The sequence below is a fragment of the Aliiroseovarius salicola genome, from assembly GCF_027891095.1.
Lineage (GTDB): Bacteria > Pseudomonadota > Alphaproteobacteria > Rhodobacterales > Rhodobacteraceae > Aliiroseovarius > Aliiroseovarius salicola.
This window is the reverse complement of sequence record NZ_JAQIIO010000002.1, coordinates 281,806-393,812: the sequence shown is the minus strand read 5'-3', so window position 1 is coordinate 393,812 and position 112,007 is coordinate 281,806. Positions and strand designations below refer to the sequence as shown.

114 protein-coding genes, 1 tRNA gene and 1 riboswitch (2 of these 116 only partly in view) are annotated in these 112,007 nt (G+C 57.1%); of the genes, 45 read left to right on the top strand and 70 right to left on the bottom strand.

Features of this window, described 5'->3' with window-relative positions; translation table 11 throughout:
* The 4 genes from polA to O2N63_RS05590 all read right to left on the bottom strand — a co-directional run.
* Nucleotides 1–1,025: the beginning of a DNA polymerase I gene (gene polA, locus O2N63_RS05605; protein WP_271053245.1), read on the bottom strand. The gene continues 1,783 nt to the left of window position 1, outside the view; 1,025 of the gene's 2,808 nt are visible here — the first part of the coding sequence; it begins with the start codon at nucleotides 1,023–1,025; its stop codon lies off the left edge, out of view.
* A 118-nt stretch (nucleotides 1,026–1,143) separates the two neighbouring features.
* Nucleotides 1,144–1,338 carry a zinc-finger domain-containing protein gene (locus O2N63_RS05600; RefSeq protein ID WP_271053244.1) on the bottom strand — a complete coding sequence of 65 codons (195 nt, stop codon included), beginning with the start codon at nucleotides 1,336–1,338 and terminating at the stop codon, nucleotides 1,144–1,146.
* Nucleotides 1,339–1,529: 191 nt separating this feature from the next.
* The gene (locus O2N63_RS05595) at nucleotides 1,530–1,916 is read right to left on the bottom strand and encodes an HIT domain-containing protein (RefSeq protein WP_271053243.1); all 387 of its coding nucleotides are present in this window, start codon (nucleotides 1,914–1,916) and stop codon (nucleotides 1,530–1,532) included.
* A gap of 30 nt (nucleotides 1,917–1,946) precedes the next feature.
* Nucleotides 1,947–3,524, bottom strand: coding sequence for a DUF5928 domain-containing protein (locus O2N63_RS05590; protein WP_271053367.1), 1,578 nt, complete (start codon nucleotides 3,522–3,524; stop codon nucleotides 1,947–1,949).
* A gap of 164 nt (nucleotides 3,525–3,688) precedes the next feature.
* On the opposite strand from O2N63_RS05590, the gene O2N63_RS05585 reads away from it, so the two are divergent.
* Nucleotides 3,689–4,507: a sulfotransferase family protein gene (locus O2N63_RS05585; RefSeq protein WP_271053242.1), complete on the top strand. Its 819-nt coding sequence runs from the start codon at nucleotides 3,689–3,691 to the stop codon at nucleotides 4,505–4,507.
* 43 nt (nucleotides 4,508–4,550) lie between these two features.
* The gene (locus O2N63_RS05580; protein ID WP_271053241.1) at nucleotides 4,551–4,967 is read left to right on the top strand and encodes an OsmC family protein; all 417 of its coding nucleotides are present in this window, start codon (nucleotides 4,551–4,553) and stop codon (nucleotides 4,965–4,967) included.
* A gap of 249 nt (nucleotides 4,968–5,216) precedes the next feature.
* Here the strand turns inward: O2N63_RS05580 and O2N63_RS05575 are convergent, their stop codons facing one another.
* Nucleotides 5,217–6,212, bottom strand: a complete 996-nt coding sequence (locus tag O2N63_RS05575; RefSeq protein WP_271053240.1) for an adenosine kinase — start codon at nucleotides 6,210–6,212, stop codon at nucleotides 5,217–5,219.
* Complete coding sequence (nth, locus tag O2N63_RS05570; protein ID WP_271053239.1) at nucleotides 6,209–6,841, bottom strand: endonuclease III; 633 nt, start codon at nucleotides 6,839–6,841, stop codon at nucleotides 6,209–6,211. Before nth ends, O2N63_RS05575 begins: the two co-directional genes overlap by 4 nt.
* A gap of 161 nt (nucleotides 6,842–7,002) precedes the next feature.
* On the opposite strand from nth, the gene O2N63_RS05565 reads away from it, so the two are divergent.
* Both O2N63_RS05565 and O2N63_RS05560 read left to right on the top strand, forming a co-directional pair.
* Complete coding sequence (locus tag O2N63_RS05565; protein WP_271053238.1) at nucleotides 7,003–7,899, top strand: bifunctional helix-turn-helix domain-containing protein/methylated-DNA--[protein]-cysteine S-methyltransferase; 897 nt, start codon at nucleotides 7,003–7,005, stop codon at nucleotides 7,897–7,899.
* Between the two features lie 125 nt (nucleotides 7,900–8,024).
* Nucleotides 8,025–8,675 carry an OmpA family protein gene (locus O2N63_RS05560; RefSeq protein WP_408629785.1) on the top strand — a complete coding sequence of 217 codons (651 nt, stop codon included), beginning with the start codon at nucleotides 8,025–8,027 and terminating at the stop codon, nucleotides 8,673–8,675.
* An 86-nt stretch (nucleotides 8,676–8,761) separates the two neighbouring features.
* Here O2N63_RS05560 and O2N63_RS05555 read toward each other — a convergent pair whose 3' ends face one another.
* Nucleotides 8,762–9,076 carry a putative quinol monooxygenase gene (locus tag O2N63_RS05555; RefSeq protein WP_271053237.1) on the bottom strand — a complete coding sequence of 105 codons (315 nt, stop codon included), beginning with the start codon at nucleotides 9,074–9,076 and terminating at the stop codon, nucleotides 8,762–8,764.
* A gap of 168 nt (nucleotides 9,077–9,244) precedes the next feature.
* Here O2N63_RS05555 and O2N63_RS05550 point away from each other — a divergent pair, with 168 nt between their 5' ends.
* Nucleotides 9,245–10,000, top strand: a complete 756-nt coding sequence (locus O2N63_RS05550; RefSeq protein ID WP_271053236.1) for a FadR/GntR family transcriptional regulator — start codon at nucleotides 9,245–9,247, stop codon at nucleotides 9,998–10,000.
* Between the two features lie 18 nt (nucleotides 10,001–10,018).
* Here O2N63_RS05550 and O2N63_RS05545 read toward each other — a convergent pair whose 3' ends face one another.
* The 6 genes from O2N63_RS05545 to O2N63_RS05520 all read right to left on the bottom strand — a co-directional run bounded on the left by O2N63_RS05545 (nucleotide 10,019) and on the right by O2N63_RS05520 (nucleotide 13,023).
* The gene (locus O2N63_RS05545) at nucleotides 10,019–10,228 is read right to left on the bottom strand and encodes a YgaP family membrane protein (RefSeq protein WP_271053235.1); all 210 of its coding nucleotides are present in this window, start codon (nucleotides 10,226–10,228) and stop codon (nucleotides 10,019–10,021) included.
* 128 nt (nucleotides 10,229–10,356) lie between these two features.
* Complete coding sequence (locus tag O2N63_RS05540; protein WP_408629784.1) at nucleotides 10,357–10,914, bottom strand: F0F1 ATP synthase subunit B; 558 nt, start codon at nucleotides 10,912–10,914, stop codon at nucleotides 10,357–10,359.
* 4 nt (nucleotides 10,915–10,918) lie between these two features.
* Entirely contained in the window at nucleotides 10,919–11,458 is a 540-nt protein-coding gene (locus O2N63_RS05535; protein WP_271053234.1) for a F0F1 ATP synthase subunit B', read from the bottom strand.
* A gap of 75 nt (nucleotides 11,459–11,533) precedes the next feature.
* A complete protein-coding gene (locus O2N63_RS05530) occupies nucleotides 11,534–11,770 on the bottom strand; it encodes a F0F1 ATP synthase subunit C (RefSeq protein ID WP_055188564.1) in 237 nt (78 codons plus the stop codon).
* Nucleotides 11,771–11,830: 60 nt separating this feature from the next.
* The gene (locus O2N63_RS05525; RefSeq protein ID WP_271053364.1) at nucleotides 11,831–12,634 is read right to left on the bottom strand and encodes a F0F1 ATP synthase subunit A; all 804 of its coding nucleotides are present in this window, start codon (nucleotides 12,632–12,634) and stop codon (nucleotides 11,831–11,833) included.
* 41 nt (nucleotides 12,635–12,675) lie between these two features.
* A complete protein-coding gene (locus O2N63_RS05520; RefSeq protein ID WP_271053233.1) occupies nucleotides 12,676–13,023 on the bottom strand; it encodes an AtpZ/AtpI family protein in 348 nt (115 codons plus the stop codon).
* 240 nt (nucleotides 13,024–13,263) lie between these two features.
* On the opposite strand from O2N63_RS05520, the gene O2N63_RS05515 reads away from it, so the two are divergent.
* Nucleotides 13,264–13,602 carry an ArsR/SmtB family transcription factor gene (locus O2N63_RS05515; RefSeq protein ID WP_271053232.1) on the top strand — a complete coding sequence of 113 codons (339 nt, stop codon included), beginning with the start codon at nucleotides 13,264–13,266 and terminating at the stop codon, nucleotides 13,600–13,602.
* Nucleotides 13,603–13,691: 89 nt separating this feature from the next.
* Here the strand turns inward: O2N63_RS05515 and O2N63_RS05510 are convergent, their stop codons facing one another.
* Both O2N63_RS05510 and O2N63_RS05505 read right to left on the bottom strand, forming a co-directional pair.
* Nucleotides 13,692–14,600: a DMT family transporter gene (locus tag O2N63_RS05510; protein WP_271053231.1), complete on the bottom strand. Its 909-nt coding sequence runs from the start codon at nucleotides 14,598–14,600 to the stop codon at nucleotides 13,692–13,694.
* Nucleotides 14,597–15,487, bottom strand: coding sequence for a LysR family transcriptional regulator (locus O2N63_RS05505; protein WP_271053230.1), 891 nt, complete (start codon nucleotides 15,485–15,487; stop codon nucleotides 14,597–14,599). Before O2N63_RS05505 ends, O2N63_RS05510 begins: the two co-directional genes overlap by 4 nt.
* A gap of 134 nt (nucleotides 15,488–15,621) precedes the next feature.
* Between O2N63_RS05505 and O2N63_RS05500 the strand changes: the two genes are divergently transcribed.
* Nucleotides 15,622–16,182, top strand: coding sequence for an FMN-dependent NADH-azoreductase (locus O2N63_RS05500; protein ID WP_271053229.1), 561 nt, complete (start codon nucleotides 15,622–15,624; stop codon nucleotides 16,180–16,182).
* A gap of 59 nt (nucleotides 16,183–16,241) precedes the next feature.
* Nucleotides 16,242–16,718 (top strand): hypothetical protein, encoded by a 477-nt coding sequence (locus tag O2N63_RS05495; RefSeq protein WP_271053228.1) that lies wholly within the window; start codon nucleotides 16,242–16,244, stop codon nucleotides 16,716–16,718.
* Nucleotides 16,719–16,722: 4 nt separating this feature from the next.
* On the opposite strand, the gene O2N63_RS05490 is transcribed toward O2N63_RS05495, so the two are convergent.
* Together O2N63_RS05490 and O2N63_RS05485 are read right to left on the bottom strand one after the other, a co-directional pair.
* On the bottom strand, nucleotides 16,723–17,994 hold the full coding sequence (locus O2N63_RS05490; RefSeq protein ID WP_271053227.1) for a glycerate kinase type-2 family protein: 1,272 nt from the start codon (nucleotides 17,992–17,994) through the stop codon (nucleotides 16,723–16,725).
* Nucleotides 17,995–18,094: 100 nt separating this feature from the next.
* Nucleotides 18,095–18,181, bottom strand: a tRNA-Leu gene (locus tag O2N63_RS05485).
* 125 nt (nucleotides 18,182–18,306) lie between these two features.
* Here O2N63_RS05485 and lipB point away from each other — a divergent pair.
* The 5 genes from lipB (at nucleotide 18,307) to O2N63_RS05460 (ending at nucleotide 23,210) form a co-directional block, all read left to right on the top strand.
* Nucleotides 18,307–18,978 carry a lipoyl(octanoyl) transferase LipB gene (lipB, locus tag O2N63_RS05480; RefSeq protein ID WP_333780724.1) on the top strand — a complete coding sequence of 224 codons (672 nt, stop codon included), beginning with the start codon at nucleotides 18,307–18,309 and terminating at the stop codon, nucleotides 18,976–18,978.
* A gap of 160 nt (nucleotides 18,979–19,138) precedes the next feature.
* Complete coding sequence (locus O2N63_RS05475) at nucleotides 19,139–19,417, top strand: hypothetical protein (protein WP_271053225.1); 279 nt, start codon at nucleotides 19,139–19,141, stop codon at nucleotides 19,415–19,417.
* 788 nt (nucleotides 19,418–20,205) lie between these two features.
* Nucleotides 20,206–20,685, top strand: coding sequence for a c-type cytochrome (locus tag O2N63_RS05470; protein ID WP_271053224.1), 480 nt, complete (start codon nucleotides 20,206–20,208; stop codon nucleotides 20,683–20,685).
* 205 nt (nucleotides 20,686–20,890) lie between these two features.
* Complete coding sequence (locus O2N63_RS05465; RefSeq protein ID WP_271053223.1) at nucleotides 20,891–22,564, top strand: cytochrome c oxidase subunit I; 1,674 nt, start codon at nucleotides 20,891–20,893, stop codon at nucleotides 22,562–22,564.
* A gap of 142 nt (nucleotides 22,565–22,706) precedes the next feature.
* Entirely contained in the window at nucleotides 22,707–23,210 is a 504-nt protein-coding gene (locus O2N63_RS05460; RefSeq protein ID WP_271053222.1) for a DUF2244 domain-containing protein, read from the top strand.
* A 50-nt stretch (nucleotides 23,211–23,260) separates the two neighbouring features.
* Here the strand turns inward: O2N63_RS05460 and O2N63_RS05455 are convergent, their stop codons facing one another.
* On the bottom strand, nucleotides 23,261–23,719 hold the full coding sequence (locus O2N63_RS05455) for a GatB/YqeY domain-containing protein (RefSeq protein WP_271053221.1): 459 nt from the start codon (nucleotides 23,717–23,719) through the stop codon (nucleotides 23,261–23,263).
* Between the two features lie 190 nt (nucleotides 23,720–23,909).
* Here O2N63_RS05455 and carA point away from each other — a divergent pair, with 190 nt between their 5' ends.
* Both carA and O2N63_RS05445 read left to right on the top strand, forming a co-directional pair.
* Entirely contained in the window at nucleotides 23,910–25,085 is a 1,176-nt protein-coding gene (gene carA / locus O2N63_RS05450) for a glutamine-hydrolyzing carbamoyl-phosphate synthase small subunit (protein ID WP_271053220.1), read from the top strand.
* A gap of 151 nt (nucleotides 25,086–25,236) precedes the next feature.
* On the top strand, nucleotides 25,237–27,183 hold the full coding sequence (locus O2N63_RS05445) for a glycosyltransferase family 2 protein (protein WP_271053219.1): 1,947 nt from the start codon (nucleotides 25,237–25,239) through the stop codon (nucleotides 27,181–27,183).
* Here the strand turns inward: O2N63_RS05445 and O2N63_RS05440 are convergent.
* On the bottom strand, nucleotides 27,149–27,799 hold the full coding sequence (locus O2N63_RS05440) for a GntR family transcriptional regulator (RefSeq protein ID WP_271053218.1): 651 nt from the start codon (nucleotides 27,797–27,799) through the stop codon (nucleotides 27,149–27,151). The genes O2N63_RS05445 and O2N63_RS05440 overlap by 35 nt on opposite strands.
* 144 nt (nucleotides 27,800–27,943) lie before the next feature.
* Here O2N63_RS05440 and O2N63_RS05435 point away from each other — a divergent pair, with 144 nt between their 5' ends.
* The 3 genes from O2N63_RS05435 to O2N63_RS05425 all read left to right on the top strand — a co-directional run bounded on the left by O2N63_RS05435 (nucleotide 27,944) and on the right by O2N63_RS05425 (nucleotide 30,116).
* The gene (locus O2N63_RS05435; RefSeq protein WP_271053217.1) at nucleotides 27,944–28,591 is read left to right on the top strand and encodes a pyrimidine 5'-nucleotidase; all 648 of its coding nucleotides are present in this window, start codon (nucleotides 27,944–27,946) and stop codon (nucleotides 28,589–28,591) included.
* 8 nt (nucleotides 28,592–28,599) lie between these two features.
* On the top strand, nucleotides 28,600–29,799 hold the full coding sequence (locus tag O2N63_RS05430) for an FAD-dependent monooxygenase (RefSeq protein ID WP_271053216.1): 1,200 nt from the start codon (nucleotides 28,600–28,602) through the stop codon (nucleotides 29,797–29,799).
* Nucleotides 29,800–29,915: 116 nt separating this feature from the next.
* Nucleotides 29,916–30,116 (top strand): hypothetical protein, encoded by a 201-nt coding sequence (locus tag O2N63_RS05425; protein WP_271053215.1) that lies wholly within the window; start codon nucleotides 29,916–29,918, stop codon nucleotides 30,114–30,116.
* Between the two features lie 65 nt (nucleotides 30,117–30,181).
* On the opposite strand, the gene O2N63_RS05420 is transcribed toward O2N63_RS05425, so the two are convergent.
* Nucleotides 30,182–31,309 (bottom strand): aminotransferase class V-fold PLP-dependent enzyme, encoded by a 1,128-nt coding sequence (locus tag O2N63_RS05420; protein ID WP_271053214.1) that lies wholly within the window; start codon nucleotides 31,307–31,309, stop codon nucleotides 30,182–30,184.
* 303 nt (nucleotides 31,310–31,612) lie between these two features.
* Between O2N63_RS05420 and O2N63_RS05415 the strand changes: the two genes are divergently transcribed.
* Nucleotides 31,613–31,939, top strand: a complete 327-nt coding sequence (locus O2N63_RS05415; protein WP_271053213.1) for an ArsR/SmtB family transcription factor — start codon at nucleotides 31,613–31,615, stop codon at nucleotides 31,937–31,939.
* Here O2N63_RS05415 and O2N63_RS05410 read toward each other — a convergent pair.
* Entirely contained in the window at nucleotides 31,936–32,391 is a 456-nt protein-coding gene (locus O2N63_RS05410; RefSeq protein ID WP_271053212.1) for an Lrp/AsnC family transcriptional regulator, read from the bottom strand. The genes O2N63_RS05415 and O2N63_RS05410 overlap by 4 nt on opposite strands.
* A complete protein-coding gene (locus O2N63_RS05405) occupies nucleotides 32,388–32,843 on the bottom strand; it encodes an Lrp/AsnC family transcriptional regulator (RefSeq protein ID WP_271053211.1) in 456 nt (151 codons plus the stop codon). The genes O2N63_RS05410 and O2N63_RS05405 overlap by 4 nt, the downstream gene beginning before the upstream one ends.
* Nucleotides 32,844–32,986: 143 nt before the next feature.
* On the opposite strand from O2N63_RS05405, the gene ilvC reads away from it, so the two are divergent.
* Entirely contained in the window at nucleotides 32,987–34,009 is a 1,023-nt protein-coding gene (gene ilvC, locus O2N63_RS05400; protein WP_271053210.1) for a ketol-acid reductoisomerase, read from the top strand.
* 58 nt (nucleotides 34,010–34,067) lie between these two features.
* Here ilvC and O2N63_RS05395 read toward each other — a convergent pair whose 3' ends face one another.
* On the bottom strand, nucleotides 34,068–34,517 hold the full coding sequence (locus O2N63_RS05395; RefSeq protein WP_271053209.1) for an SRPBCC domain-containing protein: 450 nt from the start codon (nucleotides 34,515–34,517) through the stop codon (nucleotides 34,068–34,070).
* A gap of 95 nt (nucleotides 34,518–34,612) precedes the next feature.
* Between O2N63_RS05395 and O2N63_RS05390 the strand changes: the two genes are divergently transcribed.
* A complete protein-coding gene (locus tag O2N63_RS05390) occupies nucleotides 34,613–35,554 on the top strand; it encodes a DMT family transporter (protein ID WP_271053208.1) in 942 nt (313 codons plus the stop codon).
* A 59-nt stretch (nucleotides 35,555–35,613) separates the two neighbouring features.
* Here the strand turns inward: O2N63_RS05390 and glmM are convergent, their stop codons facing one another.
* From glmM to O2N63_RS05350, 8 genes are all read right to left on the bottom strand, one after another.
* On the bottom strand, nucleotides 35,614–36,960 hold the full coding sequence (gene glmM / locus O2N63_RS05385) for a phosphoglucosamine mutase (protein WP_271053207.1): 1,347 nt from the start codon (nucleotides 36,958–36,960) through the stop codon (nucleotides 35,614–35,616).
* Entirely contained in the window at nucleotides 36,957–37,910 is a 954-nt protein-coding gene (folP, locus tag O2N63_RS05380) for a dihydropteroate synthase (RefSeq protein ID WP_271053206.1), read from the bottom strand. The genes glmM and folP overlap by 4 nt, the downstream gene beginning before the upstream one ends.
* Nucleotides 37,911–37,963: 53 nt before the next feature.
* Entirely contained in the window at nucleotides 37,964–38,839 is an 876-nt protein-coding gene (locus tag O2N63_RS05375) for a dihydroneopterin aldolase (protein WP_271053205.1), read from the bottom strand.
* 117 nt (nucleotides 38,840–38,956) lie between these two features.
* Nucleotides 38,957–39,634, bottom strand: a complete 678-nt coding sequence (locus O2N63_RS05370; protein WP_271053204.1) for a cell wall hydrolase — start codon at nucleotides 39,632–39,634, stop codon at nucleotides 38,957–38,959.
* Between the two features lie 154 nt (nucleotides 39,635–39,788).
* Nucleotides 39,789–42,338: a pyruvate, phosphate dikinase gene (gene ppdK / locus O2N63_RS05365; protein ID WP_271053203.1), complete on the bottom strand. Its 2,550-nt coding sequence runs from the start codon at nucleotides 42,336–42,338 to the stop codon at nucleotides 39,789–39,791.
* Nucleotides 42,339–42,511: 173 nt separating this feature from the next.
* On the bottom strand, nucleotides 42,512–44,737 hold the full coding sequence (gene glyS, locus O2N63_RS05360; protein WP_271053202.1) for a glycine--tRNA ligase subunit beta: 2,226 nt from the start codon (nucleotides 44,735–44,737) through the stop codon (nucleotides 42,512–42,514).
* 15 nt (nucleotides 44,738–44,752) lie between these two features.
* Nucleotides 44,753–45,220 carry a DUF6446 family protein gene (locus tag O2N63_RS05355; protein WP_271053201.1) on the bottom strand — a complete coding sequence of 156 codons (468 nt, stop codon included), beginning with the start codon at nucleotides 45,218–45,220 and terminating at the stop codon, nucleotides 44,753–44,755.
* 35 nt (nucleotides 45,221–45,255) lie between these two features.
* Entirely contained in the window at nucleotides 45,256–46,194 is a 939-nt protein-coding gene (locus O2N63_RS05350) for a glycine--tRNA ligase subunit alpha (protein ID WP_271053363.1), read from the bottom strand.
* A 165-nt stretch (nucleotides 46,195–46,359) separates the two neighbouring features.
* Between O2N63_RS05350 and O2N63_RS05345 the strand changes: the two genes are divergently transcribed.
* Nucleotides 46,360–48,144, top strand: a complete 1,785-nt coding sequence (locus tag O2N63_RS05345) for a serine protease (protein ID WP_271053200.1) — start codon at nucleotides 46,360–46,362, stop codon at nucleotides 48,142–48,144.
* A 91-nt stretch (nucleotides 48,145–48,235) separates the two neighbouring features.
* On the opposite strand, the gene O2N63_RS05340 is transcribed toward O2N63_RS05345, so the two are convergent.
* The 8 genes from O2N63_RS05340 to O2N63_RS05305 all read right to left on the bottom strand — a co-directional run bounded on the left by O2N63_RS05340 (nucleotide 48,236) and on the right by O2N63_RS05305 (nucleotide 57,866).
* A complete protein-coding gene (locus O2N63_RS05340) occupies nucleotides 48,236–49,684 on the bottom strand; it encodes a TrkH family potassium uptake protein (RefSeq protein WP_271053199.1) in 1,449 nt (482 codons plus the stop codon).
* A gap of 149 nt (nucleotides 49,685–49,833) precedes the next feature.
* A complete protein-coding gene (gene folE2, locus O2N63_RS05335; RefSeq protein WP_271053198.1) occupies nucleotides 49,834–50,940 on the bottom strand; it encodes a GTP cyclohydrolase FolE2 in 1,107 nt (368 codons plus the stop codon).
* 83 nt (nucleotides 50,941–51,023) lie between these two features.
* Nucleotides 51,024–52,202 (bottom strand): O-succinylhomoserine sulfhydrylase, encoded by a 1,179-nt coding sequence (gene metZ, locus O2N63_RS05330; protein WP_271053197.1) that lies wholly within the window; start codon nucleotides 52,200–52,202, stop codon nucleotides 51,024–51,026.
* A 65-nt stretch (nucleotides 52,203–52,267) separates the two neighbouring features.
* Nucleotides 52,268–52,347: riboswitch (SAM riboswitch) on the bottom strand.
* Nucleotides 52,348–52,402: 55 nt separating this feature from the next.
* Entirely contained in the window at nucleotides 52,403–53,026 is a 624-nt protein-coding gene (locus O2N63_RS05325; protein ID WP_271053196.1) for an inner membrane-spanning protein YciB, read from the bottom strand.
* A gap of 89 nt (nucleotides 53,027–53,115) precedes the next feature.
* A complete protein-coding gene (locus tag O2N63_RS05320) occupies nucleotides 53,116–54,018 on the bottom strand; it encodes an EamA family transporter (protein ID WP_271053195.1) in 903 nt (300 codons plus the stop codon).
* Nucleotides 54,019–54,075: 57 nt separating this feature from the next.
* Entirely contained in the window at nucleotides 54,076–55,284 is a 1,209-nt protein-coding gene (ftsY, locus tag O2N63_RS05315) for a signal recognition particle-docking protein FtsY (RefSeq protein WP_271053194.1), read from the bottom strand.
* Nucleotides 55,285–55,375: 91 nt separating this feature from the next.
* Nucleotides 55,376–56,011, bottom strand: coding sequence for a lysoplasmalogenase (locus tag O2N63_RS05310; RefSeq protein ID WP_271053193.1), 636 nt, complete (start codon nucleotides 56,009–56,011; stop codon nucleotides 55,376–55,378).
* 169 nt (nucleotides 56,012–56,180) lie between these two features.
* Nucleotides 56,181–57,866, bottom strand: a complete 1,686-nt coding sequence (locus O2N63_RS05305) for an NAD(P)H-dependent oxidoreductase subunit E (protein WP_271053192.1) — start codon at nucleotides 57,864–57,866, stop codon at nucleotides 56,181–56,183.
* 175 nt (nucleotides 57,867–58,041) lie between these two features.
* Between O2N63_RS05305 and O2N63_RS05300 the strand changes: the two genes are divergently transcribed.
* From O2N63_RS05300 to O2N63_RS05270, 7 genes are all read left to right on the top strand, one after another.
* Complete coding sequence (locus O2N63_RS05300; protein ID WP_271053191.1) at nucleotides 58,042–59,094, top strand: alkane 1-monooxygenase; 1,053 nt, start codon at nucleotides 58,042–58,044, stop codon at nucleotides 59,092–59,094.
* Between the two features lie 262 nt (nucleotides 59,095–59,356).
* The gene (locus O2N63_RS05295; protein ID WP_271053362.1) at nucleotides 59,357–60,175 is read left to right on the top strand and encodes a TerC family protein; all 819 of its coding nucleotides are present in this window, start codon (nucleotides 59,357–59,359) and stop codon (nucleotides 60,173–60,175) included.
* A 143-nt stretch (nucleotides 60,176–60,318) separates the two neighbouring features.
* On the top strand, nucleotides 60,319–61,215 hold the full coding sequence (locus O2N63_RS05290; protein ID WP_271053190.1) for a 5-bromo-4-chloroindolyl phosphate hydrolysis family protein: 897 nt from the start codon (nucleotides 60,319–60,321) through the stop codon (nucleotides 61,213–61,215).
* 18 nt (nucleotides 61,216–61,233) lie between these two features.
* The gene (locus tag O2N63_RS05285) at nucleotides 61,234–62,409 is read left to right on the top strand and encodes a toxic anion resistance protein (protein ID WP_271053189.1); all 1,176 of its coding nucleotides are present in this window, start codon (nucleotides 61,234–61,236) and stop codon (nucleotides 62,407–62,409) included.
* A 70-nt stretch (nucleotides 62,410–62,479) separates the two neighbouring features.
* Nucleotides 62,480–63,397 carry a DUF2927 domain-containing protein gene (locus O2N63_RS05280; RefSeq protein ID WP_271053188.1) on the top strand — a complete coding sequence of 306 codons (918 nt, stop codon included), beginning with the start codon at nucleotides 62,480–62,482 and terminating at the stop codon, nucleotides 63,395–63,397.
* 20 nt (nucleotides 63,398–63,417) lie between these two features.
* Complete coding sequence (locus O2N63_RS05275) at nucleotides 63,418–64,539, top strand: SPFH domain-containing protein (protein ID WP_271053187.1); 1,122 nt, start codon at nucleotides 63,418–63,420, stop codon at nucleotides 64,537–64,539.
* A gap of 85 nt (nucleotides 64,540–64,624) precedes the next feature.
* Entirely contained in the window at nucleotides 64,625–65,743 is a 1,119-nt protein-coding gene (locus O2N63_RS05270; RefSeq protein ID WP_271053186.1) for a TFIIB-type zinc finger domain-containing protein, read from the top strand.
* Between the two features lie 122 nt (nucleotides 65,744–65,865).
* On the opposite strand, the gene O2N63_RS05265 is transcribed toward O2N63_RS05270, so the two are convergent.
* Nucleotides 65,866–66,279: an Hsp20/alpha crystallin family protein gene (locus tag O2N63_RS05265; RefSeq protein ID WP_271053185.1), complete on the bottom strand. Its 414-nt coding sequence runs from the start codon at nucleotides 66,277–66,279 to the stop codon at nucleotides 65,866–65,868.
* Nucleotides 66,280–66,415: 136 nt separating this feature from the next.
* Here O2N63_RS05265 and dtd point away from each other — a divergent pair, with 136 nt between their 5' ends.
* Nucleotides 66,416–66,853 carry a D-aminoacyl-tRNA deacylase gene (dtd, locus tag O2N63_RS05260; RefSeq protein WP_271053184.1) on the top strand — a complete coding sequence of 146 codons (438 nt, stop codon included), beginning with the start codon at nucleotides 66,416–66,418 and terminating at the stop codon, nucleotides 66,851–66,853.
* Nucleotides 66,854–67,026: 173 nt separating this feature from the next.
* Here the strand turns inward: dtd and O2N63_RS05255 are convergent, their stop codons facing one another.
* From O2N63_RS05255 to O2N63_RS05220, 8 genes are all read right to left on the bottom strand, one after another.
* A complete protein-coding gene (locus tag O2N63_RS05255; RefSeq protein ID WP_271053183.1) occupies nucleotides 67,027–67,959 on the bottom strand; it encodes a 2-hydroxyacid dehydrogenase in 933 nt (310 codons plus the stop codon).
* 33 nt (nucleotides 67,960–67,992) lie between these two features.
* Nucleotides 67,993–69,141, bottom strand: a complete 1,149-nt coding sequence (gene rodA / locus O2N63_RS05250) for a rod shape-determining protein RodA (RefSeq protein WP_271053182.1) — start codon at nucleotides 69,139–69,141, stop codon at nucleotides 67,993–67,995.
* Entirely contained in the window at nucleotides 69,138–71,090 is a 1,953-nt protein-coding gene (gene mrdA / locus O2N63_RS05245; protein WP_271053181.1) for a penicillin-binding protein 2, read from the bottom strand. Before mrdA ends, rodA begins: the two co-directional genes overlap by 4 nt.
* Nucleotides 71,087–71,626, bottom strand: coding sequence for a rod shape-determining protein MreD (locus tag O2N63_RS05240; protein ID WP_271053180.1), 540 nt, complete (start codon nucleotides 71,624–71,626; stop codon nucleotides 71,087–71,089). Before O2N63_RS05240 ends, mrdA begins: the two co-directional genes overlap by 4 nt.
* Entirely contained in the window at nucleotides 71,623–72,558 is a 936-nt protein-coding gene (mreC, locus tag O2N63_RS05235; RefSeq protein WP_271053179.1) for a rod shape-determining protein MreC, read from the bottom strand. The genes O2N63_RS05240 and mreC overlap by 4 nt, the downstream gene beginning before the upstream one ends.
* Before the next feature lie 46 nt (nucleotides 72,559–72,604).
* A complete protein-coding gene (locus O2N63_RS05230; protein ID WP_271053178.1) occupies nucleotides 72,605–73,642 on the bottom strand; it encodes a rod shape-determining protein in 1,038 nt (345 codons plus the stop codon).
* Nucleotides 73,643–73,867: 225 nt separating this feature from the next.
* Nucleotides 73,868–75,409, bottom strand: coding sequence for a 2-isopropylmalate synthase (locus O2N63_RS05225; protein ID WP_271053177.1), 1,542 nt, complete (start codon nucleotides 75,407–75,409; stop codon nucleotides 73,868–73,870).
* Nucleotides 75,410–75,825: 416 nt separating this feature from the next.
* The gene (locus O2N63_RS05220) at nucleotides 75,826–77,331 is read right to left on the bottom strand and encodes an MORN repeat-containing protein (protein ID WP_271053176.1); all 1,506 of its coding nucleotides are present in this window, start codon (nucleotides 77,329–77,331) and stop codon (nucleotides 75,826–75,828) included.
* Between the two features lie 178 nt (nucleotides 77,332–77,509).
* On the opposite strand from O2N63_RS05220, the gene O2N63_RS05215 reads away from it, so the two are divergent.
* Nucleotides 77,510–79,171: an NAD+ synthase gene (locus O2N63_RS05215; RefSeq protein WP_271053175.1), complete on the top strand. Its 1,662-nt coding sequence runs from the start codon at nucleotides 77,510–77,512 to the stop codon at nucleotides 79,169–79,171.
* Nucleotides 79,172–79,208: 37 nt separating this feature from the next.
* On the opposite strand, the gene O2N63_RS05210 is transcribed toward O2N63_RS05215, so the two are convergent.
* Entirely contained in the window at nucleotides 79,209–80,159 is a 951-nt protein-coding gene (locus O2N63_RS05210; protein ID WP_271053174.1) for an MBL fold metallo-hydrolase, read from the bottom strand.
* Nucleotides 80,160–80,276: 117 nt separating this feature from the next.
* Between O2N63_RS05210 and O2N63_RS05205 the strand changes: the two genes are divergently transcribed.
* Nucleotides 80,277–80,705, top strand: coding sequence for a DUF1801 domain-containing protein (locus tag O2N63_RS05205; protein WP_271053173.1), 429 nt, complete (start codon nucleotides 80,277–80,279; stop codon nucleotides 80,703–80,705).
* Nucleotides 80,706–80,818: 113 nt separating this feature from the next.
* On the opposite strand, the gene O2N63_RS05200 is transcribed toward O2N63_RS05205, so the two are convergent.
* Nucleotides 80,819–81,259 carry a CopD family protein gene (locus O2N63_RS05200; protein ID WP_271053172.1) on the bottom strand — a complete coding sequence of 147 codons (441 nt, stop codon included), beginning with the start codon at nucleotides 81,257–81,259 and terminating at the stop codon, nucleotides 80,819–80,821.
* Between the two features lie 149 nt (nucleotides 81,260–81,408).
* Here O2N63_RS05200 and gltX point away from each other — a divergent pair, with 149 nt between their 5' ends.
* A complete protein-coding gene (gene gltX / locus O2N63_RS05195; protein WP_271053171.1) occupies nucleotides 81,409–82,734 on the top strand; it encodes a glutamate--tRNA ligase in 1,326 nt (441 codons plus the stop codon).
* Between the two features lie 70 nt (nucleotides 82,735–82,804).
* Here the strand turns inward: gltX and O2N63_RS05190 are convergent, their stop codons facing one another.
* Nucleotides 82,805–83,248 carry a DMT family transporter gene (locus O2N63_RS05190; protein ID WP_271053170.1) on the bottom strand — a complete coding sequence of 148 codons (444 nt, stop codon included), beginning with the start codon at nucleotides 83,246–83,248 and terminating at the stop codon, nucleotides 82,805–82,807.
* Nucleotides 83,249–83,409: 161 nt separating this feature from the next.
* Here O2N63_RS05190 and O2N63_RS05185 point away from each other — a divergent pair, with 161 nt between their 5' ends.
* Nucleotides 83,410–84,828 (top strand): MATE family efflux transporter, encoded by a 1,419-nt coding sequence (locus O2N63_RS05185; protein ID WP_271053169.1) that lies wholly within the window; start codon nucleotides 83,410–83,412, stop codon nucleotides 84,826–84,828.
* Here the strand turns inward: O2N63_RS05185 and O2N63_RS05180 are convergent.
* Nucleotides 84,808–85,365 (bottom strand): gamma-glutamylcyclotransferase family protein, encoded by a 558-nt coding sequence (locus tag O2N63_RS05180; protein WP_271053168.1) that lies wholly within the window; start codon nucleotides 85,363–85,365, stop codon nucleotides 84,808–84,810. The two genes, O2N63_RS05185 and O2N63_RS05180, sit on opposite strands and share 21 nt — an antisense overlap.
* A gap of 106 nt (nucleotides 85,366–85,471) precedes the next feature.
* On the opposite strand from O2N63_RS05180, the gene gcvH reads away from it, so the two are divergent.
* Both gcvH and trxC read left to right on the top strand, forming a co-directional pair.
* A complete protein-coding gene (gene gcvH / locus O2N63_RS05175) occupies nucleotides 85,472–85,831 on the top strand; it encodes a glycine cleavage system protein GcvH (RefSeq protein ID WP_271053167.1) in 360 nt (119 codons plus the stop codon).
* A gap of 153 nt (nucleotides 85,832–85,984) precedes the next feature.
* Entirely contained in the window at nucleotides 85,985–86,431 is a 447-nt protein-coding gene (gene trxC / locus O2N63_RS05170) for a thioredoxin TrxC (protein ID WP_271053166.1), read from the top strand.
* 215 nt (nucleotides 86,432–86,646) lie between these two features.
* Here the strand turns inward: trxC and O2N63_RS05165 are convergent, their stop codons facing one another.
* The 6 genes from O2N63_RS05165 to O2N63_RS05140 all read right to left on the bottom strand — a co-directional run bounded on the left by O2N63_RS05165 (nucleotide 86,647) and on the right by O2N63_RS05140 (nucleotide 92,689).
* Entirely contained in the window at nucleotides 86,647–86,886 is a 240-nt protein-coding gene (locus O2N63_RS05165) for a hypothetical protein (RefSeq protein ID WP_271053165.1), read from the bottom strand.
* 354 nt (nucleotides 86,887–87,240) lie between these two features.
* Nucleotides 87,241–87,606 (bottom strand): GFA family protein, encoded by a 366-nt coding sequence (locus O2N63_RS05160; RefSeq protein WP_271053164.1) that lies wholly within the window; start codon nucleotides 87,604–87,606, stop codon nucleotides 87,241–87,243.
* 128 nt (nucleotides 87,607–87,734) lie between these two features.
* On the bottom strand, nucleotides 87,735–90,248 hold the full coding sequence (locus O2N63_RS05155) for a GcvT family protein (protein ID WP_271053163.1): 2,514 nt from the start codon (nucleotides 90,246–90,248) through the stop codon (nucleotides 87,735–87,737).
* Between the two features lie 222 nt (nucleotides 90,249–90,470).
* Nucleotides 90,471–91,049, bottom strand: a complete 579-nt coding sequence (locus O2N63_RS05150) for a hypothetical protein (RefSeq protein ID WP_271053162.1) — start codon at nucleotides 91,047–91,049, stop codon at nucleotides 90,471–90,473.
* A gap of 76 nt (nucleotides 91,050–91,125) precedes the next feature.
* A complete protein-coding gene (locus O2N63_RS05145; RefSeq protein ID WP_271053161.1) occupies nucleotides 91,126–91,635 on the bottom strand; it encodes a hypothetical protein in 510 nt (169 codons plus the stop codon).
* A gap of 67 nt (nucleotides 91,636–91,702) precedes the next feature.
* Nucleotides 91,703–92,689: a 2-hydroxyacid dehydrogenase gene (locus tag O2N63_RS05140; RefSeq protein WP_271053160.1), complete on the bottom strand. Its 987-nt coding sequence runs from the start codon at nucleotides 92,687–92,689 to the stop codon at nucleotides 91,703–91,705.
* Between the two features lie 140 nt (nucleotides 92,690–92,829).
* Here O2N63_RS05140 and O2N63_RS05135 point away from each other — a divergent pair, with 140 nt between their 5' ends.
* The 3 genes from O2N63_RS05135 to O2N63_RS05125 are packed head-to-tail and all read left to right on the top strand — an operon-like array spanning nucleotide 92,830 to nucleotide 95,327.
* Entirely contained in the window at nucleotides 92,830–93,366 is a 537-nt protein-coding gene (locus O2N63_RS05135; RefSeq protein WP_271053159.1) for an SH3 domain-containing protein, read from the top strand.
* Entirely contained in the window at nucleotides 93,367–94,353 is a 987-nt protein-coding gene (locus tag O2N63_RS05130) for a capsular polysaccharide export protein, LipB/KpsS family (RefSeq protein WP_271053158.1), read from the top strand.
* Nucleotides 94,354–94,406: 53 nt separating this feature from the next.
* Nucleotides 94,407–95,327 (top strand): cation diffusion facilitator family transporter, encoded by a 921-nt coding sequence (locus O2N63_RS05125; RefSeq protein ID WP_271053157.1) that lies wholly within the window; start codon nucleotides 94,407–94,409, stop codon nucleotides 95,325–95,327.
* Nucleotides 95,328–95,421: 94 nt separating this feature from the next.
* Here O2N63_RS05125 and O2N63_RS05120 read toward each other — a convergent pair whose 3' ends face one another.
* The 8 genes from O2N63_RS05120 to O2N63_RS05085 form a co-directional block, all read right to left on the bottom strand.
* A complete protein-coding gene (locus O2N63_RS05120) occupies nucleotides 95,422–97,440 on the bottom strand; it encodes a M3 family metallopeptidase (protein WP_271053156.1) in 2,019 nt (672 codons plus the stop codon).
* A gap of 167 nt (nucleotides 97,441–97,607) precedes the next feature.
* Nucleotides 97,608–98,408, bottom strand: coding sequence for an amino acid ABC transporter permease (locus O2N63_RS05115; protein WP_271053361.1), 801 nt, complete (start codon nucleotides 98,406–98,408; stop codon nucleotides 97,608–97,610).
* A gap of 57 nt (nucleotides 98,409–98,465) precedes the next feature.
* The gene (locus O2N63_RS05110) at nucleotides 98,466–99,254 is read right to left on the bottom strand and encodes a transporter substrate-binding domain-containing protein (protein ID WP_271053155.1); all 789 of its coding nucleotides are present in this window, start codon (nucleotides 99,252–99,254) and stop codon (nucleotides 98,466–98,468) included.
* Between the two features lie 210 nt (nucleotides 99,255–99,464).
* Nucleotides 99,465–99,956, bottom strand: coding sequence for a GNAT family N-acetyltransferase (locus O2N63_RS05105; RefSeq protein WP_271053154.1), 492 nt, complete (start codon nucleotides 99,954–99,956; stop codon nucleotides 99,465–99,467).
* Entirely contained in the window at nucleotides 99,922–100,962 is a 1,041-nt protein-coding gene (gene moeB / locus O2N63_RS05100; RefSeq protein ID WP_271053153.1) for a HesA/MoeB/ThiF family protein, read from the bottom strand. The genes O2N63_RS05105 and moeB overlap by 35 nt, the downstream gene beginning before the upstream one ends.
* 39 nt (nucleotides 100,963–101,001) lie before the next feature.
* Nucleotides 101,002–101,472, bottom strand: coding sequence for a dUTP diphosphatase (gene dut / locus O2N63_RS05095; RefSeq protein ID WP_271053152.1), 471 nt, complete (start codon nucleotides 101,470–101,472; stop codon nucleotides 101,002–101,004).
* 51 nt (nucleotides 101,473–101,523) lie between these two features.
* Nucleotides 101,524–102,723 carry a bifunctional phosphopantothenoylcysteine decarboxylase/phosphopantothenate--cysteine ligase CoaBC gene (gene coaBC, locus O2N63_RS05090; RefSeq protein WP_271053151.1) on the bottom strand — a complete coding sequence of 400 codons (1,200 nt, stop codon included), beginning with the start codon at nucleotides 102,721–102,723 and terminating at the stop codon, nucleotides 101,524–101,526.
* A 90-nt stretch (nucleotides 102,724–102,813) separates the two neighbouring features.
* Complete coding sequence (locus O2N63_RS05085) at nucleotides 102,814–103,593, bottom strand: ChaN family lipoprotein (protein WP_271053150.1); 780 nt, start codon at nucleotides 103,591–103,593, stop codon at nucleotides 102,814–102,816.
* Between the two features lie 84 nt (nucleotides 103,594–103,677).
* Here O2N63_RS05085 and cobU point away from each other — a divergent pair, with 84 nt between their 5' ends.
* The 4 genes from cobU (at nucleotide 103,678) to O2N63_RS05065 (ending at nucleotide 107,405) form a co-directional block, all read left to right on the top strand.
* Nucleotides 103,678–104,220: a bifunctional adenosylcobinamide kinase/adenosylcobinamide-phosphate guanylyltransferase gene (gene cobU, locus O2N63_RS05080; protein WP_271053149.1), complete on the top strand. Its 543-nt coding sequence runs from the start codon at nucleotides 103,678–103,680 to the stop codon at nucleotides 104,218–104,220.
* 2 nt (nucleotides 104,221–104,222) lie between these two features.
* Entirely contained in the window at nucleotides 104,223–104,795 is a 573-nt protein-coding gene (locus O2N63_RS05075; protein ID WP_271053360.1) for a histidine phosphatase family protein, read from the top strand.
* Between the two features lie 57 nt (nucleotides 104,796–104,852).
* Complete coding sequence (locus tag O2N63_RS05070; protein ID WP_271053148.1) at nucleotides 104,853–105,731, top strand: glutathione S-transferase; 879 nt, start codon at nucleotides 104,853–104,855, stop codon at nucleotides 105,729–105,731.
* A 159-nt stretch (nucleotides 105,732–105,890) separates the two neighbouring features.
* Nucleotides 105,891–107,405 carry a YifB family Mg chelatase-like AAA ATPase gene (locus O2N63_RS05065; RefSeq protein ID WP_271053147.1) on the top strand — a complete coding sequence of 505 codons (1,515 nt, stop codon included), beginning with the start codon at nucleotides 105,891–105,893 and terminating at the stop codon, nucleotides 107,403–107,405.
* Here O2N63_RS05065 and O2N63_RS05060 read toward each other — a convergent pair.
* The 4 genes from O2N63_RS05060 to rsmI form a co-directional block, all read right to left on the bottom strand.
* Complete coding sequence (locus O2N63_RS05060) at nucleotides 107,375–108,316, bottom strand: alpha/beta hydrolase (protein WP_271053146.1); 942 nt, start codon at nucleotides 108,314–108,316, stop codon at nucleotides 107,375–107,377. The genes O2N63_RS05065 and O2N63_RS05060 overlap by 31 nt on opposite strands.
* Nucleotides 108,317–108,320: 4 nt before the next feature.
* Nucleotides 108,321–109,256: a glutathione synthase gene (gshB, locus tag O2N63_RS05055; protein ID WP_456298401.1), complete on the bottom strand. Its 936-nt coding sequence runs from the start codon at nucleotides 109,254–109,256 to the stop codon at nucleotides 108,321–108,323.
* Between the two features lie 111 nt (nucleotides 109,257–109,367).
* Nucleotides 109,368–109,721, bottom strand: coding sequence for a YraN family protein (locus tag O2N63_RS05050; RefSeq protein ID WP_271053144.1), 354 nt, complete (start codon nucleotides 109,719–109,721; stop codon nucleotides 109,368–109,370).
* Nucleotides 109,721–110,575, bottom strand: coding sequence for a 16S rRNA (cytidine(1402)-2'-O)-methyltransferase (gene rsmI, locus O2N63_RS05045; protein ID WP_271053143.1), 855 nt, complete (start codon nucleotides 110,573–110,575; stop codon nucleotides 109,721–109,723). Before rsmI ends, O2N63_RS05050 begins: the two co-directional genes overlap by 1 nt.
* An 87-nt stretch (nucleotides 110,576–110,662) precedes the next feature.
* On the opposite strand from rsmI, the gene O2N63_RS05040 reads away from it, so the two are divergent.
* Both O2N63_RS05040 and O2N63_RS05035 read left to right on the top strand, forming a co-directional pair.
* Nucleotides 110,663–111,838 carry a penicillin-binding protein activator gene (locus tag O2N63_RS05040; protein ID WP_271053142.1) on the top strand — a complete coding sequence of 392 codons (1,176 nt, stop codon included), beginning with the start codon at nucleotides 110,663–110,665 and terminating at the stop codon, nucleotides 111,836–111,838.
* A protein-coding gene (locus O2N63_RS05035; RefSeq protein ID WP_271053141.1) for a [protein-PII] uridylyltransferase crosses the window boundary here: on the top strand, nucleotides 111,747–112,007 show its beginning. It continues 2,601 nt past the right edge of the window; 261 of the gene's 2,862 nt are visible here — the first part of the coding sequence; the start codon lies at nucleotides 111,747–111,749; its stop codon lies off the right edge, out of view. The genes O2N63_RS05040 and O2N63_RS05035 overlap by 92 nt, the downstream gene beginning before the upstream one ends.

Below are 112,007 nucleotides of genomic sequence, written 5' to 3'. Positions count from 1 at the left end.
TCGACCCATTTGCCCAGTGCCGCCGCATCTTTGACCCATTCGTATTTCTCGGGATCGATTTCGGGGGCTTCAGCTGTGGCAACTTCGGGGGCTCCCTCTGGTTGCTTAATCTCGGGTGCCTCCACGCCGAGCTTGCCTGCCACCCGGTTGGTCAGCGTGCGGAATTCCATCTCGGCCAGAAATGAGAGGAGCGTGTCGGGCTCGGGATCTTTCAACTCGAGACTGCCCAGATCCAGATCCAGGTCCATCTGATCGTCCAACTTGACCAACTCACGCGAAATGCGGATCTGGTCGGCTTTTTCAATCAGTGTCTGGCGGCGTTTGGGTTGTTTGATTTCCTCTGCACGGGCGAGAAGCGTATCGAGATCGCCATATTCATTAATCAGGAGTGCGGCCGTCTTGATGCCAATTCCCGGAGCACCGGGCACGTTATCGACCGCATCCCCCGCCAGCGCCTGCACATCGACCACGCGATTGGGACCAACGCCGAATTTCTCTTCGACCCCTTCGACGCCAATCCGTTTGTTTTTCATCGGGTCGAGCATTTCAACACCACCGCCGACAAGCTGCATGAGGTCTTTGTCCGAACTCAGGATGGTCACCCGCCCCCCGGCCTCGTTGGCGCGGCGGGCAAGAGTGGCGATGATGTCGTCCGCTTCAAATCCTTTCACCTCGATACAGGCGATATTGAAGGCACGGGTGGCGTCACGCGTGAGCGGAAACTGCGGCACAAGATCTTCGGGGGCAGGCGGGCGATTGGCCTTGTACTCTGGATAGATGTCACTTCTGAAGGTTTTGCCTTTGTGGTCGAAGATGACCGCGACATGAGTGGGCGCATCCGACCCGGTCTGATCCTCTATGAACTTGAGGAGCATGTTGCAAAAACCAGACACGGCCCCAATCGGCAATCCGTCGGATTTGCGTGTGAGCGGCGGTAACGCGTGATAGGCGCGGAAGATGAAGGCGGATCCATCCACCAGATGCAGGTGACAGCCTTTGCCGAAGGTAGGGGTCTCGGTGCTCATGTCGCGTCTTTCATCGTCTGTGTCCCCATCAAAGATCATCAGGAGAAGATCATTAGGGACAAAAAGGCCGCGCAGCATTTGCCCGCGGCCGAATGCGTCTTGTCAGGTGAGGGGCGGATCAGGCCGCCTGTTCACCTGCTTTGCCTTCATGGTCTTTGTGCACGAATTTGCAGTCGCAATATGGGCATTCCACCCAACCATGCTCATTTGGGATCTGCAAATAGACCCGCGGATGTCCAAGAGCGCCTTCGCCGCCGTCACAGGACACCTTGTAGCTGTCCACAATCTTGGTTTCCGGTGCAGTTTGGCTCATGGCTTACCTCATAAGAATTTGTTGGTGGCATGATAGTGATCCTTGGCGCGGCGGCAATAGGCAACAGTGACACCAAAGACGTTGTCCCGTCGAAATCCGAACCTGACGGTCCAATTCCGTTGGGAATGGCCTCGCTGAGCTCGGCAGGTCTTCTTGCCTCCGGCGGGGATATTTTCAGCAAGAGGAAGAGGTCAGCCCTCTACGCGCCCTAGCATGCGGCCCAACGGGCGACCACCAAGGATATGGGTATGATAATGAGGCACTTCTTGCACCCCATGTGCCCCGGAATTGGCGATTGTACGATACCCGTCCTGCCCGTCACCCGGCGCAATCCCCATAAGTTTGCAGACCTGGCCGATCGCGCGAACATATCCGATAATTTCGGCGTCCGTTGCTTCATTGGCAAAGTGATCTGCATTCACATAGGCACCTTTGGGGATCACCAGAACATGCGTTGGAGCCTGTGGAGTGATATCGCGAAATGCCAGCGCATATTCGGACTCCAGCACCGTGTCATTTGGAATCTCACCACGCAGAATTTTGGCGAATACGTTTTGATCATCATAGGTGTAAGCCATTGTAAGCTCCGACTATTTGTTGGCCTTAGATCAATCTGCAAACAGGTGATCGGTTTCGGCGATTTCTCGGGCGCGATCTTCGGGGATCGTAAGGAAACGTGCAAGGGCCCGTGTATTCATCTCCGAACTGCCATTTTCACTGATCCGGAAGTATCCTTCGAACCCTTCATCCCGTATTGTATCGCTTTCACTCATCACATCCGAGCGGATGGTGGGCAACAGCCGATCAATCGTTTCCTGAGGTGTGTTTTCCCCCGCCAACCCCACTCGCATGGCGTGACCCAATAGGTATTCATCGGAGAAGTGGCTTTCGACTTCTATCAATTTGGTCTGCGAGCGGTCCGAGAAAAAATCACGCATCAGATCCATATTGTTCGGGTCCATGCAGATGATAAGCCGGTCGGTGTCGTAATAGTCAAACAGCATCCGCATCAAAGCCCGCCGGTGACGCGTGCGCTTGCCAATACTATTTTGAATCCCCCCCAGATCCGGCATGGGGCAGCTGGATTCGTCGAACAGATATTGGATCATCGGAACGTTTGTGACCTTCTTGATCCGCTCGGCGAACCGTTTGCCGATATGCCACTTCTTGGCGACAATGATCAGCAGTTCACGCTCTCGTCCCAAGGTGCTTTCTTTCTCCCAGAAACGTGGCGCAAAGCGATGTCCGGTGCGCCCGCGCCCGGTCAGGAATTTAAACAGTGAGCGCCCTTCGTTGGAGATCTGAAACTCGGCCCCTTCAGCGGCATAGAGGTCCCCCAACCGACGCTTGAGCACATGTGCTTCGGGGCTGATTTTCCGGGCAAATAGAAAATCTTGTGACAGCAGCAGGTCATAGTGATCATTATAGAACGTCACCGGCATACCGTAGTCGGTGAACATCAGAAACGTCAGCGTCCGGGTGCGGATTTCATTGGCAGGGATGATGTGACGTACAAGGGTTTGGAAAAAGGTTTCATCCGGGATCCAGGTCGTGCGGAAAAACCGCATCACGTCTTTACGCTTCCGCGTGAATTCAAGGATCCATTCGATTGTGCGACGTCGCAGGCACCACCATTGGCTACCAATTTGAACCTGGATGTCATGGGGAATATCCCGCGCCAAACCAAGTCGTTTTTGCAAGTTAAAACTTGCATAAAACAACTTTTTGTATTTGCGTTCATTAAAAAAGTGGCGGTATATCAACCGCTCTTCCTTCATCCCGGTCTTGATCCAGTCACTGCCGAAATAATCAAAGCTCTCAATATAGTCCACGTCTTCGCGATCAAGAAAATCATGGGCGTATTCGGCAGATTTGATTGCCATGCAATCGCCAGACACCATGTAGAAATGGGTAGCCCGGGGGAAAGCCTCAACGGCGGCTTCAACCGCATAGAGTGTGGCCTGAACCAGCGACCAGGCGCCCCAGCCGCATTTGATCCGCTTGCGAGCAAAGGTGACATTCGGATTGTCTTTAAGCGCATCACGGATTTTCTGGAAATGCTCGGGTTTCGATCGCGCGTCAAAATGGATGGACATGCAATCTCCGGCCGCCGTCAACCGCGTGGCCTGATTGATGATCGCGTCAGGGTCTTTGTGGCATAACAAAATGAAGGCAATTTTTGCCATTGAACTGATCAATCCTTCGGCTTTCCCGACATTGTTGCCATAAATAACGTGAAAAACCATTGAATAAACAGAGTTTCTTTGCTTTTTTTCACCACAAATTGTGGCAGGAACGACTAAAGATCGATATCGGATGCTGCATCAAATCGGCAAGGAGGCAAGAGCATATGGGGTTCCCCGGCACTTGGATGACGGAAAGTGAGAGCGTTGTTTACCGCGTGGTGCCGAAATGCGCCTGTTCAACCATTGGCCAGATCATGTTCTATTCTGATCATGGCGAGTTCTTTGATGGTGACATTCACGACAGCAAGGACCGCCTACATAAATGGTCGCAAGATCTTTCCCAACCTTTGATCACGGAAAATGTTCAGGCTCATAAAAGCTATGCCTTCACATGTGTGCGAAATCCATACACGCGTATCCTGTCGAGCTTTTTTGACAAGATCTGCGGCATTCAACGTAACGGCCGCAGATACCGCGGCAATTTAGTACCGCTTTTGATCCAGAAGTACGGCATCGAAGTGGGCAGCCCCGAAGACGAGTTTGATTTCGACCAGATCAAAAGCTTTCGCCGGTTCCTGCTTTTTGCACGCGACACGATCCGCTGGCGCCGCCCAATGGACCCGGACATTCACTGGTCCGCCATGTCGGGCCATGTATCAACCTTTATCGTGAATGGTGGCGCCTATGACAAAATCATATGGACGGAAAAGTTCAATGATGGGATGCAAGATGTAATCGATAATATAGAGACCCCACACAAGGTTGATCTGACCCAAATCCCCCGCTTCAATGAAAGCGAAGGGCACGGGCCAAAACGTGCCCATCCGGTGGAAGATTACTTCGACGGTCTGTCAATGCATCTGGTCTATGAAATCTACAAACGCGATTTCAACCTGTTCAAATACGACTTTGAGAACCCGGGCAACAAGATGCCGATTGCCGAGATCGACCTTGATGAGGTACATGCCAAACTTGGGGAATGACCTGACATACCAGGTTTGAATTGATTATCGGAGTGAGATCATCATGAAAGCACGCGTTGCATGGGCTGAGGCCCGCACCTTTGTCGGCACCTCTGGCACGGGTCACAATATTGTCCTTGGCACCAGCCATGGTGAGGGCCGCACCCCCGGCCCCAGCCCAATGGAGCTTTTGCTGATTGGCACGGCGGGGTGTTCCGCATACGACGTGGTCTCGATCCTCGAAAAATCCCGCCAGAAGATCCAGGATGTCATCGTGGAAGTCGATGCCGAGCGCGCCGAAACCGCCCCGAAAGTGTTCAAAAAAATCCACCTGCATTTCATTGTGAAAGGCCGTGGTGTGGGGGCTGACAAGGTGGAACGCGCCATCGCGCTGTCGGTCGACAAATATTGTTCAGCTTCGGCGATGATGGCAGCGATGGCTGATGTTACGCATGATTTTGAGATTGTGGATACCGAGTAATCAGTACATCGCGTCCCGGACATGCGAAGGCTCTGCCCAACGGCGGGGCCTTTTTATCTGCCGCTCACCAACTGACAAAACTAGTTTTCTAGCTTTCTAGCTTTCTAGTTTTCTAGTTTTCTAGTTTTCTAGTTTTCTAGTTTTCTAGTTTTCTAGTTTTCTTCGAAATGGCTGCGTTTTCCACATGTCAAACCAAAAAACGCGCGCCCAAGAGCACACGTTCTAATTTGCTCTCAACTGGGTCAAATCTTAGCTGATCAATCCCCGGTCCCGCAGAAGCGCCTGAAGGTTTCGGTCCGCGCGCGGGCCCATATGACGGATCACTTCTCCGGCGACTGCGCACCCCATCTCGCCACAGGTTTGGATGTCAGCACCAGTGGCAAGGCCAAACAGGAACCCGGCAGCAAATCCGTCCCCAGCCCCAGTGGCATCTACTGGGGTGATTTTTTCAACCGGCACGTCAACACGGGCACCATTTTGAATGATGGTGACCCCCTCTCCAGACCGTGTGCAGGCCACAAGCGGGCAGATCGCGGCGGTTTTGGCCAGTGCTTGTTCCCAATCGTCGGTTTCGAACAGCGACTTGATCTCATCCTCATTGCCGATCACGTAATCAAGTTCATGTTCGATCAACATCAAGAAATCGGTGCGGTGGCGCTCGACGCAAAATGGATCGGAAATGGCAATGCCCGCCTTACCCCCTGCCCCACGGCAAGCGCGTGCCATGGCAATGAACGCCTCTTTGCCCTTGTCCTTGTCGAAAAGATATCCTTCGAGGAACACAATCTCGGCGTCCGAGGCAACATCAGGATCCACATCATCCGGGCCAAGCTCGGCAGAGATACCCAGATAGGTGTTCATTGACCGTTCGCCATCGGGCGAGACAAAGATCATCGAGCGTGAGGTTGGCAGCTCTCCTCCCGGCACTGGCGGGTTAACAAAACGGGTGCCGTCTATCTCCATCGCTTCTGCGTAGAAATGCCCCAGCGCATCGTCATGAACCCGGCCGACGAACCCGGTCTTGAGACCCAGATTACCAATCCCAGCCAATGTATTGGCAACCGAACCGCCAGCCGCCTGTTTGCGATTGTCCATAGCACCGTAAAGCACCTCTGCCCGGTCCTTTTCGACCAATTGCATGATGCCCTTCTCGATCCCCATCAGTTCGAGAAACGTGTCATCCGCTGTGGTCAGCACGTCCACGATGGCATTGCCGATACCGACAACCTTGTAGGTCTTTGTCATAAGTTCTTTTCCTCAAACGGGCAGATGTCGCGGATCAGGCAATTGCCGCAGACGGGTTTGCGCGCCTTGCAGACATAGCGTCCATGCAGGATCAGCCAATGATGCGCGTGTTGCAGATATTCGGCTGGAATGTTGTCTTCGACGGCACGTTCCACCGCGACCACATCTTTGCCGGGGCAAATACCGGTGCGGTTGCCCACCCGGAAGATGTGGGTGTCCACCGCCTGGGTTGGCACTTTCCACCACATGTTCAGAACGACATTGGCCGTCTTGCGACCCACCCCCGGCAGGCTTTCGAGGGCGGCGCGCGACGAGGGCACCTCGCCTCCAAAGTCCTCGACCAGAATACGCGACAGTTTGATCACGTTTTTCGCCTTCTGCCGATAAAGCCCAATGGTTTTGATGTGCTCAATCAGCCCCTCTTCCCCCAGATCCAGCATTTTCTGCGGGGTGTCGGCGATCTTGAAAAGCTCGCGGGTGGCTTTATTGACCCCCACGTCGGTGGCCTGTGCGGACAGTGCCACCGCAACCACAAGCGTGTAGACATTCACATGATCCAGCTCGCCCTTTGGTTCGGGCTCCGCCTCATGAAAGCGGCGAAACACTTCGCGGATGTCGTGATATTTCATCTGTTTTGCAGTTTTCTGTGCCATGGCCCAGCATATGCCTGCCTGTCCGAGTTGAAACAAGAAGGATTTACTCATGCTTCGGGTTCGCCGGGTAAAAAGAGCAACATTCGGGTCGTTTCTTAAACGCGTTTGAGCCAAGATGGAGGGAGAAGGGGTTCATCATGAGTACAACAGAAGACAGCTATCATTACAAAACCATCGGGCGCGCCATCGAAGAGATTGACGCGGCTGACGGCAAGCTGTCGCTGGATGAGCTGGCTGCACGGATCGGCTTGTCACCGGCACATTTCCAACGCGTGTTTTCGCGCTTTGTGGGTGTGTCACCAAAACGGTATCAACAGTTCCTGACACTGGGCCATGCAAAGACATTGCTGCATGAACGCCATACCACGCTTGCCACCACCCATTCGGTTGGGCTGTCTGGACAAGGGCGTTTGCATGATCTCTTTCTGCGTTGGGAGGCGATGAGCCCCGGTGAATACGCCCGCAAGGGGGAAGGGCTGACCATTTACTGGGGCTGGTTCGACAGCCCGTTTGGTGCCTCATTGGTGATGGGTACTGAAAAAGGCATCTGCGGCATCGGCTTCGCAGAAGAAACCGGACCAGAGGTTGCGATGGCAGACATGACATCCCGCTGGCCCAACGCGGCTTTCATCGAAGATCCCATGTTCCTCCAACCTTGGGTTCTGGCAGCGTTTGAAATGGAGCCGGGAGAGACTGGGAAGACCCCTCTGCACCTCATTGGTTCCCCGTTGCAAATCAAGGTCTGGGAAGCACTGTTGCGCATCCCATCGGGCTATGTGTCCACCTACTCCGATATCGCCGATGCGATCGGCAATCCTCGTGCGGTCCGGGCGGTAGGAACGGCCATTGGGCGCAATCCGGTGAGCTGGTTGATCCCCTGCCACAGGGCGCTCAGAAAATCCGGGGCCTTGGGGGGCTATCATTGGGGGCTTCCGGTCAAGCGAGCCTTGCTGGCATGGGAAACTGCTGATCTGGAAAGTTCTTCCCTCGCGGACAGTTCTTCGATGCAATTAACCAACCCTGCCACCGCTTGACCCGCTGGCATTCAACAGAAACACGATTTTATGGCGATCTGCCGCGCATTCTCCCCGTTGTTATTCGATATCATTGGGTATCATGTTAGGAAATTGGCAATTGAACATATTGAGGAGCGGCAGAGATGTTGCAAACAAAACCCCTTCTGATTCTCGGCACCGTTGCGATCATGACTGCAACCGCCTGTACATCGCCTACGGGTGAATTGGGTCCACGCACCAAAGATGGAGCCGTCGCCGGGGCCATGCTGGGTGGCGTGATCGGTGCCCTGAGCCGCGACCGAGGCAAGCTTAAAGGGGCCGCCGTGGGTGCGGCCATCGGTGCAGGTCTTGGCGGGGCAATCGGGGCGTCGCTCGACAAACAGGCGCGCGAACTTGACGCCGCAATGGGCAATGATCAGGTACGGATTGTGAACACTGGCGAAAGCCTGGTCGTGACCATGCCGCAGGACATCCTGTTTGCCACCGACAGCTCGGTGGTAAACTACGGGCTTCATAGCGATCTGGCCGCCCTCGCCCGCAACCTTCAGAACTATCCGAACTCGAATGTTGAGGTGATCGGACATACCGACAATGTGGGCGACGCCAACTACAACCTTTCGCTGTCGCGCCAACGGGCTGCCTCTGTCGCGGCGGTACTGTTCCAAAATGGCGTACCCTCTTCTCGCGTGATCACAGTTGGTCGCGGTGAACACAGCCCGGTGGCCTCGAACCTGACACCGGAAGGGCGCCAGCAGAACCGCCGGGTCGAGATCATCATTCGCCCATATACCTGATACAACACGACGTATCGCTTCGGGCCGGGTTGCCACGCGCACCCGGCCTTTTTTATGTGAACCGAAGGGTTGTCACACCGGTTTAATCACCCCAAACACACCGGATCCCGTGTCGAGGCAATCGGAGCAAGCTCGACGGTCTCAGGTGGATTTGCAAAAAGTGGACCTACAGTCTCGCGGTATGCCGCAAAGGCATTGGATCCCAGAAACGCCATTTTGACCGCCTCATCCGGGAATTCAAGCACGCCAACAAAACGGCAAGGATCGTCTGTCGCGAAACAGGAATAGGCCAGCCCCTCGATGGCTTCGCCCTTTAACCCCACAACCAGAGTTGCCATTGCGTTGGCTTGGGCTTCATGATCACTTGCCGAGTTAAGGGTGTAATGGACCAGAAGGCTCATATCGATCTCCCCATCATTTGTCGCCCGAAAATGCAGGCGGTTTGAGTATAGCCCAACCTGCCGGTTGCGACCAAATCAGGGTGAGGCGTCGCCTCCACTGCGTGAACGGGGCTTGAGCCAATCGCTCTCATGTGGTCATGTAATTTGACCAATTACACGAGGTGCCAGATGCCTTTTCAGAAAATCAATGCCGGGAAATTGTCAAAGTCGGTGGTCGAACAGATCGAACTTCTGATCCTTCGCGGTGTGCTGCGCCCCGGCGAACGTCTTCCGGCAGAACGTAGCCTTTCGGACCTGATGGGCGTGTCCCGCCCGTCCCTGCGCGAAGCGGTGTCAGAGTTGCAGGACATCGGTCTTTTGGAAAGCCGTGCCGGTTCAGGAATTTTTGTCTCGGAAGATCTCGACAGCTCCTTTTCCCCCGCACTGACCAGCCTTTTAGAGCGTCATGACGAAGCGGTTTATGACTATCTGGACTTTCGTCGTGATCTTGAAGGAATGGCAGCTGAACGTGCGGCGCGACTGGCATCAGATACTGACCTCAATGTGATCGACAGTATCTTTCGCAAAATGGAAAACGCCCCTATTGGCAAAGGGGCGGATCTAGATGCCAATTTCCATTCGGCAATTGTCGAAGCCAGTCACAACGTGATGATCGTCCATGTGATGCGGGCAATGTTCGATTTGTTGAAGCGCGGCGTATTCTATAACCGACAGGTGGTTGTACAGATGTACAACACGCGCACGGACCTTCTCGATCAACACCGCGAGATTAATGACGCGCTTCAAGACCGCGACCCTGACCGCGCCCGTAAAGCCGTTGAGGATCACCTGAATTTCGTTGCTCAAGCATATTCCGACATGCGTCGAGCTGAACGAAATGAGGAAATTGCCAAACAAAGGCTGGAACACGAACGCAGTCAGTAGGGTTCTGCTACACCATCGTCAGGCAGCGCGCATACCCAAGCGAACCAGGATACGTGTCAGTGGGCAAAACCCTGACAACCCGGATTGAAACAAATTAGCACCTACAAATGCAATAAACCACAACCAGCTGACCTCTCCCAAATTGATCTGACCATTAAGATGCGCGAGCAGCAGGCTGATCAAAATGAAAAGACCTGCGATAGACATCGTGGCACGTTGAGCATTCATGAGCTTTCTCCTTTAAGCGTTCATGAATACATATTCCGATTCAAGAATATGTCAAGCTGCAAAAAACAAAAACCCCGGCTGCATCTCTGTGCAGCCGGGGTTTTCAATGTCTTGTGTCGCGGTCGCGATTAGTGGAGCTTGGCTTCCACGTCTTTGATGGCGGCATCGATCAGCTTGTTGCCATCGGTCGCAGTCATCTGCTTTGCGATCACGTCCTTAGCTGCATCGATGGCCACGGAAACGGCACTGTCGCGCACTTCCTTGACAGCGGCAGCTTGGGCTGATGCGATCTGATCTTCGGCGGCGGCCAGACGGCGCGCAATCGAAGCTTTCAGATCTTCCTTTGCGAGTTCAGCAGCGTTGGCGGCTTCTTCCTTGGCGTGGGCGACGATGCGCTCAGCCTGTTCAGCCACTTCCTTTTGCTTGCGCTCGTAAGACGCGAGAACTTCCCGGGCCTCATCTGCAAGCTTCTGTGCTTCCTCGATCTCGGATTTGATACCTTCTGCACGTTCGTCGAGCTTACCGCCCAACAGCTTGTGCACGCCCATGTAACCCAGGAAGGTCACAAACAGCAGGAAGGCCAGCCAGACTACCAGATCGGTGTTGGCCAGGTTCAGCCCGCCACCTGCGGCAAAAGCCGGTTGAGCAGCAATCAGGGCGAGCGGGGTGAGAACGCGTTTCATCATGTCCTTACCCTTTCATCCGAGCGGTCACAGCCGCGGTAACGGTCTTGGCGTCAGCCGAATGACCCAATGTGCCGAGGATTTCCTTGGCGGCATCTTTGGCCACAGCCTTGACGCTGTCCACAGCACCTGCGCGGATCTCGGCAATGGCAGCTTCGCTTTCAGCGGCCTTTGCAGCGATCTCGGCATCTGCCTTGGCAGCGGCGGCATCCACCTCAGCCTGAATTTCAGCACGCGCTTCGGCCACGATCTTGTTGGCCTCGGTGCGGGCATCCGCCAGCGCCTGGTTGTATGCAGCTTCGGCCTCAACGGCTTTCAGCTTCATCTCTTCGGCAGTGGTCAGATAGTTGGTGATCCGGGTTTGACGTGCCTGAAGGATACCTTCGATGCGCGGCAGCGCAATCTTGGACAGCACGAAGTAGATCACGACCAGCGTCACCACGAGCCAGAAGATCTGGTTCCCGAAGGTCGAGAAATCCAGCTGCGGCATGCCTGCAGATTCGGCAGCGCCGTGTGCAGCATCCGTGGTTTGAGTATTACTTGCCATGTCTTCTCTCCTGGAACCGAGTTACTTAGGGTGGATCAGGTCGTGACCCACCCCGGCGTAAGGATGGTTCAGGTCTTAGACGGCGAACATCAGCAGCAGAGCAACCAGGAACGAGAAGATGCCCAGGGCTTCTGCAAATGCGATACCGATGAAGAGAGTGGCGGTCTGTGCGGCAGCAGCCGACGGGTTGCGCAGAGCACCGGCCAGGAAGTTACCAGCAACGTGGCCCACACCGATAGCGGCGGCACCCGAACCGATAGCTGCCAGACCTGCACCGATGAATTGACCCATTTGAGCGATATTGCCTTCCATTTTCGTTTCTCCTTACGTTGGAATGCTTGAATTAGTGTGTGTTAGCGGGCTGCAACCGTCTTAGTGCGACGGATGCAGAGCATCTTTCAGGTATACGCATGTCAGGATGGTGAACACGTAAGCCTGGATGAAGGCCACGAGCACTTCCAGTGCGTAGACGGCCGAGATGGCGAGGATCGGGAAGAAGCCAAAGAGGCCCAGTGCTGCGGCAAAGCCTGCGAACACTTTGATAACGGCGTGACCGGCCATCACGTTACCAGCCAAACGAATAGAGTGGCTGACCGGGCGCACGAAATACGAGATCAGTTCGATCACGGCCAGGATTGGGCGCAACGGCAGCGGCGCCGAGGAAACCCAGAAGAGGCCGAGGAAACCGGCGCCGTTTTTCACGAAGCCCAGCACGGTGACAAAGACGAACACGATCATGGCCAGAACGGCGGTGACCGCGATATGCGAGGTCGGGGTGAAGGACATCGGGATCAGGCCAAGGAAGTTGGCGAACACGATGAACATGAACAGCGTCATGATGCCCGGGAAGTACTTAACGGCGTCTTTGCCAGCTACGTCTTCAACCATCTTGTAGACAAAGCCATAGGCCAGTTCGGCCACAGACTGGCTGCGGGTCGGAACTTCTTTGCCGCCCGAGGTGCCAACCACCAGCAACAGGATGATGCCCACAATTGCGAGGCCCATCCACAGGGTTTGGTTGGTCACGGTAAAGGTGCCCACATGCTCGCCACCAAAGAGCGGCGTCAGCTCGAACTGATCCATCGGGTGGATCGCCAGACCCGCATGTTCCGGAGCAAAGATCAGGCCCGAGACCAGCACAACTGCCAGAACAGCGAAGAATGCGATTTTGGCGATACCGCCAGACCCTTTGTTTGCGCTTTGATCAGCCACCTGTCTTACCCTTTTTCTTCTTCGGAGCCTGTGTCAGAGGTTTTCCCCTCACCAGCATCCGGTGTCTTCTGCATATGGGCCGCGGTGCCTAGCATGACCTTCACACCGGCCGCGAACCCCAACAATATGAACAGCACCATGAAAATCGGTTTTGTGCCAAACAGCGCATCAACCCCGTATCCGATGCCGAAACCGATCCCAAGACCGGCAATCAACTCTATGACCATCTGCCAGGCATATTGCGCCTGATTGTAGGCCTTGTCGCCGCTGTGTTCCTCTTCCTCTGCCCCTTTCGCCTTTTTCAGGCGGGCCTCAAGCGCTTTCAGACGCTCAGGATCGGGGTCGTTGGACATGGATCACCCTCGGATGAGCACAGTGGTAACAGTTGCGCCTTTGCTAAGGGGGATGGGGTTATGAGTCAACGCTGTTTAGCGCCAACATTAATCCAGTCAATGCATTGATAATAAAAGATAAATAAATTATCCGCAACTCTTTCTGCCTCCCCCACCCCTGTGAATGCGCGATTTCCCTTCAATTTCGCAAATTCAACCGATCGGTTGACGATCCGCGCCACTCCCCATAGGCATATCAACATGAACACCCCGCCCAGTCCGCATCTCGACCTCATATTTGCCGCCCTCGCCGACCCAACCCGGCGGGCAATCCTGACCATGCTTCTGGAAGATGACATGGCCGTCACCGATGTGGCCGAGCCGTTTGAGATGTCCCTCGCCGCTGTCTCCAAACACCTCACAATCCTGACCCGGGCAGGATTGATCAGCCAAGAGAAGCGCGGTCGGGTGAAATGGTGCAAACTCGAACCTGACGGTCTCAAAGGAGCCTCGGTCTGGATGCAGGGCTTTGGCCAGTTCGAACCTGTCAATCTCGACGATTTCGAACAATTCCTCGAAACTCAACTCTCAGAAAGCTGATCGCCATCTTCCTCTTGCCCCAAAATATCCTGGGGTGAGCGGCAAAGCCGCGAGGGGTGAAACCCCTCCCGAGCGAAACGAGGCAACCATCAGCGCGTTGATGCGTAAGCAGCAGCGCCCTTCCTTCGCAATAGCATCAAGAGTGCGACCACCGTCACGGCGATACCCACGAAGATGGTCGGGCTCGGTCCACCATGCCCCAAAGCCAGCTCCCACAAGATCACCCAACTCGGGGTCAGGTACCCATAGGCCATCACTTTTGCAGCGGGCAGACGACTGGAGGCAAACTGAAGGCAGTAGAATGAAATCGCCGTGGAAAACACCACAAGATAGGCCAGCACCAACCAGACGCGGAGCGGCACTGTCGACCAGTCAATTGCGATCAATGCGCCAAAAGACAAGACAAGCAGTAACAACCCACCCCCCATCAGCACACCAAATGTAAAGACCAGACCGTGCTCACCCCGGTTCAAACGCTGCAACAAGGGAATATAAATCGCATGAGCGACGACACCCAGTGCATAAACGGCTTCTCCATATCCAAGATCCAGCGACAAAAGCGCGCCGAGATCCCCTCGAAACACCACCCAAAGCGCTCCGACTGCACCTATAGCCAAAGCCGAGGCAATCAGGCCGGTGGTCACTTGCCGCATGATCAACCAGCCAAACCCTGCCGTAAAAACGGGCACCAATGTGAACAGGGCAGCGGTATTGACCGGAGGGGCCGTTTTCAGTGCCTCGAACATCAAAACGAAATAGGTGGCGAAGATACCTCCAGCGAGCAGGTATCTCCATGATGCGCGAAAATCAGAGCCGCGAAACCCCGGGCCGATTGCAACCAAAGCTCCAATCACTATTGCGGCCAACAAAAATCGTAACGTCATGAGCGGCAGGGGTGCCATGTCCCCCGCCACAAGCCCGCCCAGCGCATGTGACCCAGCAACCAAGGCGGAAAAGCACAGCATCACAAAATGCCCCAACTTTTCGGATCGCGTCATGAAAGCTGAATACCCTTCTCGTCCCGTCTCCAATCCCTTGCCGCTGCCTTGAAGGCGGAAAGCGCCGCTTGAACTTTGGCCGAGCGGTGAAGATCCACATGAGTGACCAGCCAGGTTTGCGCATTCCATTCTGGCTGCCGGTCCATCACGTCAACCAGCCCATGGGCGTCACACGTCGCCATAAAACCCAGCCCGGCCCCTGACCGCACCGCAGCGATCAATCCCCGGTCATCCGTTGCCCGAAAATGTACCGCTTCGAGGGGCACATGTTTTTCCTGCCAGCGCATGAAAGGCGCACGAGATCTGAGGTCTGCAAACCCTACAAACCGATGATCTCCCAACGTATCCATGGTCGGGCGTCCGAACCGTTCCACGTAACAAGGGGCAGCATAAAGCCCGATCTCCATTGTAAAGAACGGCTGCACCACGTTGTCCGGCTCTTCCGGGGCAGATCCCGCGCGTATCGCCACATGTGCTTCGCCATACTCAAGACGAAACACGCGAGCATCGGTCAGAAATCTCACCTGAACCTCGGGGTGGTCTCGTTGAAATTGCACCAGTACTGGTGCAACACGTTCGGCAAATGAGGGCAGCGCAGTCACGACAAGCTCTCCGGTCACCGTTTCGCCCTGCCCGCGCAATCGCCCACCAAGTTGAGAAAACTGGTCATCTGTGGTCTGCGCAACCCGCGCGAGATCGGCCCCGGCTTCGGTTGGCGTATATCCACGGGCATGCCTTTGAAACAGCTTTACACCCAGACGCTCTTCCAACGCATCGATATGTCGGATCACGGTCGCATGGTGAACACCAAGTGCGTCAGCAGCGCCGCTTACCGTACCTTCACGCACAACATAATAGGCCGTTCTGATTTCATCCCAATGCTCCATGCAACCCTCTCGATCCAGTGCTTGCCTCAACTGTGCGACTACGCACATCTAATGTGACATATCCCATATTGAGTTCATTTTTGCAGAGAACCATGTTGATGCCAACACGAAATAATGACTGAAAGGTTCCTGTAATGACCAAGATCTTGCGTATCGACAGCTCCGCCCGCACCGAAGGTTCGGTATCCCGCCAATTGGCAGACCGCTACATGACCCGCCTGTCGGGTGAGGTGACCACCCGCGACCTGGCACATGGTCTGCCCTATCTGGACGCCACCTGGACCGGCGCCACCTTCACCCCGCCCGAAGCCCGCAGCGACGAGCAAAACGCCGCCCTTGCCCTGTCAGATGAGCTGATTGCAGAATTTGATGCAGCCGACACCGTGGTGATCTCGGCTCCGGTCTACAACTTTACCATCCCGTCGACCCTGAAAACCTGGCTCGATCACCTGGCCCGTGTTGGCGTGAGCTTTCGCTACACCGAAAACGGGCCGGAAGGTCTGTTGAAGGATAAGCGCATTGTTGTGCTCCTCGCCTCTGGCGGCACACCGGTTGGTTCCCCTTATGACTTCGCCACACCCTATCTGAAACAAATGATCGGTTTCCTGGGCCTGACAAATGTCGAAGTGATCGGAGCGGCGGGCCCCAATGGGCTGGCGGAAGCCGAAGCAGGCGTTGATGCGCTTGCTGCATAGTCTCTTGATTTGAAAACCCAGACGCTCCGGTTAGTATTTATCCTAACTGGAGCGTTTCCATGAAAGTCACGACGAAAACACAAGATCAACTTATCCTTGATCATATTCCATGGCTCATGGGCGCGGGGATGATTTTTATGATCCTCATGTTCTCGGGCATAGGGTTATTCCTGTTTAAAGAAGATATTTTCCCCGGTGTGATGTTCATCGGGTTTTCTGCCATTCCGCTTCTGTTCCTCGTGAAATTCACAGCCCGCGTTCAAGTTATCTTTGACCGCCCTTCGGGGGTTGCCACCTTTCGACGTCGTGACTTTATGGGGTATGTCGAAGACAGCCTTCAGCTTTCATCAATCGACCACGCAGAAATCGAGAGACATGTCGGTCGCGACAGTGATGGAGATCGCAGCGTCACCTATCGCCCAATACTCACATTGCAGGATGGCAGCTCGCGACCACTGATCCGCATCTATTCCAATTTACGAGGCTTGGAACAGATGGTGGAAGAGTTGAACCAATGGCTGGATCACCCCTCCTGAACCATCATTCCGGGGGTTTATGGATCACGATCGCACGGAAGTCATTCACGTTGGTGCCGGTTGGCCCAGGGCTGAACAGATCCCCAATTGCATCAAAGGCGGTATAGGCATCATTTCGGGCCAGCATTGCCAGCGGGTCGCGACCTGCCGCATGCAACCGGGCCACCGTCTCGCCATCCGCAAAGGCACCGGCATTGTCCTCTGATCCGTCAATCCCGTCTGTATCCGCCGCAAGTGCGCTGATCCCTTCCATTCCATCCAGATCCAGCGACAGCGACAGCAAGAACTCTGTGTTGCGCCCACCACAGCCCTTGCCGCGAAGGGTGACGGTGGTTTCTCCACCAGACAGAATCACAACCGGTGCAGGGAACGGTCGATTTTTTTCTGCCACTTCGCGGGCAATGGCCGCGTGCATCCGGCCAATATCGCGCGCTTCACCTTCGATGGCATCGGACAGGATCACCGCAGGAAGGCCCAAGGCACCCGCTCGTTCAGCTGCGGCCTCGAGTGACTTGGCGGCTGACGCAATCACATGCACTTCATTCCCAACAAAATTGGCATGCGACGGATTGGGCGCTGCGCCATTCTTTATATGATCAATGATGTGATCGGGCAGCGAGATACGATAGGCTTCAATGGCTGCCAAAGCATCTTTTCGTCCGGTCTGATCTGGCACGGTCGGGCCGGAGGCAACCTGGGCCGGATCATCCCCCGGCACATCGGACACAATCAAGCTGACCAGCTTTGCAGGATGACAAGCTGCCGCCAACCGCCCCCCTTTGATACCTGACATATGTTTGCGGATCGCGTTCATCGCAGAAATAGGAGCACCGGAAGCCAAAAGCGCTTGATTAAGCGCCTGCTCATCCGCAAGGGTCATCCCGTCGGGCGGGCATGGCAGCAACGCCGATCCTCCACCACAGATCAGCGCAATGACGAGGTCATCCTCGGTTACCCCATCAACAGCGGCAAAAAGCGCCTCGCTCGCCGCAAGACCGGCTTCGTCAGGCACAGGATGTGCGGCCTCCATTATGCGGATTTTGTCGCAAGAACAGCCATATCCGTAGCGGGTGACAATCACCCCTTCGACCGGGCCTTCCCAAAGCTTCTCAAACGCCGCCGCCATTTGCGCCGCCCCTTTGCCCGCCCCAATCACCACCGTCCGCCCTTTGGGAGGCGCTGGAAGGTAACGTGCCAGAGCGTGCTCCGGGTTGGCCGCCTTGATGGCCGCGTTGAAAAGAGATGTGAGCAGTGAAATGTCAGCGCTATCTGTCATGCTGGCAGCATAACGCAGCTGATTGAGCAGGCAAAGTTTTCCCTGCGAGTGTAATCGCCTACTGGCTTTTTTACGCTTATCACATTGTAAGGGGGGTAAATGGTGCGGTCGAGAAGACTCGAACTTCCACTCCTGTTAAGGAACAGCGACCTCAACGCTGCGCGTCTACCAATTCCGCCACGACCGCACATCTAGGCTTGGTGAGGGGCGATATAGCGAAGGGCGCGGGGGATGTGAAGAGTAAAAGCGCGGGAAGGTGAAAAGTTTTTGCTGATTTTGACATTCGGCTCATTCACTGCCACATGATGCCTCATGAATGCACCTGAGAACATGCCCCCCGTCACCTGGGAAACCGCTGATACGCTGGTTGATTACGAAGAAGCCGTGGCCCGCATGGAAGCCCACGCCGACGCCATGGCCCGTGGCGAAGCGGGTGAATTGATTTGGCTGCTTGAACACCCGCCTCTATATACCGCAGGCACCTCGGCAGATCCCAAGGATCTGGTCGCGCCGGATCGCTTCCCTGTCTACTCGTCGAAACGCGGCGGACAATATACCTATCACGGGCCGGGACAACGCGTCGCTTATGTAATGCTCGACGTGGGCGCACGGGGCCGCGACGTGCGCGCTTTTGTGGCCGCATTAGAAGACTGGGTGATCAAGACGCTGGCTGAGTTCAATGTGACAGGCGAAAAACGCGACGGTCGTGTCGGCGTTTGGGTTGTCCGCGACGACAAACCGCTGACCGCTTTGGGTACGAAATCCGAAGACAAGATTGCGGCGATCGGTGTGCGCCTGCGCAAATGGATCAGTTTTCATGGCATCTCGATCAACGTGGAACCGGATCTGGAGCATTTCTCGGGCATCGTGCCCTGTGGCATCACAGAGCACGGGGTGACAAGCCTTGTCGATCTGGGTCTGCCTGTCACGATGGATGATGTAGATGTGGCGCTGAGGCGCTGTTTTGACGAAGTGTTTGGGTAAGCATCACGTTTGCTCGCACAGAGGGGCCCACCCGCCGCACCAGACCTCCGAGAATTGCATCGGTCCTCTGAGGAACGTATTTCACCAATAAGCGGGAAATCGCCAAAATCTCTGGAACGTGGGGTTGCCCCAATTTTTTCAAATTTCATTCATACCGTCGATGCAGCTCGAAGGGGGCGAGCAAATCTTCGGATGGGAGAATGAAACAATGAAGAGCTTTATTTCCGTACTCGCGATGTCAGTTATTGTGGGGACAGCCGCCCAAGGCACAACCGTACCCGACGAGGCCGATTTCGTTAATTCATGGCACGGGGTAGGCAGCGACCATCAAAACAACAACGAGCCTGGCGACACCGCTGACGACCGGCACAATTTTGATGACGCCACCGCTGGGGATTCAGATAAAAATCCAACCGACAAAAGCAGTCAACCTGAGTAGATCCTGCACCGGGTCAAACTTAGACACGCATCATGGGGAGCAGACGCATTAAGTGTCCCGCTCCCCATCAATTTTCTCGAAATTGGTGAACGCGCTCCGTTAGCCCCATTTTGGTTTTGGTTATTCCCAAACCATGCGCCCCGAGAGAGATGTTCAGAACCTCAAACCCATCTGCAACGGGGGAATGAAACGCCGACTTGAGGCAGATCTCAATACCTTCAAGACCTGACACGGCAGCAAAGCGGACAAGATCGGAATGCGCCTTTGCTCGCAAAATCAGGCCGGTCGTTCTTCCTTCGCACCGTTCTTTCCTTCATGACCGTGCTTAACGGGAATCACTGGCGTCTTGCGGATCAGTTGGTTGTCCTTTCGCCAAAGATTTGCGCCGTTGAGAGACCTGCCGCGAAGACGAGTGCTCAAAACGCGCTCCGGTTCAAGATCACTCTGGTTCACATTCTGGGGACTTACCGAGGCGCAGTATGCCAAATGTGTGTGCAGGCGTTATTCATCAAAACGCCAATCCGGGGGATATGCCAAATCAAGCACACCCGATCTTTCCCCCTGTTTTCAATGGCATCACCAAGCCGATTCGGGCATCCATGATCTTAACAGCGCGTGATGTGACAATTCCCCTTAATTTCCTTGCCATGTTAAGGGTTTCGGCGGATTCATTCCGTTACAATTCGTCACAGTTCAAACCCTTTTATTTTACACCATTTTGTAGCAGTCTCCGCCTCGGAATGAATTTCACGCTGCGTCGCGTGGATCTGTCAAACACGAGGACTAAGATGAAAAAAGCTCTTACTTCCGCCGCCCTTCTCTTCGCTCTGGCCACTGGTGCCCAAGCCGAAGGGGATGCAGCTGCCGGCGAAAAAGACTTCAAGAAATGCAAAGCCTGCCACACTGTTGTCAGCCCGGAAGGTGAAGTGATCTTCAAGGGCGGCAAAACCGGCCCGAACCTGTATGGCATCGTGGGTCGTCAGATCGGTGGCGCAGAAGACTTCAAATACGGTGCGTCGATCACTGCTCTGGGTGAAACCGGAGCCGTCTGGACCGAAGAACTTCTGGCCGCCTTTATCATGGACCCGAAAGGCTTTTTGAAAGAGCAGCTGGATGACAGCAAAGCTAAGACGAAAATGACCTTCAAATGGAAGAAGCCGGAAAACATCATCGCTTATCTGGCAAGCGTTGCCCCGGCCATGGAAGAGACCTCGGAAGAGGCTATGGAAGAAGCACCTGCTGAAGGCGATTCGGCGGCGACCAACTAAACAATTTTCGCAAATGGGCGTCAAAAGACGCCTTTTGCACCTGCGACATGTCGCCCCGGCGGGTAAATACCTGTCCGGGGCGCATTTTTTTCGCAATGCATCTGCAACGCGGCGTTGCGCCCTGCCCCCTTCCCATATTAAACACGTTAAAAAACCGGGCGGAGTGACTCTTCGGCCCAAAATTTAATCCCATAGGGAGGTATCTATGGCGGACGCAGCCGTTTCGAGCCATGACCACCACGATGATCGCGGGTTCTTTACCCGGTGGTTCATGTCCACCAACCACAAGGATATCGGCATCCTCTACCTGTTTCTGGCAGGTCTGACGGGTCTGATTTCTGTCAGCTTCACCGTTTACATGCGCATGGAACTGATGGATCCGGGCGTTCAGTACATGTGTCTGGAAGGCGCGCGTTTCTTTGCAGACGCAACTGCCGAATGTACCCCGAACGGACACCTCTGGAACGTGATGATCACCTATCACGGCGTCCTGATGATGTTCTTCGTGGTGATCCCCGCCCTCTTCGGTGGATTTGGCAACTACTTCATGCCGCTGCAGATCGGCGCGCCGGATATGTCCTTCCCACGGATGAACAACCTCTCGTTCTGGCTCTATGCTACGGGTGTTGCGCTGGGTGTGGCTTCGCTGCTCGCTCCGGGTGGCAATGACCAACTGGGGTCTGGCGTTGGTTGGGTGCTTTACCCACCGCTCTCGACCACCGAAGGCGGTTATTCCATGGATCTGGCGATCTTTGCGGTGCACGTCTCGGGTGCCTCTTCGATCCTGGGTGCAATCAACATCATCACCACCTTCCTGAACATGCGCGCACCGGGCATGACGCTTTTCAAAGTGCCGCTGTTTGCCTGGTCGGTCTTCGTGACCGCATGGCTGATCCTTCTGTCGCTGCCGGTTTTGGCAGGCGCCATCACCATGCTGCTGGTCGACCGTAACTTTGGCGGCACCTTCTTTGACCCGTCTGGTGGCGGTGATCCGGTCCTTTATCAGCACATCCTGTGGTTCTTCGGCCACCCGGAAGTGTATATCGTGATCCTGCCGGGCTTTGGTCTGATTTCACACGTGATTGGCACCTTTAGCCGCAAACCGATCTTTGGCTATCTGCCGATGGTCTGGGCGATCATCGCCATTGGTGTGATCGGCTTTGTTGTTTGGGCTCACCACATGTACACCGTTGGCATGTCGCTGACCCAGCAGTCCTACTTTATGCTGGCCACGATGGTCATCGCTGTCCCCACAGGTGTTAAGATCTTCTCCTGGATTGCGACCATGTGGGGCGGATCAATCGAGTTCAAGACCCCGATGCTCTTTGCATTTGGTTTCCTGTTCCTCTTCACCATCGGCGGCGTGACTGGCGTTGTGCTGTCACAGGCTGGTGTGGACCGCATCTATCATGACACCTATTATGTTGTGGCTCACTTCCACTACGTGATGTCGATCGGTGCTGTGATGTGTATTTTTGCCGGGGTCTATTTCTGGATCGGTAAAATGTCAGGTCGTCAGTACCCAGAGTGGGCCGGTAAGCTGCACTTCTGGACGTTCTTCATCGGTGTGAACCTGACCTTCTTCCCACAACACTTCCTGGGCCGTCAGGGCATGCCGCGTCGTTACATCGACTATCCGGAAGCCTTTGCCTATTGGAACAAGATCAGCTCTTACGGTGCCTTCATCGCATTTGCGTCTTTTGTGTTCTTCATCGGCATCGTGTTCTACACCCTGCTCAAGGGAAAACGCGTAACCGAGAACAATTACTGGAACGAATATGCGGATACGCTGGAGTGGACCCTGCCCACCCCGCCGCCAGAGCACACCTTTGAAATCCTGCCGAAGCAGGAAGAGTGGGATAAGGGCCACTCGCACTAAGGTGAGAAATTAATTTAAAGGCCCGGGCAAGCGTCCGGGCCTTTTTCTTTGAGGGAAGGCTGGGGGCGCTGCCCCCAGACCCCCGGGATACTTTTGGCAAGAGGAAGGGGCGACGGATAATCCAGCCGGAGCGAAATCAGATATGCCGTATGAGTGGATAGAAGCCGAGGGGGGAAACGCCCCCAAATTCGAGATACATCTCTGGCCCTACCGTTCGCTGCCCCGGCGCGGGTTCGTTTGGGTGATCGGGGTGGCTTCAGCTGCGTTCACACTCCCCCTGCTCGGGTTGCTTGGGCATTCGAGCTTGTGGTTGTTTCTACCCATCCTGCTGGGGACAATTGGGATATTGTGGTATTTTATTGAGCGCTCTTACCGGGATGGTGAAATCCTGGAAGTTCTTAAAATCTGGCCAGATCGCATGACCCTGACGCGTCACGGACCCCGCGGAGCATTTGCGGCGTGGGAAGCGAATCCATACTGGGTGACAGTACACCGCCACGAGACCAAAGGTCCGGTGCCGGACTATATCACGCTCGAAGGGGATGGGCGGGAAGTGGAAATTGGAGCATTTCTGTCGGAAGAAGAACGGCCTTTGCTCTACAAAGACCTGATCAGAACAATGCGAGATATACGTACTTCACACTAAAAAACCCCCGCAGAACGGCGGGGGTTTTGCGTTTTGCAGCGGGCGCGGAGTTAACCCAGCTTGTCCTTGACCATGGGGCCAACACGACCGAAATCCATCTGCCCGGTATATTTGGCTTTGAGTTCCCCCATCACCTTGCCCATATCACGGATGCTTTCTGCGCCGACGGAAGCGATTGCCTCGGCGACAGCGGCAGCGGTCTCTTCCTCGGTCAACTGCTTGGGCAGGAAGTCTTCGATGATCAAAATCTCACCACGTTCCTTTTCGGCAAGTTCAAGCCGTCCGCCTTCTTCATAGGCGCGCGCGCTTTCCTGGCGCTGTTTCACCATCTTGCCGAGGATTGCCATCACATCAGAATCAGAAGTTCCGCCTTCATCACCTGAACCGCGCAACGCGATGTCACGATCCTTGATCGCAGCGTTGATCAGGCGCAAGGTCGACAGCCGAACGGCGTCTTTGTCTCTCATCGCCGTCTTCAGGGCGTCGTTTATACGGGCACGCATATCCATGTCCTTTGGTCCGTTGTTGGTCCGAAGCCTGAATGTATCGAATTGGGCTTTTTTGGGCAACACCCTACATATAGGGGTAACCCTTTGAAATAAGGGTATATGTGATTTTTCCCACCCGACACGCCACCTCTTGACCAACCCGCTCGCGCCCCTTAGGTTCGCGCCAATTTGACCTGCCGGAGTCGAGAATATGTCAGCTGCCCCTGCCCTTGAAAGCACCCCTGAAACCGCCACCCCCACCGCCTGCCTTGCCCTCGCGGATGGCACCGTATTCTACGGTGTGGGATTTGGCGCAACTGGAACCACCACAGCCGAGCTTTGCTTTAACACAGCAATGACCGGCTATCAGGAAATCATGACCGACCCGTCTTATGCCGGTCAGGTCGTAACCTTTACCTTTCCTCATATCGGCAACACTGGTGTGACACCCGAAGATGATGAAACCGGAGATCCCGTCGCAGCGGGCATGGTGGTGAAATGGGATCCAACCGAACCATCGAACTGGCGGTCGGTGGAAGAGTTGACCGCCTGGCTTACCAAACGCGGCCGCATCGGTATCGGGGGCGTAGACACCCGTCGTCTCACCCGTGTCATTCGGCAACAGGGTGCTCCGCATGTGGCAATCGCACATGATCCAGAGGGCCAGTTCGACATTGAAGCTCTGGTGGCGCAAGCGCGCGGGTTCTCTGGTCTTGAAGGGCTGGATCTGGCGAAAGATGTAACCTGTGCGCAAAGCTACAAATGGGATGAAATGCGGTGGGCATGGCCGGATGGCTACCCAAAGCAGGAGAATCCTCGTCACAAGGTTGTAGCGCTGGACTTTGGCGCAAAACGGAACATTCTGCGCTGCCTGGCATCTGCTGGCTGCGAAGTGACGGTTCTGCCTGCAACGGCAACCGCAGAAGAGGTTCTGGCGCACAATCCCGACGGCGTATTCCTGTCCAACGGTCCCGGCGACCCGGCTGCCACCGGTGAATACGCTGTGCCTATGATCCAGGAGATCCTCAAGACCGATCTGCCTGTGTTCGGCATCTGCCTGGGCCATCAGATGCTCGCACTTGCGCTTGGTGCACAGACCATCAAGATGAACCACGGTCACCATGGCGCCAACCACCCTGTGAAGGATCACGACACGGGCAAGGTGGAAATCACGTCGATGAACCACGGATTTGCGGTTGATGCCCAGACCCTTCCCGAAGGTGTGCTTGAAACCCACATCTCGCTGTTTGACGGATCGAACTGTGGCATCAAGATGCAGGGTCGCCCGGTGTTTTCCGTGCAGTATCACCCCGAGGCCAGCCCTGGCCCAATGGACAGCTACTATCTGTTTGAACGGTTCGCAGCGGCTATGGATGCCCGCAAGTAACGCATCCACAATCTAAATTGATCCCGGCCCGCGCGACTGCTGCGGGCCGGTTTTGGTTAAAGCGTCAACAACTCACCATTTATGGGTAGGGTTAACCGGGCATTAACCTATCCACGGGCAATGTAATCCGGTCTGACAGAGATCCGGTTCCATGCCCGCAGCTTCGCTTCGCCTTGTTCACACACATGAGTTGCCTTCGGCTTCGCAGAAGGCACGGCACCCGACCCGCAAACCATTAGGTCAGGTGCTGATGGAAATGGGGGCCCTGTCCAAACCCAACCTTGAAATCGCTATGGGTCTGCAAAGACGGCACGAGGCACGGCTCGGTGATATTCTTCTGGCGAATGACTTTGTGCGTCGCGCTGATCTTTACGCAGCGCTGGCCCGGCAATTCAATTGTGCCATTGCGGATTTGCACAGTGAACCTGCTGACGTGCGCCTGATCGACGATCTCGGGGCAGATTTCTGTATCCGAAACCGCATCATTCCGTGGAAAAAAGTCGGGGCGGGTACCGTTGTCATTTGTTCGCAACCGGACAATTTTGAGACGCTTCAGCAAGAGTTTCCAAAGCACTGGGGCCGGACATTTCTGGCCATCGCGCCAGAGGAGGATATTTTGGAACGGCTCGTGGCCATGCGGCACCGGACCCTTACCCAGCGTGCGGAAAACCGTGTTTCGGGACATGAGAGCTGCCGTGGCTGGAACCCAAAAGCCGTGTTGCGGTACGCCGTTCTTGTCGCTCTGATCCTTGCTGCAACATTCTTCTATTCCACCCAAGTCGGGTTCTTCTTGCTTGTCGGTTGGGCGGTGTTGAGCCTGATCATGAATTCAGCATTAAAGCTCGTGGCCAGTATCCTGTTCTGGAAGCACCAAAATGCCGAAGACCTCGAGCTCGAATGCCAGCTCAGTACACAGCAACCACACTGTCTGCCCATCATCTCGATCATGGTGCCGCTATATAAAGAACGCGAAATCGCCGGGCGTCTGGTCAAGCGACTGGAACGGTTGGATTATCCACGAGAGTTGCTCGAGATATGCCTTGTGGTGGAAGAGGATGATCACCTGACCCAACAAACCCTCAAACATGCCAAACTCCCGCGCTGGATGCGGCAGGTCATCGTGCCCCGCGGTGTGGTCAAAACCAAACCCAGAGCCCTGAATTTTGCGCTCGACTTTTGCAGGGGGTCGATTGTTGGTGTGTATGATGCCGAAGATGCGCCAGCCTCGGATCAGCTGTTGAAGGTGGCAAAACGATTTGCCGAGCGTGGGCAGGAGGTGGCATGCCTGCAAGGAAAGCTCGATTTTTATAACGCCCGCACCAATTGGCTCAGCCGGTGTTTCACCGTGGAATATGCCAGTTGGTGGAGATTGGTTCTGCCCGGTGTCGAGAAAATGGGCATGGCCATTCCTTTAGGTGGCACCACCCTGTTTTTCCGTAGACACGCTTTGGAAGAGCTTGGTGGGTGGGACGCCCATAACGTGACTGAGGATGCGGATCTTGGGGTGCGCTTGGCACGACATGGGTATCGCACCGAGTTGATTGATACAGTCACCGAAGAAGAGGCCAACTGCCGTGTCTGGCCCTGGGTCAAGCAGCGTTCTCGCTGGATCAAAGGCTATGCGATGACATATGGGGTGCATATGCGCGCGCCATTGCGATTGCTTGCCGATCTGGGGTGGAGGAAGTTCCTGGGCTTCCAATTGATTTTTCTGGGCTCCCTGTCCGGCGTCCTTCTGGCCCCATTCTTGTGGACATTCTGGGCTTTTCCCCTTGGCCTGCCTCACCCTCTTCGTGGTGTTTTACCTGATCCGGCGTTCATTATTCTTGGGGTCACGTTCATGGCCGCCGAACTGCTGACAATCGCAATTGGTGTACAGGCCATCAGCAATGCAAAGCACCGCTGGCTGCGCTGGTGGGTTCCCACGTTGCATTTCTATTACCCGCTGGCATCAGTCGCTGCCCTCAAGGGATTTGTCGAAATTGTCACCCGCCCCTTTTACTGGGACAAAACGCAACACGGGAAGTTTGATATGCACAAAACGAGCCGATTCTCAGGTCCAATTACAACCCACCATCGCCCGCGGAATCGAGTTTAAGTCGGGTCTCAAACGCCCGTGAAATATGGGTCTTGAGAGCATCATTGGCAGCAGCACGGTCCCGTATTTCAATAGCGCAGACAATGGCATCATGTTCTGCCACGGCCACTTCACTGCGCCCTTCTGCCGCGAGCGACGTGGTGGCAAGCAGCGCCATCGTGCGATGCACCAAGTCGAGCTGTTGCACCAGATAGCGGTTATGCGATGCCAGATGCAGTTGCTTGTGAAACCGGCGATTGGAGCGCGCGAGGGCCGCTGGATCATCCAAACGCTTCCGATCCTCTTCAACCATATCCCGTAATACACGGATTTCCTCTGGTGTGGCGTGTTGCGCAGCCAATGACGCGGCAAGCCCTTCAAGCTCGGCACGCACCACATAAAGCTCGGCCAGCTGGTTGTGGTTGAGCGATGCAACAATCAGGCTTCGACCATCTCGTGTCAGAAGCGATTGCGTCTCAAGCCGTTGCAATGCCTCGCGGATTGGGGTGCGCGACACACCAAACCTGTCTGCCAATTCGCTTTCGACCAGGCGATCACCCGGTTTGTAGATCCCGACATCAATTGCTTCCAGGATCAGTTCATAGGCATCTTTCTGCCCCGATCTCAAATCTGCCACCTCAACCTCCCGGCCTTCTCGTTGGGCAATTTATGCACGCAGGCTGAGACAAAGCAAACCCCCCTCCGCCACATCCTGTCGCAGATGCGGCACCAAAGCATTTCATCTCTTTCCCCGAGTGGCCCGGCAGGATAGATTTGCGCCATGGTGGCAGATCAGTTTTCACATGTTTCGGAATGGGTGTTTGACCTCGATAACACCCTTTACCCGCCCTCGGCCCGGCTCTTCGATCAGATCGAAGTTCGGATGACCGATTGGGTCATGCGTGAGCTGAATGTGGATCGGGACAAGGCCAACCACTTGCGCAACACCTATTGGCGGGATCACGGCACCACTCTGGCTGGCCTGATGCGACTTCATAACGTGGACCCTGCCCCTTATCTGCACGATGTTCACGACATCTCTTTCGACGCCTTGGAACCTGACCCGCTGCTTGCATCCGGCATTCGCGCGCTACCCGGTCGCTGCATTGTCTATACCAACGGTTCCGCCCCCTATGCTGAACAGGTTCTCGTGGCTCGGGGGTTGGCGGGAGTATTTGACGCGATTTATGGGGTAGAGCACGCGGACTACCACCCGAAACCCGACCGCGCAGCATTTGATGCAGTGTTTGCCCGCGATGGCATCACGCCTGAACAAGCGGCGATGTTTGAAGATGACCCGCGCAATCTGGCTGTGCCGCATGAGCTGGGCATGTGCACCGTTCATGTGGCGCCAGAGGCCACCCCAGCAGACCATATTCACCACCACACTGATGACCTGACGAGATTTCTCTCTCGTTTGATTGCATGAGGCTCAACATGGCAGACCATCACGCAGATCTTTTCATTTCGGGTGGCGGCATCGCCGGACAGGTCACCGCAAGCGCCTTTGCCGCTGCGGGTTTTTCCGTGGTGCTGGTTGATCCCTTTGTGCCTGTCACCACAGCAGGGGACGAAAAATCCGACCTGCGTTCAACAGCGTTCCTGCAACCCGCACGGGGTCTGTTTGACCGGATTGGTCTGTGGGACGTTCTGGCCCCGCACGCCAAGCCGCTGGACCAGCTGGCTGTGATTGACACGGTGGGCTGGCCACCGGAAATCCGTGACCGCCGGGTGTTTCAAGCCTCTGACATGAGCAACGACCCCTTCGGCTGGAACCTGATGAACTGGGTCGTGCGCCGCGAGATCTGGGCGTATCTGCAGGACCAGCCCCGCATCACCGCATTATACGGCGTGGGTTTCAAATCCATCGTGAACCGATCTGAAGAGATCATTGTCACGCTAGATAATGGCGACCGGGTTCGGGCCCGTATGGGGATTGCTGCGGACGGTAAATTTTCTCCGCTGCGAGAGGCCGTTGGCATCACGGTCTCCACCACCCGCTATGGCCAGAAATCACTGGCGTTCACCGTCACCCACGATCAGCCACACGACAATATTTCAACCGAGGTCTACAACGAAGGTGGTCCATTCACCATCGTGCCGCTGCCTGACATCAACGAACGCAATGCGTCCGCAATTGTCTGGATGAACCAAGGGCCACGAGCGGTTGAGTTGATGAACATGCCTGTCCCTGATTTCGAAGAGGTCATGTATCAGCGATCAACGGGACTGTTGGGGCGGATGCATCTAGAAGGCAATCGTTCGCTTTGGCCGATCATCACGCAGACTGCCGACCAGCTTGCCGCAGGCCGCGTGGCGGTTGTTGCAGAGGCAGCCCATGCTCTGCCACCGATTGGGGCACAGGGGCTCAACACATCGCTAAATGACGTCATCACCCTATTGGATCTTGCCGGAGCGCAGCCCGGAAATCTTGGCAGCCCAGCAATGATGCGCGCCTATGAAAAGGCTCGCGGAACAGACATCGCCCGTCGCGCAAAGGTGATTGACCTGTTCAACCGCGTCACCCGTTCCGGCGATGGAGTGCTGCAGGCGGTACGATTGATGGGGTTGAAAGCGGTGCATGACGTTGCCCCAATGCGCAAATCGGTAATGCGTGCGGGCCTCGGGCCACGCTGAAATCACTTTCCTTTTTCAAGGCAAATGCGACAGGTTGGCGCAAGCCACAAATGCCACATTCCTTTTCCTGAATCCGTGCAGCATAAGGCCGCACGCTTTACGAAGGAGAAACGCGAATGGCTGCCGAATTGACCGCCGAACAGAAACTGGCTGAAGCCAAAGAAGAGAAAATGGCTTGGGGTATTATTCTCCTGGTGATCGTCGCACTGGCTGGCGGCTTCCTGACCATGGGTCTGCCGGGTGTGGGGCTTGTTGCCCTGGGATTGGTGGCTGTGATTTATGTTCTGTTGTCGATGATGGCTGCAGGCAAGGCCTGACATTTTCGACATCAGGAATCGAAAAGGCGCTCTTTATTAGAGCGCCTTTTTTTGTCGATCTTATGTCAAAGAACGCGGTCCAATACCTCTTCCAACCGCGAAACAGATGCATCGACATCATAAAGTTTGTCCAACCCAAACAGCCCCAGCCGGAAGGATTGATAATCATCACCTTCGTCGCACATGAGCGGCACACCTGCGGCGATTTGCACCCCCTCGGCGGCGAAAGGTTTGCCCATCTTGATCTCTTCATTCGGGGCAAAGGCGACAACAACACCCGGTGCTTCAAATCCCTCTGCGGCAACCGAAGAAATCCCCCGTTCCGCGAGAGCAGCCCGCACCCGGCGGCCTTGCTCCCACTGCGCATCACAAAGCTTCTCGAAACCATAGGTCTTGGTTTCCTGCACCGCATCGCGAAAGGCGCGTAGAGCATCCGTTGGCATGGTCGCGTGATAGGCGTGCCCGCCTGCTTCATAGGCTTCCATGATCGAAAGCCATTTGCCCAGATCCACAGCGAAAGAGGTCGATTGGGCCGTTTTAGCCATATCGCGGGCCTGCGCATTCATCATCACGATCCCGGCAGAAGGCTGTGCGGACCAACCTTTTTGTGGCGCAGAGATCAACACATCGACACCACATGCCTTCATATCGACCCAAATACACCCGGAAGCGATACAGTCGAGGACAAAGATCCCCCCGACCTCGTGCACGGCGGTGCTCACCGCCTTCAGATAATCGTCAGGCAGGATCATCCCCGAGGCCGTTTCCACATGGGGGGCAAACACGACTTCTGGCCGCTCTTCGCGGATCTTCGCCACGACTTCGTCAATAGGGGCTGGGGCAAACGGAGCATCTGGGGCGTTGCCCACACGGCGTGCTTTCATCACCGTTTCGTCCGACGCGATACCACCCATTTCGAAGATCTGCGACCAACGGAATGAAAAGAACCCGTTTCGTATCACCAACACCCGCTTTCCAGTGGCAAACTGGCGCGCAGCTGCCTCCATTGCGTAGGTTCCGCCCCCCGGAATCAACGCCACTGCATCGGCCGCGTAGACCTCTTTCAGCGTAGCAGAAATATCATTCATAACCGTTTGGAACGCCGTGGACATATGGTTGAGCGATCGATCGGTAAACACCACCGAGAATTCGAGCATCCCGTCGGGATCGATATCTGGCAAAAGCGCTTTCATGGAGGTTTCCTTTCATAGTCTTATGCAGCTTACTGTTGGCATGAACCCGGTACAACCCAGACACCTGCAACGTCTTTCGGCATTTGCCTTTGTCCTGAAAGAGGTGTTTCAAATTGGAAACCGGTTGTGAGCGATTTGTCCAAGCGTGATCCACACACCAGAAAACTAGTTTTCTAGTTTTCTAGTTTTCTCCAAATTCAGCCCACCTCAGAGACAGGTCAAGATTTATCAACTGTTTTTACAAGGAATTAACCAATTGACAGCAGGCTAAACATAGAATTTTTCAGCAACAAAGATCTCGCCATGACCGATACAATCAACCTCAATATCGCCACTAGCCTAACCTCCCTCTCTCATCCCCGACGCATGGCGATCTTTCGTCTGCTCGCCGCCCAGCCCAAGGCCGAAATGGCTTTTCAGTCCATCCAGTCCGCCACAAAGATCCACACCACACCTTTGGTGCATCACCTTCGTGAAATGGAAAAATCCTGGCTCGTCACCCGTCAACGCAAAGGCCAGGAAACGTACTACCATCTCACACCAGAATCCCTCATGAGTTCGATGGACAGCCTGCTTGAAATCCTGAACATGCGTTATCACCGGGCGCAAAAAGGCATTTTGGTCGCCTAGATCGGCCCCGGCCTTCGCTCCTCCGACAACAAAACATTGGCCTCCACATCTCCAACCCCGGGCAAGGTCATGACGCGGCGCCGCAGAACCCGTTCAAAATCTGCCAGATCGCGCGCCACCACCCGAATTCGGTAATCGTAAAGACCGAGCACATGCTCAACTGTCTGCACCTCAGGAATTGCCGAAACCGCACGTTCAAAATCCTCAAGAGAGACACGCCCTTTGGTGGCAAGCTTCACGCCAAGAAACACTGTCACTCCAAAACCGAGCGCCTCTCGATCCAGATCCAAACGCCTCCCCGCCAACACCCCGGCATCAGTCAGTCGCTTAATTCGCCGCCAAGTCGCTGGTTGTGACAAGCCGACAACTCGCCCCAAGGCGCCTGCAGACTGCGTTGCATCTTCGGACAGGGCACGCAACAAGGCGCGGTCGATATCATCAAGGTCCATCATAACGGCAAACTGTCATCATTCTTGATCCGGGCCACATGCATCAGCGCTTCAATATCGGCGATATGCGGAAGGGCGAGGATCTGATCTCGGTAGATGAGCTGATAGTGAGGCATATCCCGGGCAATCACGGAAAGACGTACATCCACCCGGCCAAGGAAGGTCTGGATCTCGACTACTTCGGATATTTCACACGCGGCTTCGATAAACTCGTCAAAGGCTCGAGGCTGCGTCTTATCAAGAGTCACCCGCAAAGAGACCTCAACGGCATACCCCAAAGCGGGCCAGTTGATCACGGCACGAGGACCACGCAGGATTTTGCGATCTCGCATCCGCTCAACCCGGCGCGCCAGACGCGCCGACGACAGCCCCAGCCGCTCTGCCAATTCCGGCACGGCCATCATTGGATCGGCCTGTAACTGTCGCAATATGCGCCGATCGAGATCATCAAGCATGATTACTCCACTTTTTTCATAATTCGCGAATTATAAACTACATTATTTGTGAACAAACCAGCTTTTTGCACCTCGCAATCCCATCTCAACTGCATATGATGCCCTTCAAACGAACACCGCAACACGAACCGCGAGGGAAAATCATGCGCGTTTATTATGATCGCGATTGCGACATCAACCTGATCAAAGACAAAAAAGTGGCCATTCTGGGATATGGCTCGCAAGGCCACGCCCACGCGCTGAACCTGCGCGACTCTGGCGCCAAGAACCTCGTTGTTGCTCTGCGTGAAGGCTCGGCCTCGGCCAAGAAAGCCGAAGCAGAAGGCCTGACCGTTATGGGCATCGCCGAAGCCGCCGCCTGGTGTGACGTGATCATGTTCACCATGCCCGATGAACTGCAGGCCGAGACCTACAAAAAATACGTCCACGACAACATCAAGCCGGGCGCAGCAATTGCATTTGCCCACGGCCTGAACGTTCACTTCGGCCTGATCGAGCCGAAAGAAGGCGTTGACGTGATCATGATGGCGCCGAAAGGCCCGGGTCACACCGTGCGCGGCGAATATGTCAAAGGCGGCGGCGTGCCCTGCCTCGTGGCTGTTGACACCGACGCCACCGGCAAAGCGCTGGAAATCGGCCTGTCGTACTGCTCGGCCATCGGTGGCGGCCGCTCGGGCATCATCGAAACCAACTTCCGCGAAGAATGCGAAACCGACCTGTTCGGTGAGCAAGCTGTTCTCTGCGGTGGTATCGTTGAGCTGATCCGTTGCGGTTTCGAAACTCTGGTCGAAGCTGGCTACGCGCCGGAAATGGCTTATTTCGAGTGTCTGCACGAAACCAAGCTGATCGTGGACCTGATCTATGAAGGCGGCATCGCCAACATGGATTACTCGATCTCGAACACCGCAGAATACGGCCAGTACGTCACCGGCCCGCGCATCCTGCCCTATGAAGCCACCAAGAAAGCCATGAAAGAATCGCTGGAAGACATCCAGTCTGGTAAATTCGTGCGTGACTTCATGCTGGAAAACGCTGTTGGTCAGCCGACCATCAAAGCGTCGCGCCGTCACAATGACGAGCACCAGATCGAGGTTGTTGGTAAGAAACTGCGCGACATGATGCCTTGGATCTCGGCTGGCAAGCTGGTTGACCAGGAAAAGAACTAAGACATTACGCGGAGAAATCTGCAGAGGTCGAAAGGCGTCCTATCAGGGGCGCCTTTTTTCATGCCAACTTACCAAGAAAGCATTCGCCAAAGACAAAATCCCAGCCCGGATCATATTGAGAATGCTGGATGTCCGCCTCCTGCCCCAGCGCCTCCCAACCGTCATGAGCGAGTTCTATTTCCGTGTGCGCGGCCACCGAAGCAAGACGCAGGGCGATCCGCGTTGCCTGACTTGGGTCACGCCCTGGATGCCAAGTGAAAACCACCTCGGTCGGGGCATTCCAGATCAGAACCTGTCCCCATTGCGCAAGCCCACCATCGGGAAGGACCTCATAAATCCTGCCCTCTGGCTGCGTTTCGAAATGCACCTCTAAAGGGAGAGCTCCGGAATTTGCCGCAACAGAATGGGTTTCAACAGGCCACCAGTCGCCAATCCCAAGTGTGAAAAATTCGAACACTTCCTCGGCGGGCAGATCGGCACGGCCGGTTTTTATGATGGGTGGCAGCATGGCAACCTCCTACAGCCATTATACATAGCCACCACCTCAGGTCACTCCGCACGAATTCGCTTTCGCGTGATCTGGTGATGTGCAACTGTCGCGAAATGACACACCCCTCCCGCATCGATTGGTTAATCCTAGCCACACTTGGCGTCATGTTCGGCGCAAGCTTCATGGGAGTCTCCGTGGCCCTTCAAGGGTTTGGACCGTTGACTATTGCGGCCTACCGCATCGCATTGGGCGCGATAATCTTGGTTATCTTTGCCAAAGCCAGCAGGCGGCGCATGCCTGCTCTTTCGGCCCCAAACGGTCTCACCATTTGGGGCGCGGCGATTGCAATGGGGGCGTTTTCCAATGCGGTGCCGTTTTTCCTGTTGGGTTGGGCACAAGCGCATGTAGCATCAGGGTTTGCCGGGGTGTCGATGGCATCAATGCCCCTGATCACTCTGGCACTTGCCCATTTCCTGATCGCCGAAGAACGCATCACACTGCGTCGGCTGATCGGTATTTTGATCGGTTTCGCTGGCGTGTTGGTGCTGATTGGCCCATCCGCCTTTAAAAGCACCGGGGAAGTGTTGGAAAACACAGCGCGGTTGGTCTGTCTGGCGGCGGCAACCTGCTACGCCATCGGCTCAATCGTTGCTCGCCTTTGCCCAGAGGTTGACCGGCGCGCCTTTGCGGCCACAACTCTGGTCGCTGCCACGGTAATGATCTTTCCTGTGGCGATCTGGCAAGAAGGGCTGCCCACCGAATTGCCATCAACACTGCCGACGCTGTCGGTAATCCTCTTAGGGATCTTCCCCACGGCACTGGCGCAGATCCTTCTGGTGATCTTGGTGCGCCGTGCTGGGCCTACTTTCCTGAGCTTGGTGAATTACCAAGTGCCACTTTGGGCGATCTTTTTAGGCGCGCTCATGTTGGGTGAAGACCTGCCTTCCAGCCTTGTCTGGGCGATGATCCTGATCCTGATCGGTTTGGCAATCAGCCAGTTCGGAGCCTTGTTTCGCTTGTTCCGAAGACCTGCCACCAAGACATCATCAACATAGAACGACAAAAGAGCGGCGATTACCGCGCCGCTCTTTCATTTATCGAATATTCGATCGTTTCAGGTCGCGGCGGCCTGAACTTCGGCGACAATCCCGTCGACCACCTGTGTCAGCAATCCTTCGTCTTCGCATTCCGCCATCACGCGAATAAGCGGTTCCGTTCCGGATTTCCGGATCAACAGGCGACCTTTGCCATTCAGAACTTCTTCCGCATCAGCAATCGCGGATTTGACGCCAACGGCGTCCAATGGGGCTTGTCCCGCATTGAAACGAACATTTTTCAGAAGCTGGGGAACCGTGCTGAAAACCTGGCAGAGTTCTGACGCAGGGCGGCCGGTCTCGACCATTGCGGCAAGGAACTGGACACCCGCAAGCAATCCATCTCCGGTCGTCGCATAGTCAGACATGACAATGTGCCCAGATTGCTCGCCGCCGAGATTGTATCCGCCAGCACGCATCGCTTCGACCACATGACGATCCCCAACTTTGGTCCGGATTAAATCAAGGCCTTCACTTCGCAGGAACCGCTCCAATCCCAGGTTCGACATGACAGTGGCCACCAGGGCCCCACCCTTCAGCGTGCCCTGTCGGGCCCAATGGCTGGCAAACATCGCCATGATCTGATCGCCGTCGGCCACCCGGCCTTTCTCGTCGATGATCATGATCCTGTCAGCATCCCCGTCAAGACAAATGCCAAGATCAGCTCCGGTTTCCAACACAGTTCTGGCGGCAAGAGCGGTATCAGTTGATCCGCACCCCTTGTTGATATTTGTCCCGTCCGGCGAGACGCCTACGGTCACGATCTCAGCCCCCAGCTCCCAAAGAGCATCAGGCGCCGTGCGATAAGCAGCACCATTGGCGCAATCGACCACAACCTTGATACCGTTCAGCTCTTTCTGAGCTGGGAAAGTGGTTTTCAGATATTCCGTATAGCGCATTCGCCCTTCATCAACTCGCTTTGCCCGCCCGATATTCTGGGCCTGCACGGGTTCCACACCATTGCTGACGAACCGCTCGATTTCGGCCTCATCTTCGTCGGACAGCTTAAAACCATCGGGGCCAAAGAACTTGATGCCGTTGTCATGGAATGGGTTGTGAGACGCAGAAATCATGATGCCCAGATCAGCCCGCATCGAATGGGTCATACGCCCAACGGCAGGTGTGGGAACCGGGCCGAGCAAAAGCACATTCATCCCGGTCGAGGTCAGCCCGGCGGTCAGGGCATTTTCGATCATGTAACCAGACAGCCGCGTGTCCTTGCCAATCACGACACGGTGGCCATTGGATCCATCACGGCGGAAGTGGCGACCAGCGGCGGCGCCAAGTTTCAACGCCATCTCAGCGGTCATTGGCCAGCTGTTGGCCAAACCGCGCACGCCGTCCGTTCCAAAGAGTTTTTCTGTCACGCCTCGTCCCTCTTCAATAATGCATTCTGCAATCGCAGTGCTTGCGCCGTTTCGGCCACGTCATGAACCCGCAAAATGTGGGCACCTTGCACGACACCTTCCAATGCCACCGCAACAGATCCGGGCATCCTGTCCCGCGCCTCTTCAACCCGTGCCAACGTACCTATGAAGCGTTTGCGCGACACACCAAGCAAAACCGGAAGTCCCAGATCATGTAACAGCGCAAGGGCGCGCAACAAAGTCACATTGTGCTGCAAAGTCTTACCAAACCCAATGCCGGGGTCGGTGATAATGCGTGACCGGCGGATCCCTGCCTCTTCCGCAAATGTAATCCGTTCCTCGAGATGATCCATCACCTCAAACAGCACATTGTCATAACGCGGATCATCCTGCATGGTTTCTGGACGCCCTTTGGCATGCATCAGGCACACCGGTACATCGCGCTCTGCAACCAGTTGGGCAAGATCGGGATCAAAGAGAAAGGCAGACACGTCGTTTACCATATCTGCGCCCGCATCCAGCGCGGCCTCAGCCACAGCTGATTTACGTGTGTCGATTGAGATTGGCGTTGTGACACCAGCATCACGCAAGGCCCGGATCACCGGGGCTGTGCGCTGTATTTCCTCTTTTACATCAACTTCTTCCGCCCCAGGTCGCGTGCTCTCACCACCGATATCGAGGATGTCTGCATCTGCCCCCATCGCCTGAGCCCGCGCGACTGCTGCGGCAACAGTCGCAAGGTCGCCGCCATCCGAAAAGCTATCTGGCGTGACATTCAGAATACCCATGATACGTGGTCGGTCGAGTGTCAGCCCAATAACATCTGCACGCCGGGACGACAGGCGATTGATGACGTCCTCAGGGCAGTCTGACACAGGACGCAACTTGGATTTGCCCGACCGGTTGCGCTCTGCCACATGGTCAAACCAAATGTCTGCATTGCCGGCCAATGGCTCTCCGGAAAATGGAAATCCATGGCGGGGGATTGGGTGATACCGCGTCTTCACAGTTTTTGCTCCAGATCTCCACCCTGATTGATAATTCGGGTGTCAACGGCGTTGATTTCGCCCGACAGCCAAGTGAGGAGCGACTGTGGATCCAACTCATTCGGCCCGGATACGGCATCCAGTACCATCTTTGTTGGTGCCCACACTGAAAGCTGACCGTTTTTCAGCCCCCAATCCAATTCTGTCCGTGTCGCAACCACTTTCAATCGTGGATCTTTTGCGGCCAATGCACAGGCGTTCTGTTCAATTGCCAACAGGTCCACCCGCCGTTGCGTATCGCTTTCACCGGTTTGGGGCACCGGTGTGGACCCCTGCCCCACAGATAAAAGCACCGCCACCTGATGCGCGGCACAGCGATCAAGGAATTCCGATAGATTTTCCGAGGAAATCGCATCATTTCCCAGATGAATGATCAGGGGTGTGGGCGTGTTTTCCACCCCAGCAAGCATATCCGATCCCCGGCTACGCACGATCTCCACCCCCAATTTGCCCGGGCCACGATCCAGCTTTTCGATCCGTACGAAAACACGCAGGGGCTGGGGTTCGCTCAGTATCCGGTCGGCGATGCGTTCGGCAAGGGTTTCCAGCAGGTTCAGCCGCTCCGCCTCCAGTTCAGCGGTGATTGCCTCGGTCACAGCATCATATGAAAGGATGTCATCCACATCATCGGTGTCGGCACCGGTGCTCGGGGCAACCTCAACCACGACGCTGAACCGCACCCGTTGCGTTACATTGCGCTCTGCTTGAAACGCACCGATCTCAACCTCGACCGTGTGGTCACGGACCGAGATCCGGTCAGGCGGATTGGGTCCTGCCATGGCAATGGCGCGAGCTTCAAGATCTTGAAAGGCGGTGGTGTCTTCTGTCGTCATGGGTCCCCGTCCTGCACGGTCATTTCGCGCATTATTGCGCCAAAAGCACAGGCAATGACCAGCCGGTTCCGACGGGACACGCGAGGAAAACGCAATGATGTGTCAATGTGACCGAAGTCAGTTGGACGAAACGCGAACCGGCATCTTGTAGAAGCGATGCACACCGATCTTGGTTGTATGCTCAAACCGCTTGGCCCAGCTGGGATGCACCGCAGTCGTGTGATAGTGGGTCGAGCCACGGGTCAGTTCACGTTTGGCACCATTCAGCATGGCAGCGGCCACCTTGCTCACATTTTCCCAAGCGCGCGGCTCATGAACCACTTCGGGATGACCGTCACAGGTGTAGGTGAATTGGCATTGGTATTTCTTACCCGTACCTTGGTTGACCACGCCACAAACCGTGTTCGGAAAACGCGCATGATCGACCCTGTTCAGGATCACCTCGGCCACGGCGAACTGACCTTTCAGGCTTTCGCCACGCGCTTCGAAATAAAGCGCTTCGGTCAGACATTGCCACGCTTTACCGCCCTTTGCCTTGGGTTGGGCTTTCAGCCAGGCCTTGTCATAGGTGATGGCAGGGGTGCTCTCCCTCTTCGGCAGGCTTGCCAGTCGTTCCATCTGATCACGCGGCACAACAGTTGCGGAAGCGGTTTGCTTGTGAAAGAGTTTGGTGAAGAACGATGTCATCGGGTCCTCGGCACCCTCTACATCTGCCACGGACTGAACCGGGGCCATCCCCAGCACAGCACCAATCGCTGCTGCGCGCAGCAGGTGTTTCACAGTCATCTTCAGCATGTCGCCCACTCCAAATCCTGCAAACGCAGGCCAGTTGACCGGGCGATTTACGGGAAAAAACCCATTGAGTCCAGTGTAGCCATGTCGCACCCCCCCCTAAACCATTGCAGAAAAAGAGCAAACTGATGCTGCACCGCAACATATGGTGGGGAGATCAACCCTGTTCCGCTAGTTTTTCCGCCACCGCCAATTGCGCCGCAGCAAGCCGGGCAACAGGCACCCGGAAGGGAGAACAGGAGACATATGTGAAACCAGCGTCCCGACAGAAGCGGATTGATTCGGGGTTTCCGCCGTGTTCACCACAAATCGAGAGGGACAGATCAGGGTCTTCTTCCCGGCCTCGACTGGCACCGATTTCGAGAAGTTCACCGACCCCATCTGTGTCAAGCACATGGAATGGGTCTTCTTCATAGACACCCTGATTGACATATTCGCCCATGAACCGCCCGGCATCATCGCGCGACAGACCATAGGTCATCTGGGTGAGGTCATTTGTGCCGAAAGATAGGAAATGTGCGTGTTGCGCAATTTCGCCAGCGCGAAGCGCTGCACGGGGCGTTTCCACCATCACACCAAGTCGATATGTGAACTCTTCCCCGCGCTCGATCTTGACTGCGGCCGCGACCGCGTCAATTCGGGCTTTGACGATTTCAACTTCACGCTTTGCTGAAACCAGCGGGATCATGATTTCTGGCACAATGGGTTCACCGGATTTCGACGCATCCAGTGTGGCTTCGAAAATGGCGCGGGCTTGCATGTCGTAAATCTCGGGCACCGTCACGCCAAGGCGCACGCCGCGCATCCCCAGCATCGGGTTGAATTCGCGTAGGCCTGCGACACGATGTTCAACATCCGACATGCCCAGATCCAGCGCTTCGGCCAGTTCGCGAATGCCTTCACGCCCATGAGGCAGAAACTCATGCAGCGGCGGGTCAAATAGTCGAATGCAAACCGGCAAGCCCTGCATGATTTCAAACAGCTCTGTGAAGTCATCACGCTGCATCGGCAGCAGGCGATCCAGCGCCGCGCGGCGGTCTTCAGGCTGGTCGGCAAAAATCATCTCGCGCATAGCCAAGAGCCGGTCGTCATCAAAGAACATGTGCTCTGTCCGGCACAGGCCGATCCCTTCTGCCGAGAACATCCGGGCGTTGCGGGCATCTGGTGGCGTATCGGCATTGGCCCGAACACCAATGTCACGCACTTCGTCCGCCCAAGACATCAAAGTCTGGAAGCCTTCACCCAATTCAGGTGGGAGCATCTCAACAGCGCCCATCAGGGCTTCTCCCTCTGCCCCATCAATGGTGATCACATCCCCTTCACCCAAAACGCGCCCGTCTTCTGCGATGAGCTTTTTCTCCTTTTTCTCGAGCGATATATTGCTGGCGCCAACAACACACGGAAGCCCAAGGCCTCGGGCGATAACCGCCGCGTGGCTGGTTATGCCGCCACGTATGGTCAGGATGCCCTTGGCTGCGTGCATCCCGCGAATATCTTCGGGGCTGGTTTCACGACGCACCAGAATACAGTCCTCGCCTTGTGCCGCCATGGCTTGCGCCGATCGCGCAGAGAAAACGATCTTGCCGGTCGCCGCGCCGGGGCTGGCTCCAATCCCGGAGGCAATCACATCGCGCGTGCCTTGCGGATCAACCTGGCTGTGCAAAAGCTCAGCCAGAGCGCGCGGCGGGATGCGCATGACGGCCTCTTCACGGGTGATGATTTCATCTTTCGCAAGATTGACAGCAATGCGCACATTTGCCCGCTCGCTGCGGGCCACGCGAACCGCGTCGAGAATATAGAGATGTTCATTGTCGATGGTGAACTCCACCTCCATCTCTTCGCGCAAACGCGTGCGGCACAAATCACCATAGTCCAAAAGCGCCTGAAACATGTCGGGAAGCACGTCTTCGATCGACCGCCCGCGCGTATCTTTCGTCAGATACATTACATCCCGGTCATCCTCGCCGGTCAGCGCGTCGCGCCCCTGGCTCTTGCACATATAGCGACCACGGATCTCGCGGCGCCCGGTTTTGCCATTTACAAACTGGATGACGCCAGACCCACAAATGCCGCGCCCGACCCCCAATGCCATCTTTTGCACCACCAGACCCAGCCCGGCATCGGCCGGTGCCCCTTTCGCCTCGCGGAGCAGGCGGGCGGTTGTGCCCTGCCAGGCACGAGACATAGAGCGGAGCACCTCGGTGAGCTGCTCTTTCGGATCTTGCGGAAAATAGCTGTCGGTTTCTTCTTCATAAAGCTCAAGTGCTGCTTGAAGCGTATCGGCCGTGGGGTCCGAAAACTCGTCGAATTCATCCGGGTCAAGCCGACCGACATGAACCGCATAGGCTTGGATAAAGCGCAAATACAGGGCGTTGGCAGCCAACTCACCATGCGATTCAACCAATTTTGCATGAACATTGTCATTCATACCGATATTGAGAATTGCACCAGGCCCACCCCAATCTGGATCCTCCGAGGACGGGCGCACCGACAACAGCGGATCAGGCCCGAACAAGGTCAGCAATGCATCGAGGTCGGGCAAATCACCTGCCGATACGCCGTGAACAGCATCAAATGATAATGCCACGGTGAGAGGCACCGGCATCTCAAGTCGGATGAGGCGTTGAAGGCACTTCGCCCGTCCGCCGTGTTCAGACGTATAAATGGGGGCGGAAGGGGTAATTTCCGTAAATCCGAGATCGCTCATGTTTCTGCACCGCAGCACTAGGGTTTTTGCAAGCATAGCAAGGGCGACGGATCAGGCAAGGGGCGCGGGTACGGAAAAGGGGAAAGGGGCGCTGCCCCTCGGCCTGCGGCCTCACCCCGAGGTATTTTTGGCAAGAAAAAAGGGCGCCGGATTTTTGCGGCGCCCTCTTCTGATTATCCTTCGACCTTGTTCAGATCAGCAACAGACAAACAGATCTGCCGGATACGCGACAGGAGGTTGAGGCGGTTGCGCCGAATGATCTCATTTTCAGTGTTGATCTGCACCGCTTCAAAGAAAGCATCAATCGGCGCGCGCAGGCTGGCCATAGCTGTCATGGCAGCTGCAAAATCCTCACCCTCCATGGCGGGATTGATCGCAGCCTCGGCGGTATCGAGTGCAGCAAACAGCGCTTTTTCGGCGTCGTCCTCTGCGAATTTCACGTCGGCACCGTAGGAGTATTCCACCCCATCCTTTTCCTCAGCTTGAGCAAGGATGTTGTTGGCGCGTTTGAAGCCCTGTAGCAGATTCTCACCGTCATCAGTTTTGAGAAATGCCGAAAGGGCTGTGGCCCGATTGACCAGCAGAGCGAGGTCGTCATTACCCGGCATGGCAAGACAGGCATCGATCACATCATGGCGGATGCCCTGATCGCGCAGATAAACCTTCAAGCGATCATGGAAGAAGGCCAGCAGATTGTCGGACGTGTCCGGCAGGGCCGCTTTCACTTCTTCCAGATGTTTGGTCAGATCCCCGTCAAAGTGATCCAAAATAGTACGGAACGCTGCGCCAAAGACACCATGGCTCGCGATTTCACCATCAAGATCAGCCATGAGCGCTGTTCTCTGCGCGCTATCATCTTCGAGCGCAATCCCATGGCGCAGAAGCTGGGCGTCAAAGAGCTTATCAAGGTTTACCCGCAGCCCGTTTTCCAGAACCAGTCGGATCACACCTAGGGCTGCACGGCGAAGCGCAAACGGGTCTTTCGACCCGGTGGGTTTTTCGTCGATGGCCCAAAAGCCGGTCAGCGTGTCGAGTTTGTCGGCCAGCGCAACGGCGATCGACGTGGGCGCAGAGGGCACGTCATCCGATGGGCCAAGCGGCGAGTAATGCTCGGTCGCGGCATTGGCAACTTCAACCGGATGCCCCGCAGGAGCAGCATAGTACTTGCCCATGAGCCCCTGAAGTTCCGGGAATTCATAGACCATTTCGGAACTGAGATCCGCTTTCGCCCAACGGGCGGCACGTTCGGACAGATCGGCATCAGCCCCGATGGTCGGAGCAATTGCACGGGCAAGAGCGGCAATACGGTCGATCCGTGCGGCCTGGGTGCCCAGCTTGTTGTGGAATGTCACGTTGGTCAGGCTATCGATCCATTTCTGACCACCAGCCTCAGCTTCGCGAATGTCGTTTTCCCAGAAGAACTTGGCATCGGCCAGTCGGGCAAACAGCACCTTCTGGTTGCCCGCCAAGATCGTCGCGCCATTATCCGCAGTTTCGCGGTTTGCAACGGTGATGAATTTCTCAATCCGATCGGTTTTCGGGTTTTTTACCGAGAAGAACTTCTGGTGTTCGCGCATCGAGGTTTGCAGCACTTCAGGCGGCAGCGTGATAAAATCCTCAGCAATGTCACCCATCAGCACGACGGGCCACTCCACAAGGCCAGCCACTTCGCGCAGAAGCCCCTGATCTTCAACGATTTCCATTCCCTGGGCAAACGCGGCGTTCTTGGCGTCTTCCCAGATATGAGCGGCGCGGTCTTGCGGGTTCAGGACCACTTTGGCGGCCTTCAACTTGGCCTCATAATCCTCAAACGAAGTGACAGAGAACCGGCCGGGCGCCATGAAACGGTGGCCTTCGGTGCTGTCACCTGCCGCAATGCCGTCCACGTCGAGCGGCACCACTTCGGTGCCTGCCTCGTCGGTGAGAATGCACAGGATCGAATGCAACGGGCGCACCCATTTCAACGCACCAGATCCCCAACGCATGGATTTCGGCCACGGGAAATTGCGGATGGTTTTTTCCAGCACTTCGGCGATGATCTCAGTCGCCGGGCGACCTTTGTTTTCAATCGTGGCGAAATAGACCGGACCTTTGGGAGTTTCGCGTTCCTCGAGCTGATCGCGGGTCACGCCAGCCCCACGCAGAAAGCCTTCAATCGCTTTGTCTGGTGCGCCCACCTTGGGGCCTTTGCGTTCTTCGCGCGTGTCAGGCGACTGCGCCAGCAAACCGTCGATTGCCAGCGTCAGGCGACGCGGGGTCGAGAGCGCATGAGCACCGGCATAGGTCAGGCCAGCCTCGACCAGACCATCAGTCACGAGTTTCTTCAGATCCTCAGAGGCGCGGGTTTGCATCCGGGCCGGGATTTCTTCGGAGAAGAGTTCAATCAGCAGGTCGGGCATAGGGGTTCCGCCGTTCTATTCATCGTATTTTTCGTTCAATTGATGCCAGGCATAACCCCGGCCATCGGGAAAGACGGCGACCACACGGTCGACCCCGTCCTTGATATTCTTTTCGCCAAGAAAGGCGATGGCATCGCCATCTTCCAGCGCGTAACCAATTGCCTGGGCATCAAAACACTCTAGCCAATCAGGGGCAACCAGCGGCGTCGCATGCTCATAAATCTCGAAGGTTTCGGTCAACATGGCCAGCGACATGGTGGTGCTGAAACAGCCGCGAAACCGGAGGGGCGAGCTTTCGCTGTCGATCCCTTCGAACTGGTCATAGATCACGGCCTCTGGTTCGCCGGTCACCACATTGGTCAGGCGCAGTTCTGTGTCGGCCGAAACCGGTTCATAGTATGCGTAAAGCTGGGTGTAATACACCACGGCCCCGAATATGAGAGAGGATGCGACGATCATGATAACTAGGAGTTTTCCGCTCATGTTTTACTGCCATTGGCCCCGATGGAGGTGTGAATTTATGCTTCTTCCGCAACAAAACCACCTGCGCCGGTTTGCACAAAGGCATCCGCACAGAGTTTCGCCAGCGCACGAACACGACCGATGTAGGCCTGACGCTCGGTAACCGAAATCACCCCGCGCGCGTCCAGTAGATTAAAGAGGTGAGAGGCTTTGATGCATTGGTCATAGGCCGGATGGGCCATGACAATGCGTTTGCCGGTCTTCGGGTCGACATGTTCCAGATCGAGGATTTTCTGACACTCGTCTTCGGCTTCCTCGAATTGCTTCAAGAGCACATCCGTGTTGGCCACGTCAAAGTTCCAGCGGGCATATTCCTCTTCGGTCTGCTTGAACACGTCGCCATAACTCAGCGGGATCATCGCATCCGGCGCGTTGAACGGCATGTCCATTACGTGATCAACGCCCAGCACATACATGGCGAGGCGCTCCAGACCATAGGTCAGCTCACCCGAAACCGGTTTACAGTCATGGCCGCCCACCTGCTGGAAGTAGGTGAACTGGCTGACTTCCATCCCATCGCACCAGACCTCCCAGCCCAGACCCCAGGCGCCCAGTGTGGGGCTTTCCCAGTCATCTTCGACAAAGCGGATGTCATGCAGCTCCATATCGATGCCGATGGCTTCAAGCGAGCCGAGATAGAGTTCTTGCAAATTGGGCGGGCTGGGTTTGATCAGCACCTGATACTGGTAATAGTGCTGCAAACGGTTCGGGTTTTCCCCGTAACGCCCATCAGTGGGACGGCGCGAAGGCTGAACATAGGCGGCCGCCCATGGTTTCGAGCCCAGTGACCGCAATGTCGTGGCCGGGTGGAAGGTGCCAGCGCCCACTTCCATGTCATAAGGTTGCAACACCGCACAGCCCTTTTCGGCCCAGTAATTCTGGAGCCTCAGGATGATTTCCTGAAAGCTCTGCGGTCGCGTGTCACTTTGGCCCATATCCGTCGCCTGTCCGATCAATTCAACTTGGCCCTCAATAGGCATTGGGTCACAAAGGGTCAATCATTGCATCCGGGTTATTGACCTTTCGGGTGCGGGTTGTGTTACTAGCCTCAACCAGTATCAAAAACTTTACCCATTGACGGCCCAAGGTCACGAGGATCCATGAAAACACTTTTCACTTCTGCCATGATTGCCAGCGCCACCGCATTGACTTCATTGTCCCTGATCCCTCAGGCCACCTTTGCCCAAACCGCACAGACACAGAATGCCATCTGGATCCAGGTCGAAGCCCGACCGTCACTGCGCGAAGCTGAAGAGCGTGTGCGGGACTATGCGTCGCGGATTGATGGGGTAAACGGCTTTCGCGTGGGCGGAAGATGGTATGCCGTTGTGCTGGGTCCTTACACCCAAGCCGCTGCGGACATCCAGCTGCGCACCCTGCGCGCGCAGGGGGTGATCCCGCAAGACAGTTTCCTTGTTCGCTCCCGCGATCTGCGCCAGCAATTCTGGCCGATCGGAGCCGCGACACAAACACAGGCGCCTATTGTGATCACGCCACTGCCTGAAACCAATCCGGCCACCGAAACAACGGCTCCGGTTCTGCCAGTCACCCTGCCAGATGAGACCAAGCGTGAGGCGCAAGCCAGCGAGCGTCTTTTGACCCGCGAAGAACGGATGGAGCTGCAGCGCGCGCTACAATTTGCGGGCTTTTACAACTCTGGCATCGATGGCGCTTTTGGGCGCGGCACACGGGCGTCAATGTCTGCATGGCAAGAAGCGCGTGGGTTTGAACCCACCGGCGTTTTGACCAGCAAGCAACGTGTCGCTGTTATTGCGGAACGCACTGCGGTTCTCGACAGTATCGGAATGGCGGCACATGAAGATCAGGATGCTGGCATCGCAATCAACCTGCCCGGCGCAATGGTAGAGTTTGACCGCTACGAAGCCCCCTTTGCCCATTTCAAGACCAAAGACAACAGTCCGGCAAAGGTCATACTGATCAGCCAGACTGGAAATCAGGACACGTTATTTGGCCTCTATGACATCCTGCAAACCCTTGAGATCGTGCCCGAAAATGGGCCGCGCAAGCGTAAGGACAAGGAATTCACCCTGACCGGGGAAAACTCCGACATTATCTCTCACACCTATGCACGGCTGGTGGATGGTACCGTCAAGGGCTTTACCCTTGTCTGGCCGAAAGGGGACGACAAGCGCCGCAATCTCGTGCTGAACGAGATGCAAAACAGCTTCCGTTCCCTTGGATCAAATGCCTTGGCAGACAATGCCGGACTTGATGCGGCCGTGCAGGATATTGATCTTATGTCCGGATTGGATATCCGGCGCCCAATGGTGTCACGTTCAGGCTTTTTCGTGGACGACAAGGGAATGGTCCTGACATCCGCAGATGCGGTGGCCAATTGCTCTCGGATCTCGATCAGCGAAGAACAGGACGCTGAACTGATTGCACGGGATGATGCTCTGGGGCTGGCACTTTTGAAGCCCGTCAGCTTACAAGCACCGCGTGTCGTGGCGTCTTTCCTGACGACAAACCCGCGCTTGGGGAGCGACATTGCAGTGTCCGGGTATTCCTATGAAGGTCGACTGGGCAGCCCCAGCATGACATTCGGCACCCTGTCCGACATCGCGGGCCTTCAAGGCCAGACTGATCTGAGCCGCCTTGCGGTGAATACCCTTCCCGGCGACGCTGGCGGACCGGTTCTGGATGCGGGCGGCGCAGTGATCGGGATGTTGCTTCCTCGCACGGAAGATACCGGTCGCAGCCTGCCCGACGATGTGAATTTTGCGCGTGACGCGGGCTCCACTGCAGAATTTCTCGCGTCAAATGGCGTAACCCCGACAGCCACAGATGCTCTTGCGTCGATGGATCCCGTGGACATAAGCACATTGGCTGCGGATATGACGGTTCTGGTGAGCTGCTGGAACTGATCAGGAAACGATGGAAGCTGAACCGGCGCTGACCCACTTCCTTGGTGGGTCAGCCCTTTTCATTTTGCAGGCCTGACAGGATTTTATCCCCTCAGCCTTTCCAAAATTGAGGTGTAAAGAGCACAAACACCGCCAGCAGTTCCAGCCGTCCAATCAGCATCGTCGCTGACAGCACCCATTTTGCCATGTCATTGAGGCCTGCAAAGTTGCCTGCTGGACCGATTTCACTGCCAAGTCCGGGGCCAACATTCGCCACCGCAGTCGCCGCACCCGATACTGAAGTGATGAAATCCAGCCCGGTGAGTCCCAACAGAACGGCCACAATCCCCAGCGTCACCACAAAAAATACAAAAAAGCTCATCACCGAAGACAGCACGTCTTCATCCACACGCTTTCCCGAATAGCGGGGTGAAAAAATCCCATGCGGAGAGTGGATTGACTGGATCTGGGCTTTGATCGAAGAAAACAGCAGCTGATACCGGAAAATCTTCACGGAACAGGCCGTTGAACCAGCGCAGCCTCCAATGAGCCCAATGAAGAAAAACGCAACCACGGGAAACCCACCCCATCCCATGTAGTCCTGGGACGCATATCCGGTGCCGGTCAGGATCGACGTCACATTGAACAAGGTTTTACGCACCATCTCTTCATCTCCGCCACCCGCAGAGATCAGTCGCCAACCCGCCATGCACGCGACCAAAACAACAAGCGTTCCAAAAAACGCCCGGATCTGCGGATCACGCAGCAGCGGTTGCACAGTGCCCGAAAGGATCTGTACATAACGCACAAATGGCAGTGCCGCAGCCAGCATGAAGACAACGGCAACATATTCCACCCCGGCCCCGAACGCCCCAAACGAATGGTCATAATTGGCAAAACCGCCCGTGGCGATGGTGGTCATCGCATGAGTCGCCGCATCAAATGCATTCATCCCCATCGCGTAATAAGAGGTCGCACACAGGGCGGTGAGCGAAAAATAAATAACCGAAATCCGCGATGAGATTTCAGTGGCGCGTGGGAGAATTTTTCCAAAGGTATCAAATCCTTCTGAGCGGAAAATCTGCATCCCACCCACGCGAAGCTCGGGCAGGAACACCATGGCGACAACAATGATTCCGATCCCACCGAACCATTGCAGCAGGCCGCGCCAGAAAAGAATGCCCTTGGGCAATTCTTCCAGCCCGGAAAACACTGTGGCCCCTGTGGTGGTTAGCCCGGACATCGCCTCAAAAAACGCATCCACGGGCCGGGTATCCAAATCCGACAACATGAATGGAAGCGCGCCGAACAAAGGCAGTGCCAGCCACACGCCGGTGGTCAGCAAAAAAGTCTGCTGGATCGACAGCCCGCGCCCGACCCCATTGGCGGTCGCCAGGGCCAATGATCCGCCAACAAGCGTGGTTAGGACCGAACTTTCCAGAAATACCAGCCAGTCCTCGGAGCCATATACCAAGTCGATCCCCATAGGGATCAGCATCGATATGCCAAGGGCAAGCAAGAGCATGCCGGTCACATAAGCCACTGGGCGCAAGTCAAACATGGGCGCAGGGTTGGCCTTGCAAGGGGCGGGTGTCAAGATGGAACACCTTGTATCCTCATGCAAACCATTGGAAAAGAATGGCCGCGCCCACTCCTGACCATCAGGTCACAAAGCACGACACTTCCCAATTCAAACCGCGTTGAATGTGATTAGCCCACGTGGAACAGGGTCGAGAATAGCTTGGGATCCAGCGACTGCGCCTCAAAAGTCTCGCCTTCGGTCAGGATCGACACGGCATCATGGCTGTGCAGGCTTTCCTGATGGCTGGCGACCACGCGGAAATCTCCGATCCGGGAATCCTGTTGCAGCTGCTCACAGAAGAGCCGGGTGGCATCCTCGACGAAGATCGGATTGGCAGCGTTCAACTCAGCAAATGCCTGTTCATCCTCACGTTTCACCATCACCTGAGTTTCTGTCGGCACTGCAATGCGGCACATATCGATCAGGTCTTCAAACCACAGCGTATTGCCCGGCTGATGGATCTTCTCGACCGAGATTCGCGCAACAGAGCGCTGCGAATGCGGGGTGGCAAGCTGACCTCGGAACTGGCGGGCATGCTCACTGAGTTCAAGCGAACAGGGGCATGTTGAGCTATAGACATAGTCAAGATGCATGAACTTGCGGCGCTTGCCGTGATGCTCAAACAATTCCAGCGCAATGTCGTAAAATTGATAGCCCACTAGGCCCGAACGCAGGCTTTCCACCTTCGCGGGGTAGGAAAACCGCATTTCAATGCGCGCATCCAAGCTTTCAAGATCCGCTTTGTAATCATCCAGCGCGTGTTCGATCACCTCAAAACTAAAGGTCTTTTCGGCATGCTGGTAAAAGCTGCGCATGATGCGCGACATGTTGATGCCCTTTTTGCCTGCCTCCAGGCTGACCGTGCCAGTGACCGAAGTTTCCAGCGTCACATCCGACCCATCACGAGTGTGATAGCGCAGAGGCAGGCGGAAGTTCGAGATCCCGACATGCTGAATATGGCGTTTGGCCCCCTGGATCAGGCTGGCTGGACCATTTTGAAGATCCGGCATCGACGCCTTGTAATCGGCATCGGGGGCAAAATCGGACGGGTAGTGACGGGAAAGAGCCGGATAGTTCGAAACCTCTCCACCCGGCAACAAGCGTGCAATTGAGGGATCAAGTGCCGCGACCTCTACCGGGTCAGCAGCCTCTGCCCACGCACGCAACGTGGCCAGCGCCTCTTCGGCGCTTGCCTTATCCACTTTATTTTCTGTTCCGCGTTTCATCTGGTTCATCGCGGCCTCCCGCATCTGTCGCACGCTTAAGTCTAACCGTTCTGGCAGATAAACACCAATCCGGTTGCACAAGATGCGACAAATCAGACTGCGTTTAAGCCACGTTCCAGGTCGGCAATCAGGTCATCCACATCCTCAAGACCGATGGACAGGCGCACCAGCCCATCGGAAATGCCCAACATATCCTTCTGCTCTTGCGGCAAACGCTGATGGGTTGTGGTGGCCGGGTGGGTGGCAATGGATTTGGCATCGGCGAAGTTGTTGGAGATGGTGAAGATTTCCAATGCATTGAGGAAACGGAAGCACGCCTCCTTGCCGCCGCTCACCTCAATCGCCAGCACCGTGCCGCCCGAGGGGGCTTGCTCCATCGCAATGGCGTGCTGTGGGTGCGAGGGGTGCTGCGGATAGCTCATCCGCGCCAGCTTGGGATGATCCGCAAATGCCTCGGCCACCTTCATGGCTGCATCCGCCTGCGCACGCACGCGTAAATCCAGCGTTTCCAGGGCTTTCAGATGGGTCCATGCGGCGAATGGATTGATCGCGCCGCCGGTGTGTTTGACATAGGTTTCAATCGGACCGCGGATCAGCTCGCGCGAGCCGCAAATAGCTCCGCCCAGCATCCGCCCCTGCCCGTCCACATGTTTTGTGGTGGAATAAACCACAAGATCCGCGCCCAGCTTGGCCGCATAGGAAAAGACCGGGGTTGGCATGGCGTTATCGACCACCACCAAAGCACCATTGGCATGAGCCAGCTTGATCACATGGGCCAGATCAATCACTTCCAAAGTCGGGTTGGAAATAGCCTCAAGGAACACCACTTTGGTGTCCGGGCGGATCGCTGCCTCCCAATCCGCATTGTCGGTGCCATCGACCAAAGTGATTTCCACGCCAAAGCGGCCCAGAACATCTTCTAGCACATAGAGGCAGGAGCCAAACAACGCACGCGACGAAACCACATGATCGCCCGCCTTGGTCAGCGCCATCAGCGCACCGTTCACCGCGGCCATGCCGGACGTGCAGGCAAAGGCGTCTTCAGTGCCTTCGATCGCCGCAATCCGGTCTTCAAACATGCGGTTGGTGGGGTTGCCGTAGCGGGCATAAATGAACTCATCAGCGCCGCTTTCGATAAAGCGTGCTTCGGCGGCTTCGGCTGTTTCATAGACGAAGGCCTGGGTCATGAATATCGCTTCGCTAACCTCGTTATACTGGCTGCGACGGGTGCCGCCATGCACGGCCTCGGTGCGTTTTCCCCATTTTGTCATCGCGTGCTCCTTTCACACAATAAAGCCCCCACCGCTTATGAGCGTCGGGGGCTGAACACGGCATCCGCCATCATTCCCAGACCTCTTTAGCAGAATTATTTAACGTGGCCCGCAATCCGGTGAACAAATCGCCACGGTGCTTCCCTAGCGTCTGACACATATTGCGTCAAGGGGATGCTTGGGAATGAGAAGCGAGCGTCTCAGGTGTCCGCGTCTTCTTCGCTGGTGCCGTAACGCTTGAACAATCCACTTTGCACCATGAAAAATGCGATGGTTCCAAGGGGCAGGCCGAAGGTCTTGAAATTGACCCATGCATCGGTGGACATCATGCGCCAGATCACCTCATTGGCAATCGCCAAAGCTAGGAAGAACAGCGCGAGGCGCTTGGTCAGGATCATCCATCCCTCGCGCTCAAGTGGCAGCGCGGAATCCAGTACGCTTTCCAGATAACTCTGCCCGCGCATCAGGCCAAAGCCAAGGACACCGGCGAAGAGCAGGTAAATGATGGTCGGCTTCATCTTGAAGAACCGTTCGTCATTAAACCAAATCGACATACCACCGAAAACCACCACCAGCCCCAACGTCACGATCTGCATTTTCGACAGATGACCCGTGAGCTTCCACATGCCAAGCGTGGCTACGACCAGAACTGGGATGAAGAGCGCGGTCACGGCGACAAAGCCCGAATACTCGGTGCCCGCCACAAGAAAGCTGCGGTCTTTGAGAAGGGTATAGGCCGCGAAAAACAGCACAATCGGCCCGTATTCCAACACGGCTTTCACTGTAGGGTTCACAGGTTTTTCGGGCTTGGTTTGATCAGTCATGAGCGTCACGTTCTGCTTCTGGTTGGTCGGAATGTGAGGGGCAAGAGGAGTAAAGGCAAGGGCGTGTCAGGAAATTTCCCGTGAATGGCTCATCCGCCCATCTCCACCAACACAGCACCCGCCGCGATCAATGCCATCATCGCAAGTCGACGCGGGCCGACCCGCTCCTTCAGCACGACCCAGCCGATCAGAGCGGCAAAGACGGTGGAGGTTTCGCGTAGCACTGCCGCTTCTCCCACGCTGTCCAATCGGGTGGCAAGCATGATTGATCCGAAACTGGCATAGGCAATGAACGCCCCCAACACCCCCCGCCCCATCAGGGGGCCAAGCGCCGGGCGAGCGGGCATGTTCCACCATCGAATACCTGCAATCACCGGCATAAAGAACCCATCGATGAAAAAGAACCATGCGAGGAAGGTGAACGGATCGGCAGTGGCACGAATCCCGTAGGCGTCAAGCGTGGTATAGGCGGCGACAAAAAGCCCCGTAAGCACGGCCATAGCCAGTGCGGGCTTGAGCATTTCGCGCCCCATCTGCCAATGGCGAAGGTTGTACCAACCCAACGCATAGATCCCACCCAGGAGCGCAAATACCCCTAGCCACTGCACCCAAGTATATGTTTCACCGAACACAAACCCGGCACCAATCACAGTAAAAAGCGGCCCGGTGCCCCGCACAACCGGATAGACCACGGTATAGGAGCCCAGCACGTACGTGTAGCTCTGCGCGAGCTTATAACCCACGTGGATCACCCAGACGACGGCAAAGATAGGCCACATATGGGGTTCCGGCCACGGCACGACAAAAAGTGCGAAGGGCGCGGCAATCAGCCCGTAGGAAAGGTCGATGGCGCCGCGTGAGAGCCACGGATCGTGTCGCCCTTTCTGAAGCGCGCCAAACAGGGCATGCAGAAAAGCGGCCATGAGCGCGAGGCCGAGGGCAAGGTGATGCCCGGCGGGGGTGCCTTCAAGAGAGATCAGCCAATTGCTCATATTCTTTCATGAGGGCGCTGCCCCCAAACCCCCGGGATATTTTCGGTCAGAAGAAGATTAAGACCGAATGCCGATCAGGGCTTTGGCGAAATCTTCCGGGTCAAAGGGCGCAAGATCGTCGATCTGCTCACCCACACCAATGGCGTGGATCGGAAGGGCAAATTTGTCTGCCAGCGCGACCAGCACACCGCCTTTGGCCGTGCCGTCCAGTTTGGTCATGACAAGGCCGGACACGTCGGCGAGTTTTTGGAAGGTCTCGACTTGTGAAAGGGCGTTCTGGCCGGTGGTCGCATCGAGCACCAGCAAAGTGTTATGCGGCGCAGTGTCATCCTTTTTCTTGATCACACGCACAATCTTGGCGAGTTCTTCCATCAGGTCCGCGCGATTTTGCAGCCGCCCTGCCGTGTCGATCATCAGAAGGTCGGCGCCGTCCGCCTCAGCTTTGGTCATGGCATCAAAGGCAAGAGACGCGGGATCAGACCCTTCTGGCGCGGTCAGAACCGGCACACCGGCGCGCTCGCCCCAGATCTGGAGCTGTTCAACGGCTGCGGCGCGGAACGTGTCACCTGCGGCGATCACCACTTTCTTGCCAGCGGCTGTGAACTGGCTGGCCAGCTTTCCGATGGTGGTGGTTTTACCAGCGCCATTCACGCCGACCACAAGCACCACTTGCGGGCGTTTGGGATAGATCGGCAGGGGCACGGCAACCGGTTCCATGATCCGGGAGACTTCGCTCGCCAGAACAGATTTGATTTCATCCACCGAAAGTTTCTTGCCAAAATGCGACGCCGAGATATTGGCGGTCACGCGCATTGCGGTATCAACCCCCATATCCGAAGTGATCATGAGATCTTCGAGATCTTCCAACATGTCGTCATCAACCGTGCGACGGGTAACGGTGACCGGTGAAGTGCGCCCGAGCATCCGACCGATCAGGCTTGGTTTGGTCACAGGTTTTTCGGGTGCCTCTTCGACAGGTTCTTGATTGGAAACCGGGTTTGGCGCAGCTGGCGCAACCTCGGGTTCTGGAGCAGTTTCAGGGCCTGTTGCGGTTGTGGGAGCTGGCTCCTCAGCTTGCTCTGGTACGACGTCAGGCTTTGCCTCAGGCACCGTTTCAATCGCTGCGTCCGGCTGGGCGGCGACCTCTTCCACCGGGGCCTCAACCTGCTCTTCTTCGCCGCCTTCATCCACAATCGCCTCAAGCCCTTCTTCGAGCTTGGAAGAGGATTTGAACAAACGATCCTTGAGCTTTGAGAAAAACGCCATGACTGCCTCCGGTTGCTTTCCCTCACCTAAGCCAGTTCTCGCGTTTTTGAAAGAGGGGGGCGCAAATAGGTCAGGTGCAATCGACGTGGCGTCAGATCGTGATCCCGCCCATCAGGATCATCGCCTGCCCCGCGATATAAAACCCCCAGATCAAATATCCCGCGAGCAGTTTTGACGGATGATCTTCGCGCATTCGAAAGAGCTCAATTGCCAAGATCAGATCGGACAGGATGAAAAGAGCGGCCCCCATGGTGCTGATCCCGAACGGCAGGAGCAGTGCCGAGAGGCCCATCGCACCGATGACCAGAACATAGATACGCACCGGCCAGCCCAATGGGCCAGTATGCGGCGCGAGCCAGATTTCGGTCGACACCAGTAGGGCCAGAAGAGCAATGGCGGGAATTGGGGCGATGCTGAACACATCCCAAAGTGGCATCTGAGCCAATGCTAAAAAGTGAATAATATAAAGCACATGGGCAAGCGCAAAGGCGGAAAGCCCATAGAGAAACGCACTTTCCCCGTCTCGTGACAGACCAAAATCCCCAAGCGCCGACAGGAAAAGACCGGCGACGAGAAACACCGGTGATCCGGTCAGAAATCCGGCCAACGCGAAAAGCAGCAAAGGCAGGGTTTTGTGGATAGAACGCCGCCAGCTGGCGGGCGTGTTGGTGAAGGGCAGATAGGCCAGTGCAATGGCAAGACCGAGATAGATGGGCAACATTGTCATGGCACAAGCGATGCGCAACCAGAACGCGCAGGTCAAGCCAGACGTGAGGGCAATGGCCAGCAAAGCTGGGGGCGTTGCCCCCATACCCCCAAGGTATTTCCGGCAAGAAAAAAGGGGCACCGATTACAGCACCCCTTTGTAAAATATCTCTGAGAGATTTCAGGTGAGGTCAGACCTCATCCGGGAAATGTTTCATGGTCAGCCGGATCGGGTTTGGAGCAGCTTGCCCCAGCCCGCAGATCGAAGCGTCGACCATGGTCTGGCTCAGCTCTTCCAGCAGATTCTGATCCCATTTTTCGGCCTGCATCAGCTTGACCGCTTTTTCACAACCCACACGGCACGGCGTGCACTGACCGCAGCTCTCATCTTCGAAGAAGCGCAGCATGTTCAGCGCGGCATCGCGGGCGCTGTCCTGATCCGACAGGACAACCACGGCGGCGGACCCGATAAAGGTGCCATGCGGTTGCAGCATGTCGAAATCGAGTGGAATATCCGCCATCGACGCGGGCAGCAGCCCCGAAGACGGGCCGCCCGGTTGATAGGCTTTGAAGGCCTGCCCGTCGAGCATCCCGCCAGCCGCTTCGATAATGTCGGTGATGGTGGACCCTGCAGGCAGCAGATGCACACCCGGATTTTTTACACGGCCCGACACGGAATAAGAGCGCAAACCTTTACGGCCGTTTTTCTCGACCGACGTCAGAATTTCCGGCCCTTCGCGCAGGATGCGGGCCACCCAGAGGAGCGTTTCGACGTTATGCACCAAGGTCGGGCGATTGAAGATGCCGACCTGAGCCACAAAAGGCGGGCGGTGACGCGGCTCGCCACGCTTGCCTTCGATCGATTCAATCATCGCGCTTTCTTCGCCGCAGATATAGGCCCCGGCCCCGCGACGTAGTTCGATATAGCCGGGATCGACAATGCCGGCTTCTTCCAATGCCTTGATTTCATTGGCGAGGATCTTCAGTACCGCCGGGTATTCGTCACGCATGTAGATAAAGCAGATCTCGGCCTCGACCGCCCAAGCGGCGATCAACATGCCTTCGAGCATCAGATGCGGGGTGCGTTCGAGATAGTAGCGGTCTTTGAAGGTGCCCGGCTCGCCCTCGTCACCATTCACGGCGAGGTAACGCGGGCCTTCGTTGGCGCGCACAAAGCCCCATTTGGTGCCTGACGGGAAGCCAGCACCGCCAAGGCCACGTAGCCCGGCAGACAGAACCGTGTCCTGTACCTGTTTCCAGTCACCACCGTCGCGCAGCTTGGCCAGCTCGGCGTAGCCGCCTTCGGCCTGATAGGCAGCAAGGCCTTGATATTGCGGGATATGTGCGTGGGTATCACCCGCTTCAATCGCCGCTTTCACCTTCTCAGGAGTGGCGTGATCAATGTGGTTATGACCCAATTCCAGCACCGGTGCCGTGTCACAACGCCCCATGCACGGCGCGCGCACCACGCGCACTTCTGACGCGTCCAGCCCGTCTTCCAGCGCCTTTTGCAGCTGCTCTGCTCCGGCCAACTCGCAGGAGAGCGAGTCACAGACCCGGATGGTCAATGCGGGGGGCGGGGTTTCGCCCTCTTTCACCACATCGAAATGGGCGTAGAAGCTGGCGACCTCATAAATCTCGGCCTGACCGGTTCCCATTTCTTGCGCCAAGGCGCGGATATGGGCGGCCGACAGATGGCCGTATTGGTCCTGAATGAGGTGCAGGAATTCAATCAGCAGATCGCGTCTGCGCGGCCTATCCCCAAGCAATGATTGAATTTCTTCCATTGCCTGCGGGTCGATTTGGCGTCCTTTCGGAACCCGGCGACCTTTGCCGCGTGCGTTCTTCCAGATCCCTTTTTTTTCATCCAAGGCCATTGCCCACTCCATAAACCGTTCCGGGCAATCCTATCCTGCGCACCAATTGCGACACAGGTCAAAAACGACATTGGCATGGCGGATTGCGCATCCAGTGAAAATTCCCGATAGTTCCGTGCGATGGTCCGTACGAGTGCGCATGGCGTGTGACCGCACAGGTCGCGAGGGGAAGAATATGACACACAGACTGCGCTATTTCGCGATTGCTTCGGTGACGCCTGTGGTCTTGTTGGCCCTTGGGGCAATCTTTGGTGGATGGCTTGCGGTGTCTGCCCTTATCTATATGACTTTACTGTCTTTTATTCTGGATGAAGGTGTCAGCAAGCTGGCCGGGGCTGCCGATCCGGAAGAGGAGTTTACGGCGGCCAACCAACTTTCCACGATACTTGCGGCATCCCATTTCCTGCTGCTTCCGCTGATGATCTTTGCGCTGACCGGTGGCACCGGGATCAGTATTGGTGCAGGGGCGGCGCTGTTCCTGGCGGCAGGATTGTTCTTTGGACAAGTGTCCAATTCCAACGCGCATGAGCTCATCCACCGCACCGATAGGCTATTGTTTAACCTTGGAAAATGGGTCTATATCTCGCTTCTTTTCGGTCACCACACGTCAGCCCATAACAAAGTGCATCACCGGTTTGTGGCCTCGGATGACGATCCGAATTCCGCCCGCGAAGGCGAGACATTCTACGCCTTTGCCCCACGCGCCTGGAAAGGTTCGTTTGTGGCGGGATACGAGATGGAGAAGGCTGATATTGCCCGAGCCAAAACCTCGGGCAAACGGCGTGTGAACCCGTATCTCACTTATGTCTCCGGCGCGGTTCTGATGCTGATTCTGGCTTGGGTCATCGCAGGGGGCATGGGGCTGGTCGTTTATCTAGTGCTTTGTTTTCATGCACAAATACAACTTCTTCTGTCAGACTACGTGCAGCACTACGGGTTGATGCGGGCACGGCGCCCTGATGGAAGTTATGAGCCGGTGGGGGAACATCACAGTTGGAATTCGCCACATTGGTTCACCTCTCATCTGATGATGAACGCGCCGCGCCATTCCGACCATCATGCGCACCCGTCACGCCCCTATCCGGCGCTGCGCCTGCCAGATGCAACGCGGGCTCCTATGCTGCCCTATTCGTTGCCAACCATGGCAACCCTCGCGCTTTTCCCGACCCTTTGGAACCGGGTGATGGGACGGTCTCTGGCGCGCTGGCAGGACATTCGAAAAGTTTGAACTTTTTGAAGGGTGCGCGGGTAAAACTTTAAAGTTTCAAGGGTCCATTCAGCCAAAGTTTAAACTTTTAAAGACCCGGGGAGCGGGGTTTAACTGCCCGGAAAACCGCAAGCCCCCCCTCGATTGCGAGATGAGCAGACTTGCTTGGATTTCCCCCTTGTTTACACCCGCCTAACACAGGCATGTTAAGCGCAATCAATTTCGAGTTGCGCGCTGCGCGTGAATTTTCAGATGAGATCATGGGGATGGACATATGGATTGGCTGACCGGCCTGTTAACTTTCGAAAACCTTGGCAACCTAGTGATGCTCTGCTTTCTGCAAGCGGTGCTTGGGTTCGACAATCTGCTTTACATATCAATCGAAAGCCAGCGCGCGCCGGTGGCGCAACAGGCTGCGGTGCGGTTTTGGGGAATTATCATCGCGGTGGCGCTGCGGATTGTTCTGCTGTTCACCATGATCCAGCTGATCGGAGCGCTGTCTGAACCGTTTTACGTGTTCGACTGGCCCGGATTGATCGAAGGTGGAGTGAACTTTGCCACGGTCGTTTTCATCTTAGGCGGGATCTTTATCATCTACACAGCGGTGAAAGAGATTGGGCATTTGCTGTCGATCGAGCATCTGGACACGGACCTGTCCCCGAATTCCGGAAAATCGGCGGCAAGAGTGGTCGGGTTGATCGTGTTCATGAACCTGATCTTCAGTTTCGATTCCGTTTTGTCAGCATTGGCAATCACTGACGTGTTCCCGGTGCTGGTGACGGCCATCACCTTGTCCGGTCTGGCAATGCTGGTTTTGGCCGATGGTGTCACCCGATTTTTGGAGAAAAACCGGATGTATGAGGTGCTGGGTCTCTTCATCCTGCTGATTGTCGGCGTGGTGCTTTTGGGCGAAGCAGGCCCTGCTGCCGCCCATGCCATGCATGATGACGGGTTGCAGTTGAAGCTTTTCGGTTATGATCTGGTGCCGATGTCCAAAACGACCTTCTACTTCTCGGTTGTGGTGCTGTTTGTCGTCGAAGCCATTCAGTCAGGGTACGCCCGCAAACTGAATGCCGAGCGGCGCGCCGCGCAAAAGCATTGATTTCATGGAAAACCTGCGGGTGAACGCCTATATTGAAAAACAAGTAACAGGAGGAGAGGCATGACGGGCACCGGATTGCAGAAAACCGCATATTTCGCGTTGATCGCTCTGATCCTCTATGTCTCGTTGACGGGGGGTGCTTGATGGCCCAGCGGTATGGTGGTGCCTACAGCCCTGATGGTGGGCGCAAAGAGGGAGAGGATCCCAAGACACCCACACGTCGCTCTCCGCTTGACGGGCAGCGTCCGACGCGTGTGGGTGCCCGGGTGAACCTTCTGTTTCTGGCTCCCCTGCCCTTACTGATTCTTGCGTTTTTCCGTGACCCCGGTGCGATGGCCCTGTCTCTGGTTGGGGTTGCGCTCCTTTTGGCGGCGGCGTGGCTGACCCGCGAAGGTGTGGCCGCACATGAGGCCTATGACGCGCGCAAGGTGGCACGACGCCCAGCTTTCCCACGTAAGATCTTCGGGTCGCTCCTGACCGGCGCGGGACTGGCGGCGGCGGGCTTGGTGCAAGGTTCCGGTGTTGAAGCCGCAATCTATGCCATATTGGGCGCGGGGCTGCACCTCTTTGCCTTTGGTCTGGATCCGATGACCAATAAAGGCGCCGAAGGGGTCGATACGTTCCAGACCGAGCGCGTGGCGCGCGCCGTAAGCGAGGCCGAAGTGCAGCTTTCCGCTATGTCCGACGCGATCCTGCGGGCGCGTGATCGTGCGCTTGAAGCGCGGGTCGAGGCCTTTCAGTCCACCGCACGCGACATGTTCCGCGTGATCGAAGACGATCCACGGGATCTGACCTCTGCCCGCAAGTTCCTGTCGGTCTATCTGCGCGGTGCCCGCGATGCGACGGTCAAGTTCACCGATATTTATACGCGTGGCCGCGATGCCAAGGCCCGTCAGGATTATGAGGCGCTTCTGGATGATCTGGAGCGTAATTTCACCGCCAAGACCCAGGCGCTTTTAACAGATAACCGCACCGATCTTGAGGTCGAGATCGAGGTGCTTCGCGACCGCCTCGCCCGCGAGGGCGTGCGGATGGATTAAGGGTGAAAGGAATTTCCCATGTCGACATTGCCAACCGAGACACAGATCAAGGAAGTTGAAGAGGTGACCGCCGTGACGCTTCCCGAACCGATGGGGGATCTGGTGACACTTGATGACGCCAAAGGGGATCACCGTGATGCGATCGAAAAACGCATGGATGAGATCGACATGGGCGACAGCCAGTCGATCATCGAATTCGGGTCCGCCGCACAGTCGGAACTTCAGGTGATCAGTCAGGACATGTTGCAAGGCGTGCGCAACAAGGATCTGGGTCCGGCGGGCGATGGGCTTCGCCAGATGGTGACCACAATCCGCGGCTTCTCGGTCTCGGAACTGGATATGCGGCGCAAACGCTCGTGGTGGGAAAAACTTATAGGTCGCGCGGCACCTGCGGCCAAATTTATTGCGCGATTTGAAGATGTGCAGGGGCAGATCGACAAGATCACCGACAACCTTCTGGGCCATGAACACACTCTGCTCAAGGACATCAAATCGCTTGATAAGCTCTATGAAAAGACGCTGGAGTTTTATGACGAACTGGCGCTTTACATCGCAGCGGGCGGGGCAAAGATTGATCAACTTGACGCTTCGGTGATCCCGGCAAAAGAGGCCGAGGTTGCGGATGCCCCTGAAGAGCAAGGCGTTATCAAAGCGCAGGAACTGCGGGATCTGCGGGCGGCGCGGGATGATCTGGAACGTCGGGTGCATGACCTAAAGCTCACCCGTCAGGTGACAATGCAATCGCTGCCGTCAATCCGTTTGGTGCAGGAAAACGACAAGTCGCTGGTCACGAAGATCAACTCGACGCTGGTCAATACAGTGCCGCTGTGGGAAACCCAACTGGCGCAGGCGGTGACCATCCAGCGTTCGACCGAAGCGGCAGCGGCAGTTAAGGATGCGACCGACCTGACCAACGAATTGCTCAAGGCCAATGCCGAGAACCTGCGCGAGGCCAATGTACTGGTGCGCGAGCAGATGGAGCGTGGTGTGTTTGACATCGAAGCGATCAAAGCTGCCAATGCGGATTTGATCGGCACCATCGAAGACAGCCTGCGCATTGCCGATGAAGGCAAAGCCAAACGGGCGGCTGCAGAAGAAGAGCTGATCAAGATGGAAGGTGAGTTGAAGTCGACATTGGCAGCGGCACGTGCCGCAAAACAGACCCCGACGAATTCCGGGGCGACCGCAGGTTGACGTGATCAGGGCAAGGCGCGATAGGCTGGCACACGCTTCTCAACGGGGCAGGAAAGCGCTGGGGGCTCCCTTGGCGTTCGCAGCTTTGTTGGCTTTGGGGCTGTCAGGCTGTGTGCAGCCTGGCCCTCCACGCGTTTCGCCCTTTCCTGAACCCCGGCCCATCCCGGTGGCCTATCAGCCATCGGCAAACAGTCTGGCATTGGCGCGGTACTATCACCTGGTGGAACGCAGCCTTCTGACCCAGGGACTATTGCGCACAGATGGCGGTGGAGTGGACACGCCCTATACCGGGGCATTGCTGTCACGCAATTTCCTCCGTCTCGCGTTTTACAATGAATACAGCAGGGCGGGGGACGTGCTGCAACGCCGTGAAAATGCCACCACCTTGTCACGTTGGGAAAGACCTGTGCGTCTGTCGTTGCATTTCGGCCCCTCGGTGGACGACGCCACCCGAACTGCCGATCAGGCCTTTGTCCGATCTTATGCCGCCCGCCTGAAACGGGTGAGCAATCATCCGGTCTCCATGGCAAAGAACGGCAACTTCCGGGTCTATGTCTTGGATCAGGATGAATTGCAGCGCTTTGCGCCAGAGCTGCGCCGTATCCTACCCAGCATCACCCCTGCCACCTTGAACGCGGTGGTGAATATGCCGCGCGAAAACTACTGCGTGGTGATCGCCAGTGACGCCAGCGGAGGGGGCACCTTCGACCGTGCCGTGGCCGTTATACGCGCGGAGCAACCCACTTTGATGCGCAAAGCCTGCTATCATGAAGAGATCGCGCAGGGGCTGGGCCTGTCCAATGACAGCCCCCAGGCGCGCCCGTCGATCTTTAATGATGACGAAGAATTTGGCCTGCTGACCACCCATGACGAGCTTCTCTTGCAGATGCTCTATGACCCCCGTCTGTGGCCGGGCATGAGTGGCGACGAGGCCCTGCCAATTGTGAACCAGATCGCCGTGGAACTGACCGGCGGCGGGGCGGTGTGACCGCCCATTAGGAGGATGACATGGGAATTTTTGACTTTCTGACCGGTGAATTCATCGACGTGATCCATTGGGTGGATGACACCCGCGACACGATGGTGTGGCGGTTTGAACGTGAGGATCACGAGATCAAGTACGGTGCCAAGCTCACCGTGCGCGAAGGTCAGTCGGCGGTGTTTATTCACGAAGGGCAACTGGCGGATGTGTTCACCCCCGGGCTTTACATGCTCGAGACCAACAATATGCCGATCCTGACCACGCTAAACCATTGGGATCACGGGTTCAAATCTCCGTTCAAATCCGAGATATATTTCGTCAACACCACCCGCTTCAATGACCTGAAATGGGGCACGAAGAACCCGATCATGATCCGCGATCCCGAGTTCGGCCCCACCCGTATACGCGCCTTTGGCACCTACTCGGTGCGCGTGGCGGACCCGGCGAAATTTCTGGTGGAAATCGTCGGAACCGATGGCGAGTTTACCATGGATGAGATCAGCTTTCAGATCCGTAATATCATCGTGCAGGCGTTCAGCCGTGTCATCGCAAGCGCGGGTATTCCGGTTCTGGACATGGCGGCGAACACCGCCGATCTGGGCAAGCTGGTGGCCCGTGAAATCTCTGGCATCGTGGCAGAATACGGTCTGACCATCCCGGAGTTTTACATCGAGAACATCTCGTTGCCGCCAGCGGTGGAAGAGGTGCTCGACAAACGCACATCGATGGGCATTGCCGGCAATCTCGACAATTACATGAAGTTCAACGCGGCCGAAGCAATGGGCGCAGAAGGCTCGGCAATGGCGGCGTCAATGGGGGCCGGGATGGGCGCAGGTATGGGCATGGCCATGGCTGGTGGCATGTCTGGCCCATGGGGATCAGCCCCCATGCAATCCGCGCCAGCACCGCAAGCGGCACCCGTGGCGCCTCCGCCCCCACCGGTCGAAAAGGTCTGGCATGTGGCTGAAGACGGTGAAACCAAAGGCCCCTTCTCCAAGGCCAAACTGGGCCGAATGGCATCAGGCGGTGCTCTGACCCGCGAAACCTATGTCTGGACCCCCGGACAGGACGGCTGGATGCGGGCTGAGGATGTGTCTGAACTGGCGCAGCTTTTCACGATCCTGCCGCCACCGCCGCCCGGCAGCTAAGTCGCGCAAAGGCCAAACGGGGTGCCCGAAACACCCCGTCGCCTTTTTTCTTGCTTCAAATACCTTCGCCGAAGGCACAAAACTAATGTCCTATCCTCCTGAAGACCTGCCTGCTTCTCCAAACATTGAAGAGCACCGATTTCCCTGCGACCAATGCGGGGCGGATTTGCGGTTCGATCCCGACCGTGGCGCCCTGACCTGTGATCACTGTGGATTTCAGGCCCCTCTGCGCGAGGCCGCTCCCAAAGGGCAACTGGCCGAGCTGGACTACACACGCGCGCTCAACGATGCGCTGCCCGAGGCCGAGACCGAAGAGACCCGCGCCACCACCTGCCCGAACTGTGCCGCAGTGTTTGAGTTTGACGCGGAAATCCACGCCGCTGAATGCCCCTTCTGTGCCACCCCGGTGGTGACGGATACGGGGATGCATCGCCAGATCAAACCCAAGGGCGTCGCCCCGTTTGTGCTAAGCGAAGAGGCCGCGCGGGATGCGATGACCAATTGGTTGGGGCGTCTTTGGTTTGCCCCCAACGGGGTCAAGGAATACGCCCGCAAAGGGCGGCGCATGGCCGGGATCTATGTGCCCTACTGGACATTTGATGCCGACACCCGCACCGCTTACTCCGGTCAACGCGGCGACGATTACTACGTCGAACGCACGGTGATGGTGGACGGCAAACGCGAGACACGCCGTCAACGCAAAACCCGCTGGTCCTCCCGATCCGGCCGGGTTGCACGGTTCTTTGATGATGTGCTGGTGCTGGCCTCAAAGGGCCTGCCCCGCCGCGACACCGAAGCGCTTGCCCCCTGGGACCTGTCGCAGCTTGAACCCTATCACCCGGAGTTCCTCGCGGGCTTTCAAGCCGAAGGATACACGGTGGAACTTGCGGAAGGCTTCGGCGAGGCACGGGCGTATATGGACCGGGTGATCCTGCGGGATGTGAAGTTTGATATCGGAGGCGACCGGCAACGGGTGCAGTCGCTCGACACCACGGTTTCGGATGTGACGTTCAAACATGTTCTGCTGCCGGTCTGGCTGGCGGCGTATAAATACCGCGGAAAAACCTATCGCTTTGTGGTCAACGGCCAGACCGGGCGTGTGAAAGGCGAACGGCCATATTCCGCAATGAAAATTGCCATCGCTGTGGTTTTGGGGCTGATTGTGGCTGGCATCGTGGGCTATCTGGTGGCGACCAATCAATAAGGGCTATCTCAATATGGGTCATCCGAGTGGGTTATGAAGCGTCCCAGACGCTTTCGACCTTTCGCCATTCTTGCCCGGCATTTCTGCCGCTGGCGCGGCCCGAAGGTCGCGCCAGACAGATATCAGTGCTTCTTGATCTTCACCGCTTTTGCACCGTTTTCTTCGGGGGCGGCTTTCGGCACGATGATGGTCAGCACACCATCCTTCATCTCAGCCGAAATCGAGTCACCCTTGGCATCCGGCGGCAGACGGAAGCTGCGACTAAACGCACCGTATGAGCGTTCGGAGAAGAACCAGGTGTCACCTTCTTCCTCTCGTTCGGTACGCTTTTCGCCTTTCACCTGAACCACCCCATCGTGAATGGTCAGGTCCACATCTTCCTCAGCCACACCGGGTAGCTCCATCGTGATACGATAGGCATCATCCGCAAGGCTCGCCTCAGAAGCGGGGGAAAGATATTCGCTCACCCGCGACCCAAAGGATCTGAGTGGATCATAGATAGATGGCCAGAAGCCGGATTTTGAAGTCTCAACCATAATGTCCTCCTTTCCTACAGCACATATATGGGTGTTCCGAACGCTGCTCCAAAGGGGCCGCGCGGATCTGTCACGGACGATGGACAGCCCTACACGGACCGGATAGGACAAGGCAGAAAGCTAGAAAGGATCCCTCATGCGTGCCCTCATTCAACGTGTTTCCGAAGCCGCCGTTCGCGTAGATGGAGAGGTTATTGGCGAGATCGGTGAAGGGCTGTTGATCCTCATTTGCGCGATGGAGGACGACAGCGAAGCAAATGCCGACCAGCTTGCCGCAAAGATCGCCAAACTGCGGATCTTCAAGGATGAAAACGACAAGATGAACCGCTCGGTGAAAGACATCGGTGGGGCGGCACTGGTGGTCAGCCAATTCACCCTTGCTGCCGACACATCCCGCGGCAATCGCCCCGGATTTTCAACCGCAGCCAATCCCGACGAGGGCAACCGCCTTTACGAATATTTCGCTGACCAGATGCGCGCGCAAGGGCTAGAGGTCGCGCAAGGGCAGTTTGGGGCGGATATGAAAGTCTCGCTGGTCAATGACGGTCCGGTCACGATCTGGATGGAGATCTGAAACCCGCCTCTTCCTCTTGCCAGAAATATCCCGGGGTGAGCCCGGAGGGCGAGGGGCGGCGCCCCTTAGTGGCCATGCTAGAAAACCGGAATACTAGTTTTCTAGTTTTCTAGTTTTCTAGTTTTCTAGTTTTCTTCGAAATTGACGAACAACCGTCGCCGGTCAAGCCCAACTCAATAACCCCGCGCCTTATCGACAAGGTGCAAAAGCGGTTCTCCCGCCTCGGATCGGCGGATGTTTTCCGCGATTACTTCGCTGGCCGTGTCGGGACGGGTTTCTGACGCGATATGGGGTGTTACGGTGACATTCGGATGCGCCCAATAGGGATGGTTCCTTGGCAATGGCTCCTCTCGGAACACATCCAAAGTGGCATGGCCAACCTGCCCTGTGCCCAGCGCCGTCAGCAACGCCTCATCATCAATCAGCGGTCCGCGTCCCGGATTCAGGATCCGGCTGCCTTTTGGCAGCAGTGCCACGGTATCCGCGTTCAGCACATTCTCGGTGGCCGCCGTCTTGGGCAAAAGCAGAACCAGGATCTCTGCCTGCGCTAGCACGTCCCTCAGCCCCACTTCGCCAAAGTGGCAGGCCACACCGGCGATGGATTTTGCCGATCGGCTCCAGCCCTGCACATTGAAATTCAATCCGGCAAGCGCCTGCGCACAGACAGATCCAAGCTCACCCAGCCCCAGCACGCCGACGGTACGGTTGCGGGCCAGCGGTGGAATATGCACCTGCCATTCCCGATCTGTGCGACAGATATCCATGTCCATATCTAGGTGATAACGCAGCACGTGCCCCGCGACCCACTCCACCATGCCCTCGGTCAGCCCCTGATCCACCATGCGGGTATAGGGTTGGGTGAGCGTGGGGTTTGTGATGATCTGTTCCACCCCTGCCCACAATCCCAGCACCGCCTTGCAGCGCGTATAGGGCGTCAGGTCCGAGAGTTTTCCAGAGGGTGCGTAGACGATGTAATCGACCTCACCCGGGGCAAATTCCATGCGCAGATCCGCCACCACGCCTGCATTGGCAAAGGCCGTGCGCAGGGTTGGCTCATAGATGGGCCACTGCGCATCGCGCCCGGCAAACAGAACATTGACGGTCATGGTATCCCTCGGCTTTGTCCTCTGATGGCCAGGCTAACGCTTTTGCCGCGCCCGGTGTACATGGGCAGACTGCACCAGACCAAAGCCGATGAGAAGCACCAACATCGACGAGCCGCCATAGCTCACCATCGGAAGCGGCACACCCACCACCGGGGCCATGCCCATCACCATCGACATGTTGACCGCAAAAAACAGGAAGAAGGTCACGGCAACACCAAGGATCAGAAGGGACGAGAACCGGTCGCGGTTCTGCACCGCCGAAATCACGCAGAAGATCAAGATCAGCACGTAAAGCCCCAAAAGCCCCGCACCGCCAAGAAAGCCGAATTCTTCGGCAAGCGTGGTGAAGATAAAGTCGGTGTGTTTCTCCGGCAGGAAGTTCAGCCGCGATTGCGTGCCCTGCATAAAGCCCCGCCCGGTCCAACCGCCTGACCCCAAAGCGATCTTTGATTGCGTAATGTGATAACCCGCCCCCAGCGGATCGGTGGAGGGGTCAAGAAACGTATCGATCCGGCGATACTGATAATCCTTCAAAAGCTGCCACGGCGTGCCGCGCGAGGTGAAAACCGACGTGATCAGACCGACACCCGCACCGATCACCACGGCGAAATACCACAGGCTGACACCTGCCAGAAACATGATCGCGCCCCCGCCCATCAGCAGCAGAAGCGAGGTGCCAAGATCCGGCTGTTTCAACACCAGAAACACCGGCAGCAGGATAATCGCCACCGGCAACAACACCCAGAAGGGGCGCGAGGTTTTGGTGGTCGGCAACCAGTCATAATAGGCTGCGAGCATCATCACCAATGTGATCTTCATCAACTCAGAGGGTTGCAGCCGCATAAAGCCAAGGTCAATCCAGCGCTGCGCCCCCATCTGGGTTGACCCGATAAACTCGACCAGCACCAGAAGCACCAGCGACAGCAGATATCCCAGCCCCGCCATATTGCGCCAGAACCAGGCGGGCACCATGGCGATGATGAACATCATGACCATGCCCAGCACAAATCGCTTCATCTGCGCGGCCGACCAAGGGTCCAGATCGCCTCCGGCGACAGAGTAGAGCATGATGAACCCGACACCTGCGACCGCTGTCAACAAAAGCACCAGATACCAGTTCAGATACAGGACCTTACGCAGGCCGGATGGCACGTATTTGACGTTATATTCAAGATAACTCATGCACGGCCACTCCCGCCCAAACCCTCTTCGGGAGGCAGTGTCATCATGTCCTCGATCTCTTCCTGTCGGGACCGGATGGTGCCACGTTGCGAAGACGGGTAGGCCTCAAGCGGAGGTCTGCCGCCATAAAGCGTTTGCAACATGATGTCGCGGGCAATCGGGGCGGCAGCTTTGGACCCGCCACCGCCGTGTTCCACAACCACCGAAACTGCATAGCGCGGTGCCTCGGCGGGGGCGTAACCGACAAACAGCGCGTGGTCGCGACGGTCCCACGGCAGGTCTTCGTTGCGGGTCACACCACGGGCGCGTTCGGCTTTGGTGATATTACGAACCTGGCTGGTACCGGTCTTACCGGCCATGCGGAACTCATCCCCGGTGATCTTCGAGCGCCCCGCGGTGCCGCGCCGCGCATTGACCACGTCATACATGCCTTTGCGCACCGCAGCGAGGCTCGAGGAGGAAATTCCCAACGGCTCTTGCTCGGCGATCGGCTGCTCCACACCGTTGATCGAGCGCACAAGGCGCGGTTCGACGGTGCGGCCGGTGGCGATCCGGGCGGTCATCACCGCCAATTGCAGGGGCGAAGTCAGCACAAATCCCTGACCGATCCCCGCATTCAAACTGTCGCCCACCACCCATTCGGCACTGCGGTGTTCCCGCTTCCAGGCCTTGTTGGGGATCAGACCCTGCGCCACCGCGGATAGGGGCAGATCATGTCTGATCCCCAACCCCAGTCGCCGCGCCATCTCGGCGATCTTGTCGATCCCAACACGCTGTGCAACCTCGTAGTAATACACGTCACAACTTTGCTCGAGGCTCTTGCCCAGAGCGACCTTGCCGTGCCCGCCCCGTTTCCAACAGTGGAAGTTGCGGTTGTAGACCTTGATCTTGCCCCAGCAGGATACGGTTTCATTCAGATCAATCACCCCTTCTTCCAGCGCCGCCAATGCGGTGACCATCTTGAAGGTCGATCCGGGGGGATAGGTGCCCTGCGCCGTCTTGGCGGCCAGCGGGCGATAGGGATCTTCAAGCAACGCCTTGTAGTCGGACGATGAAATCCCATGCACAAATTTATTGGCATCAAAGGTCGGGGCTGATCCCAGCGCGAGGATATCTCCGGTCTTGGTATCCAGCACCACGGCGGCGGCGCTTTCGCCAGCCATACGCGCCTGAACATAGCTTTGCAGCTTGGCGTCAATGGTCAGCTGGACATCATCCCCCGACTGTCCCTCCTGTCGCGAAAGCTCGCGCATCTCGCGCCCCAGTGCATTCACCTCGATTTCGCGCGACCCGGCCGATCCGCGCAGGGCATATTCCATTTTGACCTCGACCCCGGATTTACCGATCTGGAACCGCGGGATCTGCAACAGAGGATCAGGGTCCTCAAGCTTGGACAAATCATAGTCCGACACCGGTCCGACATAGCCAATCACATGGGCAAAATCGCCGACCTGAGGATAGATGCGCGACAGGCCGACCTCGGGTGTAATGCCCGGAAGCGCTGGGGTGTTCACGGCGACTTCCGAGACCTCTTCCCAGCTGACCCGATCCGCGACCGTCACCGGCACAAAGGCTGACCGGCGTTTCATTTCCTTGAGTGCATCCTGAATGTCTTCTTCCGAAAGCCAGATGATCTTGCCCAACCGGCGCAACACCGCCTCGGGGTCATCGGCATCTTCGCGCACAATCACAATGCGGTAGTTCTGTTCGTTCCCGGCAATCAGCACACCGTTGCGGTCATGGATCAAGCCGCGCGATGGCGGGATCAGGCGAAGGTTGATGCGGTTTTCTTCGGCCAGAAGGCGATATTCTTCTCCCTGATCCACCTGCATGAACCGCATCCGACCGAGAAGAAGTGCGGCGAAGCTGACCTGCAATCCACCGACGAACAGACCGCGACGGGTAATCGTGCGGGCGCTGCCTTCGGTATCACTGGCGTTGCGTCTCATGCCAACTGCCCCGAGATCTCATCACCGCCCGGCTGCAATTTGCGGATGCCAAAGACATAAACAGTGGCCAGCACTGCGAATGGATATGAAGCGACCGTCGACATCAGGAACAAAGTCTCACGCCCAAGGCTGACCTGTTCAACCAGAAACAATCCCATCAGCAATCTTTGGCCCACAAACATCAGAACCAGCGTGCCCGCAACCATGCCGAATTCCATGAGAAAGGACTGTTCACGCAGACTGGATTCTCTGCGGCGCAGGAATTCGGTGCCGATCACAATCATCATGGTACGCACCCCCGGCGTGTTCAAAAGCAGCATATCCGCAAGAAAGAACAGCGCGGCGATCAGGAAAACCGGGGCGTAATCCGGGCGGCGCAGCACCCAGGCCATGACCAGAACCAACAACAGGTCCGGACCGGGCAGACGCCCCGCCCCAAGGTCAAGCGGCAACATCCGCACAAACAGCACCAGAACCGCCACGGCGATCAGCACCAGTCGGTAAAACCAGCGATTGAAGGTGATCCGATCCATCATTGGGTGGCCTCCCCGTCAGTCGTGCTTGTCGTGCCCTCCTCGGACAGCAGTTCTTCTATCGGTGGGACCGCCGGTCGCGTGACGATCAGCCCACCGGCATCCAACACTTCTTCTCCTGGATGGCTGCGCAGCACACGCAGGAACTCTAGCCGTTCATAATCCGCAGACAGGCGGACGCGCAGTCGGCGATCCGTGCCCATGGCGATATGACCCACCAAAAGCCCCGCCGGAAATACGCCGCCATCACCTGAAGAAATCACCCGATCCCCAGGGCGCACTTTTTCCGGGCTTTCCAGATATTCCAAAGGCGGGGTGGCGGTGTTATCTCCTCGCAGCAGCGCGGTCTGCCCGGAGGGCTGCACCGAAATCGGAATGCGCGAGTTGCTGTCGGTCAAAAGCACCACCCGACTGGTCTGATTGCCGACACCGGAAATGCGACCCACAAGTCCAAGACCATCCGTGGCCGCCCAGCCATCCACAATCCCGTCCCGCATGCCCACATTCAAAAGCACCGATTGCCGGAACGGCGACCCGCTATCGGCCAGCACCACACCTGTCACGTAAGACAGCTGCGCATCCAGCCGCACATTGTTCAGATTGAGCAGCTTGGCGTTTTCCTGCTCGAGCTGGAGCGCGGCTTCTTTCCAGGCTTTCATCTGGCGAAGCTCGCGACGCAGCTCTTGGTTTTGTTCATAAATCCGGGTGTAGCTTTGGAAATCCTCAGCCATGCCAACAAGGCTGGTCACCGGAACCAGCGCCCATTCGAAATTGGGCACCACCCGATCAATCAGCTGGGCGCGGAACCGTTCGACCCGAGGGCTGTCAATGCGCCAGACCAGAAAGACAAGCAGCAGGAACAGGATCAAAATCCCTACGAAGAGCCGACGAAGCGGCCCCACATAGTCGGTATTCTGTTGTCTGTTTGTCGCCAAAACGGCCTCCGCTTACGCAGGGGTTGCGCCAGCCCCGGACCGTCGATCAGCTGTCGTAATCGATCACGTGGCGCAGTTGCTTTTCATATTCAAGCGCCTTGCCGGTGCCCAATGCAACACAATTCAGGCTTTCATCAGCAACCGAGATCGACAGACCGGTCTGTTCGCGCAGCGCCAGATCCAGATCTCCCAGAAGGGCGCCACCACCGGTCAGCATCACGCCGCGGTCCACGATATCCGCAGCCAGATCTGGTGGGGTCGCTTCGAGCGCGGTCATCACAGCTTCGCAAATCTGCTGCACCGGTTCGGCGAGCGCTTCGGCCACCTGCGCCTGATTGATCTCAGTCTCTTTCGGCACACCGTTCAGAAGGTCACGGCCACGGATCTGCAACGACGCGCCACGCCCATCGTCCGGCATCCGGGCGGTGCCGATTTCGGTCTTGATCCGTTCGGCCGTCGCCTCGCCCACCAGAATGTTCTGGTTGCGGCGCAGGTAAGAAACAATGGCGTCATCCATGCGGTCGCCGCCCACGCGCACCGAGCGCGCATAAACGATGTCACCAAGGGACAAGACCGCCACCTCGGTGGTGCCACCGCCAATATCGACCACCATGTTACCGGTCGGATCGGTAATCGGCATCCCCGCCCCAATCGCCGCCGCAATCGGTTCAGCCACAAGACCTGCGCGGCGCGCACCGGCCGACAAGACCGACTGGCGAATGGCGCGTTTTTCCACCGGAGTGGCCCCATGGGGCACGCAGACAATGATCTTGGGTTTCGAGAAGGTGGTCCGTCTGTGAACCTTGCGGATGAAGTTCTTGATCATCTCTTCCGCACTGTCGAAATCGGCGATCACACCATCGCGCATTGGGCGGATGGCCTCAATCGATCCCGGCGTACGGCCCAGCATCAGCTTGGCATCTTCGCCCACGGCCAGCACTTTTTTCACGCCATCTTTGACGTGATAGGCCACCACGGACGGCTCGTTCAGGATCACCCCTTTACCTTTGACATAGACCAGCGTGTTTGCCGTGCCCAAATCAATTGCCATGTCCGAAGAGAACAATCCCGCAAACCTTGCCATGTGAAGCCAATCCTCATGAAATGTCTTAAATGCCCGCGACTCCCCCTTGGATGCAGACCTAAGCGTTATAAGCCTCACGCGGCATTGGTGAAAGCCCTAACTGCACAGGTTTGGCGGCTTCTCGCCACCTTTCGGAGTCGGCTTATACAATTCGAACATTTATAAATAGAAAGTGCGGAGATTCCCCCCCGCACTTTCACTAATTCAATATTTCAGAAAATAGCCTCAAACTGCCTCGGGTTTGGTCTTTTCGCGCCGCACCAAGAGGTTATTGAGTGCGTTCACATAGGCTTTGGCAGACGCCACCACAGTATCAGTATGGGCTGACTGGCCCGTCACGATCTTTCCGTTCTCTTCCATTCGCACCGAAACAGTGGCCTGCGCATCGGTGCCCTCGGTCACCGCATGCACCTGGTAAAGCTTCAGCGTGGCTTCATGCGGGAACAGCATCTTAATCGCGTTGAAGGTGGCATCTACCGGGCCATCGCCCTGTGCTGTCACCTGTTTGTCAACGCCGTCGATCTCCATGGTCAGATCCGCCGATTGCGGCGCTTCGGTGCCACAGATAACGCGCAGGAACTTCACCTGCAGGCGGTCATTATCGACATCGGTGCCGTCGGTCATCAGCGCGATGATGTCCTCGTCAAACACCTCTTTCTTGGTGTCGGCCAGATCCTTGAAGCGGACGAACACGTCCTTGAGTTGGTTGTCGCCCACATCAAAGCCAAGGTCATTCAGCTTCGCCTTCAGCGCCGCACGACCCGAGTGTTTGCCCAAGGGCAGCGAGGTCCCGGCGAGGCCAATATCCTCAGGGCGCATGATCTCGAAGTTCTCCGGGTTCTTCAGCATCCCATCCTGGTGAATACCCGACTCATGGGCAAAGGCGTTCTTGCCGACGATGGCCTTGTTGAACTGCACGGGGAATCCCGACACCTGCGCCACGCGGCGCGAGATGTTCATGATCTTCTTGGTGTCGATCTGGGTCGAATACGGCATGATGTCGTGACGCACCTTAAGCGCCATGACCACCTCTTCCAACGCGGTGTTACCCGCGCGCTCACCCAACCCATTGATGGTGCATTCGATCTGACGCGCGCCCGCTTCCACGGCGGCCAGCGCATTGGCGGTCGCCATGCCCAAGTCGTTGTGGCAGTGGGTGGCAAAGGTGATCTCATCTGCACCCGGCACTTTCTCGATCAGCATCCGAATGAGGTCGGCGCTTTCACGCGGCGCGGTGTAGCCCACGGTATCGGGGATATTGATGGTGGTGGCCCCCGCTTTGATCGCAATCTCGATCACCCGGCAGAGGTAATCGTGCTCGGTGCGGGTGGCATCCATCGGCGACCATTGCACGTCATCAACCAAATTGCGCGCATGGCTGACTGTCTCGTGGATCAGATCCGCCATCTCGTCCTGCGAGAGGTTGGGGATCGCCCGGTGCAGCGGCGAAGTGCCGATAAAGGTGTGAATGCGCGGTTTGGCAGCGTTGCGCACCGCTTCGGCACAGCGGTCAATATCCTTGAAATTGGCGCGTGACAGGCCACAGATGGTCGAGTTCTTCGACCGTTGGGCAATCTCGGACACGGCGGCAAAATCGCCTTCTGAGGCAATCGGGAAACCCGCTTCGATGATGTCGACGCCCATCTCATCGAGCAACTCGGCGATCTCGAGCTTTTCGTCATGCGTCATGGTCGCGCCTGGGCTCTGTTCGCCATCGCGCAGGGTGGTGTCAAAGATCAATACGTGATCGGGGTCAGGCTTTGTCATCTCTGTCGTCTCTTCATTTAATCGTGGGCCGGGCACAACGTTGCCCGTGACCTATCCCGGATTGCGGCGGATTACCAGTTTCTAAGGCAGATCAGGGCCAATTCGAACCGGGACAGTATGTGGGGATGTGGCGCGATCAGCATATCCTCTGAGCGGACGCGCCGAATGGCACGCTCAGAGGCGTGTTAGCAGCAGAAGAGCAGCGAAGCCGCGAGGGGCAATATGTGCCTGCGTTACCATGCAGATGACTATAGGGAAGAATTTGCGCGTGAAAAGTGGTTTTTTACGGCATCTACTGTTCACGGCACCCAATGTGCAGCTGGAAAGCACAAGCGAGCCCGCCCCATAACCGTGGCTAACCGCTTTGCCACACCGCCCCGCTTGTGAGGAAAGTTTGCATTCCGATCCGTGATACGTCAGTTGCCAGCCGGGACCGCTGCATCTTCCGGCGGGGTTGCGGCATCACCTTCAGGTGCAGTGCCAGCGGGATCCTCATCCGTGCCATCCCCGGTTGCTTCAGCATCCGGGCGCATGACAGTCCCTTGCAGGAAACCTTCCTCCCAGGTGCCCTCTTCACGCGAGCCGTCGGCGCGGATTACAGCCCCTTCTCCATGGCGTTTTCCGTCCACAAAACCGCCTTCATAACGATCACCATTTGCATAGGTGGCGATCCCCTGACCATGGAACAGACCCGCCCGCCAGTCACCATCATAAGTAAATCCATCGGGTGTCTTGAACATGCCTTTGCCTTCGCGTTGTCCCGCGAAGAAGTTACCTTCATAACTGCTGCCATCTTTCAGGCTCGAAAGCCCTTTGCCCTGCGGCTTTCCGGCTTGCCAGGCTCCTTTGTAGCTTGCGCCATCTGCAGTGGTAAGCGTGCCCTGACCATCATAAAGCGCATTGACGAACTCGCCATCATAGCTCGTACCGTTCGCATAACGCGCCACACCGTTCCCTTCGATCACCCCGGCAAGCCAGTCCCCATCATAGGTTGCCCCGTCGGGATATGAGATCTTGCCAGTTCCATCGGCCAGCCCCTCTCGGAACTGCCCTTCATAGACCGACCCATCGGGATAGGTGACAACACCCTGCCCCTGAATTTCGCCCTGTTCCCAATTGCCCGCGTATTTGTAGCCATCCGTGCCTGTGAACGTGCCTGTGCCGTGGCGCTTGTCTTCCACAAATGCGCCTTCATAGGTGTCGCCACTGGCATAGGTCACTTTGCCCTTACCTTCGCGGGCCCCTGCGTTGAACGGACCTTCGTAGACATCGCCATTCACCTGCGTCAGCTTGCCGGTTCCGTGCATCTGCCCTTTCAGCCAGGCCCCCTCATAGATCATGCCATCTGCCGAGGTGAGCTTGCCCTCTCCGTCGCGTTCATCATCCCGCATCATACCGTCATAGACCGAGCCATCCGGGTAGGTCACGACCCCACGTCCGGTTTTCACACCCACGACCCAGTCGCCCTGATAAACATATCCGGTTGGGCTTTCCATCCGACCCTTGCCGTGATGCAGGGCGTTGCGAAACCCGCCTTCGTATTTCACCCCATTGGCGTAAATGGCCAGCCCGGATCCGTTGATCTTGCCGTCATTCCAGTCACCCTCATAGGTGCCGCCATCCGCAAAGGTGATGCGCCCGAATCCTTCCGGCTTGCCTTTGGCAAAACTACCTTCGTAGAGCGATCCGTTGGGAAAGCGCGCCACGCCCTGCCCGACGATCTGCCCATCCACAAACTCGCCGGTGTATTCATAGCCCGACGGCAGGCGATAGGTGCCCATGCCATGTTGCAACCCGCCCTTGAACGGGCCCTCGTAAACAGCGCCATCGTCATATTGCTTGACCACAATCTCTTGCGCCCAGGCGGCACCTGTGATGGCCATCACGGCCCCGATCGCTGTTGCATGAAACAGGTGCTGCATCCCCAACCCCTTCAAAAGAATAGCAAGAATTCCCCGGTTCCACTCCCGGAGTTCGCCGCAAGCGTAAAGGAGGCCCCTTGTCGAAACAACGCTTTTCCCCTACCCGGCCTTTAACCTCGGCCAAAAGCTGCTACATCTGTGCCGAGAGACGTGACTTACGGCAAGACGAGACACCTGAATGAGTGAGACTTTCCGCCTGACCCTGGCCCAGCTGAACCCAACTGTGGGCGCAATTGCCGCCAATGCCGACAAGGCGCGTGCCGCCTGGGCTGCTGCCAAAGAGGCAGGCAGTGACATGCTGGCCCTGCCCGAAGCCTTTATCACCGGCTATCAGACACAGGATCTGGTGGTGCGCCCGCAGTTTTACCGCGATGCGATGGAGGCGGTGGAAGAGCTCGCCCGCGATTGCGCTGATGGCCCTGCCATGGGGATTGGCGCGCCTTTCCATGATGGCAAGGATCTTTATAACGCGTGGTGGGTGCTGGACGGTGGCAAGGTCAAAGCGCGGGTTCTGAAGCAACGCCTACCCAATGAAACCGTGTTTGACGAGGTCCGCCATTTCACTTCGGCAGCCCCACAAGGCCCGTATTCCCTCGGCCCGTTGCGGATCGGCACACCGATTTGCGAAGACGCCTGGCACGGCGATGACGTCTGTGAGACGCTGGCCGAAAGCGGGGCAGAATTCCTGCTGATCCCAAACGGATCCCCCTATTTCCGCAACAAATACGATGTGCGTCTCAATCACATGGTCGCCCGTGTGGTCGAAACCGAATTGCCGCTGATTTACCTCAATATGGTCGGTGGTCAGGATGATCAGGTGTTTGACGGTGGCAGCTTTGCCCTCAACCCCGGTGGGGAACTCGCCTTCCGCATGGGCGTCTTTGATGAAGAGATCCGCCACGTCGACCTGACCAACACCGCCGATGGCTGGCGCATCGCGGCGGGCGAAGTGGCCCCCCAGCCCGATGAGTGGGAACAAGATTACCGCGCGATGGTCGACAGCCTACGCGATTACATGGGTAAGACCGGGTTCAAACAGGTGCTTCTGGGTCTATCCGGTGGCATCGACAGTGCGATTGTCGCAACCATCGCCGCAGATGCGCTGGGGCCGGAGAATGTGCGCTGCGTGATGCTGCCATCCGAGTATACCTCGCAAGGCTCGCTGGATGACGCCAAGGACATCGCCCAGCGCCTTGGTTGCCAATATGACTTTGTGCCGATCAAGGAAGGTCGCGACGCGATCACCAATACGTTGGCTCCATTCTTTGAGGGTACAAAACCGGATGTAACCGAAGAAAACATCCAGTCGCGCCTGCGGGGGCTTCTGCTCATGGCGCTATCGAACAAGACTGGCGCGATGCTGTTGACCACCGGGAACAAGTCCGAGGTCGCGGTGGGCTATGCGACGATCTATGGTGACATGTCCGGCGGGTACAACCCGATCAAAGACCTCTACAAAACCCGCGTTTTTGAGCAGTGCCGCTGGCGCAACGCCAATCACCGCCCATGGATGAAAGCCCCGGCAGGTGAAGTCATCCCGGTGTCGATCATCGACAAGCCCCCTTCGGCTGAGCTGCGCCCGGATCAGAAGGATGAGGATTCACTCCCGCCCTATGAGGTGCTGGATGCGATCCTTGAGGGGCTTGTGGATCACGAGAAATCGGTTGAGGAACTGGTCGGCGCTGGCTTTGACAAAGCCACGGTGAAGAAAGTCGAACACCTGATTTTCATCAGCGAATACAAACGCTTCCAATCCGCCCCCGGCACACGTCTGACCAAAGGCGCATTCTGGCTGGATCGCCGCTATCCGATTGTGAACCGCTGGCGGGACATGAGCTGATGGCCACATCCCGCTCGGCTTGGGGACTATCGTGGGCTCACCCCATCAACAGCTGATAGCTGTGCGGGACATAGTGAAAACCGCCGTCCCGTTCTTCGACATAGCCCAGCGCTGGGAAGGGCATGTGATAGCCGATGAAGGGCATCTTCTCAGCGGCCATCATCGACAGAAGGCTGCGCCGCGTGGCGGCCGCCCCGGCCTTGTCCATGTCAAACTTCACCTCCCAATCCGGGTAGGCCAGCGACCAGACATAGTGGTTGGCAAAATCTGCCGCGATCAAAAGTGATTTACCACCGCTGTCCAAACGATATGTCATATGCCCCGGCGTATGACCAAAAGCCGCGACCGCTTCGATACCGGGCACCACAACATCGCCCGCATTGATCATGCTCATCTGTTCGGCCAGCGGCGCAACCTTCTGATCAAACCGCTCATTGCCTGCTGCGGCCCAATGGTCAAACTCCACCGCGCCCGTCACATAACGCGCGTTGGGGAATGTGGCACTGCCATCTCCCATCAATCCGCCGATATGATCGCCATGCATATGGGTGATCACAACAACGTCCACCTGATCGGGTGCATAGCCTGCCGCGCCTATGGCACCGATGATCCCGGCTGGATTAAGCCCCGTATCAAACAACACCAGTTCCACCCCGGTATTCACCAGAGTCGGTGTGAAAAAGAACTGGGCAGCATTTGATGGGATATTGGCCATCTGCGAAGCGGCGTTAAATTCCTCCGCCCCAACATTCATCCCAAAGATCGTCTGTGGGTCGGGCACAGTGCGCATCCCCGCCAACAGCGTAGTCACTTCGAAATCACCCAGTCTGAAGCGGCGGTAATCTGTGGTGGAAATCGGGATTTGCTCTGCCTTGGCGTGGGCAACTTTGCCGGACATCGCGGCAAACGGTGCCGCCGCGCCAGCCATCAACATATGGCGACGTGACAGGTTAGGCGTGGACATACGAAACTTGGTTTTACGTTGCATGTGACTCTCCCTCTTGATCAATGATCGCCTAGAATTGCGAAAAAGAATGGCGTTACTATACTCGATCTGCGCGCCACATTTGTGGGCTCACGCAGATGTGACAGGACCCGGCGAGATATGTCCCAGAACAAAACCCAGCCCACGGATGCCTCGGTAGAGGGTTTTCTGGCAAATGTTGCCCCCAGACAGCGCCATGATGACGGGCTGGTGCTGCTTGATTTGTTCAAGCGCGTCTCGGGGTTTGAACCGGTGATGTGGGGGCCGTCAATTGTTGGGTTCGGCCGATACCATTACCGCTATGCGACGGGGCGCCAGGGTGATTTCCTCGCAACTGGGTTTTCTCCGCGCAAATCCGCCCTCTCGCTCTACATTATGCCGGGGTATCAGGATTACGGAACAATCCTCTCTCGCCTTGGAAAACACAAATCCGGCGCGGCCTGCCTCTATATCAACAAGCTCGATGATGTGGATCTTGAGGTGCTCGAGGAACTCATTCGCGTGGGCTTGTCAGACCTGAACCAGGTTTGGCCGGTTGAACCTCGCTAATCCATCGCTCTTTTCTTCTGACCCAAAATATCCCCGCCGGAGGCATAGGCTCACGCAGTGAGCCACCGATAGCGCGCCAAAGCAAAGCGACGGGCGCCCGACGAGAGGGCCCTTCAAATCCCACCCGTGCGCAAATACGCCCCGGTCATGACAAACAAAACCGATATCACCGTGACCGCCCGGATATGCCAGCCCATCAGGGGCAACGTTTCAGCGGACAGATGGGGGATGACCCGAAACCGCGCATTCAGCGCAAGCCCTGCGGTGGCCCCCAACAGAAGAAGTTTCACCGCAATCCCTGTGGTCAGCATGTCAGAGAAACTGAACCAGAGGCCAAACTCCGGCTCCAGATCATGGGCCAGCCATAGCCCGGTCAGCACCTGAGCCACCAGCGCGGGCATACCAACCCGCTCAAACTCCTGCTCGAACCGTAGTAGGATCCCCGGATCCGCCGCCTTCAGAGCCCGTGGCAACACGGTCAGAGACAGCACGATATGCCCACCAGTCCAAATCGCCGCCCCCAGTAGATGCACCACCATGACCAGATAAAACATGACCGCTCTCAAAAATGATTCCGCCTGCCTTACGCTACCTCTCCCTAGGTGACAGGACTTGACCAATGACAAGTTCCCCCGATTTCCGCCCTTCTGGTGGACAAACGCCCCTCTTTGTGAAAGGACAACCGGGCCAAGGAGACCTGAGTATGACCACCACCCGTTTCGCCCCTTCGCCCACCGGTTACATCCATGTGGGCAACCTGCGCACCGCGCTCTTTAACTACCTGATTGCCCGCAAATCCGGCGGCCAGTTCATCCTGCGTCTGGATGACACCGACCCGGAACGGTCGAAACAGGAATACGCCGATGGGATCATGGAAGATCTCGAATGGCTGGGTCTGACCTGGGATCGGGTGGAAAAGCAATCGAACCGGTTGGAGCGCTATGAACAAGCCGCGCAAGAGCTGCGCGACATGGGGCGTTTCTATGAATGTTTCGAGACCCCGACCGAGCTCGACCTGAAGCGCAAGAAACAGCTCAATATGGGCAAACCGCCGGTCTATGACCGCTCGGCGCTGGCGCTGTCGGACGACGAAAAAGCCAAGCTGCGCGAGGACCGCGGTCAAGGTCACTGGCGGTTCAAATTGGATCACGAGCGGATCAATTGGACCGACGGCATCCTTGGCGACATTTCGATCGACGCGGCCTCGGTGTCGGATCCGGTGCTGATCCGTGGCGACGGGCAATTCCTCTACACACTCGCTTCTGTCTGTGACGATGTGGATTTCGGCATCACCCATGTGGTGCGCGGCTCGGATCACGTGACCAACACCGGCACGCAGATCCAGATCATCGAAGCCCTTGGTGGCACGGTGCCAAGCTTTGCCCACCACTCGCTTCTGACCGGCCCGCAGGGCGAAGCGCTGTCGAAACGTCTGGGCACGCTTGCCCTGCGCGACCTGCGCGAACAGGGTGTGGAACCGGCAGCACTCCTGTCACTAATGGCGCGCCTTGGTTCGTCACAGCCGGTTGAGCTGATGACCTCGCTCGATGAGATCACGGAAGGTTTCGATCTGTCGACTTTCGGCGCAGCGCCGACCAAGTTTGACGTGCAAGACCTGTTCCCGCTCACCGCGCGGCATCTTTCGTCACTGCCATATGAGGCCGTGGCCGAGACCGTGACCGGTCTGGGCGTTCCGACCGATCAGGGCGAAGCCTTCTGGAATGTGGCCAAGGAAAACATCACCGTGCTGAAAGATCTGGCTGGTTGGTGGGAGCTGTGTTCGACCGGTGCCGACCCGGTGATCGATGACGAGGACAAGGAATTCGTCGCCGAGGCGCTCGCACTACTGCCCGAAGGTCCGTTTGATGACGATACCTGGGGCGCCTGGACCAAAGAGGTGAAAGCCGCCACCGGCCGCAAAGGCCGCGGACTTTTCATGCCGCTTAGGAAAGCACTCACCGGCATGAGCCACGGCCCCGACATGTCTGCGCTCCTGCCGCTGCTGCAAGTCATCCGCGCGAAGGGATAAGCCCCTTAATAGAAACAGAAAAGCCGCCCCATCCGGGCGGCTTTTTCATTTTGTCGTCATGGTCTGCTCTTCACCTGAAGGTCACCAGATAGACCCCCGCGATTACCAGAATCGCCCCGATCACCTTACCGTAACTCATCGCAGATGCGGGCACGCCGAACAGGCCGAAATAACCAAATACCATTCCGGCAAGCACCTGTCCCGACACCAAGAGGACAAAGAAGGTGCCGATCCCGATTTTGGGGATCAGGAAGCTCGATCCAATGATCATCCCCGCGCTCATCACCCCGGCGGTCAGCAGCCATGGTGGCAGCACGGTGATCTTTTGGAACTGCTCCGCCTTGTTGCCCGTCGCAAAGGCGATGATGATGGACGCCGCGAAAGCAATTCCGAAAAACGGAACATTCGCCATCGGACCAGACCCAAGGATCTTGGCTGTCTGAGAAATCATCGGAAGATAGATGGAAATGATCGCGCCCATGAACAGCGCCAATGCGATTAATAAAATTGCCATTATTCCCCCCATTTTGTTCCCGCTTCACCACTAGCACAAAACAAGCAATGAAGGTGGAAGGCGTATTGCCAATGCAGGCTCGCACATCCCCTGTGCACCCTCCCCACTGGCGCATCCCCCTTTAATCCTGCAAGCTGGTAGATGCGTGACAGGAGGTCCGAATGGCGAGTGATGTGGACAAGGCGGATGAGGGCGAAAACCCACAAGCGAAGTTTCTGACCGGCAGCCTGATGCGCCATATCACGATGATGGCGCTGACCTCTTCCGTAGGGCTGATGGCGATTTTTCTGGTCGACCTTGTGGACATGATCTTCATTTCATGGCTGGGGCGGGATGAATTGGCCGCCGCCGTGGGGTACGCAGGCGCGATCCTGTTTTTCACCTCATCCTTCGGCATCGGCATGTCGATTGCGGCGGGGGCTTTGGTCGCGCGCGCGTTGGGGGAAGGTGACCCACGCAAGGCGCGCAGGCGGGCGGCCACCGCCACGCTTTATGGTGCGGTATTAGGTGCGGTCTTTGCGGCGATTGTCTTTGTCTATATCCGCCCGCTCGCGGCCCTTCTGGGGGCCTCGGGCGTTACACTTGATCTGGCCGAGCACTATCTGCAGATCATCCTGCCCTCGCTACCAATACTGATCATTGCCATGGTTGGAGGGGCTATTTTGCGCGCCCATGGGGATGCGCGTCGGGCGATGATGGCGACCATTGCAGGTGGAGCGGTGAACGCGGTGCTTGATCCAATCCTGATCTTCGGTCTGAACCTCGACCTGACTGGCGCCGCCATGGCGTCGGTGGCGGCTCGGATCACCATTGCCATTATGTCGATCTGGCCGATTTATGCCCATCACAACGGGCTCGACAAACCCACCCGCGCTGAATTCCGGGTGGATTTCCCTGAACTCATGACCATTGCGATCCCGGCAATCCTGACCCAATTCGCCACCCCCATCGGGCAAGCCTATGTGACCCGATCGATGTCGAGTTTTGGTGAGGACGCGGTGGCTGGCATGGCCATCACCGGCCGCCTGGTGCCTGTGGCCTTTGGCGTGATCTTTGCCCTTTCCGGGGCCATCGGGCCGATCATTGGCCAGAACTATGGTGCAGGAAAGATGGATCGGGTGCGGCAGGCGTTTCGCGAAGGGATGATCTTTACCGCAGTGGTGACGGTCGTGGTTGCCACCATCCTCTTCATCTTCCGCGCCCCAATTGCCGATCTGTTCAATGCGCAGGGCATCGCACGCGAGCTGGTGTACCTCTTCTGCGGACCTCTGGCGCTGATGTGGTTCTTCAATGGGGCAATATTTGTGACCAATGCGGGCTTTAACAATCTGGGCCATCCGTTCCGGTCCACCATGATCAACTGGGGCCGACAGACCGTGGGCACCGTGCCGTTTGTGCTGATTGGTGCGCAGCTTTGGGGCGCACCGGGTGTGATGATCGGCTGGGCCTTCGGCGGGTTGGTATTTGCGGTGATTGCGCTGATTTTGTTCCAACGAATGCTGAACCGCGAAAGCTGTACCGTGGCGACCGGATTTACCCGACAGAGGCGCCAGCTCGCCCTATTCAATTTCCGCCGATAGATCTTTCAACCAGCCATCCACGAGGTCTTTTTCTTCGTCAGACGTGGCCTGCGCCCGAGGGTAGATCGGAGCCGCCCGATCGTTTTTGATCGGCGCGTGCCAACCATCTGTGGTCTCAAAGAAATGATCCACACCCGACCGGCCAAACACGTCCAGATAGCCCTGCACCACCACGTCGAGATAGGACATCAGAACCGGATTTTGCCGCGTTGGGTCAGCATGGGCACCGGGCTTGATGGCATAAACTGCCAGATCCACCTCCCCCGCCTGATGGGAAACATTTCCGTTCAGGGGAACCCGCGCATAGGCCCGTTCACGGTGGTCCAGTGCCTCCCAGTCCGCACCGGGCACCGAAGCAATCAGCCCGTCAATCTCGCTTTCATCACAAGGCACAGCGGTCAGGTAACAGACCGCCCGCAAAGGCGAGGCCCGCCACGCCCGCCGCCACCCCGATAGCCGGGCGGGTTGCGCGTTTTCATAGGCGTGGGTGCGCCGGTTCACCAGCGAGCCATATCCAAAGAAAAACGGATCCTTCATTTCGCCAAACTGCCGGGAGAGCAGATAAAATGCAAGATTGATCCGGGGGATTGCCAGAACCGGCCATCAGCGCTAGCAAATAGAAAACACTCAGGAGATCCAGGCGATGAAATACACCGAAGAACATGAATGGCTGCGCGAAGAAGACGGACTGATGGTGGTAGGGATCACCAAACACGCCGCCGAACAGCTGGGCGATGTGGTTTTTGTGGAACTGCCCGAAGAAGGAGACACCGTATCGAAAGACGACGAGATTGTCGTGATCGAAAGCGTTAAGGCTGCATCGGACATCCTCGCCCCGCTCGATGGTGAGATTGTCGAGGTAAACGCAGCCCTCGCCGACAATCCCGGCGCAGTGAATGACGACCCGGAAGGTGAGGCGTGGTTCTTCAAGCTGAAAGTGTCCGACATGTCCCCGATGGACGATTACATGGACGAAGCCGGATACAAGACATTCATCGGTTGACCCGGCATTCCGAACGCGAATCTGACCCGTGCGACACCGTTCGTGCGGGTCATTCTTTTAATGGACCTCTTGCGCGTTCATCAGCTCCCTGCCACTTGAACCGTGAGCGGATCGCACTACATATGCGACTAACGGAATATATGGAGTGCCCCCATGGCCAGAGCCCTGAAAATGACCTGTCTGCAATGCAGTGCAGTCAATCGAGTGCCCGAAGACAAACTGGGCGCAGGTCCCAAATGTGGCACATGCGGTGCAAAACTGAATGACGGTAAGGTAAGGGCGTTGGACCCGGCCACGCTGGCCAAGGCGATGAAAAACGATGACGTGCCGTTGCTTATTGATTTCTGGGCACCATGGTGCGGCCCTTGCCGCATGATGGCCCCGGCCTTTGAGCAAGCAGCGAAAGCACTTGGTCCACAGGCACGATTGGCGAAAATCAACACCGAGGATCATCCGAACGTATCACAGAAGTTTGGCATCCGCGGCATCCCCGCGCTGATCCTGTTTCAGGGCGGTCGCGAGGTGAAGCGACAGGCGGGCGCTATCCCCGCCCCGGCGATTGAGCAATTGGTTCGCAAAAGCGCCAAGTTGCCAGCCTAGGCTCCCTGCTGGCAACTCATTCTGCACGTAAGAAAGACTGAAGGGAACCGGGACTTCACTTAGCCGGACAGACAGGCCAAATGCCCCACCATGTTTTTGGGGGGACAGGGTGCTTGCCTCAATTATATTCACATAGTTCAATTGGCAGTCAGTGCGAGGGATATGCCTCACACCATGTCCTTACCTGAGAACTCCGGTGCAATATTGAAAAGACCTTATTGCTCCGGCGGATATCCGAGTAGGGGCAGGATAAACAGTTTCAGAACGGGCCAGAAGAGTGTGAGTAAAACGGCTGGCACGAACAGGATCACAAAGAAGAAATCCAGAAAGCCCATTCCCTTTTCCTTGTCCCCGATCTTTATGTATTGATCTGCAAGTATCAGCCCGAATGCCACCCCGATCATGACCTTGAAGACCATCCAGTCGCCTTCCAGAAACAACTTCAGAATTTCCATTTGATATTGTGTCAATTCAACCATCGCCCAATTCACCTCCTGCAGTTAAAATCCACTTTTTTTGCCGTTATGGGCTTTAGCCTAAGGCAAGAAATGGCTTTGAAGCAATAATTTACATAACAGACAGGGGAGGCACTGATGGTGAATAGCTGTCTGGTACTGGAATTTTCCAGTCCACGCGTTTGTTCTGAACCGTTCCCGCAACGCGACAATCACCCGGAATAGATTACCAATCTTGGATGCTCTCAACGGTGATACGGAGTGTCGCCGGGATGGAAAACCGCATGATCCCAGCGTTGGGGTCGAGACACGAGGCGACCGTCAGATCGCGCCATGACCTATCCCCTGCACAGGTCAGTCAAAAAATTCCCAACTGTCCGCGCCATCGAAATGGCGAATACGCAGCCCCTCCAGATCTGCCGGATCTGCCATATTCAGGTTCACCGCAAACCGATCAAGATCCGTGTTTTCACCCGGTCCCCAATGGGTCACGCAGCCGCAGGTCTTGCAGCTGTGAAAGGCGATATCGTGATCACCCCAGCTATAGCTCGTCACATGATCCTGCCCAGACAGGATCTGCCCCTCATTGGGAGGGCAATGGGCCCATGTGGCTGCATAGCGGCGGCAGATCGAGCAATTGCAGCGCACCGCAAATTTCGGGCGGCTGACCTCAAATGTGACGGAGCCGCAGTGGCAGGCCCCTTTGATTGTGTCGGACATGAACCCTCCTGCTTGATCGTGGATACCCACCACGATTGCAGACGGTGTCCGGCATGACAAGCGACCTTGCCAATAAGAAAAGCCCCGGCACGAGGACCGGGGCTTTCCTGTTCACGAGTGACCTCGAATTACGCGCCTTCGGCGTTCTTGCGGATCGTTTCGTTTTTCGGATCATAGGGGCTGTCGACAGTGACTTCGGCGTCCCATAGGTTACCCATGATCTTGACCTTGAGCTTCTGGCCCGGAACAGCAAGCTCCGACGGCAGGTACCCCATGCCGATCGATTTCTCGAAGGCGACCGAGTAACCACCCGACGTCAGGCGGCCCACTTTCTGACCATCCAGGAACAGCGCCTCGCGGCCCCACGGATCGGCGTCATCCGGTCCGTCGATGAGCAGTGTGCAGCACTTGACGCGCACGCCCTTTTCAACCATCGCCTCTTTACCGTGGAAATCTTTCTCGAGATCGATAAAGCGCGGCAGGTCAGCCTCAGCCGGGGTCGCATCGCGGCCCAGTTCGGTGCCGAACGCACGATAGCTCTTTTCCTGACGCAGCCAGTTCTGGGCGCGGGCACCCACCAGCTTCATGCCATGTTTCTCACCGGCTTTCTCAAGCAGATCAAAGAGATAGTTCTGCATCTCGATCGGGTGGTGAAGTTCCCAACCCAGTTCGCCGGTGTAAGCCACACGGATCGCATTGACTGGGCACATACCCAGTTCGATCTGCTTGGCCGAGAGCCACGGGAAGCGTTTGTTGGTCAGCGCGGTGGCCGGATCGGCGTCCACGATGATTTCGTTCAGCACGTCACGCGACTTGGGCCCGGCGATGGCAAAAACGCCCCACTGGGTGGTCACATCCTGGATCTCGATGTAACCGAACTCTTCCATCTTGTCTTCTGCGGCTTTGCGCAGGAAGTCGGCGTCATATTCGGTCCAGGCACCAGCGGAAACGAGGTAGTAGTTGTTCTCGCCATTGCGCACGATGGTGTATTCGGTGCGGGTGGTGCCAGCAGAGGTCAGCGCGTAGGTCAGGTTGATGCGACCAACCTTCGGCAGCTTGTTACAGGTAAACCAGTCAAGGAACTGGGTGGCACCCGGGCCTTTGACCACATGTTTGGTGAAGGCGGTGGCGTCGATAAGGCCCACACCTTCGCGGATCGCCTTGGCTTCTTCCACAGCGTATTTCCACCACTCACCACGGCGGAACGAACGGCTTTCTTCGTCGAAGTTTTCCGGGGCGTTCAGCGGACCATAGTAGTTCGGGCGTTCCCAGCCGTTGACCCAGCCAAATTGCGCGCCGCGCTCTTTCTGACGGTCATAGGCGGGCGAGCAGCGCAGCGGGCGGGCCGCCGGGCGTTCTTCGTCCGGGTGGTGCAGGATGTAGACATGCTCGTAGCATTCTTCGTTCTTGCGCGCGGCAAACTCGGTGGTCATCCAGTTCGACGAATACCGCTTGGGGTCAAGCGACGCCATGTCGATCTCGGCCTCACCGTCGACCATCATCTGGGCGAGGTAATAGCCGGTTCCGCCCGCAGCGGTGATCCCGAACGAGAAGCCTTCAGCCAGCCACATGTTGCGCAGACCCGGTGCCGGGCCCACCAGCGGGTTGCCGTCGGGGGTGTAGCAGATCGGACCGTTGAAGTCGTCTTTCAGACCGCTTTCGGCACAGGACGGCACGCGTTCTGCCATCGCCATGTACTGATCGGCGATCCGGTCCAGATCCAGCGGAAACAGGTCGGCACGGAAGCTGTCCGGTACGCCATGTTCAAAGCGGGCCGGGGCACCGCGCTCATAGATGCCGAGGATCCAGCCGCCACGCTCTTCACGGGCATAGCTCTCGTTGTCGGCGTCGCGCACGACCGGGTGCTCCGGGTTGCCAGCTTCGCGCCATTTCACCAGCTCGGGGTCTTTGTCCATGACGATGAAGGTGTGCTCCACCGGGATGGCGGGCATCTTGATGCCCAGCATCTTAGCGGTGCGCTGTGCGTGGTTGCCCGATGCGGTCACAACGTGCTCGGCGGTGATCACCACCTTCTCGTCGCTCTCAACGAGGTTGCCACCCTTCTCGACCATCTTGGTGCAGGTCACTTCCCAATGGGTACCGTTCCAGTGGAAGTCATCAGCCTGCATCTTGCGCACGATCTCAACGCCACGCTGACGGGCGCCCTTGGCCATGGCCTGTGTCACGTCGGCGGGGTTAATGTAACCGTCTTCGGTGTGATAAAGCGCGCCTTTGAGGTCGGAGGTTTCGATCAGCGGCCAGCGTTCCTTGATCTGATCCGGGGTCAGGAATTCATAGTTGATGCCCACGGTGTCAGCGGTCGAGGCATAAAGCTGGTATTCGTCCATCCGCTCGTCGGTCTGCGCCATACGCAGGTTGCCGACCACGGCAAAACCGGCATTCAGCCCGGTTTCGGCCTCAAGCCCCTTGTAGAACTTGACCGAATAGTCGTGGATGTGGGTGGTGGCATAGCTCATGTTGAAGAGCGGCAGCAGGCCAGCGGCGTGCCAGGTCGAGCCGGAGGTCAGCTCGTCACGCTCAACCAGCATGACATCATCCCAGCCCGCTTTGGCCAAGTGATAGGCGATCGAAGTGCCAACGGCACCCCCACCAACGACAAGCGCTTTGACTTGAGTTTTCATGGACGACTCCCTTTGGGAAAAACAGTTGGCGTATTTGTGGAGGAATTACGGGGAAATCTCAAAGTCTGGCCGACCGAATATTGGGGAAAAGCGACATGAAGGGGTATCAGTTTGGTCGAATTCGTATGACCGGGTAAAAAAAGGGGCGCTGCCCCTCGGCCTGACGGCCTCACCCCGAGGTATTTTTGGCAAGAAAAAATGCGATTGCCCCACTGAGGCAGTTCACGGGCCGAGATTTTGCACAACCGGCAGCGCTGGACCAATCAAGTCAGCCAATTCCTCCAGCTTCGGGTGATGTGGCACAAGGAATGTGTAGCAGAGGTAATCTTCAATGATGGTGGCCTGCGCCTCGAAGTTGAAGGCGAGGAACTCTGATTGACCCTTGTCAGCCCAGAAATAGGGATCATCCGTGCGCAGGGTTTCGGCACCTGAACGAAGGGTTGTATATCCCGTATGGGTGCGATTTTGGGATTGCCAGACATGGACCAGCTCATGTGTCATCAGAAGCGATTGCGCCATGGGCAGGCTGTCAGGCCATCCGTCAAACATGTCGGGTCGGTAATTGGCACGAGACAGAAACACCTGATTGCCGAGGACAAACCCAGCCGGATATTGCCAGCCCCGGCCGGGTTCATTGGCGCGGTCGCAGATCGTGTCGGGCGGTGTCCAGTCCGGCGGCGGCAGGGCGTCACCCCCGCGCGCATCGGATGGTGCTTTCTGCGGCAACGGAGCGATCCCCAGCCCCACATGCACGCGCACCGGATCGGGATCGAGACTGTCACCGAAGATTGCCTGCGCCATTTCCCGTTCATTTGGAGTCAGCGGGCGGGAACAGCCGGCAGCAAGGCTGATCAAACAGGCGACAAGAAGAACAGGCTTACATCTGACGCCGAGCATGGCGCACCTTTCGTCCCATGATCACCAGCCCCACCAGCAGCCCGAAGCCCCCCGCAAGATAGGAGGTATTGTGTAGCATCGCCGCGCGGCCAAACCCAATTGGATCGAGGGCATTTTCGGGCACTGGGATATACGCCATCGGCGGATCCACCAGAAGGCTGAGCATCCCGAGGCCGAAGGTCAGCCCCACCACAATCAACGCCACCTGCACAAAGCCACGCCAGCCCTCGTGCCGGTCCGGGATACCAAAGGACAGAAAGGCAATCGGCAGGCCAATCACCACCCCCATCCACCAGCTGGCCCACCAGCCCACCAGCGCCGCGCCGATGCGGGGTGGAAAATAGTCAGGGATGCGGAATTGCCGGAATTTGAATGTGTGAAAATAGTCAGGGCCAACAGTATAGCTGATCTGGTTGTGTACCATGCCATAGCCTCCGGCGAGTAGGCAGGCCAGCCCCAGCATTGGCACCAGTTGGAACAGTCTCATCATAGGTTAGACCTAGCCGATTGACCGGACAAAAAAAAGGGGGCGTTCTGCCCCCTTTTCCGTCAAGAGATTACAGCATCCCCGGTACAACCTGATCTGGTGGGCGGTGCCCATCTTCGAAGGTTTTGATGTTGAGAAGGACTTTCTCGCCCATCTCAAGCCGCCCCTCAACGGTGGCCGACGCCATATGTGGCAGTGACACAACGTTGGGCAGCTCACGCAGGCGCGGATTGATTTCCTTGCCGTTTTCGTAAACATCCAGACCCGCACCAGAGATTTCCCCGGCCCGCAGCATTCGCGTCAATGCGTTTTCATCCACCACTTCGCCGCGCGAGGTGTTCACAATCACCGCATCCGGTTTCAACAACTTCAAACGACGTGCGTTCATCAGGTGGAAGGTTGACGGCGTATGCGGGCAGTTGATGGAAATCACGTCCATCCGCGATACCATCTGATCCAGGCTCTCCCAATAGGTCGCATCATATTTACCTTCGATATCCGGGTGCAGGCGCCTGCGGTTGTGGTAGTGGATCTGCATCCCAAACGCCCTGGCCCGTTCGGCCACGGCCTGCCCTACGCGCCCCATGCCGATGATCCCGACCCGACGCCCCTGGATCCGATGCCCTAAAAGAGCGGTTGGTGACCAGCCGGCCCAGCTTCCGCCATCCATTTCACGAATGCCTTCCGGAATGCGGCGCGTGACGGCCAGAATCAATGCAATTGTCATGTCAGCGGTGTCATCAGCTGACACGCCGGGGGTGTTGGACACCAACACGCCTCGCTGACGGGCCGATGCAACGTCGATATGGTCCACCCCAGCGCCATAGTTGGCGATCAGTTTCAGGCGATCACCGGCCCCCGCCAGCATATTCGCGTCAATTTGATCGTTAATGGTGGGCACAAGGACGTCGCAACCCTTCATCGCCGCAGTCAATTCTGCCCGCGACATTGGGGCATCGCTTTCGCGCAGCTTGACGTCAAAAAGTTCTTTCATCCGGGTCTCTACAACCTCGGGCAACCGTCGCGTGACAACAACACTCAGACGTTCAGCACCCATCGCGGTACTCCCTTTCACTTCCCTTTTACGCATCTCCCTGCCAAAGTGCCTGCAAATGAGGTGAGGCACAAGCAGCTAAGGTGACGCATGCGCAATAATATTGCGCAGGGCGGGGGCTGCAATAGACAAAAAGAACTCTTATGCGATTTTTTGCTGGTTTACTCCTAGCGGTCTGGTCCATATCCGGGGCTCTGTCGGGAAGCGTTTTATGGGCTGCGGACGGAACTGGTGAAACAGCCGGTATCTCGGCGCGGGGCAAGGTTACCAACCTGCCTATTCCACGGTTCGTTTCGCTGAAAACAAGCGAAGGCAACGTGCGGCGTGGCCCATCGCTGCGGCACCGTATCGACTGGGTATTCAAACACCGCGGCATGCCACTGGAAGTGGTGGGAGAATTTGGCCATTGGCGACAGGTGCAAGACCGCGATGGCGTTGGGGGCTGGGTGCATTATTCCCTTTTGTCGGGGGTGCGCAATGCGATCATCGACATTGACCTGACCCCGCTTTACACCCGCGCGGATGACAACTCGCAGGTCAATGCCTATCTGGAAACCGGGGTGATTGCGCGCATTGAGAAATGTGGCCCGATATGGTGCCGTCTTCAGGCCGATGGCATTCGGGGCTGGACCACCAAACCCAACCTCTGGGGTGTGCGCACGGACGAGGTGATCGAGTAGATGGAAGCGCTGACAAGCCCTCGTAAGGCCCGCGCCACCGGAGACCGTCGCGTTGTCTTTCACGCAGATGACCATTGGCTTGCCTCCATTGCGACCAAGGAACACCCGATCTTTGACCAGATCAAAGCGGCCCTGAAGAAGGAATCCATTCCAACCCAACTGGTTAAGCTGGACAGCCGCGCATCGGAACCCGTTTGGGAAGACCCGGACGCGGCCCATATCCTGTTGGGCAGCCCAGCCCGGTTCGGCCCCCGTATCCTACACCTGTGGCGTGCTCCGATCTGGGGATTCTGGCATATTGATGAAGTCGGTGCAGGATGGCAATCCTCACTGCGCCTGAGCGAGTTTGACGGATCGAATATCGACAAGGGACGGGCAGAGTATTTCTTCAATGGCGTGACCGGCTATATGCTGCGCGAAAATGTATCTGTGCAGATCCAGGAAGCGCGGATGCATGGCAGCCTGCAAGGAGCCAAGGCGACTATCTTTTGCCAACCCGCAAGCGATCTGGACCGGCAAAGTCACTACCTGTCCACCGAAGATATGATCCGCCTGACCGCCGAATTTGATCCCAAGGCACTGGTTTATGTGAAACTAGATCCCGAGCAGGGCAAGGATGAGCGACGCCGGATCATGGCCGTCACGCAGGACTATCAGAATCTGCGGATCACCGAGGCGTCAACCCACGACCTGATCGAAGCGTCTGACCTGGTGGTGACCCACAACGCCATTCAGGGATTTGAAGCCCTGATGCAGAAATGCCCGGTGATCTGCTGCGCCAAATCCCCCTATTGGCAAGCGGCGCTGACCGCCAAAAAACCCGCAGATCTGAAAGAGGCGCTCGAATTTGGCACGCTGGCCATGCTGGATTTCGAGTATGAGAAATACTTTTACTGGACCCTCGTGCGTCATGGGTTTGAACCCGCCAAGGAAGTGTTTGAAAAACGTTTCCTGACGCGCTTTTACGACAAAGTGATGTGGCGCTGATCCCTATCTGGCTGTGGCTTGTCAGGAAGGGCGCAACAAGATAGCTCAGGATCATGACTTCAAACACCACACGCATGAACCTTTCCGCCGGATTGGCCTCGGCCAGCGTCGCGATCACACTGGTGGCGCTGAAGCTCTGGGCCTTGGGGGAAACCAACGCCCTGTCGGTGGCCGCTTCGCTTGCAGATTCGGCGATGGACCTGATGGTGTCATTGGGGGCATTGGCGGCCATCTGGTACGCCGCTCGTCCTGCGGATGAGGATCACACATTCGGACATACAGCCGCCGAAGACCTTGCAGCTCTTGGACAGTCGCTTTTTATCCTCGTCTCGGCGGGCATTATCGCATGGGCCGCCGTAGTGCGATTGATGTCCGGAGAGCCCGCTCCGATCCTGTCACACCAAAAAGGTATGGTGGTGATGGGGGTGTCAATTGCGCTCACCATCGCGCTTGTCCTGTGGCAACGCCATGTCGCCAAACGCACGGGATCCGCGGTGGTTAAGGCCGACAGCCTGCATTACCTCGGCGACCTCATCCCCAATATCGGAGCCATCCTGTCGCTTTGGGCGGCGGATCTGTTTGCCATGGAAAGCATCGACAGCGTGGTGGCAATCGGGGCGGCCATCCTGCTGGCAGTTGGCGCCATCCGTATTTTCAAAACCGCCTGGGATGGTTTGATGGATCGCGCAGCCCCAGACGAGATGATCCGTGGCATTGAAGAGATTGCCCGCACACATCCCGGCGTGCATGGGTTTCACGACCTGAAAACCCGCCGCTCCGGCTCGGTCATTTTCGTGAACATGCATGTGGAGTTGGATGGCAGCCAGTCGTTGGACGAGGCCCACTCCATTGGGGCCAGCCTGCGCCGCGCTATCCTGCGCGCCTATCCGATGAGCGACGTGATGCTGCACAAAGATCCGGTGGGTGTGACTCCGCACCCGGAAGATCCGTCACGCGGGCCCCACCGCCGTTAAATGGAACAGATACGGGGGCGCCACCCACGCCCCGCTTTTTGCGCTCATCGTAATTCCGGAGTGAATGACACGGAGGACAAATCGCCCTGACCATTCACGCCAACCCACGCCCTTTCAAAAGCGCTTCAACGCCGGGCATCTTGCCCCGAAACGCCAGATAGAGGTCCTTCGCCTCGACCGACCCACCCCGCGACAGGATGTTTGTTTCGAGCTTGTCGGCCGTCGCGGCATCAAATGCCCCACCGGCCTCTTTGAACGCGTCAAACGCGTCCGCATCCATCACCTCGGACCACATGTAGCTGTAATATCCCGAGCTGTAGCCGTCGCCCGAGAACACATGCGCAAAATGTGGCGTCGCGTGACGCATGCGGATTGCATTGGGCATCCCGATGCGCGTCAGCGTCTTGGCCTGTGCCGCCATCGGATCGGCAGGTGCTGCGCCATCGTGAAAATCCAGATCAACAAGGGCAGAGGCCGTATATTCGACCGTCTGGAACCCGGTATTATAGGTATTTGCCGCCAACAGACGTTTCAGCAAATCAGCCGGGATCACCTCACCCGTTTCGGCATGAGTGGCAAATCGTTCCAGCACCTCAGGCACTTCGAGCCAATGCTCATAAAGCTGGCTGGGCAGTTCAACAAAATCGCGCGCCACCGACGTGCCCGACAGGCTTTCATAGGTCACATCCGACAGGATGTGGTGCAGCGCATGGCCAAACTCGTGAAACAGGGTGCGCGCGTCATCCCAGCTGAGAAGTGCAGGCTGGCCATCTGCGGGTTTCGCGAAATTGCACACATTGGTGACGATCGGGCGAATATCCCCGGCCAGTTTCTGCTGGCTGCGCATCGCCCCACACCAGGCGCCGGAGCGTTTTGATCCCCGGGCAAAAAAGTCTGCGACAAACACCGCCATCAAGCGCCCGCCCCGGGTGATTTCCCAAGCCCGCGCATCCTCGTGATAAAGCGGCACGTCCATCTCGGAAAACTCCAACCCAAACAGTCGGTTGGCGCAGTCAAACGCGGCCTCGATCATGCGTTCAAGCTGGAAATAGGGTTTTAGCTCGGCCTCGTCGAGGTCATGCTCTTCTTTGCGGCGCGCCTCGGAATAGTAGTGCCAGTCCCAAGGCTCCAGCGCCCCATTGAACCCGTCTGCATGCAGCCGCTCGGTCAGCACCTCTTCATCCGCCAAGGCCGCGGTACGGGCTGGCTCCCAAACCGCCATCAGCATTTCGCGCACCGAAGCGGGCGCACCCGCCATTTCGGTTTCCAGTTTGAAAGCAGCAAAGCTGTCATATCCCAAAAGCCGGGCACGTTCCTCCCGCAAGGCCAAGGTCTCAGCCGCAATTGGCCGGTTGTCCACCTCACCCTCTCCTTCACCGCGCGCAGACCACGCTGCATAGGCACGCTCACGCAGATCACGACGCGGAGAAAAAGCCAGAAACGGCGTGATCAGTGACCGCGAGGTGGTGATGATCGGACCATTGGCCCCCTTTTCTTTTCCCGCCGCTCTTGCCGCTGCAACAACAAAGTCGGGCAGCCCTTCCAGATCCTCCTCCGACAATTCCATGAACCAATCGCGCTCTGCGGCCAACAGATTCTGGGTGAACTCGGTGCCCAGAACCGAAAGCCGTTGCATGATCTCTTTCAGTCGGTCCGCAGCTTCCCCTTCAAGCTGTGCACCTGACCGGACAAAACCACGACGGGTCAGCTTCAGAACCCGGTTCTGCTCCTCATCCAACCCCAACTCATCGCGCCGCCCCCAAAGGTCTTCGATACGCGCAAACAGCGCCTTGTTGGACGAAACTTCCGATCCGAACGCCGCCAGTTGCGGACCAAACACCCGCATCAGTTCTTCGCGCTTTTCGGTACTGTCTGCACTGGCCACCGAATAAAACACCCCAAGAACTCGGTTCAACGCCTCTTCGGTCCGCTCCAAAGCTTCGATCGTGTTGGCAAAAGTAGGAGCCCCTCCGGCCTCTGCGATCGCAGCAACATTAGCCCGAGCCTCAGAAAGCGTCACATCAAAAGCCGGTTCAAAATGCGCGTCTTCGATCAGGTCAAACGGGGGCAAGCCATGGGGCGTTTTCCAGGCTGCAAGCAATGGGTTGGTCATGCGGCTCTCCTTTGCCATGAAGCTACGAGCGAAGCGGCGAAACTTCCACCCTCACGTCTACATTTTCTGGTCATAAATATCCTGGGGGTCCGGGGGTGAAACCCCCGAAGCTCACGCAGTGAGCCACCGACAGCGCGCCAGTAGCGTTAGCTTCGGCGCCCACCGGTCTACCGCTCAACCTCGCCTTTTGCGCGCAACCTCTTCTCCAACCGCCTCAGGCCCAGCGACAAGCTCACCGTCATCATCAGATAGACAAATGCCACCACATTATAGGTCTCGAAATAACGGAAATTTCCAGCCGCCGTGACCTTGCCCAGTTGGGTAATATCGGCAACCCCCAATACCGATACCAGCGAACTGTCCTTTACCATCGCCACAAAATCATTGCCCAAAGGGGGCAGGATCATGCGAAAGGCCTGTGGCCAGATGATATGGCGAAATCGGTGCCAGCCATTCAGGCCCAGCGCCTTGGCCGCCTCAATCTGTCCTTCATCCACCGCCTGAATCCCTGCACGAAACACTTCGGCTATGAAGGCAGAATAGCCGATGGTAAGCGCAACAATCGCGCGCCACAGCAGCGAAAACTCGCGCGTGCGGATAGGGTCTAGCCCAGCAAGGTCCCCCACCCAATTGCGTGCCGCCACCAACGCCGGGGCAAAGACAAAGGCCACGTAGAGCAGCAGCACAATGATCGGAATGCCGCGAATAATTTCGATGTAAAACCGCGACAGCTGACGCAGGATCTGAAAGCGTGACAGGGATGCCACCGCCAACCCCAATCCAATCACACAGGCAGAGGCAAACCCCACAAGTGTGACAAAGATCGTAATCCCGATGCCTTTGCCCAACGTGCGCAGCACCTGCAGATAGATGTCATCTATAATGATGCGATAGAGGAAAAGCCCAGCCAGCCCAACGGCAAACACCAGCCACCAGGGGAAGTCATCATCCTGCTTAGGGGTTGGCATCATGGGTGATATTCACCTTCAAAAGAAAGGGGGGCCGAAGCCCCCGTTCCGTGTAGCTTACTGGCCGATTTTGTAATCAAGGAACCATTTCTTGTTCAAGGCATCAATCGTGCCGTCCGCTTTCATCGCCGCAATCGCCGCGTTCATCGGCGCCACGAGGTCCGACCCTTTCGGGAAGATAAATCCGAAATCTTCGGTGCCGAGCGTGTCTCCGATGATTTTCAGCCCGCCATTGGACGCCTCGACATAACCGTTCGCGGCGGTACTGTCCGACAAGACCAAATCCACATCCCCTGTGCGCAGCGCCTGCACGGTGGCCCCGAAGGTTTCAAACAGCTTGATGCGAGGGTTGGCTTCATCCCCATCCAGCACATCATAAACCCCCACGTAAAACGGCGTGGTGCCCGGCTGCGCTGCCATCAACAGGTCATCTCCTGCAGCAAAGCTTTTGGCGTCGGTAAACCGGTCTTCCTCACTGCGCACGATCATCATCATCTCAGACCGCATATAGGCGTCTGAAAAATCCACCTTCTCTGCCCGGTCTTCGCGAATGGTGATGCCGGTCATGCCCAGATCAAACTGACCTTCCGACACGGCCGGGATCATCGCATCCCAGGAAATGTTGTCATACTCCACAGTGATGTTGATGCGTTTCGCAATATCTGCCATCGCATCATATTCCCACCCAATGGCATCGCCGGATTTGGGGTCAACAAATTGCAGCGGCGGATAGGCGTTCTCCGTCACGACAACCACGGTTTTTCCACTCAGATCGGGAAGGTCAGCGGCGATTGAGGTGTTGGCAAAAAGCACCAGAGCGGCAGCGGTAAGGGCAAGAAACTTCATGACATTCTCCACAGCTAGAGATGGTTTTGAAATAATTTTATCTTGCCGAGACTAGGGCCAGCGGGTCTTGTTTGACAAGCCCTGACACGTCAAACGCGAAGAGCTGCACTGCACGACGCGAGGCATGGGGGGCTTTGATGCCCGGATTGCATCTGTTCTTCGGGCGAACCAGACCCCGGGATATTTTTGACCAGAAAATGAGAAATGTATTCAATCCAGATCGCAACGCAAAAGCATCATCTGGCAGCCATCCAGATCAGTGACACTGATTTTACGAAACCCCGCTTTCTCAAGGATATGGCGTGACGCCGGATTGTCATCGAGCACACAGGCCTCCAGCGCCCAAAGGCCCAGGGCGCGTGCCCGATCAAGTCCCAGCGCGACGGCACAACTTGCCACACCCTGCCCCACATGGCGCTCTCCTATCCGGTAGCCGAGCAGCCCCACTCCTCCGTCCACTCCGGTGATGTTCAGCCGCCCCAAGATTGCACCATCACGCTTGATCAGGAACATCGGCTCCCCTTCCGCCACCTGATCACGGATGATCCGGGTGAGCGATGTGAGTTCCCAATAGCTATCCGGGCGCGGACCGACCCATTTCTCAAACCAAGCGCGGTTTCCGACCTCGAACGCAAACAAATCAGGCGCGTCCGCTTCTGACAAAGGGTCAAGTGTGATGGGCGTCACAGGTCTCACATCCATCGCGTTTGGAAATGCGGATCATCCGGGTTTCGGCATACATGGCATCGTAGATCATCATCCGCCCGCGCAGCCCCTCTCCTGCGCCGGTGATTTCCTTGATCGCCTCCACCGCCATCATCGACCCGATCACGCCGGGCAGCGGGCCGACCACACCGGCTTCGGAACAACTGGGGGCAAGCCCCGGAGCGGGGGCTTCGGGAAAGATGCATTGGTAGCAAGGGCCACCCGAGGCAGGGTCAAAGGTCGAGATCTGCCCTTCCCATTGGCTGAGTGCCCCACTGATCACCGGTTTGCCCAGCTTGGCAGCAACCCGGTTCACCAGATAGCGTGTCTCGAAATTGTCCGAGCCTTCCAGAACCAGATCGAAATCACCAATCAGATCTTCGGCGATCTCTTCGGTCAGACGGCGATTGAACGGCAAGACCTCAATGGCCGGGTTCTGGGCGCGCATGAACGCTTCGGCGGAAAAGACCTTGGGCGTCCCGATATCCACATCGCGATGGACCACCTGTCGCTGCAGGTTGGAATTGTCGACCACGTCGTCATCAATAACACCGATGGTACCAACACCCGCTGCAGCCAGATACATCAGCGCAGGCGACCCCAGCCCGCCGGCCCCAACCACAAGCACACGTGCCTGTTTCAGCGCGACCTGTCCAGGGCCACCAATTTCGCGTAACACAATGTGACGCGCATAGCGGTCAAGTTCCGTATCCGAAAATGGACCCTCCTGTTCAGCATCCGGTGCCTTGGGCGCGCGGGATTTGATCCAACGGACAGCACCACCATAACCTCCGGCCAGCGCCACAACACCAAGACCAACGGCCCAGCTGGTGAAACTGCCACCAAGTGTCAGCACCAGAGTATTGTCCGGGGGCAACACAAGATGGGTTAGCAAGACAACCGTCGCCAGTAGGGCTGTCATCACCCAACGCCGTGGCACCGAAAGCCCGACATAGGCACCGCCCAGCCAAATCAGTGCTGCACAGAATAGAACCCAGCTCATCTTGTTCTCCGCCTAATTTTTCGGCCTAAAGCCCGACGATCACCCTTGACCCGTCGATCCGAAACCACCTGTCCCGCGTTTGGTGTCCGACAGGTCATCAACCACCGCGTATTGCGCCTGTAAAACCGGCGCAATCACCGCCTGCGCAATGCGATCTCCGTGGCCTATCACAAAGTCGCTGTCTCCGTAATTGATCAAGATCACACCCAGCGGCCCGCGATAATCGCTGTCAATCGTGCCCGGGGTATTTGGCAGCGAGATCCCATGTTTGATCGCCAAACCGGATCGAGGGCGCAATTGCATTTCAAACCCCAAAGGGATTTCAACTCGGATCCCGGTAGGGACGATCATCCGCGCCATCGGGGAAAGCACCAGCCCCGCATCCCGATCCTCCGGCTTCAGATTGGCACGAATATCCGCCCCCGCCGCGCCTGCGGTTTCATAAGATGGCAGTGCGACCTCACGATCCGCCCACTCTTCCCACAGCACCTTGATGACAGGTTGGCCCATCCGCGCGCCCTCTTCCTCTTGCCAAAAATATCCTCGCCGAAGGCAATAAAGTCACTTTTCCAACGCCGCGGCAATCCGTGCAGCCAATGCGCGTGCGACTTCATCCTTGCTCATCCGTGGCCAGTCCTCGGCGCCATCTTCCGAAATCAAAGTGACCGCGTTTTCCGCGCCCCCCATGATGCCTGTGTCCGGGCTCACATCATTGGCGACAATCCAGTCGCACCCTTTGCGCTTTCGCTTGGTGGTGGCATTGGCAATCACGTCATCGGTCTCCGCGGCAAACCCCACCACCAATGCGGGGCGCCCCTTGCCCATCTGACTGACCATTTTCAGAATGTCGGGGTTTTCGGAAAACTCCAGCACCGGGAGCGAGCCTTTGCCGTCTTTCTTGATCTTGCTGTCGCTGGCAGATGCCACGCGCCAATCGGCCACGGCCGCGGCAAACACACCGGCATCAGCAGGCAGCGCATTTTCCACGGCATCCAACATCTCAAGCGCGGATTGCACCTTCACCACATGCACACCTTCAGGCGGCGGCACATCTGCCGGTCCAGTCACAAAAGTCACCTCTGCACCCAATGCAGACAGCGCCCTGGCAATCGCAGTGCCCTGCGCCCCCGACGAGCGGTTGGCGATATAGCGCACCGGATCAATTGGCTCATGTGTAGGCCCAGACGTCACCAACACATGTTTGCCTTTCAAAGGGCCGTCTTTCAGTGCGGCTTCGACTGCGGCGACAATCTCCAACGGCTCTGACATTCGTCCCGGGCCGTATTCACCGCAGGCCATGTCGCCTTCGTTCGGACCAACAAAAAGGACGCCATCACCTTTAAGTGTCGCCACATTACGCTGGCAGGCAGGGTGCTCCCACATCCGCACATTCATCGCGGGCGCCACAAGGACCCGCTTGTCCGTTGCCATCAGAAGTGTCGAGGCAAGGTCGTTTGCCAACCCACCGGCCATCTTGCCCAGCAAGTCAGCGGTTGCTGGGGCCACCACCACCAAATCTGCGGAACGGCTCAGTTCAATATGGCCCATCTCAGCCTCATCGGTGAGGTCGAAAAGCTCGGTATAGACCTTGCGGGCAGCAAGACCGGAAGCAGACAATGGTGTGACAAACTCCTGCCCGGCCTTGGTGATCACGGGCGTCACCTCAGCGCCCCGCTCGCGCAGGCGCCTGATCAGGTCAAGCGATTTGAACGCAGCGATTCCGCCACCGATGATCAGAAGGATATGTTTGCCTGCCAGCATGGCGTCACCTTTTATGGGTTCTGATCCCCTTGGAAGGGGACGTTCCACAAAGTGTTAAGCCCTTGAGCCCGCAGGTTCAATGGTCAGCGCCTATTCCGAAGGTTTACCAAATTCCAGACAGGGATCCGGGCGGTCAACCGCAGGGGCATCCAACACCTGATCGAATCCGCCGTCTGGCATGCCCCCATCTTCCCCCTGCCCGAGGCTGAAGACGGTGAGATCTGGACGCACACGGCCAATATAGCTCGGCACACCCCAATCCCTGCGCGCATGCCCATTGCCCGTGATCACCACCACCGGCCCACCGGTTTCGTCAATGGCATCAATAGCGGCCTTGGCAAGCGTCGCATCGCGCAGGCGCTGGATTTCAATCATCCCGCCCAACGCCTCACGCGGCATAGCCTCGCAATGTGCACCAAACTGCAGGTCCAGCCGCGCAGCCTCCTGCTCTTCCGGCAAGGGATCAGTGAGCCCATAAGCCAAGGCATCCCCATCAAAATGCGCCTCTATCCCTTCTGAGTACACCATCCGGGCCACGTCACGGGGTACGGCAGCCCCAAATAGCGGCGCGTCCTCAGCAGTAAAGATCGGCAAGTACATATCATAATCCGGCCAGCCCGAAGCGTTCCAGATGTGACGATAGGCTTCTGGATCTTTGGCCAGTTGCGCCGCCTGTTCAGGCGTCAGCATTTCGGCAACAATCGCTGCCGGACGGATCGATTTCACCATTACAGTTTGATTGGCGTGATGGGCCGGGTTGTCGTGCACTTCGCCAAGGATCACCACATCCGCGGCCTGCATCACTTTGTCATCATCCTGTGCAAACGCCAAACCGGGAACCGCGACAAGCAACGGAAATATGAAACGCATGACCCACCTCAATGAAATCGCCCGACAACCGGGAAGCGTCGCATCTTGGCTAGCCCCCCGCCGGTCGGAATGGTATCTGGGGGCATGACGATCACACTCCCCTCTCTGACTTTGGTATTGGGTGGCGCCGCCTCGGGCAAGTCACACTATGCGGAGCATCTTGTCGCGGCCACATCGCGGCCGATGGTTTATATCGCCACCGCGCAAGCCTTTGATGGCGAGATGGAAGCGAAAATCGCCAAACATCAGGACCGACGCGGCGCGGGGTGGCGTACAATTGAAGCCCCCGACGATGTGGCACCCGCATTAGCGGAGGCATGCGCGGAAGAAGTTGTACTGTTTGACTGCGCCACCATGTGGCTGTCGAACCAGCTCTCTGCCGACGCTGACCTTCAAAAATCAGAGACTGCGCTTTTCGATGCTCTGGCCGCCTGCCTCGCCCCCGTGGTCATGGTCTCAAACGAGGTCGGCGCCGGGATCGTTCCTGAAAACCGGCTCGCTCGCCAGTTCCGTCAAGCACAGGGAGAGCTTAACCAACGGCTCGCCGCGCGCGCCGATCTGGTAGTCACGGTGATGGCCGGGCTGCCATTAGCCCTCAAAGGCGCGCTTCCCGAGGGTGTGATATGAGCGTGACCTCCTGGTGGTGGGTGCGCCACGGGCCGACGCACGCCAAGAACATGGTGGGATGGCGCGATCTGCCGGCAGACCTATCTGACACTGCCACGCTCGCGCGCTTGTCTGATCACCTACCCCAAGACGCCGCCGTGATCTCCTCCGACCTGATCCGCTCAGTCGACACGGCCACTGCCATTCAAGGTCCGCGCCTGCGTCTGCCCCATGACACCGACCTGCGTGAATTTGATTTCGGCCTGTGGGACGGGATGCATTGGAGCAACATGTCCGCCCGCGACCCAGAGCACGCGCGCCTCTTCTGGGAAGAGCCGGGAGATATCGAAGCCCCTGAGGGGGAAAGCTGGAACCAGCTCGCAGCCCGTGTGGGGCAAGTGGTCGAGCGGCTCAATGGCCAACATCGTGACATCGTTGCCGTGGCCCATTTTGGCGTGATCCTGACCCAGATCGCCATGGCCGGGAAAATGACACCCTATCAGGCGCTTGGCCACGAGATCGACAATCTCTCTGTCACACGTCTCGATTGGGACGGAAGGGATTGGTCGGTGCAGTCAATCAATCACCTGCCCTGATGAACTCCTTCACAGATTAACATTTGCCAGAACAATACCTCGCCATAGGATACCCCTATGACCTATGATCTTTTTATTGGTGATCGCACCTTTTCCAGCTGGTCGCTGCGCGGCTGGCTCATGTTTGAGAAATTCGACCTTCCCGTAAACACAACACGGGTGGGACTGTATTCCGGAACGCTCAAGGAAGATCTTGAGCCACTCGCCCCTGCCCGATTTGTGCCGGTGATGCGCAGCCCGGATGGCACCGTGGTGGGCGACACGCTCGCAATGGCCGAGACCTTACATGAACGTCACCCGGATGCAGGCCTCTGGCCCAAAGACCCCTCCGCCCGCGCGCTTGCCCGCTGGCTGGTCGCCGAAATGCATTCCGGGTTTGGCGCGCTGCGCGACGACTGCCCGATGCAGCTCTTGGGTACAGTGGCGGATTTCGTCGTGTCTGACGAGGTCAAGACAGACCTTGCGCGGATCGAAGAACTTTGGTCTCTGGCACGCACCCGCCATGGCGAAGATGGTCCCTGGCTCTTTGGTACCTATTCTCTGGCAGATGTCTTTTTCGCCCCGGTTGCTGCCCGGATCGCCGGGTTCGGCCTGTCGGTCAGCCTCGAGGCACAAGCCTATGTCGACCTGCACCTTCATGATCTCGCCTTCCGCCGCTGGCGCGCGCTGGGCCTGACCATCTCCTATGACCCCGTGCCCTATATCGAAGGACGCACGCTCACAGATTGGCCCGGCCCTACACCGCGGCCCACAACACCCTGTGGCGGTCTTTCAATCAACACCACCTGCCCCTATTCCGGAGATCCGGTGACGGATTTCCTTGAAATGGACGGGAGGGTATGGGGCTTTTGTAACCCGACCTGCCGCGACAAGACCGTGAATGACCCAGAAGCCTGGCCTGCCTTCTTGCAAATGGTCGTGGCGCACACTGGCTGACCCCACCTTTTTTCTTGCCTCAAATACCTTGGGGTGAATTGGCTCCGATGAAAATCGGGGCCAAGAGGGGCAACGCCCCTTGCCCAACAATGCGGCGTTAACCAATTCTTCACCAAGATTACGATAGCTTGGCACCAACGATAACAGGGTTGGAAAATCATGGTCGCCCACGCCTATACCGTCGCCTTTGAAGGCATCCGCGCACGCCCCGTGGAAGTGCAATGTGCGCTCACCCCCGGCCTGCCCGGCTTCGCCATTGTCGGTCTGCCGGACAAAGCGGTGTCAGAAGCCAAGGAACGGGTGCGCGCGGCCCTTGCAGCACTTTCCATCGCGCTTCCAGCCCAAAAAGTCACCATCAACCTGTCCCCTGCCGATCTGCCCAAGATCGGATCACATTTCGACCTGCCCATCGCGCTTGCGCTCCTTGCCGCCATCGACATCCTACCGAAAGAGGATGTGGCCGGAACAATTTCGCTGGGAGAACTGTCTCTGGATGGCGAGCTGCTTCCCGTCATTGGCGCTCTGCCCGCCGCCATGGCCGCAGCCGAAGAAAACCGGGCACTCATCTGCCCCCGCGCCTGCGGACCGGAAGCCGCTTGGGTGGGCGCCGCAAAAGTGTTGGCACCGGCCACTCTGGCGGCCCTTATTCAGCATTTCACCGGCCAATCCCCCCTTTCCCCCGCAGATCCCGGCACAGTAGATACACCGGTAGGAGGCAAAGACCTGCGTGACGTGCGCGGTCAGGCCCGGGCCAAGCGCGCCTTGGAAATCGCCGCCGCCGGGCGACATCATATGATGATGGTGGGCAGCCCCGGGTCAGGGAAATCCATGCTCGCCGCCCGGCTGCCGTCGATCCTGCCACCGCTCTCTCCAACCGAAGCCCTCGAAACCTCGATGGTGCAATCGCTTGCTGGTGTCCTGGAAGAAGGCGGCATTTCCCGCACCCGTCCGTTTCGCGAACCCCATCACACTGCGTCCATGGCGGCGATCGTCGGCGGAGGGCGCGGGGCTGGTCCGGGTGAGGTCAGCCTCGCCCATAACGGCGTGCTGTTTCTGGATGAACTGCCTGAGTTCAACCGTCAGACACTCGAAACCCTGCGACAACCGATTGAGACAGGTGAGGTCATGATCGCCCGCGCCAATGCCCATATCACCTATCCCTGTAAATTCCTGCTGATCGCTGCGGCAAACCCCTGCAAATGCGGGCATCTCGGGGATGCGAGCATGGCCTGCCCGAAAGCGCCCGGCTGTGGAGACGCCTATCTGGGGCGGCTCTCCGGCCCGCTTCTTGATCGGTTTGATTTGCGCGTGGATGTCCCCCGCGTTGAAATGCGGGACCTTGATTTGCCCCCCGACGGCGACAGCTCTGCCATCGTGGCAAACCGGGTGATGCGCGCACGCGAGATGCAGACGGACCGATACAAAGGACACCATCAGGTTCGGGTCAATGCCGACATTGAAGGAGATCTTTTGACAAGTGTGGCCACACCTGATGCCGAAGGCCGCGCCCTTTTGATCAAGGCCGCCGACCGGTTTGGCCTGTCGGCACGTGGTTATCACCGCATTCTTCGTGTGGCGCGTACCATCGCCGACTTGGAAGGGTCCGATCAGGTGGCGCGCCACCACGTCGCAGAAGCGGCCAGCTATCGCCTTTCCATCGCATCCACGTCCTGAACAAATTTCGCAACCCGACGCAGCGCTTCTTTCGCTTCCGGCAGCAAACGCGAAAAGAACACCCAGACATGCGGTGTGTCCGCCCAAAGATCCACTGTGACTTCCGCACCAGCCGCGCGGAGTTTCTCCGCCAGACGCAGACTGTCATCCCGCAAAATCTCGGTGTTGGACACTTGTAAAAAAACCGGAGGGAGCGGCGCAGAGAATGGCGCAAATAAGGGAGAAATCCGGGGATCTTCCGGCGCGTGACCGGAGAGGATCCACGTCGCAACCTCATCGCGCATTTCCGCCGGCAACATCGGATCCAGTTCGACATTCTCGCTCATGGACAGTCCTGAGAATGTCGCATCTGTGAAAGGCGAGAAGGCGAAAACACTATGAGGAACCATATTTTGCGCGTTGAGATGTGCGAGAAGTGCAAATGCCAGTCCGCCGCCAGCACTGTCTCCACCAATGACGATCTGACCCGGTGCATATCCGTCTTCCAATAATCCCTCATATGCAGCAACCACATCATCAAACGCGGCCGGAAAGGGATGCTCTGGCGCTTTGCGATAATTTGGCGCACAGACTTTCATCTGAGTGAGGCGCGCGAGGCGCGCAAGAAGATGCGTGTAATCCTGCGGTGAACCTGCCACATAGCCGCCCCCATGCAGATACAGCATAACCCTGTCCGGGTGAGGCGGGTGGGTGTCTTCGCGATTGACCACCCATTGACACGGAATTGATCCGAGATTTCCCTCGCGGATGCGAGTTTGAGGCGGGGGGCGAAACAGCACCCCAAATCCGGCGCCGACCGCGACCCCCAGCCCCAATCCCCGACGCGCCAGCTTTGGATCTCCGATCCGTGTGAGCGCGGGTTTAATAACCCTGCGCGAGAACCGATTGAACCAGATGAGACGACGGCTCATTGGGCTATCCGACTTTGGCCTCGATGGCCTGCCAGATCAGTTCGGCGGTATTGGTACCATCAAAGCGTTCAAGTTCCTGAATGCCGGTGGGTGAGGTCACGTTGATCTCAGTCAGGTAGTCGCCAATCACGTCGATCCCCACAAAGATCTGGCCTTTTTCGCGCAGAAGCGGGCCGATGGCGGCGCAGATTTCGATGTCGCGTTCGGTCAAGCCAATCTTTTCCGGGCGTCCGCCGACATGCATGTTCGATCGGGTTTCACCAGCGGCGGGCACCCGGTTAATTGCGCCAACCGGTTCGCCATCCACCAGAATGATACGCTTGTCGCCATTCGATACATCAGGCAGGAATTTCTGCGCGATCAGCGGCTCGCGGTTGATGCCCATAAAGAGTTCATGCAGCGAAGCTAGGTTGCGATCACCATGTTCCAAGCGGAACACCCCAGCGCCGCCATTGCCGTAGAGAGGTTTCAGGATGATGTCCCCGTGGGTGTTCTTGAAAGATTTCAACGTGTCAAAATCACGGGCAATCATAGTTGGTGGGGTGAGATCCGGGAATTGCAATACCAGCAGCTTTTCCGGGTAGTTGCGCACCCAGAAGGGATCATTCACCACCAGCGTCTTTGGGTGAATCATGTCCAGCAGATGGGTGGACGTGATATATCCCATGTCAAAAGGAGGATCCTGGCGCAGCCAGATCACATCCCAATCCGCCAAATCAATATCCTCCTGCGGCCCCATGGTGACGTGGTTGCCCTTCTCACGGCGCAGCTCAATGCGATGCCCCCGCGCCATCACATGCCCTTCACGGAAGCTCAAATGGTCTGGTGTGTAGAAAAACAGTTCATGCCCACGCTTTTGCGCCTCTTCGGCAATTCGAAAGGTGCTATCTGCATCGATATCGACCCGGTCAATGGGGTCCATCTGAAGGGCGACTTTCAGTGACATGCTGGCTCCTGTGCGGCTCCTGAGTGTTTTGTCTTACATGGAGCAGCCAAGTGTCGAGATCAATGGCAGAAGCAAAATTGCCTGCGTTTGTGGGTTGCACCTAACTCAATAGGCAAACGCATTTTCCAGAATTCTACGTTCTCCTGATTGATTGACCAACGCCACATCAAATCGCATCGGTGTCAGCAATCCCTTTGGATGTTTGGCAACAAACTCGCTGGCGGCCCCAAGAATGCGATGCATTTGCCCGCGGCTGACCCGTTCAGCGGCACGGGCGAAATCCCGGGCCTTCTTGACCTCTATGAAGATGAAGCCGTCTCCGTCTGTCGCCACGATGTCAATTTCACCGCGAGACCCGCGCCAACGACGGGCGGCGATCCCATGCCCCTTGCTGACATAATCCGCTTCGATCGTTTTTTCCGCAGCAAGTCCCGCAAGGTAAGATGTTTTTCCTGACATCAGTCTTTCTCCAGCTCCAGTGCCGCCTGATAAACTTTGCGGCGAGGCAGTCCCAATGCTTCGGCAACAAAGGCCACGGCATCCTTTTTTGACATCTCACCCATCGCTTTCCGCAAGGCCTCTTCCATAGTATCTTCCTGAACCTCTTTGGCCTGATGCCCGATGACCAGAACAATCTCACCTTTTAGTGTCCTGTCCTGAAGTGCGTCAAAGAGCTCCTGAACTGACCCGCGCAACACCTCTTCGAATCGTTTGGTCAATTCTCGACAGATCGCAGCGGGACGGGTTTCCGCTTTAAGAGAGCAGATTTCTCCTAACAGGCGGTTAATCCGCTTTGGGCTTTCGTAAAGAACAAGGGTTGCCTCGACCGCCAATACCTCGGCCAGCCAAGTCTTTCGGGCGCCTTTGGCTTGAGGGGGGAAACCGGCAAAGAGAAACCTATCGGAGGGAAGTGTTGACAGGCTCAGCGCGGTCAGTACCGCCGAGGCACCGGGGGCTGCGGTGACCACAGCCTCATCAGCGGCCACATCTCTGGCCAGCGCATAACCGGGATCGGCAACAAGTGGCGTGCCAGCCTCACTGACATAAGCCACCGAGCACCCTTCCGAAATGAGTTTCCGGATCCCATCTCGTCCGTTCTGACCGGAGTGGTCATGATAGGGTATCAGCTTGCGCCCCCCCAATGGAATTCCGTGTATATCCATAAGCTTACGCGCCGTGCGCGTGTCTTCGGCGGCAATCACATCAACGGATGCAAGGATATCAAGGGCGCGCAGCGTTATGTCGCGTGCGTTTCCGATTGGTGTCGCCACCAGATAGAGCCCGGCGTCGAGGGGAGAGTTTTGGGGTTTCACACTGGACCTGCTGTTTTTGGTGACTATTATGTTGGTGTCTTTAGGAGCGGCCTGGCCGCGCTATATGTATCCGAGAGAGGATGGTTCATGTTCGCTGTTTTCCAGCGTGCCCGCAAGTCAGCTGCGGCCGCGATTTCAATTGCTTCGCTCATTTTTCTAACGGCCTGTAATGTTCAGACCTCATCCGGCGGGGGACAGAAGATCAATCCGTCCAAACCCGTTCCCGTGGCCCTTCTGGTGCCCGGCGGATCTGGTTCTTCAACGGATGCGGTTTTGGCGTCTTCTCTGGAAAATGCTGCTCGGCTGGCGATGTCCGAACTTTCGGGTGTCACAATCGACCTGCGTGTCTATCACACCGCCGCAAATCCCAACCAATCGGCAGCGGTGGCGGTGGAAGCGGTGCGGGACGGGGCCAAGATCCTGTTGGGGCCGGTCTTTGCCAAGAATGCCAACGCAGCTGGGCTGGCTGTTGCCAGCCGCAATGTGAATGTGTTGAGCTTCTCAAACAACCCGACCATCGCAGGCGGTAATGTCTTTGTACTGGGCAACACGTTTGACAACACAGCCCGCCGACTGGTGAGTTTTGCCAAATCCCGAGGCAAAGGCAATATCATGGTCGTGCATGGCAATGACGGATCGGAAATTGCCGGTGCGGCCGCCATTCAGCGTGCTGTGTCTACCGCTGGAGCCACGCTGTCTGGCGTAAGCAGCTTTGAGCTGTCGCAGAATGGGATCGTTAACGCGATACCCGACATCAGCAGAAAAGTGAAAAACTCTGGTGCGCAGTCCGTATTCCTGACCTCGGGCACATCTGGCGCCCTGCCGTTCCTGGCCGGGCTTTTGCCGGAAAACGGTGTGGCACCGGGCAGTGTGCAACTGGTCGGATTGCAACGTTGGGACATTCCGGCAACTGCCACCAGTCTGCCGGGCTTGCAAGGGGGATGGTTTGCCATTCCGGACCCTGCTCTGAACGCTCAGTTCCGCTCGCGCTATGAAGCGCGGTATGGCACCCCGCCGCACCCGATTGCCGGGCTGGCCTATGATGGGATTGCCGCGATCGGGGCCTTGGCAAAATCGGGCCAATCCAACGCTTTGACCACCAGCGCATTGACACAGGCACAAGGTTTTGCCGGCGTGAACGGCATCTTCCGCCTGCGCGCTGACGGTACCAATGAACGGGGGCTTGCCGTGGCGCAGATCCAGAACAATAACGTTGTGGTCATCAACCCAGCACCGAGAAGCTTTGCCGGTGCCGGATTCTGACGCGTTAACACAGCCTTTCGCCCAGGCAGACGAGCTGATCTGCCCCCCCAGCGTCATTTTTGACGAGGGTGCCCTTTGGCGTGAATTGGTGCCGGATCTTGAGAATGCGAAAGATGATGCGGCGCGGCGGAAACTGACCGTCGCCGCCCTGAGAGATGCCATGAAGTCA

What these genes read in the sequence shown, in the direction of transcription:
- O2N63_RS05600 (WP_271053244.1), bottom strand. Translation starts at nt 1,338, where the DNA reads ATGAGCCAAACTGCACCGGAAACCAAGATTGTGGACAGCTACAAGGTG.
- O2N63_RS05595 (WP_271053243.1), bottom strand. Translation starts at nt 1,916, where the DNA reads ATGGCTTACACCTATGATGATCAAAACGTATTCGCCAAAATTCTGCGT.
- O2N63_RS05590 (WP_271053367.1), bottom strand. Translation starts at nt 3,524, where the DNA reads ATGGCAAAAATTGCCTTCATTTTGTTATGCCACAAAGACCCTGACGCG.
- O2N63_RS05585 (WP_271053242.1), top strand. Translation starts at nt 3,689, where the DNA reads ATGGGGTTCCCCGGCACTTGGATGACGGAAAGTGAGAGCGTTGTTTAC.
- O2N63_RS05580 (WP_271053241.1), top strand. Translation starts at nt 4,551, where the DNA reads ATGAAAGCACGCGTTGCATGGGCTGAGGCCCGCACCTTTGTCGGCACC.
- O2N63_RS05575 (WP_271053240.1), bottom strand. Translation starts at nt 6,212, where the DNA reads ATGACAAAGACCTACAAGGTTGTCGGTATCGGCAATGCCATCGTGGAC.
- nth (WP_271053239.1), bottom strand. Translation starts at nt 6,841, where the DNA reads ATGAAATATCACGACATCCGCGAAGTGTTTCGCCGCTTTCATGAGGCG.
- O2N63_RS05565 (WP_271053238.1), top strand. Translation starts at nt 7,003, where the DNA reads ATGAGTACAACAGAAGACAGCTATCATTACAAAACCATCGGGCGCGCC.
- O2N63_RS05560 (WP_408629785.1), top strand. Translation starts at nt 8,025, where the DNA reads ATGTTGCAAACAAAACCCCTTCTGATTCTCGGCACCGTTGCGATCATG.
- O2N63_RS05555 (WP_271053237.1), bottom strand. Translation starts at nt 9,076, where the DNA reads ATGAGCCTTCTGGTCCATTACACCCTTAACTCGGCAAGTGATCATGAA.
- O2N63_RS05550 (WP_271053236.1), top strand. Translation starts at nt 9,245, where the DNA reads ATGCCTTTTCAGAAAATCAATGCCGGGAAATTGTCAAAGTCGGTGGTC.
- O2N63_RS05545 (WP_271053235.1), bottom strand. Translation starts at nt 10,228, where the DNA reads ATGAATGCTCAACGTGCCACGATGTCTATCGCAGGTCTTTTCATTTTG.
- O2N63_RS05540 (WP_408629784.1), bottom strand. Translation starts at nt 10,914, where the DNA reads ATGATGAAACGCGTTCTCACCCCGCTCGCCCTGATTGCTGCTCAACCG.
- O2N63_RS05535 (WP_271053234.1), bottom strand. Translation starts at nt 11,458, where the DNA reads ATGGCAAGTAATACTCAAACCACGGATGCTGCACACGGCGCTGCCGAA.
- O2N63_RS05530 (WP_055188564.1), bottom strand. Translation starts at nt 11,770, where the DNA reads ATGGAAGGCAATATCGCTCAAATGGGTCAATTCATCGGTGCAGGTCTG.
- O2N63_RS05520 (WP_271053233.1), bottom strand. Translation starts at nt 13,023, where the DNA reads ATGTCCAACGACCCCGATCCTGAGCGTCTGAAAGCGCTTGAGGCCCGC.
- O2N63_RS05515 (WP_271053232.1), top strand. Translation starts at nt 13,264, where the DNA reads ATGAACACCCCGCCCAGTCCGCATCTCGACCTCATATTTGCCGCCCTC.
- O2N63_RS05510 (WP_271053231.1), bottom strand. Translation starts at nt 14,600, where the DNA reads ATGACGCGATCCGAAAAGTTGGGGCATTTTGTGATGCTGTGCTTTTCC.
- O2N63_RS05505 (WP_271053230.1), bottom strand. Translation starts at nt 15,487, where the DNA reads ATGGAGCATTGGGATGAAATCAGAACGGCCTATTATGTTGTGCGTGAA.
- O2N63_RS05500 (WP_271053229.1), top strand. Translation starts at nt 15,622, where the DNA reads ATGACCAAGATCTTGCGTATCGACAGCTCCGCCCGCACCGAAGGTTCG.
- O2N63_RS05495 (WP_271053228.1), top strand. Translation starts at nt 16,242, where the DNA reads ATGAAAGTCACGACGAAAACACAAGATCAACTTATCCTTGATCATATT.
- O2N63_RS05490 (WP_271053227.1), bottom strand. Translation starts at nt 17,994, where the DNA reads ATGACAGATAGCGCTGACATTTCACTGCTCACATCTCTTTTCAACGCG.
- lipB (WP_333780724.1), top strand. Translation starts at nt 18,307, where the DNA reads ATGAATGCACCTGAGAACATGCCCCCCGTCACCTGGGAAACCGCTGAT.
- O2N63_RS05475 (WP_271053225.1), top strand. Translation starts at nt 19,139, where the DNA reads ATGCAGCTCGAAGGGGGCGAGCAAATCTTCGGATGGGAGAATGAAACA.
- O2N63_RS05470 (WP_271053224.1), top strand. Translation starts at nt 20,206, where the DNA reads ATGAAAAAAGCTCTTACTTCCGCCGCCCTTCTCTTCGCTCTGGCCACT.
- O2N63_RS05465 (WP_271053223.1), top strand. Translation starts at nt 20,891, where the DNA reads ATGGCGGACGCAGCCGTTTCGAGCCATGACCACCACGATGATCGCGGG.
- O2N63_RS05460 (WP_271053222.1), top strand. Translation starts at nt 22,707, where the DNA reads ATGCCGTATGAGTGGATAGAAGCCGAGGGGGGAAACGCCCCCAAATTC.
- O2N63_RS05455 (WP_271053221.1), bottom strand. Translation starts at nt 23,719, where the DNA reads ATGGATATGCGTGCCCGTATAAACGACGCCCTGAAGACGGCGATGAGA.
- carA (WP_271053220.1), top strand. Translation starts at nt 23,910, where the DNA reads ATGTCAGCTGCCCCTGCCCTTGAAAGCACCCCTGAAACCGCCACCCCC.
- O2N63_RS05445 (WP_271053219.1), top strand. Translation starts at nt 25,237, where the DNA reads ATGCCCGCAGCTTCGCTTCGCCTTGTTCACACACATGAGTTGCCTTCG.
- O2N63_RS05435 (WP_271053217.1), top strand. Translation starts at nt 27,944, where the DNA reads ATGGTGGCAGATCAGTTTTCACATGTTTCGGAATGGGTGTTTGACCTC.
- O2N63_RS05430 (WP_271053216.1), top strand. Translation starts at nt 28,600, where the DNA reads ATGGCAGACCATCACGCAGATCTTTTCATTTCGGGTGGCGGCATCGCC.
- O2N63_RS05425 (WP_271053215.1), top strand. Translation starts at nt 29,916, where the DNA reads ATGGCTGCCGAATTGACCGCCGAACAGAAACTGGCTGAAGCCAAAGAA.
- O2N63_RS05420 (WP_271053214.1), bottom strand. Translation starts at nt 31,309, where the DNA reads ATGAAAGCGCTTTTGCCAGATATCGATCCCGACGGGATGCTCGAATTC.
- O2N63_RS05415 (WP_271053213.1), top strand. Translation starts at nt 31,613, where the DNA reads ATGACCGATACAATCAACCTCAATATCGCCACTAGCCTAACCTCCCTC.
- O2N63_RS05410 (WP_271053212.1), bottom strand. Translation starts at nt 32,391, where the DNA reads ATGATGGACCTTGATGATATCGACCGCGCCTTGTTGCGTGCCCTGTCC.
- O2N63_RS05405 (WP_271053211.1), bottom strand. Translation starts at nt 32,843, where the DNA reads ATGCTTGATGATCTCGATCGGCGCATATTGCGACAGTTACAGGCCGAT.
- ilvC (WP_271053210.1), top strand. Translation starts at nt 32,987, where the DNA reads ATGCGCGTTTATTATGATCGCGATTGCGACATCAACCTGATCAAAGAC.
- O2N63_RS05395 (WP_271053209.1), bottom strand. Translation starts at nt 34,517, where the DNA reads ATGCTGCCACCCATCATAAAAACCGGCCGTGCCGATCTGCCCGCCGAG.
- O2N63_RS05390 (WP_271053208.1), top strand. Translation starts at nt 34,613, where the DNA reads ATGACACACCCCTCCCGCATCGATTGGTTAATCCTAGCCACACTTGGC.
- O2N63_RS05375 (WP_271053205.1), bottom strand. Translation starts at nt 38,839, where the DNA reads ATGACGACAGAAGACACCACCGCCTTTCAAGATCTTGAAGCTCGCGCC.
- O2N63_RS05370 (WP_271053204.1), bottom strand. Translation starts at nt 39,634, where the DNA reads ATGCTGAAGATGACTGTGAAACACCTGCTGCGCGCAGCAGCGATTGGT.
- ppdK (WP_271053203.1), bottom strand. Translation starts at nt 42,338, where the DNA reads ATGAGCGATCTCGGATTTACGGAAATTACCCCTTCCGCCCCCATTTAT.
- glyS (WP_271053202.1), bottom strand. Translation starts at nt 44,737, where the DNA reads ATGCCCGACCTGCTGATTGAACTCTTCTCCGAAGAAATCCCGGCCCGG.
- O2N63_RS05355 (WP_271053201.1), bottom strand. Translation starts at nt 45,220, where the DNA reads ATGAGCGGAAAACTCCTAGTTATCATGATCGTCGCATCCTCTCTCATA.
- O2N63_RS05350 (WP_271053363.1), bottom strand. Translation starts at nt 46,194, where the DNA reads ATGGGCCAAAGTGACACGCGACCGCAGAGCTTTCAGGAAATCATCCTG.
- O2N63_RS05345 (WP_271053200.1), top strand. Translation starts at nt 46,360, where the DNA reads ATGAAAACACTTTTCACTTCTGCCATGATTGCCAGCGCCACCGCATTG.
- O2N63_RS05340 (WP_271053199.1), bottom strand. Translation starts at nt 49,684, where the DNA reads ATGTTTGACTTGCGCCCAGTGGCTTATGTGACCGGCATGCTCTTGCTT.
- folE2 (WP_271053198.1), bottom strand. Translation starts at nt 50,940, where the DNA reads ATGAACCAGATGAAACGCGGAACAGAAAATAAAGTGGATAAGGCAAGC.
- metZ (WP_271053197.1), bottom strand. Translation starts at nt 52,202, where the DNA reads ATGACAAAATGGGGAAAACGCACCGAGGCCGTGCATGGCGGCACCCGT.
- O2N63_RS05325 (WP_271053196.1), bottom strand. Translation starts at nt 53,026, where the DNA reads ATGACTGATCAAACCAAGCCCGAAAAACCTGTGAACCCTACAGTGAAA.
- O2N63_RS05320 (WP_271053195.1), bottom strand. Translation starts at nt 54,018, where the DNA reads ATGAGCAATTGGCTGATCTCTCTTGAAGGCACCCCCGCCGGGCATCAC.
- ftsY (WP_271053194.1), bottom strand. Translation starts at nt 55,284, where the DNA reads ATGGCGTTTTTCTCAAAGCTCAAGGATCGTTTGTTCAAATCCTCTTCC.
- O2N63_RS05310 (WP_271053193.1), bottom strand. Translation starts at nt 56,011, where the DNA reads ATGACAATGTTGCCCATCTATCTCGGTCTTGCCATTGCACTGGCCTAT.
- O2N63_RS05305 (WP_271053192.1), bottom strand. Translation starts at nt 57,866, where the DNA reads ATGGCCTTGGATGAAAAAAAAGGGATCTGGAAGAACGCACGCGGCAAA.
- O2N63_RS05300 (WP_271053191.1), top strand. Translation starts at nt 58,042, where the DNA reads ATGACACACAGACTGCGCTATTTCGCGATTGCTTCGGTGACGCCTGTG.
- O2N63_RS05290 (WP_271053190.1), top strand. Translation starts at nt 60,319, where the DNA reads ATGGCCCAGCGGTATGGTGGTGCCTACAGCCCTGATGGTGGGCGCAAA.
- O2N63_RS05285 (WP_271053189.1), top strand. Translation starts at nt 61,234, where the DNA reads ATGTCGACATTGCCAACCGAGACACAGATCAAGGAAGTTGAAGAGGTG.
- O2N63_RS05275 (WP_271053187.1), top strand. Translation starts at nt 63,418, where the DNA reads ATGGGAATTTTTGACTTTCTGACCGGTGAATTCATCGACGTGATCCAT.
- O2N63_RS05270 (WP_271053186.1), top strand. Translation starts at nt 64,625, where the DNA reads ATGTCCTATCCTCCTGAAGACCTGCCTGCTTCTCCAAACATTGAAGAG.
- O2N63_RS05265 (WP_271053185.1), bottom strand. Translation starts at nt 66,279, where the DNA reads ATGGTTGAGACTTCAAAATCCGGCTTCTGGCCATCTATCTATGATCCA.
- dtd (WP_271053184.1), top strand. Translation starts at nt 66,416, where the DNA reads ATGCGTGCCCTCATTCAACGTGTTTCCGAAGCCGCCGTTCGCGTAGAT.
- O2N63_RS05255 (WP_271053183.1), bottom strand. Translation starts at nt 67,959, where the DNA reads ATGACCGTCAATGTTCTGTTTGCCGGGCGCGATGCGCAGTGGCCCATC.
- rodA (WP_271053182.1), bottom strand. Translation starts at nt 69,141, where the DNA reads ATGAGTTATCTTGAATATAACGTCAAATACGTGCCATCCGGCCTGCGT.
- mrdA (WP_271053181.1), bottom strand. Translation starts at nt 71,090, where the DNA reads ATGAGACGCAACGCCAGTGATACCGAAGGCAGCGCCCGCACGATTACC.
- O2N63_RS05240 (WP_271053180.1), bottom strand. Translation starts at nt 71,626, where the DNA reads ATGATGGATCGGATCACCTTCAATCGCTGGTTTTACCGACTGGTGCTG.
- O2N63_RS05230 (WP_271053178.1), bottom strand. Translation starts at nt 73,642, where the DNA reads ATGGCAAGGTTTGCGGGATTGTTCTCTTCGGACATGGCAATTGATTTG.
- O2N63_RS05225 (WP_271053177.1), bottom strand. Translation starts at nt 75,409, where the DNA reads ATGACAAAGCCTGACCCCGATCACGTATTGATCTTTGACACCACCCTG.
- O2N63_RS05220 (WP_271053176.1), bottom strand. Translation starts at nt 77,331, where the DNA reads ATGCAGCACCTGTTTCATGCAACAGCGATCGGGGCCGTGATGGCCATC.
- O2N63_RS05215 (WP_271053175.1), top strand. Translation starts at nt 77,510, where the DNA reads ATGAGTGAGACTTTCCGCCTGACCCTGGCCCAGCTGAACCCAACTGTG.
- O2N63_RS05210 (WP_271053174.1), bottom strand. Translation starts at nt 80,159, where the DNA reads ATGCAACGTAAAACCAAGTTTCGTATGTCCACGCCTAACCTGTCACGT.
- O2N63_RS05205 (WP_271053173.1), top strand. Translation starts at nt 80,277, where the DNA reads ATGTCCCAGAACAAAACCCAGCCCACGGATGCCTCGGTAGAGGGTTTT.
- O2N63_RS05200 (WP_271053172.1), bottom strand. Translation starts at nt 81,259, where the DNA reads ATGTTTTATCTGGTCATGGTGGTGCATCTACTGGGGGCGGCGATTTGG.
- gltX (WP_271053171.1), top strand. Translation starts at nt 81,409, where the DNA reads ATGACCACCACCCGTTTCGCCCCTTCGCCCACCGGTTACATCCATGTG.
- O2N63_RS05190 (WP_271053170.1), bottom strand. Translation starts at nt 83,248, where the DNA reads ATGGCAATTTTATTAATCGCATTGGCGCTGTTCATGGGCGCGATCATT.
- O2N63_RS05185 (WP_271053169.1), top strand. Translation starts at nt 83,410, where the DNA reads ATGGCGAGTGATGTGGACAAGGCGGATGAGGGCGAAAACCCACAAGCG.
- O2N63_RS05180 (WP_271053168.1), bottom strand. Translation starts at nt 85,365, where the DNA reads ATGAAGGATCCGTTTTTCTTTGGATATGGCTCGCTGGTGAACCGGCGC.
- gcvH (WP_271053167.1), top strand. Translation starts at nt 85,472, where the DNA reads ATGAAATACACCGAAGAACATGAATGGCTGCGCGAAGAAGACGGACTG.
- trxC (WP_271053166.1), top strand. Translation starts at nt 85,985, where the DNA reads ATGGCCAGAGCCCTGAAAATGACCTGTCTGCAATGCAGTGCAGTCAAT.
- O2N63_RS05165 (WP_271053165.1), bottom strand. Translation starts at nt 86,886, where the DNA reads ATGGAAATTCTGAAGTTGTTTCTGGAAGGCGACTGGATGGTCTTCAAG.
- O2N63_RS05160 (WP_271053164.1), bottom strand. Translation starts at nt 87,606, where the DNA reads ATGTCCGACACAATCAAAGGGGCCTGCCACTGCGGCTCCGTCACATTT.
- O2N63_RS05155 (WP_271053163.1), bottom strand. Translation starts at nt 90,248, where the DNA reads ATGAAAACTCAAGTCAAAGCGCTTGTCGTTGGTGGGGGTGCCGTTGGC.
- O2N63_RS05150 (WP_271053162.1), bottom strand. Translation starts at nt 91,049, where the DNA reads ATGGCGCAGGCAATCTTCGGTGACAGTCTCGATCCCGATCCGGTGCGC.
- O2N63_RS05145 (WP_271053161.1), bottom strand. Translation starts at nt 91,635, where the DNA reads ATGATGAGACTGTTCCAACTGGTGCCAATGCTGGGGCTGGCCTGCCTA.
- O2N63_RS05140 (WP_271053160.1), bottom strand. Translation starts at nt 92,689, where the DNA reads ATGGGTGCTGAACGTCTGAGTGTTGTTGTCACGCGACGGTTGCCCGAG.
- O2N63_RS05135 (WP_271053159.1), top strand. Translation starts at nt 92,830, where the DNA reads ATGCGATTTTTTGCTGGTTTACTCCTAGCGGTCTGGTCCATATCCGGG.
- O2N63_RS05130 (WP_271053158.1), top strand. Translation starts at nt 93,367, where the DNA reads ATGGAAGCGCTGACAAGCCCTCGTAAGGCCCGCGCCACCGGAGACCGT.
- O2N63_RS05125 (WP_271053157.1), top strand. Translation starts at nt 94,407, where the DNA reads ATGACTTCAAACACCACACGCATGAACCTTTCCGCCGGATTGGCCTCG.
- O2N63_RS05120 (WP_271053156.1), bottom strand. Translation starts at nt 97,440, where the DNA reads ATGACCAACCCATTGCTTGCAGCCTGGAAAACGCCCCATGGCTTGCCC.
- O2N63_RS05115 (WP_271053361.1), bottom strand. Translation starts at nt 98,408, where the DNA reads ATGCCAACCCCTAAGCAGGATGATGACTTCCCCTGGTGGCTGGTGTTT.
- O2N63_RS05110 (WP_271053155.1), bottom strand. Translation starts at nt 99,254, where the DNA reads ATGAAGTTTCTTGCCCTTACCGCTGCCGCTCTGGTGCTTTTTGCCAAC.
- O2N63_RS05105 (WP_271053154.1), bottom strand. Translation starts at nt 99,956, where the DNA reads ATGGATGTGAGACCTGTGACGCCCATCACACTTGACCCTTTGTCAGAA.
- moeB (WP_271053153.1), bottom strand. Translation starts at nt 100,962, where the DNA reads ATGAGCTGGGTTCTATTCTGTGCAGCACTGATTTGGCTGGGCGGTGCC.
- dut (WP_271053152.1), bottom strand. Translation starts at nt 101,472, where the DNA reads ATGGGCCAACCTGTCATCAAGGTGCTGTGGGAAGAGTGGGCGGATCGT.
- coaBC (WP_271053151.1), bottom strand. Translation starts at nt 102,723, where the DNA reads ATGCTGGCAGGCAAACATATCCTTCTGATCATCGGTGGCGGAATCGCT.
- O2N63_RS05085 (WP_271053150.1), bottom strand. Translation starts at nt 103,593, where the DNA reads ATGCGTTTCATATTTCCGTTGCTTGTCGCGGTTCCCGGTTTGGCGTTT.
- cobU (WP_271053149.1), top strand. Translation starts at nt 103,678, where the DNA reads ATGACGATCACACTCCCCTCTCTGACTTTGGTATTGGGTGGCGCCGCC.
- O2N63_RS05070 (WP_271053148.1), top strand. Translation starts at nt 104,853, where the DNA reads ATGACCTATGATCTTTTTATTGGTGATCGCACCTTTTCCAGCTGGTCG.
- O2N63_RS05065 (WP_271053147.1), top strand. Translation starts at nt 105,891, where the DNA reads ATGGTCGCCCACGCCTATACCGTCGCCTTTGAAGGCATCCGCGCACGC.
- O2N63_RS05060 (WP_271053146.1), bottom strand. Translation starts at nt 108,316, where the DNA reads ATGAGCCGTCGTCTCATCTGGTTCAATCGGTTCTCGCGCAGGGTTATT.
- O2N63_RS05050 (WP_271053144.1), bottom strand. Translation starts at nt 109,721, where the DNA reads ATGTCAGGAAAAACATCTTACCTTGCGGGACTTGCTGCGGAAAAAACG.
- O2N63_RS05040 (WP_271053142.1), top strand. Translation starts at nt 110,663, where the DNA reads ATGTTCGCTGTTTTCCAGCGTGCCCGCAAGTCAGCTGCGGCCGCGATT.